Genomic DNA, 115,343 nt, shown 5'->3' with positions numbered 1-115,343 from the left:
GATCCACGTCCAACGTGTGAATTAATTCGTCAGTGGAGTACTTTTCATCCTGAATTTGCGTTCTTGCCACGTAAGTTCAAGATCGCCGTGTCTGCTCTGGAAGAAAAAGACCGTGCCGCAACTGCTTTCCACGATATTGGTGTTTATATCGTTCGCAATGAAGCGGGCGAAATGGGCTATAAAATCATGGTTGGTGGTGGCTTGGGCCGTACCCCAATCATTGGTAGCGTAATCCGTGAGTTCTTACCACGTGAAGACTTGATTGCCTATCTTGAAGCGACCTTGCGTGTCTATAACCTGCATGGCCGTCGAGACAACAAATACAAGGCACGTATTAAGATTCTCGTGAAAGCACTCACACCAGCAGTGTTCGCAGAAAAAGTTGAGGCTGAATTTGAGCACACCCGTGAAGCATTGAAGATTCAGCCTGAGATCTTGGAAAAATTAGATGAAGAATTCACTCCATTTGATTATCAAGATTTAGAAGATCAGGATTTTTCAGCACTGTTTGCTGAACATCCAAAATTTAAGCAATGGTTTAACGTCAACACCAATGCACATAAAGTCAAAGGCTATCGTATCGTCACGATTTCACTAAAACGTGCAGGCGTTGCCCCTGGTGATGTGACTTCTGAAGAAATGAACTTAATCGCAGACTTAGCGGATAAGTACACTTTTGGTGAGTTCCGTACTACACATGAACAAAATATTTCACTCGTGGATGTACCACAAAAAGACCTGTTTGAATTGTGGCAAACGCTTGAACATCACAACATGGCACGCGCGCATATCGGCTTTATTACCGATATTATTTGCTGCCCAGGTGGTGATTTCTGTTCATTGGCCAATGCGAAATCCATTCCAATTTCAGAAGCGATAAGCCGTCGTTTTGAAGATTTAGATACCATTTATAATTTGGGTGAACTTGATCTGAATATCTCAGGCTGTATGAATGCCTGTGGTCATCACCATGTTGGTAACATCGGTATTTTGGGAGTCGATAAGAAAGGTGCTGAGTTCTATCAAATCACTTTAGGTGGTCACGCTGATCACGATGCGTCGTTGGGGGACATTCTGGGGCCATCGTTTGCTGCGGATGCCGTTCCTGATGTGATTGAAGAAATCCTCAATACCTATCTTGACTTGCGTACAGAGGGTGAGCGTTTCATCGACACTTACCGCCGTGTTGGCATCCAGCCATTTAAGGAGCGTGCTTATGCTTAATACATCGCTACAAGTGCTTTCTAAAGATGGCACAATTGCAGACAATAGCTATCAAGTGATTGCTGAAGATGGTCTGATTCCGCAAGGTGATGTAGTGCTGACCACTGCACAACTTGATCAGTTGACACAGGTACAAGGTAAAAAGGCTTTATATATCACGGTCAATGATTCACCTGAAACCCATCAATTTCCATTAAATGAACTAGATGCAATTTTTATCGAGTTTGCTGGTTTTGGTGATGGTCGGGGCTACTCCTTTGCTGCGTTATTACGCCGTCAGGGCTATCAGGGTGAATTACGTGCAGTAGGTGATGTGTTTAAGGATGTTTTAAATTATTTGAAACGTTCTGGCTTTGATACCTTTGTTGTCAAAGAGGGCAAGGACATTCACGAAGCGGCTGCTGGACTTCAGGATTTTACTCACCCTTATCAGGCTTCAACCGCAGTGCCACAGGCCAGTTATCAAACGGGTGCGTAAGTATCCTCAAAGCAAAAGCTGAACTACGGTTCAGCTTTTTTATTATATGCAAATATTGATGCTTAGAACTTCATCAAAAAATTATTTCGATGAAGTCTTTATTCTGTTATTTATATGCTCTCAAGCTGACAATTGACCATCCACTTGACTCCGAACTGATCGGTAAATGCACCGTAGAGTGCACCCCAGAAAGTTTTCTCCAGTTGCATTTCAATATGACCATGTACTGAAAGCTGGTTAAATAAACGTCGTGCTTCCATTTCATCATATTCAAGATTAATCGAAATATAATGGTTATTTCCTGGCGTAAACACACTATTTGCTGCGCAAAACTGATCGTTGACATCCGATCCCATCAGAACCGTAGATTCATTGATCGGTAAGGAAACGTGCAGGATTAAACTTTTATCGACTTCAGACAGGGTGATTCCCTCAGTTGGTGGCATATCTCCATAGCGACTAATCATGGAAAATTCACCGCCAAACACAGACTGGTAAAAAATGAATGCCTGTTCGGCTTGTCCTTGGAAATTGAGATAATGATTGAGTTGCATGGGAAATTCCTTGTTGTTTTTTTATACACAACATAACTTATCGGGATTTTTAGATAAGGTGCATTATTTTTTTGTAATTATGAAAATAAAAAATCCTGCATCAAGCAGGATTTTTTTATAGAAAAGAATGATAGATATTTAGATCAATTCAATCGCAACAGCAGTTGCCTCACCACCGCCGATACACAGGGCTGCAACACCTTTCTTGCCACCCGTACGTTTAAGTGCATGAATCAGGGTCAAAATGATACGCGAACCAGTAGAACCAACTGGGTGTCCAAGAGCACAGGCACCACCATTGATATTGACTTTTTCTGCATCTAATTTGAAGTCATCAATTGGACACATGGTCACCATGGCAAATGCTTCGTTGATTTCCCAAAGGTCAACGTCTTGCGCATCCCAGCCCGCCTTGTTCAACACTTTCTGAATTGCACCTACAGGCGCAATGGTAAATTCAGATGGATGCTGGGAATTTGATGCGGTTGCAACGATTTTTGCCAAAGGTTGTAAGCCACGTTGAGCAGCCACATCACTGTTGGTAAGTACAAGTGCAGACGCGCCGTCAGAAATTGAGCTGGCATTCGCCGCAGTAATGGTACCGTCTTTGGCAAAAGCTGGTTTTAAGCTTGGGATTTTATCCAGCTTGGCATTTAAAGGTTGCTCATCCTGATCAACAACCACATCACCTTTACGGCTTGAGACGGTTACAGCAACGATTTCATCCTTGAAATAACCTTCAGTAATCGCTTTTTGGGCACGTTGTAAAGAACGAATGGCAAAGTCATCCATTTGCTCACGGGTATAACCACGTGTATTTGCCATGTCCTGGGCAAATGAACCCATTAAGCGACCAGTTTCAGCATCTTCAAGACCATCAAGGAACATATGGTCCTTAATTTCCCCATGACCCATACGGTAGCCTGCACGTGCTTTGGGCAATACATAAGGTGCATTGGTCATGGATTCCATACCGCCTGCAACCACAATTTCAGCACTGCCTGCCTTGATCATGTCAGCTGCCTGCATAACCGCTTTCATGCCAGAGCCACACAGCTTGTTAATTGTCACTGCGCCTGTTGAGTCAGGTAAACCAGCCTTACGCATTGCCTGACGGGCAGGGCCTTGCTTTAAGCCTGCTGGTAACACACAACCCATGATGACTTCTTCTACATCAGTTGGCTGTAGACCAGCACGGGCAATTGCTTCTTTAATTGTGATTGCACCCAGTTCTGGTGCAGTTGCACTCGATAATGCACCTTGGAAGCCGCCCATTGCCGTACGGGCGCCATTGACAATTACGATGTCAGTCATTGTGTGTCTCCAGACTTATAATTTGCAGAGAATGTTCAAAACCTATGCAGTATAGTAAAAAAAAACAGTGAATAAAGTGTTTTATGTCGCCTTGCCTAGACTGAAGAGTTTTTAGCAGGTGGGTGTTTTCTCAAATCGTGGATGCCCCATACGACCAATGACCAGTTTTGAGTGATCATCCAGTGAATTGGAACAATAGATAAAGCTACCATTTGAAGCGAAAGGCAAGCCATTTTCCTGCTGGAAGATAATGTATCGTGGGGAAGAGCCAAAGCCTCTATAGCTTAGTGAACCATATTTATGATTAAGTGTGCTGGCAAATAACAAGGTTTCGTCATTGTCACGTTGTCTATTCTTATTGCTATCTATAAAGCTAATAAAACCCTTGTTCCAGTCATTATGGCAACTCTCTAAATCCTGACTTGGGCAAATGATCACGTTTTTATGGTAAATTTGTGCATCAATCTTTGCTTTTTGTATGTTCATTGTGAGTATTCTAATGGTCTGGTTTGACTCCCAGGAAGCCAGTAAATGATGAAATGCTGGAATTGCGAAAGCGACTATTATGGACAAAATAGTCGTGGTCACCACCATTTCGGTTAAGGTAAAACCTAATGTTGTTTTCATGTGAAACCCAAGTAATTTTTGTTTAAATATATAAATAACAAAGTGTTAAAATGTGTTTTTAAAATTAAATAATACATTAACCCATATTTAGGCCATTATTTAAATAGAAATGCTACATAGCAAATAAATAAAAACTTGCGAACGATAATTGATTATTACTTTACATGGGAATTGAAAATTTACTGAACTACAACGGAAATTGTAAGAAATTTTGTCAATAATTTACTAGGTTAAAGTTATCAAGCACTTGGAAAATTACTCGAGTGTTTGTATGATACAAAGTTAAGTGAATAGCTTAAAAAGAACATTTTAAGTGCTTGATGCTTATGAGTGGTCAAAAATTATAGGCTAAACTTAACAACAAACAAATGTTATCTCTGGAGGATATCCATGAAATTGAGTCGTATTGCAATTGCTATGCTTGTTGCTGCTCCTTTAGCTGCTGCTAACGCGGGCGTAACAATCACTCCATTATTGCTTGGTTACACATTCCAAGACACTAAACACAACAATGGTGATAAGCACTTAACTAACGGTGGCGAACTACAAGACGATTTATTCGTTGGTGCTGCTATTGGTGTTGAATTAACACCTTGGTTAGGTTTCGAAGTTGAATATAACCAAGTTAAAGGTGATGTTGACAGCCTTGCTGCTAACTCTGAATATAAGCAACAACAAATCAACGGTAACTTCTATGTTACTTCTGATTTGATCACTAAAAACTATGACAGCAAAATCAAGCCATATGTATTGTTAGGTGCTGGTCATTACAAATACTCTTTTACTGATGCTAATGAAGCAGAGTTAGGTCGTGTTGGTCGTGGTTTGAAAGAAGAAGGTACTCTAGGTAATGCTGGTATCGGTGCTTTCTGGCGCTTAAACGATGCTTTATCTCTTCGTACTGAAGCTCGTGGTACTTATAATATCGACGAAGACTTCTGGAACTACACAGCACTTGCTGGTTTAAACGTTGTTCTTGGTGGTCACTTGAAGCCAGCTGCACCAGTAGTTGAAGTTGTTCCAGTACCAGTACCAGTACCAGTACCAGTTCAGCCGCAGCCACAAGAGATGACTGAAGACCTTAACATGGAACTTCGTGTATTCTTTGATACCAACAAGTCAGACATCAAGCCGCAGTACAAGTCTGAAATTGCGAAAGTAGCAGAGAAATTAGCTGAGTACCCGAATGCGACTGCTCGCATTGAAGGTCACACAGACAACACGGGTCCACGTAAGTTGAACGAACGTTTATCTTTAGCTCGTGCCAACTCTGTTAAGTCTGCACTTGTGAATGAATACAATGTTAACGCAACTCGCTTGACAACTCAGGGCTTCGCTTGGGATCAACCGATTGCAGACAACAAGACTAAAGAAGGTCGTGCTATGAACCGTCGCGTATTCGCTGCGATCACTGGTAGCCGTACTGTTGTTGTACAACCAGGTCAACAAGCTCAGTAATTGAGTCTTGATGATATGAAAGGGCGGCTCAATTGAGCCGCTTTTTTTATATCTATGTCTCGTCCTAATTAAGGTTGACACTTTCCATTCCTAAAATTGGAGAGTGTTATGACTAGAGTGCTTAGAAGAACACAACGAGATTATAGTCTCGTCTTTAAATTATCAGTTGTTGACCAAGTCGAAAAAGGTGAAATGATTTATAGGCAGGCCCAGGATAAATATGACATACAGGGCTGTTCAACAGTATTAGTTTGGCTTCGCAAGCATGGTAACCTAGACTGGAGTCAGTGAGCACTCTCTTTTCATCCAGGTAAAACCTCCATGCCCAATACACCGCTCACGCTAGAACAAAGAATTAAAGAACTTGAGCACCAACTTGTCAACACTCAACAAAAAGCTGAATTCTTTGAAAGTGTTGTAGATGTACTCGAAAGAGATTATGGAGTCAGCATTATAGAAAAGCCACGAGGCAAGTCATCAGGGAAAAGCAAGAAACGGGGATAAGTATTATGCAATGCTGCCGTTATCTTGGAATGACCCGTCAAGTCTATTACAAGCAATGCAAGTAGGAATCTCTACGCATTAAAAAGGATCAGGCCATTTGCATTAAAATATAAAACGCCCAATGAGGTTTATCAGGCATTTTATAGTTGAAATAAGTGTCAACCTATTTTAGGACGGGACACTGTCTTAATAATTCCCGAATTCTCCTGTTGCACGTTGTTTCGCCCATTCTCTTAAAATAAATTTCTGTAATTTCCCTGTCGATGTTTTCGGAATCTCAGTAATTACCACATCTTTAGGAACTTTAAAGCGCGCCAGCTCCTTTTCGCAATGTGCAATAATCTCTTCTGCGGATGCAGATGCACCCTGTTTTAATTCAATAAAGGCACATGGCACCTCCTGCCAGCGTTGATCTGGTTTTGCCACAACCGCTGCGGTAAGTACGGCTGGATGGCGATAGAGCACATCTTCCACTTCCAGGGAGGAAATGTTCTCACCACCTGAGATAATAATATCCTTGGAGCGGTCAGTAATCTTGGCATAACCGTCAGGATGACAAACCGCCAAATCTCCTGTATGGAACCAGCCACCCTTAAATGCCTCCTCAGTTGCCTGTGGATTTTTGAGATAACCTTTCATCACGATATTGCCACGGAACATAATTTCGCCCATGGTTTGCCCATCATTCGGTACCGGTTGCATTGTTTCAGGATCAAGTACTCGCATACTGTCTTGCAATGGGTATGGTACGCCTTGGCGAGAATGAAGCTGCGCTTGCTCCTGAATAGATAAATCACTCCAGCCAGCCTGTGATGCACATAATGCCGATGGACCATAGGTTTCGGTCAAACCATAAACATGGTTGACGTTGATGCCGATATGACGCATGCCCTCAATAATCGCAACGGGCGGGGCAGCTCCAGCCACCATGACTTCGATGTGATGATCAAATGATGTGCGTTGATCTGTTGGGGCATTGATCAGCATGGACAATACAATCGGCGCACCACAGAAATAATCGACCTTATACTCAGCGATATATTTAAAGATCAATACAGGATCAACCCTGCGTAAACAGATATTGGTGCCACCACTTGCGGCAATTGACCAGGCAAAACACCAGCCATTACAGTGGAACAATGGCAATGTCCATAGATACACCGCACGCGGCTTCATCCCACAGGCCAAAATATTACTTGCCGCATTGAGGTAAGCACCACGATGGTGATAAACCACGCCTTTCGGATTGCCTGTTGTACCAGAGGTATAGTTGAGGCTAATCGCATCCCATTCGTCCTGTGGGAGTAACCATTCAAAATCTGGATTACCCTGTCCCAGCCACGACTCATATTCATACTGGCCAATTGCAACCTGTTCACCCTCAAACGCATGGTCAAAAACATCAATCACAATAATATTTTGAGTGATCAGCTTTAACGCTTCTTCTGCAAGGGTTTTAAATTCAGGGTCGACAAGCAGTACTCTTGATTCCGCATGTGTGAGCATGAAAGCAATAGTTTTTGCATCCAAGCGAGTATTCAGCGTATTGAGTACAGCACCTGCCATTGGTACTGCAAAATGAGCTTCGATCATTGCAGGGACATTTGGTAACAGTACCGAAACGGTATCGTTTTTTTGAATACCTAGATTTCTGAGTTGATGTGCAAACTGGCGACAGCGTTGATAGGTTTGCTGCCATGTAATTTGACGTTCACCATGAATAATGGCTGCCTGATTTGGGTAAATGTAGGCGGCACGCTCCAGGTAACGCAATGGTGATAAGGCAACAAAATTTGCTGGTGTTCGTGGTAACTCATCATATGCACTGACCATGTGTACTGCTCCATTGCTGTTCTTGTCATGTTTATTTATATCCACACCAACATAGTGTTTCGCCCAGTCTAATTCATTTAGGCTTTAGTATAAGACGATTCCTTGATTGTTCCTGTATTTTTCTAATTCAAAGGTTTCATCCGCATCTAAACCTGTGTAAAATCTTGGATACTTTTTTATCCGCCGTTTTTTATCTTTTGAGGATTCCTCCTCAATACATAATCTCGCGGTGATATGCTCCTTCGTATAGGGCATCACTCCTTAAGGATTTTATTATGCCAATCATTACTTTACCAAATGGTGATCAGAAACAGTTTGATCATCCGATTTCCGTGATGGAACTTGCTCAAAGCATTGGTCCAGGTCTTGCAAAAAATACAGTTGCTGGCCGTATCAATGATCGTTTGGTGGATGCTTGTGATTTAATCACAGAAGATGCGACAGTTCAGATTATTACCCCGAAAGATGAAGAAGGTCTAGAGATCATTCGTCACTCATGTGCGCACTTGGTAGGACATGCGGTTAAGCAATTGTTCCCTGAGGCGAAAATGGTTATCGGCCCAGTCATTGAAGAGGGTTTCTATTACGATATCTGGATGCCACGCCCATTTACTTTAGATGATATGGCGGCGATCGAAGAGCGTATGAAAAAGCTCATCGATCAAGACTATGATGTCATCAAAAAAATGACACCACGTGATGAAGTGATTGCAGAATTTACAGCACGCGGTGAAGAATACAAATTACGCTTGATTGCAGACATGCCGAATGAAACACAAATGGGCTTGTACTACCATCAAGATTATTTGGATATGTGCCGTGGTCCGCACGTACCGAACACTAAATTTTTAAAATCATTCAAACTCACTAAAATCTCTGGTGCATACTGGCGTGGTGATGCCAAGAATGAACAGCTTCAACGTATTTATGGTACGGCTTGGGCCGATAAAAAACAGTTAGCAGCTTATATCAAACGTATTGAAGAAGCTGAAAAGCGTGACCATCGTAAAATTGGTAAAGCTTTAGATTTATTCCATATGCAAGAAGAAGCACCAGGTATGGTGTTCTGGCATCCAAATGGTTGGACGATTTACCAAGTGCTTGAACAATACATGCGTAAAGTTCAGCAGGACAATGGCTACCTTGAGATTAAAACACCACAAATCGTAGATTTCACTTTGTGGGAAAAATCAGGCCATGCGGCCAACTATGCGGACAACATGTTTACGACTCATTCAGAGAGTCGTAACTATGCTGTTAAGCCAATGAACTGTCCTTGTCACGTACAAGTGTTTAACCAAGGCTTGAAATCTTATCGTGATTTGCCAATTCGTTTGGCCGAGTTTGGTTCATGTCATCGTAACGAACCATCTGGTTCATTACACGGGATTATGCGTGTTCGTGGCTTTACCCAAGATGATGCACATATTTTCTGTACCAAAGAGCAAATTGGTAAAGAGGTTGCAGACTTTATTAAACTGACTTTAGATGTTTATAAAGACTTCGGCTTTGAAGAAGTGCAAATGAAACTTTCAACACGTCCTGAAAAGCGTGTCGGTGATGATGCACTTTGGGATTTAGCAGAAAAATCTTTAGCAGATGCTTTGGATGATGCTGGCTTGGCTTGGGACTTGCAACCTGGTGAAGGGGCATTCTATGGTCCGAAGATTGAATTTTCATTGAAAGATTGCTTAGGCCGTATCTGGCAGTGCGGTACAATTCAATGTGACTTCAACTTACCAATCCGTTTAGATGCGTCTTATGTCACTGAAGACAATGATCGTGATCAACCAGTCATGCTTCATCGTGCAATTCTTGGTAGTTTTGAGCGTTTTATTGGTATACTAATTGAACACTATGCGGGCTTTATGCCACCTTGGTTAACACCAATTCAAGCGTGTGTTATGAATATTACTGATTCACAAGCAGAAGCGTGTGAAAAAGTGGTTGCAAAACTCAAAGAAAATGGTCTTCGTGCTATTTCTGACTTGAGAAATGAAAAAATCGGATTTAAGATTCGTGAGCGTACCCTAGAGCGTATTCCTTACCTTCTGGTTCTTGGTGATCGAGAAGTTGAAGAAGGTACTGTTAATGTGCGTACTCGCTCAGGAAAAAATTTAGGTACTATGTCAGTAGATGCATTTATTGACCTAGTGAAATCTGCCGTTGCCGAACGCGGCCGGTACATTGTGGAGTAATAAAGATTAAACAGCCTGACCGTAACCAGCAACAAGGTGCTAAAAGTAACCGTCCTGCAATTAATGAAGAGATCCGTGCGAAAGAAGTACGCCTCGTTGCTGCAGATGGAGAACAAAAAGGTGTTGTTTCATTAACTGAAGCATTACGTGCTGCTGAAGAAGCTAATCTTGACCTTGTTGAGATTGTTGCTAATGCAGAACCGCCTGTTTGTAAAATCATGGACTACAACAAGCACTTATTTGACTTAAAGCAAAAGCAAAAAGATGCGAAGAAAAAACAGCATCAAGTGCAAGTGAAAGAAATTAAGTTACGTCCTGCAACGGATGTAGGTGATTACCAAATTAAATTGCGTGCAATTTTACGTTTCCTTGAAGAAGGAAATAAGGTAAAAATCACTTTACGATTCCGTGGTCGTGAGATGGCACATCAACAGCTTGGTTTGGCTCAATTACAAAAAATTGAAGCAGACGTTGCTGACTTTGGCGTAGTTGAACAAGCGCCGAAGATGGAAGGTCGTCAAATGGGCATGTTAATTGGCCCGAAAAAGAAAAAGTAATCATCCAATCATCAAAAAAGCCCTGCTCGAATAGCAGGGCTTTTTTGATTTAAAGCATAATTACTCAGTACTTACAGTTTTTTCTGTAGAATTAGGCTGATCAAGTAAAAGTTTTTTCTTACCAATTGGGATTTCGCGTGGAAGTTTCTCTTCTGGTATGATTCGTTCTAAGTCAATGATCAATAAACCATTCTCATAATCAGCTTGTTGAACTTCAATATGTTCATCTAAGCGTAGAGACAATTTAAAGGCACGACGCGCGATTCCTTTATGCAGATATTCAGTTGTTTCTTTCTGAACAACCTCAGGTTTACCTGAAATGGTAAGAAGCTGATTTTCTAGACTTAGTCCTAATTCCTCTAGGCTAAAACCTGCGGTAGCCACCACAATGCGATAACGGTTTTCACCAGCTTTCTCTATGTTATATGGAGGATAATTGGGTGCATCACTTTGCATGGCGTAGTCAATAAAATCATTTAAACGATCAAATCCAATGCTACGACGAAATAAAGGATGAAGATTTAGATTACTCATGATTAGAACCTCCTGAGGTCAGCAAAGTTTTAAAAATAAGAAGATAAAGCTTAAACCTGCCATGTATAAACATCGACAGAATGTTAAAAATCGTCATTTCTAACACAATAATTAATATGTGTTTGAGTTTAAAAAATTCAAGTTAAAGATCTATTTTTTTAAATAAATTTTATATATATTTGATAATTATAAAAATTATTTTTAATTTACAGAACTTGTTGTTTCTTTTTAAATCTATTAAGGTGTGTAAAGAGCCACCATCTACGCTGTATGGAGAATAATTTTAAAATGATTGATCTTTATTATTGGGGAACACCCAATGGACATAAAATAACCATTGCACTTGAGGAAATGGGCTTGGATTATCAAATTTTTCCAATTAATATTTTGGAAAATGACCAATTTCAACCTGATTTTTTACGTATTTCGCCAAATAATAAAATTCCTGCGATTGTTGATCAAAATGGACCACGAGGTGAACCGATTTCTGTATTTGAATCAGGTGCAATCCTACAATATTTAGGTCGGAAGACTGGATTATTCTATCCTACGGATGAACAAGAGCGAGTTGAAGTAGAGCAATGGTTAATGTGGCAAATGGGTGGATTTGGTCCAATGCTGGGGCAAAATCATCATTTTAATAAATTTGCACCTGAACGTATTCCTTATGCAATTGATCGTTATATCAATGAGACTAAGCGTCTTTACACTGTTTTAAATAAGCAATTGATTGGTCAGAAGTTCGTGGCGGGTGAGTATTCAATTGCGGATATGGCAATCTTGCCTTGGGTATTGCGCCATGAATGGCAAGGGATTCAACTGGAAGATTATCCTTATGTGCAAGACTATATTGAACGTTTAACCGCCCGTCCTGCGATACAGAAAGCATTGTCGATCAAAGTGTAATTTCCTCGAATATCAATATAGTTTAGGCCTCATGAGTTATTGGTTGTTGTTCATATCTGCTTTTGGGGCTGCGACATTATTACCTTTACAGTCGGAAGCCGTATTAATAACCTTATTGATACAAGGGCTTTCCAATCCTCTTTATCTGATCTTGGTTGCAACTATTGGAAATGTCTTGGGTTCATGTGTGAACTGGTGGTTAGGACTGAAAATTGAGCATTTCAAGGATAAAAAATGGTTTCCTGTTTCGGAAAAACGTTTAGGGCAGGCGCAACAGATGTATCATCAATATGGTTTTTATTCTTTATTATTGAGTTGGACCCCCATCATTGGTGATCCCATCACACTCATTGCAGGTTTAATGAAAGAAAATTTTTGGCGATTTTTATTGATTGTCACCATTGCCAAAGGTGGGCGTTATTTAACATTGTATGTGTTATATCTTGGAGTTTTTTGAAAAAAGGGAAAGTTTCACTTTCCCTAAAACACCTTTAATGATCAGTACCTTTAGTAATATCGACTTTAAATAAATCGCTGGTTTTAAACCAGCAATAGGTCACAACCGCAAGCGTCATACAGCCACCAAAAATGGTTGCAGTGATTGTTCCGAGGTATTTGGCTGCCAGACCTGATTCAAAAGCCCCGAGTTCATTACTCGATGAAACGAACATTCCATTTACCGCAGCCACTCGACCGCGCATATTTTCAGGCGGGAAAATTTGTAGCACAGTTTGACGAACAACAACCGAAATACTATCACAGGCACCCGTCATTGCGAGAGCAAACAGGGATAGCCACATATTGTTTGAGAATGCAAATAGGATCGTAAATACACCAAAGCCAGCAACAGCTAGTAGCATGTTACGCCAAGCATGATGCATAGGTGGGAACTTGGTCAGGACAATCATAGTAATCAGTGCGCCGATAGAGGGGGCTGCTCTTAAATAGCCTAAGCCCTCAGGGCCTACTTTTAGAATTTCTTCAGCAAAAATGGGCAACAGAGCAATCACACCACCAAAGAGTACCGATACCAAGTCTAGTGAGATTGCCCATAAAACAATTTTGGTTTTCCAAATAAAGCGAAAACCATCGGTCAGGCTTTGTAAGACATTCTCAGTTTCCATTTTTGGGAATGTTCGTTTCTGTAAGCAATTAATCAAAATAAAGCAAATCGCCAATAATGCTGATACTGCAAAAAGGCTCGTTTCACGTCCCAGAAATGCCAACATAAAGCCACCCAACATTGGCCCGATAATGACACCACTTTGCCAGCCAATCGTGGTCCATGTCGCACCATTGGCATAAAGCTCACGGGGGATCAGGAAAGGTTTTAATGAAGTGGCAGAGGGATTATAGAAACCGCGAATGGTTCCCAGAGCAAAAATGACTGCATAAATGCCCCAAGACAATGTTGTAATGCCAATTTTATCTAAACCATGTAAATGGAAAAGTCCCCAAAGAGCCAAAGGGAGGGGAATCGCAAAGAATAAACACACTTTCATGATGGTCTGTTTATTCAATTTATCAGCGAAATAACCGCCCCATAAAGACAGGGTAATGAATGGGATTGCTTCAGCCAGACCAATAAAACCTAAGGTTAGGGGATCACGAGTGATTTGATAGAGTGAATAAGCAACAATAATTTCCTGAATTAAAATTGCCAGTGTTAAGCAAAATTGATTCAAGGTCACAATAGAGAAATCTCGATACCGTAACGCGGCGAATGCATCATTCTGAATATTCATAAGAATAAAGATTTAATAATTTGATTCTATTATAGGCGCTGATTTTGTGGATTTTTCTCATAATTTGAGAATTAGTTATGGAAAATAACGTTTGGAAAAAATGGATAAGGTATTATCAAAAAATAAGCATTTTGCTTTTGTTTTATGCGTAGATGCTATATGATACTGCACTCCTTACCTGCAGGTCGATTTGCAATAGTGCAAACGAGCCGAACAGGTGCCCAAAAGAGGTTACTATGGCTAAGTTAAAAACTCGCCGTGGTGCAGCTAAACGCTTTAAAGCGACTGCAAACGGTTTCAAGCGCAAACAAGCATTCAAGCGCCACATTTTGACCAAAAAATCTGCTAAGCGTATCCGTCAATTGCGCGGTTGTGTAATGGTTCACGTAAGTGACGTTGCATCAGTTCGTGCTATGTGCCCATACATCTAAGGAGATTATAAATGGCTCGTGTAAAACGTGGTGTACAGGCTCATCGCCGTCACAAAAAAATTCTTGCTCGCGCTAAAGGTTACTATGGTGCTCGTTCACGCGTTTATCGCGTAGCGTTCCAGGCGGTAATCAAAGCTGGCCAATACGCTTACCGTGACCGCCGTCAAAAGAAACGTCAATTCCGTGCTTTATGGATTGCGCGTATCAATGCTGGTGCTCGTCTTAACGGTTTGTCTTACAGCCGTATGATCGATGGTTTGAAAAAAGCTCAAGTGATCATCGACCGTCGCGTATTAGCTGACATCGCTATGCATGATGCGGTTGCATTTGCTGCTTTGGCTGAAAAAGCCAAAGGTGCATTAGCTGCATAAGCTTAGAGATTCAAAGAAGGCCGCTTTTTAGCGGTCTTTTTTATTTTTAGATGATTAAATTTAAAGAATAAACAGAGATTAAATATAAATAGAGCTTACACAACCCTAACACGTTTGATTGGACATTTACCCTTGAATCTTTTTACAGTAAAAGAAAACAGGATAGGGTTAAAGATATGCTAGTGAGTGTAGAGGGATTGCAGCAAGGTGCATTTGAAACAGAACTGACTATTTTGCCGAGAAAGGGTGAAACCATCCGAATTTTTTATGGGCCAGATGCTGAAGTTGAGGGTGAAATTGAAAATGTACATCACATTGTCAATCAGCATGATGGCGGGCATAAGGTGATTATAAAAATTAAACCAACTTTCTGATCAATAAAAGAAAAACCAGATTGCGTGTAGGCAGGTTGTTTTATTGCTTATAGTTACAGCCCAAAATAGTAAGCACAGATACAGATAATCACCGTGAGAATAATCAACTTAATCACACCAGATGTTCCAACCTTATGCTGGTGAGCCTGATTAAAATGCTGTGATGTTTCCATAGTTCTGTCGATGATTTCAGGTTCAGCAGTGATCTGTGCAGTTTGGTAATGGTTAGCTGTTTTGACAATCAGCTTGGCAAATAAGTCATCGGTTTTCTGGGCAAAGTTGCGTAAATTGATCTGCTCCTCAGGGTCAATCAGCTCACCTGAATCATGATAGGGATGGCGTCTTTTTTCTTCCAGATAGTCGGCTAAGGCCTGAGTGCGATGTAATAAACGATGGGCACAATCCGCTGGATAATCTGTTGGAATCAATGCAAGCTGCTGGCTTGAAAGATGGGTGGGATCAACCTTATAGCCATAAAATGGAAAGTCTTGCTGTTCTGGTTCAGGGAAATGCTGGGCATATTTACTGTCAAAAAGCTCATGTTCCAGAAAAACTACGACATCATTCCAGTTTACATTTTGTAAATCAGCATTTATTTTTTTGACAAGTTTGTCATTCAGTTCATAACCCCAAAAGGTTTGCTGTCCCAATGTGATTTTCTGTGAAACAGGCACTTCAAACGCATTGTCACTGTTATACCATTCAGCCAGTTCCTGTCCACAAATCCATGCAGTTTTTTTATTGGCTTGATGGCTAACCATAAAGTGTGCAAAGGGAAGTAGCTCAACATTCGGGTTTGGGTTTTGCTCTTCATTCAATAAAGTGGATAAGTGTAGACTGAGTTTGGTAACGCCCTGTTTTTTCAGTCCCTCCAGCCAAATCTGGAAGTGCTGTGCCAGTAAACGTTGTGATAACAGGTCACGGAAAGTCAGGCACTGGTGATCAAAAATAGGATGTTCGACCCAACGGCTAAAATTGAGATTTCCTGCAAGAAATTCATTGCCATAAGTCACTAGGGTAAGCTGTTGTTTCCAAATTTGATCAAGCGCCATCGTTATTCTTTCTCATTGACGATATTGGTATCTTATACATTTTATTCAATTGTTGAGTAATTTTTCGGAAATTTTAGTTGATCTGCTTAGGTATCTTGTTGTTTTATTTTTGCATCTATATTTTCAAAAGTACGCTGTTTAAACCGCTGTTTATTTTCATCAAACTGGTAAAAAGCTGATAAACTATAGCGTTTTATTATATTTCTATAATTTGTTGCTTTGAGAGTTACTATGTCACTGGAAGCCCTGACCACTGAAGCGCTTGCTGCTATTGCAGCGGCTCAAGACCTTGCTGCACTCGATCAAGTTCGTGTGCAATTTACAGGGAAGAAAAGCCAGCTCGCAGAACAGTCGAAAGCACTTGGAAAAATGGATCCTGAAGAGCGAAAAGTACAAGGTGCTGCGATTCATGCTGTGCGTGAAGCGATCAATGTAGCTTTGACTGAGCGTCAACAGACATTACAACAAGCTGAACTTGCAAAAAAATTAGCAAGTGAAACCATTGATATTACTTTACCGGGCCGCGGGCAGCGCATGGGAAGTATTCATCCTGTTACTCAAGTACAAGAGCGTATTTGCCAGTTCTTTACCAAGGCGGGTTTCCAGATCGCTTATGGTCCTGAAGTTGAAGATGATTATCACAACTTTGAAGCCTTAAATATTCCAGGACATCACCCAGCCCGTGCCATGCACGACACGTTCTACTTTGATGCAACGCATTTACTGCGTACCCATACTTCGGGCGTGCAAATTCGAACTATGGAAACCAGTCAGCCGCCAATTCGTATCGTGTGTCCTGGTCGTGTATATCGTTGTGACTCGGATCAAACCCATTCGCCAATGTTCCATCAGATCGAAGGTCTGTACGTTGCTGAAAATACCAGCTTTGCTGAGTTAAAAGGTTTATTGATTAACCTACTCAATGAGTTCTTTGAAAAAGATTTAAAAGTACGTTTCCGTCCATCTTACTTTCCATTTACAGAGCCAAGTGCAGAAGTGGATATCATGGATGAGCGTGGTCGTTGGTTAGAAGTTTTAGGCTGTGGCATGGTGCATCCAAATGTATTGCGTGCTGCAGGAATTGATCCTGATCAATACAAAGGCTTTGCCTTTGGTCTAGGGGTAGAGCGTTTTGCAATGTTGCGTTATGGCATCAATGATTTGCGTATGTTCTACCAAAATGACGTGCGTTTCTTACGCCAATTTGCCTAAACAGTTTTTCAGGATTAAAGAAGGTTTATACAAATGAAAATTAGTGAAAATTGGTTGCGCAGCTGGGTGAATCCAGCCATTGATAGCAATAGATTGTCTGATCAATTGACCATGTTAGGTTTGGAAGTTGATGAGTTAGTGCCTGTTGCAAAACCGTTTACTGGTGTGGTTGTTGGTGAAGTCCTTACGGTTGAACAACATCCAGATGCAGACCGTTTACGTGTGACAACCGTGAACATTGGTTCAGGTGAACCATTGCAGATTGTCTGTGGTGCGCCAAATGTCCGTGTGGGCATGAAAGCACCTGTTGCAACGATCGGTGCGGTATTACCAGGCGATTTCAAAATTAAAAAAGGCAAGCTGCGTGGTGTTGAATCACAAGGGATGCTCTGTGGTGCTTCTGAAATTGATTTAGAAGACAAAATTGATGGTTTGTTGGAGTTACCTGCTGATGCACCAGTGGGAATCAATATTCGTGAATATTTAAAACTTGATGACAATGTGATTGACATCAGTATCACGCCAAACCGTGGTGACTGCTTTAGTATTCGTGGGATTGCCCGTGAAATCGCAGTCATTAACCAGCTTGAAGTGAATGAGCCGAAGATTCAGGCAATTGCAGCAAATATTTCTGATGAGAAAGTGGTCAACATCAGCACAGAAGGTACGCCACGTTATTTAGGTCGTATCATTAAAAATGTCAATGTTAAGGCGGTTACACCTGATTGGATGGAGCAGGCACTGGCACGTTCAGGCATCCGTACCCATAGTATTTTAGTGGATATTACCAACTATGTATTACTTGAGTTGGGCCAGCCAATGCATGCCTTTGACCTGGCAAAAATCGAGGGTTCAATTCAAGTTCGCCAGGCAGAGCCACAAGAAAAATTAACCTTGTTGAATGATCAAGAAGTTGAATTGCAAGATGACATCATGGTCATTGCAGATGATCAGAAAGCATTGGCAATTGCAGGAATCATGGGTGGTTTGGATTCATCAGTGACCGATGAGACACAAGACATCTTCCTTGAAAGTGCATTCTTTGCGCCTTTAGCCATTGCTGGTCGCGCTCGTCGTTTTGGTTTACATACCGATTCATCGCAACGTTATGAACGCGGTGTTGATTTTGAGTTGCCGATGATCGCCATGCACCGTGCCTCTGAACTGATTCAAGCCTTTGCTGGCGGTGATTTTGGTCCAATTACAGTGGCTGAACAAACGAGCTTATTGCCAAAACGTGAAGCAATTGTATTGAAACAGGCACAGGTTGATCAGTTACTTGGATATCAAGTGGTGGGTGATTTTATTGCCGATGCGTTAGCACGTTTGGGCTGTGTGGTGGAAACTAAAGCCGAAGGTGAGTGGAGCGTAGTTCCACCATCACATCGCTATGATATGGCTATTTATCAGGACCTGATTGAAGAGGTTGCACGTATCCACGGCTATGACAACATTCAGGTCAGCTTGCCAAAAATTGATGTGAAACTAGAGAAATATCAAGACCGTTTTGAAATTGCTCAACTGCGCCAGACCATTGCAACTTTGGGGTATCAAGAGGCGATTAGCTTTAGCTTTGCCGATGCAAAGCTTGAAAAGCAACTGAATCCAAATGTACAGCCATTAATGCTTACCAACCCAATTTCCAGTGATTTGGCGGCAATGCGTAGTACTCTATTATCCAGCTTGATTCCTTGTGTCCAGTACAATCTAAACCGTCAACAGCAGCGTATTCGTTTCTTTGAACTGGGCTTGCGTTTTGATTATCAGGATGCGCAAAGTATTCATGACCTGAAACAGGTTCCGACTCTGGCCGTGATTGCTGTGGGGTCGCGTACACCTGAATCCTGGCATGCAAAGCCACAGGCAATGGATTTCTTCGATTTCAAGGGAGAGGTGGAAGAAATTCTGGCTGCTGGACGTGTAAAGGCGGAGTTTGTCCGTACTGAACGTGCATGGTTACATCCTGGGCAGTCTGCTGAAATTATGGTAAATGGACAGTCGATTGGTTATTTAGGCCGTTTGCACCCCTCACTAGAAAATGAGCTGGATTTAAGCACAACATGGGTGGCAGAACTGGATCAGCAGGCTGTTTTGCAATCTTATGTATCTAATTTTACAGAATTATCACGTTTTCCATCGGTTAGACGTGATATTGCGCTTTTAATCTCTGATAATATTGAGGTTAGAGATATTCAGCGGTTAATTGAGCAAACAGGTGGGGATCTACTCGACTCAACATGGTTGTTCGATGTGTATACGGGGCAAGGGGTTGAACAAGGCAAGCGCTCTTTAGCTTTTGCAGTGTTGTGGCAACATCCAGCACGTACCCTTGAAGATGCTGAAATTAAATCTGGTATGGATAATATTATTCAAGTGTTGGAAGACACTTACCAAGCGACATTGAGGGCCTCATGACAGCATTAACAAAAGCAGAGATGGCGGACCATTTAAGTGAGCTTACGAGTTTAAATCGCCGTGAAGCAAAACAGATGGTTGAGTTATTTTTTGACGAAATCAGCCAGGCATTGATTGCGGGTGAGCAAGTCAAACTTTCAGGTTTCGGTAATTTTGAGTTGCGTGACAAGCGCGAACGTCCTGGACGTAATCCAAAAACAGGTGAGGAAATTCCGATTTCTGCCCGTCGAGTGGTTACGTTTAGGGCGGGCCAGAAATTTAGACAGCGTGTTGGAAATGAGCAGATCGATTGATCTGCTTTTTTATGTTCTTATTTTTAATTTTTGAACTTAATAAAAATGAGGCATAAAAAAAGAGAACCAAACGGTTCTCTTTTTTGAATAATCTAAAAGTAGATTAGTGTGCAGCAGAAGCTTCAGCAGCAGCGTCTACAGCAACTTCAGCAGCGTCAGTAGCAGCAGCAGCAGCGTCAGTAGCAGCAGCAGCAGCAGTGTCAGCAGCATCAGCAGCAGCGTCTACAGCAGCTTCAGCGCCAGAAGCAACTTCTACAGCGTCAGCAGCAGCTTCAGCTTCAGATGCAGCTACAACAGCTTCAGCAGCAGCAGCGTTAGCGTCAGCAGCAGCGTCAGCAGCTTCTTCTTTCTTAGAGCAACCAACGAAAGCTAAAGTAGTGGCAATAGCAGCAGCAACAGCAAATTTCTTGAATAACATGGCATCACTCTCATAAAATTGTGAGATTAAAAAAAACCTGGGTTAGTCTGTATGTGCTTTTATTATTCCTAAACGCTTTAGGTAACAACGCAGGGAGCAGCCTAACTGGTCTGCTGCTATCCTATCAAAGCAAATCATGAATTACTACAGCCCTGTCCAACAAAACGACAAAAAATGACAAAAATTGGCTAATTTTTGATAGAAAATAACTATGAGAAAGTAATTTTAAATCGGATATTTTTTGTTTTAGGTCTTTAAATTTTATTCATTGTTTTAAAAAACAATAAGTTAACTTTTATGTGCGAGTTTTAAATAATGTGTAAATAATATGTAACGGTGTCAACCGAATTAAAAAAGCCACCATAAAAAGTGGCTTTTTTAATGAGGTACCGTGGTTAGTTTGCCGCTTTACGCTTCATCTGGTCAAAGAAATCATCATTGGTCTTGGTTTCTTTCATACGATCCAGTAAGAATTCCATTGCCGCCAGCTCATCCATAGGATGGAGGAGTTTGCGCAGAATCCAGACCTTGCGTAGATTATCTTCATCCATGAGGCGTTCTTCACGGCGAGTGCCTGATTTCTTGATGTTCATGGCAGGGAACACGCGTTTCTCGGCAATACGGCGATCCAGTGTAATTTCCTGGTTGCCTGTACCCTTAAACTCTTCATAGATGACATCATCCATTTTACTGCCTGTTTCAATCAGGGCAGTTGAGATGATGGTCAATGAGCCACCTTCTTCAATATTACGTGCCGCACCAAAGAAACGTTTCGGACGTTCAAGGGCATGGGCATCCACACCACCTGTAAGTACCTTGCCTGATGATGGAATCACGGTGTTGTAGGCACGTGCAAGACGGGTAATGGAGTCAAGCAGAATCACAACATCTTTCTTGTGCTCAACCAGACGTTTGGCTTTCTCAATCACCATTTCAGCAACCTGAACGTGGCGGGCAGGCGCTTCATCAAAGGTTGATGCAACCACTTCACCACGAACAGTACGTTCCATCTCAGTAACTTCTTCAGGACGTTCGTCAATTAAAAGTACAATCAAAAATACTTCAGGGTTGTTGCGTACAATCGACTGGGCGATATTTTGCAACAACATGGTTTTACCCGCTTTCGGTGGTGCCACAATAATTGAACGCTGACCTTTACCAATCGGTGCAACCAGATCAACCACACGTGCGGTTAGGTCTTCAGTTGTGCCATTGCCAAGTTCCATCACCAGCTGTTCTGTTGGGAACAATGGCGTCAGGTTTTCAAATAAAATTTTATTACGTGAGTTTTCAGGCGTGTCATAGTTGATTTGATTCACTTTTAACAGTGCAAAATAACGCTCACCCTCTTTTGGTGGACGAATTGTACCTGTAATGGTGTCACCTGTACGCAGGTTGAAACGGCGAATCTGGGATGGGCTGACATAAATGTCATCTGGTCCTGCCAAATATGAACCAGCAGCCGATCGTAGGAAACCAAAACCATCAGAGAGAATTTCGAGAACACCATCACCAAAGATTTCTTCGCCATTCATGGCATGGCGCTTTAAAATGGCAAAAATAATATCTTGTTTACGGTTACGTGCCATGCCTTCAAGGCCCATAAAATCCGCAATCTTAATGAGTTCGCCAATGGGTTTTTTCTTGAGTTCAGTTAAGTTCATAAGTGGTCAGACAGAATGGAATAAGTGGAGGATAATGTTGGGAAAAGAATAAAAAATCGACCGCATACATAGACGCTGATGTAATTGTAGATACACAACCACGATTCAGTAGCTTAGTTCATTGTTTCAGAGAGAAATGTGAAAACAATTGTTTATTGCCGAGCGGCGATCTTATGTTTTGTGTTTTGTAAGAAGCGTAATGAAGTAGATACCATTCAGGGCTTCTTGATCCAGTAATATAGGAGAAATCAGGGAATTTGTCAATTTTTACGAAGAAATACACTATCTGTAATAGTGTATTTCTTTTAATTGGCAGCTACATCCAGCAATTAGATGTTCTGATCAATAAATGCTGCAAGTTTTGAACGCGGCGCTGCGCCAACCTGTTGTGCCACAACTTCACCATTTTTAAACATCAATAATGCTGGAATATTACGGATGTTGTATTTCACAGCAGTGTCTTCACATGCAGTCACGTCAACCTTAACGATTTTCACCTTGCCTGCATATTCATTTGACAAGTCTTCAAGTACAGGTGCAATGGCTTTACAAGGCGCACACCAGCCAGCCCAGAAGTCAACGAGTACAGGAGTTTCAGCATCTAAAACATCTGCTTGGAAGTTTTCATCAGTTGTATTAACAATAGTCGCAGACATGAGGTTGCTCCAAATTTAAGGAATAAAGTGCGAATTTGATCATCATCACGATGAATATTACATTGCTACTTTACTCAATGTAAGGGTTTGTTCTGATTATTCAAGTTTGAAAATAAAAAGTCTAATGGATGCTCACGATGTTGACCATCGACTTATACAATCATTTACTTGATAAAAGTGAAAATACGCGAATTTTATTGCTGAAAATGACTTTAAAATTATTGGCGTGTGAATTACTCTAATGCCTGAATGGTGTATGGGTTTATATAAATAATGTCTGATTTTCTGATTGATGAAGAATTACTTGCCGCGATTGACATGGGTTCAAATAGTTTCCATTTGGCAATCGCTCGTGTTGATCATGGTGAAGTGAAAAAAGTTGCTTCAATGTCAGAAAAAGTACAATTAGCAGCTGGGCTGGATGAAAATAAAAATTTAACTGAAGCTGCGCAACAGCGTGGACTAGCCTGTTTGGCTCGTTTTGTAGGGCGTTTAAGTTCTGTGCCACCCAACCGTTTAAGAATTGTGGCGACCAATGCGCTGAGACAGGCAAAAAATGGCCATGAGTTTATCCAGAAAGCTGCGGAAATCTTGCCAAAACCCATTGAAATCATTGCAGGCCGTGAAGAGGCCCGCCTGATTTATCTTGGTGTCTCACATACCATGGCCAATGGCGGACGACGTTTGGTGGTCGATATTGGTGGTGGTTCAACCGAATTTATTATTGGTGAGGAGTTCGAGCCACTACACACTGAATCTTTGCAAATGGGCTGTGTGGCTTATAGTAAGGCATATTTCCCTGATGGTGAGATTTCCACCAAGGCCTTTGATAAGGCGGTAGTTGCGGCACGCAAGGAAATGTCTGCGATAGCCAATACCTATAAGACTGAAGGCTGGGATACGGTGGTTGGTTCGAGTGGAACCATCAAGGCATGCCGTCAGATTGCAGTCAATTTGGGGCTGAGTGATGAACAGGAAAACCTAACACATGAAGGACTTTCTAAGCTAAAGGATCGCCTGCTTAAATTTAAGCATGTTTCTGAAATTGATTTTGAAGGACTGCGTGAAGACCGCCGAGCAGTTTTGCCAGCAGGTATGGCAATTTTGTATGCAATTTTTGACGTTTTGAATATTGATAAGTTGGCATATTCCGATGGTGCATTGCGTGAAGGCGTGATGTATGACCTGTTGGGTCGTTTCAAGCATGAAGACATTCGTGACCGCAGTGTACAGGCCTTGATGGGGCGCTATAACGCCGATCCAAAGCAGGCTGAACGTGTGGTGAATACTGCCCAGCAATTGTTTGATGGTGTGGCTGGAGCGTTGCATTTAACCACAGAAGACAGTGACTTACTGCGTCGTGCCGCCTATTTACATGAAATTGGTTTGGCGATTAGCCATGGTGGCTATCATCGTCATGGTGCCTATTTGTTGCAGCATTCAGATATTCCAGGCTTCTCACAGATTGATCAAAACCATCTTTCACATTTGGTTTCGCACCATCGGCGTAAACTGCGTGCCGATGCCAAGAATGATGTGTTAAAGGTGGGCGGCAGTCATTTACTTTATCTTTGCCTGTTGCTTCGCCTCGCAGTTTTGCTGAACCATAGTCGCAGTGATCAGATGCTTCCTGCCATTGAACTGAGTGTGGTAAATGATCAACAATGGCAACTCAGCGTTTCTGGCGATGCTAAACAATGGCCTTTACTGGTTGCAGACCTGCATGATGAGCAGGTGCAATTCAAGCATTGGGACATTGAGTTAAATATTCAGTCAGACAAATTTATTGATTAACCATATTGTTATGGATCATTTTTGATTTATGAAAAATAAAGCGACTCAGTCCAAGGCGTGGGCTACGGTTCAAATTGCACGACATCCTGAGCGTCCGCAATTTCTCGATTATGTCAGTGAAATCTTTACTGAGTTTGATGCACTGCATGGCGACCGTTTATATGGTGACGATGGTGCCATGATTGGTGGCTTGGCACGTTTTGACGGACAGCCTGTCATGGTGGTGGGGCAGCATCGTGGTCGTGGCACCCGTGAAAAGCTACAGCACAACTTTGGGATGTGTAACCCTGAAGGCTATCGTAAGTCACAACGTTTACTGGACATGGCTGAACGTTTTAATCTTCCAGTATTCACTTTTGTTGATACCATGGGTGCCTATCCAGGGGTGGGTGCGGAAGAACGAGGTCAGGCGGAGGCAATTGCCACCAGTCTGGCACAACTTTCCAGCTTGAAAGTACCTGTGATTGCTACTGTGCTTGGTGAAGGCGGTTCTGGTGGTGCGCTGGGTATCGGGGTGGCGGACCGCGTGATTATGCTCTCACACAGTATTTACTCGGTGATCTCACCTGAAGGCTGTGCCTCCATTCTATGGAAAACAGCAGATAAAGCGGCTCAAGCCAGTGAAGCACTCGCATTAACTGCCGACAAGCTGAAAGCTTTAGGTATTGTTGAATATGTCGTGGATGAGGGCGACGGGGCACATTTGCAGCCTGAAAAAGTCATGCATGACTTAAAAGATGTGTTAAAACAAGTTCTGGATGAACTGCAACCGATGGATGCTCAAGCAAGATGCGACGCACGTTATCAACGTTTAATGAAGTTTGGCAGCAGCAATTTAGGCATCGCATCCTAACGCAAGTCCAGTATTTTTCTGAATCCACCCAATTCCTGCTTGGGTGTAGCGGCGGCATGGATTCCATGCTGTTGTTGCATCTGATGTCTGAAATTTTTCCAAGCAGAACCCGTGCAATTTATATTGATCATCAACTACAGCAGATGAGTACGGAATGGGGAACGCTGGTACAAAAACAAGCTGAAGTACTGAAAGTTCCCTGCATCATTCAAAAGGTGAAGGTTGAAGCAGGCAATCTGGAACAGCAAGCGCGGCAGGCGCGTTATCAGGCCTATCAACAGCATTTGCAAAGTCATGAAGTTTTAGTTCTGGCTCATCATCAGCAAGATCAGGCTGAAACTGTGTTATTGCGTTTATTGTCAGGTGCAGGTGTCAATGGTTTGGCAGCGATGCGGCAAATCGATAAACGCAATAATATGACCATCTGGCGACCTTTTCTGGACTTGAGTCGGACGCAAATTGAGCACTGGTCACAGCAACTGGGTTTTGATTATGTGACTGATCCAACCAATCATGATACCCATTATGATCGGGCATGGTGTCGGGAAGTGCTATGGGATGTTATACAAACTCGCTTCCCAAAAATGCAGGCTGCTATAGCGCGCACCAGTTATCTGATGCAGGATACAGCAGAGATATTGGAGAATGTATTACAAAAGGATTGGCAATACTGCGCCACAGATAATGAAATCGACTTACTTGCGCTTTCTCAATTTTCAGCAGCTCGGCAACGTCAATTACTCTCAGCCTGGGTAAAGGGAGATGATCAGTATCGTCCAAGCTACGATATGGTACAGCGCCTACAGCAAGAGGTGATTCTGGCGAAACCTGATGCACAGGCGACTTTACATATCAACCAGCATTATTATGTTCGCTATCAGAAAAAACTATATCGTTTAACACATGATATATTATATGCGGAAAAGCAATCATCCATTGCAAATGTGTCGTCACAGTATTATGAAATAGGTCAATTTATACAGGTTGCAGCGGGAAAATTCAGGATTGAATCGCAGACGATCGGGCTTTCTCCAAAACTGCTGGGTCGAGAGTTGCGCTTAATCAAGCGGCAGGGGGGCGAGAAAATCCATCTTTATGGGCGGGTTGGGCATTGGCCACTGAAAAAAGCCATTCAGGAAGCACAGATTTTGCCTTGGTTACGTCATACAATTCAAATATTAGTCGTGGATAATGTTATGCTTGGGGTTTTTAGCCCAAAAGGTTTTTGGTTGGCGCACTCTGACTATGTAGAGCATGGCGGTTGGCAACCAGTTTTAATTTCTGACTGTGGTGATTTTTCTCAGCAGTCTTTTTCACATGACGAGTAGGATATGGCGACAGCATTGAATCAAAATATTTGTTTTATTGGTGGTGGCAACATGGCGCAAGCCTTGATTGGTGGGCTGCTTTCCCGCGGTTTACCAACAACACGCATTACGGTTTCTGACCCCGTAGAACAGATTCGTCATGTACTGGAAGAAAAAGGCATTCAAACTACAGCAGATAATCTTGAAGCCATTAAAAATGCGGATGTGGTGGTGTTGGCGGTGAAACCGCAGGTATTGGCAACGGTATTGCAGCCATTAAAAGGATTGCTATCAGATAAACTGGTGATCTCGATTATTGCGGGTGCTGAGATTCAAACCATTTCAGACTTGATTGGCGGCAGCCAGCGTATTGTGCGTGTGATGCCAAATACACCTGCGTTGGTGCAGACAGGGGCGCATGGCATTTATGCATCTGAAGCGGTTGGTAAACAGGACCGTGAACTGAGCAGCCAGATTCTTGCAGCGACAGGTCTCACCATCTGGTTGGATAATGAGGCGCAAATTGATGCGGTAACCGCCGTATCTGGTTCTGGTCCTGCGTATTTTTTCTATTTAATGGAAAGCATGATCCGTGCAGGCAAGAATCTCGGTCTGGAGGAGAAAGTGGCGACAGCATTGACGTTGCAAACAGCATTGGGTGCAGCCCAAATGGCAATTACCAGCTCCAACTCACCATCAGAATTGCGTAAAAATGTGACATCTCCAAATGGTACGACTCAAGCTGCATTAGAGGTATTTGACCGTGCGCAGATTTCACAAAATATTCAAGCAGCGCTTGCAGCAGCTCAGAAGCGTAGCCAAGAGCTCGCACAAGAGTTGAGTGACAAGACTAAATCGGTTTAAGTAGGATAAGACAATTATGGGTGCAAGTTCTGCGCTAATTTTTGGTGTTTTGATCAATGTTGCAATTTTATTGGTCTTCTTCCGTTTTTTAATGCAATTGGCGGCAGTCAGTCCATACAATCCTGTAGTGCTTTCAACTGTGAAAGCCACCAAGATTGTGGATGTTTTTAGCCGTATTTTTCCAACGGTGAGCAAGGGTCGTGTCAATCTGGCTGCGGTTGCCTTGCTGGTGGTGCTGTATTTACTGAAAATCTTTGGCCTGATGTATTTGTCTGGACAGATGCCGCATAGTGCCGTGTATCTGGTGATCACGACTTTTGTGACCATGATTCAGGACTTGATCCGTTTCTGCCGCTACCTTATTTTTGCAACCATCATTTTAAGCTGGGTGGTGATGTTTACGCAGACACGTTCACCTTATATTGAAGTGATTCAGGAACTTGCTGAGCCATTGCTTGCACCTTTCCGCCGTTTGTTGCCGAATATGGGGATGATTGACCTGTCGCCAATTTTGGCATTCTTGGCTTTATATATTGCTGAGATCTTAATGAATGAAGCGGCTAAAGTGTTATTAACAGGTCTTTAAGCAAACTGGATTCAATAAAAAATGGGCGAGATGCCCATTTTTTATTTTCTGATGAAACGTTGTCGTATTTTTTGATTCAGTGGATTGGAAAAGTAACGGGCAATGACTGCACCTAGTCCAATCGCAAGTACAAGATAAATCACCAGTAGTACAAGCTTAATATTACCCTGAGTCAATGCGGGCGTATAAAAAAGCTTAAAAAAGCCCAGGATAATCAAGTGGAATAGGTAAATTTCATAGCTATTTTTACCGATATTTTGTAGGAATTTAAAGCGGTCAACCTGAACTTTGGCTTGTTCGTTTGCCACATTTGCCAGAATCACAATTGCAGTAGCCAAAGCAAATAGGCTAATTCCCCAAACACAGCTTTCCTTAATCGGCGCAGAAAAATAGATCAGCAGCATCGTACCGATCGCAGCAAATTTAAGGAACGACCATGTGTTTTGATGGAGTTTAAGCTGTGGTGCAATCAATGCCGCAAGGCAGCCAAAGGCAATTCCATCAAAACTGGAAAAATAGTGATACAGATAGGCACCACTTTCCTCACCATAATGTAAATACCTAAAATAAGGACAAAACAGAATCAGGGCGACACAGGCAATCAAAAAAAGAGATTGTCTTTTGAGGAAGAGGGCGGCTAATGGAAAAAGTAAGTAAAACACTTCTTCAACGGATAACGACCACAACACGCCCAGCACATAGTTGACCCAGCCATTTTCGATAATCAGGATATTCATCCAAAAGGTGAGAGCAGCCAAATTTACTGTTGACTGTGCCACCACGATGCCATTAGGTGCCTGGGTCATAAATGGTTTGAGTTCGAATGCGCCTAAAAGATTAACCAAACAGATCAATAAAATCATAGTGGGCATGATTCGGGCAAATCGTGAGATGTAGAAATCCCGCATATTGATCCGATTTAGGGTACCCCAGCGTTTGATAGTATGTGAAGTAATCAGATAGCCTGAGATGACAAAAAACATCGTTACCCCATAGTTACCATTTCTGGCGAGTAGGGTGGTGATGTCTTCACCAAAAATCTGGAAATTGATCGAGGTGTCAAACAGTTTGTAAGGGATGTTAAAATGATGCAGCAAGACCAGAAAAATTGAAATAAAGCGTAAAGAATCAATGGAATGATAACGGTTAAATTGAACCTGATTAAACGACATATTGCATTCCTTTCTCCTGTTATGGTTAGTTTTTATAATGGATCGTTTATTGTAATCTCCCTTGCAGCATTAAAAGTATGCTTGTCTGCAAGGGAAAATTTATTGAAGAATGATTACATATTAATGGGCAGCATCCCAGTTCAGTCCCTGTCCGACCTCAACCACCAATGGAACTGAAATCTGAACAACGGACTGCATGACATCCGTAATCTGTCTGGATAGCTCCTCAGCAATTGATTCATCTGCTTCAAATACCAGTTCATCGTGTACCTGCAATAAAAGCTTGGCCTGATCTTTTGGCAGGATTTTATCAACCTCAATCATGGCAATCTTAATGATATCGGCCGCGCTTCCCTGTAATGGTGCGTTAATCGCGGCACGTTCAGCCGCCTTGCGTACCATCATGTTTCGTGCATCAATATCTGGTGTATATAAACGGCGCCCCAGTATTGTCTCAACAAAACCCTGTTCCAGTGCAAGCTGACGTGTACGCTGCATATATTCATAAATACCAGGATAGCGGTGGAAATATTGCTTGATATAGTTCTGTGATTCTTCACGGGTAAAGCCCAATTGACGAATCAAGCCAAACTCCGACATGCCATAGAGCAGGCCGAAATTGACGGCCTTGGCCTGGCGGCGCTGGTCATTGGTCACATCTTCAATGGCAATGCTCAGTACTTCAGACGCGGTACGGCGGTGTACATCCTGTCCATGCTGGAACGCATGAACCAGTGCATCATCCTGGGAAAAATGTGCCATCAGGCGCAGTTCAATTTGTGAGTAATCGGCTGCCAGCAACACACGTCCCTCAGGTGCAATAAATGCCTTGCGAATCTGACGTCCAATTTGAGTACGAATTGGAATGTTTTGCAGGTTTGGGTCAGTGGATGACAGGCGGCCTGTCGCGGTCAAGGCCTGATGATAGCTGGTATGCACACGATGTGTCGTATCATGTGACTGTTCAACCAGACGGTCAGTATAGGTGTTTTTAAGCTTTGCCAGTCCACGGTGTTCCAGAATCACTTCGGCTAGCGGATGCTCAATTTTTTCCAGCACACTTTCACTGGTGCTGTATTGTCCAGTTGCTGTTTTCTTGCCGCCTTTGATGCCCAGTTTGTCAAATAACACTTCACCGACTTGTTTAGGTGAGGCGATATTAAATGCCTCACCTGCCAGTTCGGTGGCCTGATTTTCCAGTGTCTGCATGGTTTCAGAAAATTCAACACTGAGCTGGTCAAGGAAAGCATGATCCAGCTTGATTCCATCTTCTTCCATGCCCGTCAATACCCGAGCAACAGGCATCTCAATGTTATGCAGGATATTGACCAGTTCAGGGAAAGGCTGGAGCTTTGCTGACAGCACCTCATACAGCCGATAGGTGACATGCGCATCTTCAGCGGCATAATGTGCCGCAACCTCAAGCTCAATCTGGTTAAAGGTTTTCTGTTTGGCACCCTTACCAGCGATTTGCTCGAAAGTGGTGGTGAGATGGCTGAGATACACCCGTGCCACATCATCCATACCATGACGTGTTGCCGCCGCATTCAGGACATAAGACGCCAGCATAGTATCGAAATACCAGCCCTGAATGATGATGCCGTGATTGGCAAAGATGTGTGCATCGTATTTTAAGTGGTGACCGATTTTCCTGACCTGTTCATTTTCAAGAATCGGTTTGATCTGTGCCAAAACAGCTTCACGATTGAGTTGCTCAGGTGCATTTTCATAGTCATGTGCCAATGGAATGTAATAGGCATCGTTTGCGTCAAAGGCGACAGAAAATCCAACCAGCTCTGCAATACGATAGTCCAGACTGGTGGTTTCTGTATCAATGGCAAAGTGATCGGTCTCCTGCATCCGTTGTAACAGGCTGTCCCAATCTTCCTGTTTCAGTACGGTATGATAGCTGGCTGTGCCAAGCTGGTCATCCTGACTGGAAAGACTGGCATGGTCTTCTGCAATACCATCCTGTGCCGCCGTGGCTTCAGTGTTTTTCGCAGCTTTCACAATGTTCTGTGAAGTCTGTTGATAGGCAGGACTATTTGGATTGTTCGGATGATCTAAAGACTGTAACTGGTTACGAAATTCCAGTTCAGTGTAAAGGTCACGCAGATGGTCCACGTTTGGATTGCAGAGCTTGAGTTCATGCCAGTCCAGATTAAGCTCAAGGTCACAGACAATGCTGGCAAGCTGATGGTCAATCTTGATGTTGTCCAGATTATCCTTGATATTTTGACTGATTTTACCCTTGAGCTGGTCTACATTGGCAATGATATTGTTCAGTGAACCGTATTCATTCAACAGTTTGGCAGCCGTTTTCGCTCCCACGCCTGGAACGCCCATGATGCCATCAGAGGCATCGCCCATAAGGGTGAGATAGTCAATAATCTGGTGCGGGTGCACTCCAAACTTCTCATATACGCCAGCCTCATCCAGCACGCGGTCCTTGAAGCTGTCTTCCAGTTTGACATGCTCATTGACCAGTTGCGCCATATCCTTGTCGCCTGTTGAGATCAGCACATGGTGACCCTCAAGCACTGCGCGTTTTGCCAGCGTTCCAATAATGTCATCCGCTTCTGCACCTGGCAGGCTGTACAATGGAATACCCTGTGCTTTGATTAAGGCATGCAAATACGGAATCTGTTGTGACAGTTCCTCTGGCATGCTTGGACGATCACCTTTGTAAATCGGTGATAATTTATGACGAAATGTTGGCTCTGGCGTGTCAAAGATCACCGCCATATGGGTGGGCTGGGTACGGCGCATCAGCTTCTGGATCGCCGAAATGGCACCACGGATTGCATTGGTATGCAGACCAGTCGATGTTGTGAGTGGAGGTAAGGCGTGAAAAGCACGAAATAGAAAATAAGACCCGTCAACCAGGACAAAAGGTGGCATTGCACAAATCCTTATTATGAACTGGCAGCTATTTTACGTGAAAAAGTGGTGGCTGTCCCTGTTGTCGTGTTGAGCAGAGACGATCTATGTCGTTTTAAAAATTGCAGTATTTTGTATGTAAAAATAGCGGCCTATCCAATGATCAAGTAAGATAGCTTCAATGAAGCTGTGATAATTGATATAAACCCATGTATAAAAAAGATAAACAGGGAATGGTCATTGTTCTGGTTGCCTTGACTATATTGCTCGTCAGTGCAATCGCATTTCAATGGCAGGGGACGATTATTGCCGCCGCAATAGGACTAACCGTTGTTATTGTACACATCCTTTCCGAGATTCATCAGCGTTTGCTTCAGCTTGAGCAGGCGGCACCCAGCTATTTTGCCCAGTCTGCTGGTATTGGAATGCAACGCATCGTGATTTATAGCGCGGCGCTGGTTGCGCTTTTTGCCTATGCAAATACATGGATGTGGCTGGCAGGTGGTGCGTTGCTGGTGCTTATGCTCTGCCTGATTCAAACCATCAGCGCCTTTCAAACACGGTTGCTTCATCTGGAACAATATACAAATGCCGATTCAAAAGCAGAAGCTTTAGGTAATATTCAAAATATTGAGATCGACCACACCACACCAACAACTACACCAAGTTTTGAAGCCCAGCATCCAGCGTGGATGCAGGCCAATGTCGCAGCAACTCCAAATATGGATATTCAGGATTCCATAGCCAACAACAATCCACCCATAGCGAAAGAACAGGCTTGGTGGCAACCTGCATTCGACTGGATGATACATGGTAATCCAATCCTGCGTGTTGCTGTGGCCGTGTTGATGGTGGGTGTAGTGTTGCTACTGCGTTTTGCCAGTGAACATTGGCAATTGAGTCTGGGTGTCAAACTGGGATTTATTGCCAGTGCGGGTGTTATCACCACCATTGCTGGCTATTGGCTGCAAAAGAAAAACCAGTTGTTTGCAGTTGCCTTGCAAGGTGTGGGTTTAGCCGTTGTCTTTTTAACCCTGATTTTCTCACATCATTTTGCTGTCATAGGCAGTTTAACCACAGCCAGTATTCTGTTTGTCATTTTACTGTTGGTGACGGTTTATCTTAGCTTAAAGCAACAAGCCTTGTATTTGGCAATGCTGGCCTTGAGCATGGCCTATCTTGCGCCATTGGTAATTCCACAAAATCATCCTGATGTGATTTTCCTGTTTGCTTATTACTTGTTAATTAATTTAGCTGTTGCAGCGGTTAACTTTATTCAACCCTGGAAAATCCTGCATCAAATCGCTTTTTTTGCCACCATGTTTATTGGTGGGGCAGTGATTGGAATTTATGCCAAGACGCAGCAATTTGCTACACTGGACTGGATTTTATGGTTGCATATCGCGCTGTTTATCTGGCTCAGTGTCCGTTATAGCCAGTTAATGTTGCGGGTTAAAAACCATGACCTAAATTTAAATCAGGACACAGGGCAGAAAACCCAGCGCTTACAACCCATTCTGGATGTGGGGCTGATTTTTAGTGTGCCTGTACTGGGCTTTTCACTGCATGCCTACCTGATGCATAACTCCACCCAGGCCATGACCTTGGGGGCAGTTGCCTTGGCAATTGTCTATATTTCATTAAATCTGTGGATTAAACGGCAGCATCCACAACTTTCCATCTTGGCAAAAAGCTTCTTTATCCTTGCTGTAGTTTTTGTCGCACTGATTTTCCCATTGGCAAAAGGTGCACACTGGATTTCCACAGGCTGGGTGATACAGGGAACCGCATTAATCGTTTGGGGTGTAACCGAGCGCTATCGTTTGAGCCGTTATATTGGTGTGATCTTGGTATTGTTCAGTTCAGTGGCGCTGATTTTTCAGATTTGGTCAAATGATCATTTTCCAATACTCAGTACGGTGATTTATGCTTTAGCACAATTTATTTCAGCATTTTATTTATTGCATTACCAGGAAGTTGAAAAGTATTTTAGCGCACGTATGCTTAGCGGGATTTTCCTTGCGCTTGGCCTGTATGCAGGTGCAGTTGCGGGCGTTGAGTTGATGCAGTGGCAGCAATATGGACTGAGTCCTTATCTTGCGATTGGAACGGTTTTGATGGCTGGTTTTAGCCTTGCTGTTCATTTAAAATCACAATTGCAGTGGGGAAATGTGCAACTGATTTTATTGGGTGGTCTGCTGTTCCTGCTCTATGGGGAAAGTTTTGCTGCAAATGTGTATTCGGTCTGGCATTGGCCGAGTGGTTTAAGCCAGTTCAGCTTTGCCGTAGCTTCGGTTGTATTGGCGATCATGCTGATAACCTTAAAACTCACTTCTTCAAAAGCATATCTGGCGATTTGGTCTACATTGCTTTGGTTGAGTCTGGCAAGTGTTGGTTTAGCTATTTTCCCTATGATGCCAATCCTTGCCCTTGCAATAATCCCTATTATCTACGGTGCTTGGCTGTTTCAAACGAATAGGACACAGTTGCTGCATCAGCTTCCCGTCTGGTGTTTGACCCTGTTGTGGCTAGTGCTGGTTAACCTTGATACCTATTCTGCTGAGCAATACTATTTTTTACCGTTGCTGAACTTCACGGACATTTTATCCTTGCTGATGTTCGTTGGTATGATCTGGATTATTTATCATCATGATTTTACCACCGAGCAGTCTGTCGAGTGGGGCTTTAAAGTCACCACTATTTTAATTGGTTTATTGGTGTTGAGCAGCGTGGTGGTGCGTGCCATGCATCATTATCTGGGTACGCCATTGTGGGGATTGGACATTTGGTCAAATGGTGATGTGCAGCTCAGCCTGACTTTATTATGGGTGATTCTGGCATTTATCCTGATGACTTTTTCCAGTCGCCGTCATATCCGCCAAATCTGGTTTGTGGGTGCTGCGTTGTTGGGCATTGTGGTGGCTAAATTATTACTGCTGGATTTGTCGCAAAGTGGTACGTTGACGCGCGTGATTTCATTTATCGGTTCGGGTGCGGTCATGCTGGTGATTGCCTATCTCGCACCATTGCCGCCTGCCCTTGAGGAAGGCCAGAAAGAGGGCTAATCAACTCTCTTTCTGCTCTTTTTTAAGTTCTTTCTGATGGGCATATTGATCAAGCTCATCATCCTCAAGCGGGATTGGTCGGTCAATCAAGCCCATTTTCGGTACAGGGATTTCAATCTGATTTTCCACAAAGCCATTTCGTACGCGTTCCTGCATCTCATCGCGAACCTTTAGGGCATTTTCCTGACGGCACCAGACGGAAAACAGTAATTCAATCGATGATTCCCGAAATGCAGTCACGGTTACGGTTGCCTTTGGGTCATCCATCACCAAAGGATATTTGGCTGCGACATCCAGCAATACCTGCCTTACCTTAATGATGTCCTCATGGAAATTAATCGCCAACGTGATGGGAATCCGCCGTATGGGATATTTGGACAGGTTCATCACAGGTGTTCGAATCAGTTGCTCATTGGGTAGGCGAATATAGACATTATCTAGTGTGAGCAGTTTCACAGACAGCAGGTCAATTGAAATCACCTGTCCCTCAATGGTCTGCCCACGAATCAGGGTAATCTGAATGGTATCGCCCACCTCAAAAGAACCTTCACCAATCAGGAACAAACCACTGATCAGGTTGGTGGCAGAGGTTTGTGAGGCAAAACCTAAAGCCACCGTTAAAATCCCCGCTGCACCCAGGAAAACGCTGAGTTTAAAACCTGCTTCCCTTAAGCTGGTCATAATAAACAGCAGGAAAATAAAATAAAAAATCCCCCTGCGCCACAATAAACGCTGATGCGCATTTAAACGACTGCCAATGGTGCGGATAAAGGTGTTTGAAACAAGACGTGCGATCAGGAAACCAATAAAGCACAAGATAATGGCAACCAGAATTTCGCTCAGCCGATCAAGATTAATACCTGTGAATATACTTTTCAGGGTGTCGGTCAGGTTATTTGCCAAATCTTTGGGAATGCTGGTTTCTGCCATAAAAACCTCTTAAAAGAATGAATCGAACATATTGAACAAGGTGCTGCCAGGTGCCCGTGGTGGGTGGACATAAATGACCTCGCCTGCCTGAGTTGGTGTTTTGTTTTCAATGCGGATACGTGCTGGATGTTCCGCACCCTCATAATGGACCTTGATTTGTGAGGTCCATAAACGTCCTGTACTTTCGCTATAGAACAGAGGAAGCGCGGGCACGGGCACATTCATACGGTCAAAACGCAGTTGATGCTGGCTGGTGTTATGAAACTCAATCGGGGTGACGGCACGGAATGCACGTGGTTTGAGCAGATTTAAGTCAGTGCGCCCATCCACCGAGGTGGCATAACAAATTTCACCATGCTGGGGGTCTTTTCCAAACCAGGTATCTTTCGGCTGGATGATGGGAATATCAAATAAAGGTTCAGTCAATCCCCCAACCAAGCCTGCAATCCATAAGGGCGTGCTGATATAAAGTGTTCCACGTTGACCTGCTGGGATATAAATTGGGTCTACAGGCTTGATCACCACCGAACGGTCTGCCAAACGTGGCATTAAGTGAAAGGTGCTATTGGTCTTATGAAACATATAGCGTTCAATCTTTGCGGGGTGGGGCATTGCAAACTCAGTATCGCTCAGCATTTTCCATTGTTGTTCATAATCGTGCTGATATTGAGGGCGATGATATTCCAAACGCCATTCCTTAATGCCACGGGTCAGCCGAAATAACAGTGAACCGAATTGCCAGGCCTTGGCCTGCTGAATTTCAAATTGTTGTTCTCCCCACCATTTCAAAATGTTGGCATGGGGCGGCTGATATTGCTGCTTTTGATATGAATTATTTTGAGACAAGATGCAAAATTCCTGTGTGAGTATGCTAAACAGACTTCACGCTGTAACTCGCTTAGAGTACACTCAAGCATCTTTTTTATCATTATTTGTATGATGCAAATACTTAAACAAATACAAATTCCTTATAGTTTTGCCAAAAGACATGGTGTTTTGTTACGTTACGAGGGCGATCAGGCATTTATTGTGCGACGCAAAGACACCGCACGGATTGCCTTGCAGGAAGCGCGTCGAATTTTGGGGAAATCCGCCCACGATCAATTGTGTAGCGATCAGGAATTTCATGCTTTGCTCAGCTCCAGCTATGCGGGTGACACGGGGGAGTCGCAACAGGTTGCGGCGGGTCTGGAAGACCATCCTGATTTACTCAGCCTTGCCGATCAAGTGCCTGAAGCCGAAGACTTAATGGATCAGGAAGATGATGCGCCGATTGTTCGCCTGATTAATGCGTTATTGTCAGAAGCGATTCGTGTCAGTGCATCTGATATTCATATCGAGGCCTTTGAGAAGAAACTTTCAGTACGTTTGAGGGTTGATGGGCAACTACGTGAAATCGTGCAGCCACGCCGTGAACTTGCGCCGTTGTTGGTGTCACGTATTAAAGTCATGGCAAAACTGGATATTGCAGAAAAACGTATTCCTCAGGATGGTCGTATTTCACTGCGTTTGGCGGGCCGTGAGGTCGATGTGCGTGTCTCGACATTACCGTCCTCTCACGGTGAGCGAGTGGTAATGCGTTTACTCGATAAGCAGGCTGGGCGTTTAAACATGACCCACCTGGGCCTAATGCAAAATGACTATGAGCGTCTGACCCAACTGGTACATCGTCCGCATGGAATTATTCTGGTGACAGGCCCGACAGGTTCGGGGAAAACCACCACACTTTATGCGGCATTGTCTGACCTGAATGATAATACCCGCAATATCCTGACGGCCGAAGACCCAATTGAATACCAACTTGAGGGGATTGGACAGACACAGGTTAATACCAAGGTGGATATGACCTTTGCCCGTGCCTTGAAAGCCATGCTGCGTCAAGACCCTGATGTGGTAATGGTGGGGGAGATCCGTGACCTTGAGACCGCTGAGATTGCAGTACAGGCATCACTGACAGGTCACTTAGTACTCTCCACACTACATACCAATACCGCCATTGGTGCAGTGACCCGCTTAAAAGATATGGGTATTGAACCATTCTTGTTGGCGAGCTCCCTGATTGGTGTGATTGCACAGCGTTTAGTTCGAACCCTATGCCCGCATTGCGTAACCTGGCGTAAGGCCGATGATTTTGAACGACAGGTTTTTCAGCATTTAAATGTCGATCAACACATGGAATTGCCAGAACCGCATGGTTGTGAGCAATGCTCTCATGTTGGCTTTAGTGGCCGAACTGCAATTTATGAAATTGTCCCTGTCGATGAACCATTACGCCGTCTGATTCATGGTAATGCTGCTGAATATGAACTGGAAAACCATGCACGCCGTTACGCAGGCTCAATTCGTGATGATGGTCTAAGAAAAGTCTTGGCAGGAAAAACCACACTGGAAGAAGTCTTGAGAGTGACCAATCAAAGTGAAGAGGTTTAGGAATAGGTCGTAGACAGTACTTAAATATGTCAATCAAACACTTAAAAACAGAAATACTTTCCTGTTTGCGAACATTAAAAGGAAGTGGAAAATTCGCCACTATACAACGTCACGATTTCATATTACCTGGTTTACACGTTGAGGGAGTTGGAGAAATTTCATTCCCTCTACATGAAATACACGCGAAAGCATTATTATGCGTTGCAGAACAAGCACCTTTTGGTAAAGGTAGTGAAACGATTGTTGATACACAGGTGAGACGTACACAGCAAATTGATGCAGCACAATTTCAGTTTGCTAATCCACAATGGCAGCGTTTCTTAGATCAGCAACTTGAACAGATAAAAACTGATTTAGGTCTAAAAGATTATACCATTACAGCAAGCCCTTATAAATTGTTGGTTTATCAAACGGGAGATTTCTTTTTATCCCACAAAGACGCTGAAAAAGAAAAAGGCATGTTTGGCTCACTGATTATCAATCTTCCCTCTCATTATACTGGAGGCGAGTTATCCATTCAGTTTGATGGTGAAGAAATCATTGCTGATTTTGCACAGGATGCCGCAAACTATACAATAAACTGTGCTGCATTTTATGCAGATTGTGACCATGAGATCAAACTGCTGACATCAGGCTATCGGATATGTCTGGTCTATAATCTGATACAACAAAAAACAGCCCCTAAAATTGAATTACACTCCATGAGCCAATATGTTGATCATTTGGTTGATATTTTTCAACGTTACCCATCAGATCAACCTTATATCACTTTATTGGGACACCAATATACCCCTGAAAATTTTGCCTATCATGCTTTAAAATTAAATGATCGCTATAAAGCGGATGTTTTACTCAAAGCTGCCAAGAAAATGGGCTATTACGCTAAACTCTGTTTGGTTACTGCCTATCAATCAGGAACGCCTGTTGATGATGGCTATAATTATAGCTATGGGGAAGAGGGTGGTGATGAAAATGCAGAAATAGATGAAATCCATGATGAATCTTTAGATATTGAGAATTGGCTTGATAATGAATATCCTGCTTTAAGCCATATTCACTTTGAAGAAAATGATTTAATCACCTCATTTGCAGTGGATGAGGGTGAACCAATTGTGAAAGAATCTACAGGGTTTATGGGAAATTACGGGCCTGATTTAACACATTGGTATCATCATGCTGCAGTGGTGATTTGGTCTCCTGAACAAAATGTGCAATTACTGGCACAGCAAGATGTTGCAACTCAACTGAGCTGGATGGCATATTTTACTCAAAATCAAACGGCATCCAAGCTGGAAATTGCAGCGATCAATCAACAACTGGATTATGGATTTGGTGATCGTTGCCGTCAACCCGACCATTTCAATGCTGTTGTAGATTGGCTTATTTGGCAAAATCATCAAGCTTTTCTCAATAAGATTGAATATGAATACTTGCAGTTATTATTTAATCGGATTGATGCAGAATATTGGCAAAAGCTTTTGGATTGGTTGCCTCAAAATGAGCATGTGCAATTTTTTGAAAAAATAACCACAGAAATTTATCCTAGCCTTTTAGAAAAACTCTTGGCAGTGTTCTGTGTATTGCTGTCTGATACGAAATATGCTGAATTAATTCAAATACAGATGGACCTGTTGCCAATGTATTGGGCAAAATTACCACGTTCTGGTTCAATACAATTGAGCAGTTCCGCACTTACACATTTATTTGCACTAGATGCTCAATTGTCACCCAATCAGGCTTGGATTGATTGTATCAGTCAGGCAATGATTACGCATCTTGACTGGAAATATATTCATCAGACACTTGTTCCGCAACTACTGAAAAACCAGAGTATAGGCAAAATTCATGCGAAATTAATGGATTACTGTCAGCAATATTTGCAACAACGTGTAGATCAACCACCCCAGCCACCTAAAGATTGGCAACGTGCTTTACCTGATACCCAAAATAATGTACAGGTTTGGCAGATGCTTGCAGACTTTATGCAATCAGCGACAGAAGAAATTTTTGATTATCGGAAAAACCAAGCTGAGCGAACACTGGTTGAAAATGCCATTCGTAATACAACGGTTGATCTTGCGATGGAAACCATACGCAAAGGTTCGCCACATACATTAAGGTTAATGAAAACGCAAGCGAGTTATGAGCGTCTGCTCAGAAATTGGGAACAGGATGTATGGTTGTTGCGTAAGATTAAGTCAAAATCTACGTCATAATGAATCTGGCAAGATTGGTTAGATCGATGATCTAACCAATCTTATGGTTTCTCGTATTATTTTGAGTACTTCAAAATCGCATCTTAAAGATATCGTCAAAATCAATCATTTTTCTGCTGAGTCGGCGGCTCTAACAACGTTGATGGCGGTACGTCCAAAGTTTGAAAAAGTTGATCATTATGGTCAGATATTTACCGTATGCACATATTTTGTCTTAGCTAAGCTTTATGATGTGTTTAGTAATTGATTAATCTGCGATGCTGTATGAGTGGCATGGAATGGCGAATGGCATTCTGTTCATCAAGGTCAAAAGCACTGGTAATTAGTCCATGTCCCTCAGTTCCTATCATCTGTAAAAGCTGCCCACGACTATCCGTAATCCCTGCATGCCCCCAGGTTTGACGCTGTTCCCCATGCCAGCCTTGCTGTGCAGAACCAAGAACAAAACACTGACTATCCACGGCGCGTGCCTGTAGCAGCAGTTGCCAGTGCAGTTTGCCTGTGGTGTAGGTGAATGCGGCAGGAGCGGTCAGGATATTTGCCCCTTTGCTACGCAACATTAACGAGAGTTCTGGAAAACGCAGGTCATAACACACCATCAGTCCGATATTGCCAAAAGGTGTTTTGGCAACTACAACTTCATCACCAGGTTCAAAGAATCTTGATTCCTGATAACCCCCAACAGCGTCACCCACCTGAACATCAAACAAATGGATCTTGTCATAACGTGCTTCTGTACGCTCAGGACTAATGCATAAACTGACGGTACGCACACGACCATCCTGAATGATTAAACCATCAGGACGAAATGGGCAGGGAAGTGTACCCGCAACAATCCAGATCTGGTAGCGGTGGGCAAGCTGTTCCAGTCGTTGCTGAATAGCCTCAAACTGTGCTGCGGTCTCGCGTTGCTTACCTGCGGCAAAACAGACAAAATTTTCAGGGAAGACAATCAGTTCAGCATCTTGGGCCTTACTTTGCTGAATCAATGACTCAATGACAGTGAAATTCGTTTCAATGTCATCTTGAGAATTCATTTGTACAACAGAAAGCAGACTCATATAGGTACCACAATATTAGGAGGCAACGATCAGGCGTTTTGTTTTTGAGTATCCTGGTTTAAACAATCCTGTTCTTTTTGCAACTGCTTGACCAGTGGTTCAAACATATTCTGATTGTTTTCATTCAGGCGCATCAGGGTCTTATGCGCGTCCAGTACTGTATTTAACATTGCACTGTGTGTCACAAGTTCTTCTGTTAGCTCCAGCGTGCACACACTAGGATCGCCGCAGTAATTCAGGATCACAAAAACCTGCCCCAGCCCCATGCTATTCGCCAGGGTGGTAATATCTGGATTGGTTGAAAGCATGACTGCCTGTATGTGATGGACTTGTTTAAGCTTAAGACCGAGTTTTGCAAGTACGCCTAGGACAGTACTATCAATAAATGTGGTCTGGGTTAAATCAACGATTGCACCAACAACATTTTGCTGCTGTTCAATCTTGTTGAGTAGCTTGTCCAAACTTATACAAGATTGGGCACGCACTTCGCCAATAAGCTTGAAAATATGCGTTCCATTTAAGCTTGCATATTCAACATGACCTGTTGACATATAAATGCCATTTTCAGAGAAAGGATATAAAATTATCCCATAGTGATATTCTAGACACAAGTGGTTGGATGCTGTGATCTAATTAAAACATTGATTTTAAAATTAATTCATTCGGCATAAACTCAGAATGGCAATATCATCAGCCACATGGTCGGGAGGCTGGAAAGAGTTGTTTTGAAGGTGGGTGACCAGTTGGTTAAATTGCTCATTTAACCCGCCATCAAAAGGTTCCAGTGCGCCATCGGAACATAAAATAAAGCGGGAATGACGGTTTAGTACACAATGATGCTCTTCCACTTCCAGTTCTTCGGTCAAGCCTAATGGAAAGCTGCTGGTTGTCAGAATCTGGGGAGGCTGATTTGGTTCAAAAATGATTGGGGGAGGATAATGCCCCGCACTTGACCAACGCACTTCGTGGCTAACCAAATTTAGAACCCCTGCCACCATAGTGATATGCTTTTCAATGTTTTCCTGTACCAGCATGGCATTGAGCTTTTGGATGAGCTGGCTTGGTGTCTTTGACCTACCATGAAATGCCGCCATCCATGAGGTCAATAAACTGCTGGTCACCCCATGTCCTGACACATCGGCAAGATAGAATAAAATTTCTTCATTATTCAGACGCCAATAATCATACCAGTCCCCTGAAAGGTAGGCGGAAGGCTGAAAAAAGGATTCAAACTGATAATTAGGCAATTCAATTGGATTGGGTAAAAGGCGCTTCTGTAACTCGGCGGCCGAAGGTAGATCGCGGCTATCCTGGTTACGTTTATATTGGGCATCAATTTTAAATAAGGCATGAACAGGATTTTTAGGTAGACTATCCCAGATCCAGCCTGCTAATGCCCCCATTTCCCATGCTTGTGCCAAAGCCGTTCCTTCATCTGCAAAAGCCAGCACAATGGTAGGTAGTTTCCATTGATACTTTAAAAAGTCCTGAACATCTGCAATTGCAATAATTGTGGGATCATACAAATCTAGATCATCAACATGAATGACTTGTAAACTCGGTAACTCATTCAATGACTGATCTAAACAAGGTATTGAGCGTGTGGGTTGAATGAAATACATAGATGAATAGCCGATCCTTTGTATGATCATTTTTTAATTCATCATAGATGAAAGATGATGAAAAACATAGCATTGCCAACATTTGAAATCTTTGGTAATACTGAAGTCCATAGGGAAAAATCTTGTCTTTTTATTTGTCATCAGCAGATGAGTCATCTGTATCATCTTCATCACTAATAAATGAAATATCAGACGAATCCCCATGCTTTTCAGCAATTTGGAAAGCTTTGCGCTGTAGGTAGAAATCACGAATCATCGCATATTTATCGCCTTTCAGGCTTTCCTCAATATCAAGAATCTGGGAACGGGCATCAACTGCTTGTAACAAATTCGTTGACCAATATATGCCTTTCTGATCATCCAGCAAATATTTTTGAGGACGACCATAACTATCAGCGAGTAAACCAAAACCATCACGGAACGTACTGGGGCCAAAGAAAGGCAGCATGACATAAGGACCTGAGGCAATACCATAATAGCCTAGCGTTACCCCAAAACTCTCTTCTTCTGTTGGCAATCCCAGACGACGTGCAGGGTCAGCAAAACCTAAAGTCGTTAAGGTGTTGATCGTGAAGCGGCCTAGACTTTTGGCGGCACGTGTTGGGCGGCCCTGTATGAACTGGTTAACTGCATTCCACGGTTCACCCAAGTTTTTCCTGAACCGACGATAAGGACTACGAACCTCTTCTGGAACCTTGGCAATATATTGTATGGCTACTGGCTTTAATATATTACGGTCCAGCATGTCATTGAATGCATAAATCTGGCGGTTCAATGGTTGTAAAGGGTCTTTTATCGCATCAGGCTGAGCTGCATTTGCATTTACTTTTAAATCATTCTTGGTGAGATGCTTCAAATCTTTTATTGCTTGAATCGTGGTCGGGTTTTTCTGTTCGGTTGTTGCCTGATTCTCAGTAGTATTGCTCTGGTCTGCCGATTCATTGGGAGTCTCTTGCGCGAATACTGATGAACATGCTCCAGCAGTTAACAACCCAAGCAAGATAAAATTTGAGTAATGCATATAAGTCCTTAATCGCGTTAGAGCGAAATTACAGTCATTAAATGATTGCCTTGATGCAAACATTATATAGAAACGGCATATAGTTTAATTGTTCTTCTGGTATTAAAACAAATTCGGTTGAAAAATATAAGCTGGAAAGTGTTTTTGATTGAAAATTGTTCACTTGGATATATTAATTTAAAAAAGCACTTGCAAGGTATTTAGAATGATCTATAATGCGACTCCATCGGCGGTGAAGCAGATAAAAACTTGTTGATAAACAAACGTTTGATTAAGAATAGTCTAGGTTGTTGGCTGGATTGGTCAGGTTTGTTTAGGTTAAGATGAGTTTTAAAAAATATCGAAATTGCCTGTTGACTTTAAAGAGATTTAGGGTAACATAGCCGACCTAGCTTGATGATGACGAATCATCGAGAAGATCATTAAGAGAATAGAAGAACAACTTGTGTGGATTTTTACTGGTTGATCAATCGAAAATATTTCATTGATTGAATGGTAGAAATTACTCGAAGTTTATTTGAGCGAATTTTTAGTCAGAAAATTGATGAGCCAAGATTTGGTGCTTAGAATAAAGCACAAATGATATTAAACTGAAGAGTTTGATCATGGCTCAGATTGAACGCTGGCGGCAGGCTTAACACATGCAAGTCGAGCGGGTATGGGGTGTTTGCACACTGAGCTAGCGGCGGACGGGTGAGTAATGCTTAGGAATCTGCCATTTAGTGGGGGACAACATTCCGAAAGGGATGCTAATACCGCATACGCCCTACGGGGGAAAGCAGGGGATCTTCGGACCTTGCGCTAAATGATGAGCCTAAGTCGGATTAGCTAGTTGGTGGGGTAAAGGCCTACCAAGGCGACGATCTGTAGCGGGTCTGAGAGGATGATCCGCCACACTGGGACTGAGACACGGCCCAGACTCCTACGGGAGGCAGCAGTGGGGAATATTGGACAATGGGCGGAAGCCTGATCCAGCCATGCCGCGTGTGTGAAGAAGGCCTTTTGGTTGTAAAGCACTTTAAGCGAGGAGGAGGCTACCTGGATTAATACTCTAGGATAGTGGACGTTACTCGCAGAATAAGCACCGGCTAACTCTGTGCCAGCAGCCGCGGTAATACAGAGGGTGCGAGCGTTAATCGGATTTACTGGGCGTAAAGCGTGCGTAGGCGGCTGATTAAGTCGGATGTGAAATCCCTGAGCTTAACTTAGGAATTGCATTCGATACTGGTCAGCTAGAGTATGGGAGAGGATGGTAGAATTCCAGGTGTAGCGGTGAAATGCGTAGAGATCTGGAGGAATACCGATGGCGAAGGCAGCCATCTGGCCTAATACTGACGCTGAGGTACGAAAGCATGGGGAGCAAACAGGATTAGATACCCTGGTAGTCCATGCCGTAAACGATGTCTACTAGCCGTTGGGGCCTTTGAGGCTTTAGTGGCGCAGCTAACGCGATAAGTAGACCGCCTGGGGAGTACGGTCGCAAGACTAAAACTCAAATGAATTGACGGGGGCCCGCACAAGCGGTGGAGCATGTGGTTTAATTCGATGCAACGCGAAGAACCTTACCTGGCCTTGACATAGTAGAAACTTTCCAGAGATGGATTGGTGCCTTCGGGAATCTACATACAGGTGCTGCATGGCTGTCGTCAGCTCGTGTCGTGAGATGTTGGGTTAAGTCCCGCAACGAGCGCAACCCTTTTCCTTACTTGCCAGCATTTCGGATGGGAACTTTAAGGATACTGCCAGTGACAAACTGGAGGAAGGCGGGGACGACGTCAAGTCATCATGGCCCTTACGGCCAGGGCTACACACGTGCTACAATGGTCGGTACAAAGGGTTGCTACCTAGCGATAGGATGCTAATCTCAAAAAGCCGATCGTAGTCCGGATTGGAGTCTGCAACTCGACTCCATGAAGTCGGAATCGCTAGTAATCGCGGATCAGAATGCCGCGGTGAATACGTTCCCGGGCCTTGTACACACCGCCCGTCACACCATGGGAGTTTGTTGCACCAGAAGTAGGTAGTCTAACCTTAGGGAGGACGCTTACCACGGTGTGGCCGATGACTGGGGTGAAGTCGTAACAAGGTAGCCGTAGGGGAACCTGCGGCTGGATCACCTCCTTAACGAAAGATTGACGATCGGTAAGAATCCACAACAAGTTGTTCTTCGAGATATGTCTTTGAAGATTTAGAGTCAAGCTTTTAAAAAAGAGCGAGAGTCAAACACTACGCACAGCGAAGCTGTTTGTCTTGCGAAACTTTTAAAGCGAAGCTTTAAAACTTTCTCAGGGTCTGTAGCTCAGTTGGTTAGAGCACACGCTTGATAAGCGTGGGGTCACAAGTTCAAGTCTTGTCAGACCCACCACTACTGACGAAGTGATGAATAATCACAAGCTACTAGATGAGAAGATATATCGTTCATTATGATTGTAAGCTGGGGACTTAGCTTAGTTGGTAGAGCGCCTGCTTTGCACGCAGGAGGTCAGGAGTTCGACTCTCCTAGTCTCCACCAGAGCTTCGATCAGCAAAGCAACGCTTTGCCGAAGCGCAAGACAAGCAGCTATGCTGCGCGTAGTATCTGATCTAATATGGTAGTGAAAGATATTTTTAAATTATAGAACTTAATAAATAAGGTGAATCAAGAGATTGATTTAGATTTATTAACTTCTGTGATTTATCACAGTTTACTGCAAGCTGACGAGGCTGTAGTTAATCATTAACAGATTAGAAAATTGAGTCTGAAATAAATTGTTCACTCATTCAATAACAAAGCAAGAAGAATTAATTCTTTAAGCTGAGTTGTTAGAAATGAGAACTAGCAAAAACACTGAATCAAGCGTTTTGGTATATGAATTTAGATTGAAGCTGTATGGTGATTAAATTCACAGACAACAAACCAGTAGCAATTAAGTTTGCAACGATAACACTCACTTGTATGTGTTAACGACTGTTTGGGGTTGTATAGTCAAGTAATTAAGTGCATGTGGTGGATGCCTTGGCAGTCAGAGGCGAAGAAAGACGTGATAGCCTGCGAAAAGCTCCGGGGAGGCGGCAAATATCCTGTGATCCGGAGATATCTGAATGGGGGAACCCACTTACCATAAGGTAGGTATTGCAACATGAATACATAGTGTTGCAAGGCGAACGAGGGGAAGTGAAACATCTCAGTACCCTTAGGAAAAGAAATCAATTGAGATTCCCTTAGTAGCGGCGAGCGAACGGGGATCAGCCCATTAAGTTATGTGTGTTTTAGTGGAACGCTCTGGGAAGTGCGAACGTAGAGGGTGATATTCCCGTACACGAAAGGGCACACACAATGATGACGAGTAGGGCGAGGCACGTGAAACCTTGTCTGAATATGGGGGGACCATCCTCCAAGGCTAAATACTCCTGACTGACCGATAGTGAACCAGTACCGTGAGGGAAAGGCGAAAAGAACCCCTGTGAGGGGAGTGAAATAGATCCTGAAACCGCATGCATACAAGCAGTGGGAGCCGACATGTTCGGTGACTGCGTACCTTTTGTATAATGGGTCAGCGACTTATATTCAGTAGCGAGGTTAACCGAATAGGGGAGCCGTAGAGAAATCGAGTCTTAATAGGGCGTTTAGTTGCTGGGTATAGACCCGAAACCAGGCGATCTATCCATGAGCAGGTTGAAGGTTGGGTAACACTAACTGGAGGACCGAACCCACTGTCGTTGAAAAGCCAGGGGATGACTTGTGGATAGGGGTGAAAGGCTAATCAAACTCGGTGATAGCTGGTTCTCCCCGAAAGCTATTTAGGTAGCGCCTCGGACGAATACCATTGGGGGTAGAGCACTGTTTCGGCTAGGGGGTCATCCCGACTTACCAAACCGATGCAAACTCCGAATACCAATGAGTACTATCCGGGAGACAGACTGCGGGTGCTAACGTCCGTAGTCAAGAGGAAAACAATCCAGACCGCCAGCTAAGGCCCCAAAATTATAGTTAAGTGGGAAACGATGTGGGAAGGCATAGACAGCTAGGAGGTTGGCTTAGAAGCAGCCACCCTTTAAAGAAAGCGTAATAGCTCACTAGTCGAGTCGGCCTGCGCGGAAGATGTAACGGGGCTAAAACTATATGCCGAAGCTGCGGATGCATAATTTATTATGCGTGGTAGGGGAGCGTTCTGTAAGCCGATGAAGGTGGATTGAGAAGTCTGCTGGAGGTATCAGAAGTGCGAATGCTGACGTGAGTAACGACAATGCGAGTGAAAAACTCGCACGCTGAAAGACCAAGGGTTCCAGTCCAACGTTAATCGGGGCTGGGTGAGTCGACCCCTAAGGCGAGGCCGAGAGGCGTAGTCGATGGGAAATTGGTTAATATTCCAATACTTCTGTGTAATGCGATGAGAGGACGGAGAAGGTTAAGTCAGCCTGGCGTTGGTTGTCCAGGTGGAAGACAGTAGGCATGTATCTTAGGCAAATCCGGGGTACTCTATGCTGAGAGTCGATAGCAAGCTGTACTTGTACAGTGAAGTGGCTGATACCATGCTTCCAGGAAAAGTCTCTAAGCTTCAGTTACACAGGAATCGTACCCGAAACCGACACAGGTGGTCAGGTCGAGTAGACCAAAGCGCTTGAGAGAACTCTGCTGAAGGAACTAGGCAAAATGGTACCGTAACTTCGGGAGAAGGTACGCTGCTGACGGTGATGGGACTTGCTCCCTGAGCGGTTGGCAGCCGCAGAAACCAGGCCGCTGCAACTGTTTATTAAAAACATAGCACTCTGCAAACACGAAAGTGGACGTATAGGGTGTGATGCCTGCCCGGTGCTGGAAGGTTAATTGATGGGGTTAGCGTAAGCGAAGCTCTTGATCGAAGCCCCAGTAAACGGCGGCCGTAACTATAACGGTCCTAAGGTAGCGAAATTCCTTGTCGGGTAAGTTCCGACCTGCACGAATGGCATAATGATGGGGGCGCTGTCTCCAGCAGAGACTCAGTGAAATCGAATTCGCCGTGAAGATGCGGTGTACCCGCGGCTAGACGGAAAGACCCCGTGAACCTTTACTGCAGCTTGACATTGAACTTTGACCTTACTTGTGTAGGATAGGTGGGAGGCTTTGAAGTTGGAACGCTAGTTCCAATGGAGCCGTCCTTGAAATACCACCCTGGTAATGTTGAGGTTCTAACTCTGCCCCGTAATCCGGGGCGAGGACCATGTCTGGTGGGTAGTTTGACTGGGGCGGTCTCCTCCTAAAGAGTAACGGAGGAGTACGAAGGTGCGCTCAGCGTGGTCGGAAATCACGCGTAGAGTATAAAGGCAAAAGCGCGCTTAACTGCGAGACCCACAAGTCGAGCAGGTACGAAAGTAGGTCTTAGTGATCCGGTGGTTCTGTATGGAAGGGCCATCGCTCAACGGATAAAAGGTACTCTGGGGATAACAGGCTGATACCGCCCAAGAGTTCATATCGACGGCGGTGTTTGGCACCTCGATGTCGGCTCATCTCATCCTGGGGCTGAAGCAGGTCCCAAGGGTATGGCTGTTCGCCATTTAAAGAGGTACGCGAGCTGGGTTTAGAACGTCGTGAGACAGTTCGGTCCCTATCTACCGTGGGCGCTGGAAATTTGAGAGGATCTGCTCCTAGTACGAGAGGACCAGAGTGGACGAACCTCTGGTGTACCGGTTGTCACGCCAGTGGCATCGCCGGGTAGCTATGTTCGGAAGGGATAACCGCTGAAAGCATCTAAGCGGGAAGCCTACCTCAAGATAAGATTTCCCCGAGGCTTTATGCCTCCTAAAGAGCCGTTCGAGACCAGGACGTTGATAGGTTGGGTGTGGAAGCACGGTGACGTGTGAAGCTGACCAATACTAATTGCTCGTGAGGCTTGACTATACAACACCCAAACAGTTGGATGTGTATCAAGCATCAATCGATTCAAACCAAACAATCGACAACAACACGTTGATTGAACTTGATTTAGTAAAAAAACTAGTTAAAATGCTGAACACAAAGTTAGACTCAATATCTAATCCGTTAATAACTCTTTGGTTCGTAAGTAAGGCAGACATGAAGTGAAAACACAACATGATCAATAAGACCCCAAAACACCACAACAGTTTGCTGGCGACAATAGCAAGAGTGAACCACCTGATCCCTTCCCGAACTCAGAAGTGAAACCTCTTCGCGCTGATGGTAGTGTGGCGTTTGCCATGTGAGAGTAAGTCATCGCCAGCTTTTAAATACTAAACCTCCCAACCAACGTTGGGAGGTTTTTTATTGCTGAAGAAATATATGCTAGAAAAATAGTGATTGCCTCAATATTTGTCTACATTTAACAACAAGAGAAATATTTCAACAATATGTTTCATTGGCTTTTCTTTTTATAAATAAATATTTAAAGATTATGTGCTTCCTTATAGGCGTAAACATTGCTTTATGTTATAAATATATGAATAGGCATGTTTTTTGCTTATTCATAAAAGGAGCGTGTTATGAAATTATCTGTTGGGTTGAAAGTTGCGAATAGCTTGTCGTTAACTCCTCAATTACAGCAGGCAATTCGTTTATTACAACTTTCAAGTTTGGAGCTGGAACAGGAAATACAAATTCAACTTGATAGTAATCCTTTATTAGAGAAAATTGAAGAAATTAATACGACAGAAAGTTTAACTACGCTTGAAACTTCTGAAACAGGTGACTTAACCACTGAGCTGAATGCTGATCATCTACCGAATGACTTACCTGTTGATACAGAATGGGATGATATTTACACCCATCAATCTACTGCCTTGGCTTCTCCTGAATATGAAGAGAGAGAAGATAACCGTCAGATTCAGTTGAGCTTAAAGGAACATATTTTAGAGCAGGTGAATCTGCTGAATTTTTCTTTAGTGGATAAGTTAATTGCGTATTGCATTGTTGATTCTTTGGATGACAAGGGATTTTTGGATGCAGAGTTGGATGATATTTTGTTGGCCACTACTCGATTGTTGCGGGAAGTGGAGAATGATGAAGAGATTGAGCAAGATGAGATTATTGTTGTTTTAAAGTATATTCAACGTTTAGACCCAATTGGTGTTGGTTCTCGTAATTTAGCGGAATGCTTAAAAATTCAGTTAGAGACATTCCATGAAAAAGTACCTTATCTGACTGAAGCAAAAAAATTATTACTGTGCTATGAGCTTTTAATTGCAAATGATTTAAATAAGTTGTTAAAGCAGACTGGCCTAACCAAAGAACAACTAAAGAGCGCTATTGATCTATTAAAAACCTTAAAACCTTATCCTGGGCTGGAATTTAATCAACAAGAATCAGAATATCAGGTGCCTGATGTGGTGGTTTCGAAGAAAGACCAGCATTGGCAGGTTCAGTTGAATCCTGATGTCATGCCAAAATTACGCATTAATTCCTTTTACTCAAACATGATTCGTCGTGCTGATCAAAGTGATGACAATGTTTATTTGCGTAATCAAATGCTAGAGGCCAAGAGCTTTATCAAGAGTATTGATGAGCGCCATAAGACCTTATTGAAAGTTGCCACCTGTATTGTTGAGCATCAACGAGCTTTTCTTGAGCAGGGCCCTGAAGCAATGAAACCTTTGGTATTGCGGGATGTGGCGGAGGAAGTGGAATTACATGAGTCTACTGTTTCACGTGTCACAACCAATAAATATATGCTGACTCCACGTGGTTTGTTTGAACTGAAATATTTCTTCTCTAGCCATGTGGGAACAACAACAGGTGGTGAGGCTTCTTCCACCGCAATCCGTGCCATGATCAAAAAGTTGGTTTCAAACGAGAATCCACGTAAACCTTTGTCAGATAATGCAATTGCTGAAATGCTGAAACAAGAGGGGATTGAAGTGGCGCGGCGTACAGTTGCAAAATATCGCGAATCGTTACATATTCCTTCATCTTCTGAAAGAAAAGTCTTGATCTAAATTTCAAGGTGTGACTATTCTAGGGATTCATTATTACGGAATAATGAATCTTTTTAATAGTCACAAAAGGAATCGCTAAAATGATTTAATGAATGTTGAATCTTAATATGCATTAAATTTGCTTGGGCGATTCTTTGTATCCTTAGAAAAAGGTGAGGGATAGAATTATGCAAATAACGATTCGTGGACACCATTTAACCATTACGCCTGCTATTGAAGAAAATATAAAAATGAAATTTAGTCAAATGACTAAGCATCTAGATCAAGTGAATAGTATGCAAATTAAATTGGCTAAAGATCATCAAATAGACAAACGGTCTCATAAAGGCAGTGCAAACCATATTGCGGAAGCGATTATACGTTTGCCAGGGGTTGAGCTGTTTGCTCAGGCGACAGCTGATGATATGTATACTTCGATTAAAAAGTTGACAGAAAAATTAAAACGACAGCTTGCCAAACATAGAAAGATGCAGTGTTCGTATCAGCATGAACTTGCGCTACTATCCTGATTTTGGTGTTCTAATAGAAGAGGCTTTTTAGAAAGCCTCTTTTTTTATAGATAAAAATGAAACCTTACTGAATTATGTGAAAAAGTTATAGTAAAATATATCATTTTACAGCAATGCTTGTATAAGAGGTCTTGGTAATGAATAGTGAGCAGCTCACGCAAATTTTAAAAGAAGCTTTCCCTGAAGCAGATGTGGCAGTGAGTGGACAAGCTGGGAAATTTGACCTTCGCATTGTTGACGATCAATTTGATGGCAAGCGGACTGTGACTCGTCAACAGGCTGTTTATGCACCCCTGAATTCCTATATTGCGAGTGGTGCAGTTCACGCTGTTACGATTCGTGCAATGACAAAAGACGAATGGCGCAAAGCAAGCCTTTTCGGAGCCTAAATATTAATGGATAAATTTTTGATTACGGGTGGTGTTAAGCTCGAGGGTGAAGTGCGCATTTCTGGTGCTAAAAATGCCGTATTACCATTATTGGCAGCCACGATTTTAACTGATGATCCAGTCACGATTCATAATGTTCCCAATTTAAAAGATGTACACACCATCAGCAAAATTATTGCAGGCCTTGGCGTAACCATCAGTTATGAAGGTGATACTGTTTATGCTGATGCCAGTACTTTAAGTAATCAATTTGCCCCTTATGATTTAGTAAAAACCATGCGTGCCTCGATTTTGGTGCTGGGTCCATTACTGGCACGTTATGGCAATGCAAAAGTTTCATTGCCAGGTGGGTGTGCCATAGGTTCGCGTCCAGTGGATTTGCATTTAAAGGCGATGGAAGCGCTGGGTGCCAAGATCGAAGTGGAAAATGGTTATGTGCATGCTTCGATTGATGGCCGTTTAAAAGGCGGTGAAGTCGTTTTTGATATGGTCACTGTCGGCGGTACAGAAAACATACTGATGGCGGCGGTTTTAGCGGAAGGTGTGACAACAATCCGTAATGCTGCGTGCGAGCCTGAAATTACCGATTTAGCCAATATGCTCAATAAAATGGGCGCACAAATTGAAGGACTGGACACCAATACACTGATCGTGACAGGTGTTGAACGTTTACATGGTTGCGAACATAGTGTTGTTCCTGACCGTATTGAAACAGGTTCATATCTGGCTGCTGCTGCGATTACGGGCGGGAAAATCAAAACCACACACACTAACCCTTATATTATGGAAAGCGTGTTGGACAAGTTTGAGGAAATGGGCGCAGAAGTCACACGTGGTGAAGACTGGATTGAACTGGATATGCAAGGCAAGCGTCCTAAGGCAGTGAGTTTTAGAACATTGCCTCATCCTGAGTTTCCAACGGATATGCAGGCGCAGATCATGGCAGTCAATGCAATTGGTCGTGGTTTTGCAACAATTTCAGAAACGATTTTCGAAAATCGTTTTATGCATGTACCTGAGCTTTCACGTATGGGTGCCAACATTCAGGTCGATGGGCATGATGCGGTGGTCACAGGTGTGGAAAAACTGCAAGCTGCGCCTGTCATGGCAACGGATTTACGTGCCTCGTTTTCACTTGTTCTTGCTGCGCTGGTTGCTGAGGGTGAAACACTGGTTGATCGTATATACCATATTGATCGTGGCTACGAACGTGTGGAAGAAAAATTGCAAAGTTTAGGTGCGCAGATTAAGCGGGTAAAAGCATGAATGACTTAAGAAACGATGATCCGAATTTTGATGTGATGGGTAATTTTGATCATGGTTTAACTTTAGCACTCAGTAAAGGTCGTATTTTAAAGGAAACCTTGCCACTGCTGGAAAATGCAGGCATCAATTTACTTGAAGACCCAGATAAATCACGTAAGTTAATTTTTCCAACCACACATAAAAAAGTACGCATCCTGATTTTGCGAGCTTCTGATGTGCCAACCTATGTAGAGAATGGTGCGGCAGATTTTGGTGTGGCAGGTAAAGATGTGCTGATGGAGCATGGTGCCCAGCATGTTTACGAACTGCTTGACCTGAAAATTGCCAATTGTAAGCTAATGACTGCGGGTAAAGTTGGCATGGAGCGTCCCAAAGGGCGTTTAAAGATTGCTACCAAATATGTCAATTTAACCCGACAATATTATGCAAGCCTGGGTGAGCAGGTTGATGTGATTAAGCTGTATGGTTCAATGGAGCTTGCACCTTTGGTTGGTTTGGGTGACTACATTGTTGATGTGGTGGATACAGGCAATACCTTGCGTGCCAATGGTCTGGAACCTTTGGAAGAAATTTGTAAAGTGTCTTCACGTTTAATTGTCAATAAAGCCAGCTTTAAACGTAAACAGGCTTTGTTAAATCCAATCCTGACCCAGCTTGAACAGGCGATTAATAATCGTTAGTTGATAAATAGCTTAAATTTTGGAGGTCAACTAAGGTTGGCCTTTTTACATTATTTTAAGAATAAGCAGGAACTGAGTGTCGATCGAAGAACTCTTTCTTTGTGATTGATTTTTTAGGCTGATATTGCATCCACAAGGACGATGAAAAAGGGTAAACTTAGCGTTCTCTTTTTTATCTTGTGGGTAAATTGATGCGACGTTTATCGACTCAGGATCAGAATTTTAAACAGGCATTTGCTGAGCTTTTAGCATTTGAAACTGTCAATGATCCTCAACTCGTACAGACTGTAGACCAGATCATTGCTGATGTCCGCCAGCATGGTGATGAGCATGTACTTAAACTCACCCAACAGTTCGATCGACATCCAGCGCATCAATTCTCCGATTTAGAACTTAGCCAGCAACAGCTTAAAACCGCATTTGAGGGCTTAAGTGCTGAAATTCGTGAAGCTCTAGAACTTGCGGCACAGCGTATTCGTTCATTTCACCAAGCCCAAAAACAGGAAGGCTGGACCTATGTGGATGAGCTAGGGAATACACTGGGGCAGAAAGTTACGCCTCTTGATCGGGTTGGGATTTATGTACCAGGTGGTTTGGCATCTTATCCATCTTCTGTGTTGATGAATGCGCTACCTGCCCATGTGGCGGGCGTGCCTGAAATTATTATGGTGGTGCCTGCACCGAATGGTGAGCTCAACCCATTGGTCTTGGCTGCGGCATATCTAGCTGGCGTTAGCCGAGTATTTACTATTGGTGGTGCACAGGCAGTTGCTGCATTGGCCTACGGAACCCAAACCGTTCCAGCCGTGGATAAAATTACGGGACCAGGGAACCGCTTTGTTGCTGCGGCAAAACGGGCCGTGTTTGGTCAGGTGGGCATTGATATGATTGCTGGACCTTCAGAAATTCTGGTCTATGCCGAAGGCAAAAATAATGCAGAATGGCTGGCGATGGATGTACTGTCTCAGGCAGAACATGACACGGTTGCTCAAGCCATTTTCATTACACCCGATGAGGCACTTTTAAATGCCGTGGATGCAGCCATTGAAAAGCATCTTGCTGAATTACCAAAAGCCGAAATTGCCCGTACTTCAATTCAAAACCGTGGTGCACTGGTTCTGGTTAAAGACCGTGCAGAAGCGATAGAGCTGATCAATCAGGTTGCGCCTGAGCATTTGGAACTTTGTCTGGATGACGCTGAATTGATGAGCCAAGAGATTCGTCATGCAGGTGCAATCTTTATGGGACGTTATACCCCAGAAGCGATTGGCGATTATTGTGCAGGGCCAAACCACGTCTTGCCAACCTCAGGTACAGCACGTTTTTCATCGCCACTGGGTGTTTATGATTTTCAGAAACGTTCAAGCCTGATTATGTGCTCACAGGATGGTGTTAAAACGCTGGCCAAAACAGCCGATATACTTGCGGTACAAGAAAACCTTGATGCCCATGCACGTTCAGCACGTTATCGTTATATTGATTAAACTTATGATGTAGGGGCGTATTGTATGCGTCCATTGAGATAAAAAATGACGTTTACAACACAACAAATGCGTTTTTGGAGTCCAGAAGTTCGCGAGTTAGAGCCTTATGTTCCTGGGGAACAGCCTAAAATTCAGAACTTACTCAAACTTAATACCAATGAAAACCCATATCCACCTTCACCCAAAGTAGTGGAAGCAGTGCAGGCGGTTTTAGCAAATCAGGCTGATGCCTTGCGTTTATACCCCGACCCTGATGCCACAGCCTTAAAGCAAGCAATTGCCAATCAGCAAAAAGTTGAACTTGATCAGGTTTTTGTGGGTAATGGCTCGGATGAAGTTCTAGCCCATATTTTCAAGGCATTCTTTATCCAGAAACAACCTGTACTCTATCCTGACATTACCTATAGCTTTTATCCAGTTTATAGTCAGTTCTTTGCAATTCAGACCAAGCAGATACCTTTGAATGAAAATTTTGAAATTGATGTTTCGGATTATCAGCAGGAAAATGGCGGCATTATTATCACCAATCCGAATGCGCCAACCAGTATTGCATTGGGTTTGCAACAAATCGAACAAATTTTGCAGGCTAATCCAGATCGTGTGATTGTGATTGATGAAGCCTATGTAGATTTTGGAGCAGAATCAGCAGTTCAGCTTGTGAATCAATATGAGAATCTGGTGGTTTGTCAAACAACCTCCAAGTCACGTTCCCTTGCGGGTTTGCGTGTAGGTTTTGCAATTGCACAAAGCCATTTAATTGCAGCACTGGAAGCAGTCAAAAATAGTTTTAACTCCTACCCAATGGACCGATTTGCGATTGTAGCGGCAGTAGCTTCATTTGAAGATCAAGTTTATTTTGAAGCACAATGTGCAAAAGTGATACAAAGCCGTGAAAAACTGGTGCGTGATTTGACTGCTTTAGGTTTTAAGGTGTTGCCATCAAAAGCCAATTTTATTTTTGCCACACATCCGCAACATCAAGCTGCTCAACTTGCCCAGCAACTCCGTGAGCAAGGCATTATCGTCCGTTATTTCAATAAACCAAGAATTGATCAATTCTTGCGAATTACGCTTGGCACAGATGAACAAAATCAGCGTTTAGTTGATACACTTAAAATGCAAATTTTGTAATAACCATATTGGTTTAATCATCAGATTTCTGCCATGTGTTGAGCAAATCGAGCATGGCAGAAATCTTATCAAAACATTCCTGATATTCTGCTTCAGCATCAGAAGCGATGGTAATGCCACCACCTGCCCAGACCGATAATTGATCCTGATACTTTTGAATACTACGAATCAGGATATTCCAGCGTCCCGTACCATCAAAATTGAAATAACCCAAACTGCCACAATACGCACCTCTTGATGCACCCTCTAGTTCCTCAATAATCTGCATGGCACGAATTTTGGGTGCCCCTGTAATTGAACCACCAGGTAGGGCAGACAATAGCATCTGTATTGGGTTGATATCTTGCTTTAAAGTTGCCGTGATTTCACTGACCATGTGATGCACTTGATTGAAACTTTCAATTTCAAAAAGTTTTGTGGTCTTTACTGAACCCGTTTCAGCATAAACACTGAGGTCATTACGCAACAGGTCCACAATCATGACATTTTCAGCCTGATCTTTTTCAGAGTTGCTGAGCTTGGCTTTGGACGCTTGATCCCGCGTTTCATCATTAAAGCGTGGCATGGTTCCCTTAATTGGTCGGGTCTTGATTTTTCTCTCATGCTGAAATTCGATAAATAATTCAGGTGAACAACTGAGTAGCTCAAAATCATCAAGCTTTAAATAACCTGCATACGGTGCATGGGTCAATTGCCATAATTCTTCAGCTTTACTTAATAGTGTACCTTGAGCAGTGGTTTTAAATTCTTGTGTTAAGTTGATTTGATAACAATCACCTGCCTTGATGTACTCCTGAACCTGATTGAATGCGTCAAAATATTGTTCTTTTGACCAACGGGAAGCACACTTTTTTAAGAGTTGAAGTGTGGTTAATTCATTTTCTTGGGCTTGGTTTAGCAGTCTGGAAATGCTTTTATAAATATTTTGCGCTTGTTCCTCATCACTATAAAAATACCATGCGCCATCCTGAAACTTTAAAAAAGTAGAATATTCACCTAGAAAAAAGCTGGGTTGTGGATGACTAAAAACATCAATAAATTGATCAGCACTATAGTCATAGCTAAAGAAGCCAATATAACCACCATTAAAAGAAATATCGTGCTCTGGGGATTCTAGTGAATGATTAAAATTTGAAAATTCAATCACTGATGTTGCATCTTGATTTATTTGATATTGATTAAATTCAATTTGATGAAACTGTGTCAGCGTTGACTGTTGAAATTTTAAAAAAGCTTTGGGCAGGAATGCAATAATGGGAAAATTTTGATCATGGAGATACACTAAACCAGTTAAATCCTGAAGCTGGAGCAAAAGTGCAGATACGGCATTATTTTGTATGTTTAACTTTTGCAAAAACTGGGACATAAAAAGAAATACATTGGCATACACAAGGATATGCTAGTGTACTACACTCTAAAATAGAATAAACATTTTGGGTATTAGGGCAGCAAAATGGCAGTCATTCAACAACAACCATATATCAGTGAACAGGAATACCTTGAGGGCGAATTATTGACTGATATCAAACATGAATATATCGATGGCGAAGTTTACGCAATGGCGGGCGCACATCGGAACCATGTTCGTTTAGCAGATAATATGTTGGGGTTATTATTGGGTCACCTCAAAGGTAAACCATGCCAACCTTTTGGTTCAGATATGAAACTCAAAGTCGGAAAAAACTACTTTTATCCTGATGCAATCATTGATTGCAGTGAAGATGAACAGGATTATTATACCGAAAACCCAACCCTCATTGTTGAGGTGCTCTCAAAATCCACCCGCCAAAAAGACAAGACACTGAAACGTGATCTTTACCTTACTATTCCGACTTTACAGGAATATGTGTTGATCGAACAGGATTTTGTCGATGTGGAAATCCAGCGTCGTTCTAATGGCTGGCAGTCTCAACATTTTTATTTAGATGAAGATGTCCATTTTCAGTCGATTGATTTAACGGTTAAAGTCTCAGAAATCTATGATCGGGTAAAAAATGAAGATATGCAGCAATGGCTGGCGAAGCAAGCAGAAATTGCACAAGCTGAACAGGGCATAGCGCAATAAAATTAAGCTTATGGTCACTTGTAGAGAAAGTATGGCTTAGAAAGTGAATACTGAAAAACTTGATTTTGACAATTGTTATCAATTTTAAGTTAAAAAGAGATTTTGTTTACATTCTGAAAACGAAAATTCTGCCGATTCACAGACAGAAGTTCAAAATATTCAGGTTGATTTAAAAAGATTTTGTATAAAAATGATATTTATCTTTATGTTAAGAAATAAAAAGTCTATTGATTGCTATTAATCAGATCATGCCGTTTATCGGGTTATGAACAAAAAATGCTTAACAGGAGTTGAACATAAAATAACAAACAGATAATTTAGTACTTGCTAAGCGAACTACTCAAGGATTGGAAGTTCAAGTTGTCATTAAGAAAAAACGACCGTGAACAGTTTAGAGTAGTGAAAGTCAAAAAATAAATGCTCTTGGGAGAGTGCTCAATGAAAATGTTTACTAAACTAGCTTTAGTTTCTTCAATGGCGATTAGCGCAAATGCAATGGCTATGCAGTCAATGGATGATGCTGCACTAAGCGCTGCAACAGGTCAAGATGGGATTAATATCGGTATTGCTTTAGATTCTACTGGTATTTCTATCGATAAATTATACCTTCATGATAATGATGGTTTACAAACATCAACAAATATCACTGGTGCAACTGGCGTAGCGGGTGCAATTGCAATTGATGGTATTACGATCACTCAAACTGGTACAGGTAATTTACTTGATTTAGTGATTGATACTGATGCGGGTACATCTGGTGAAGCATTCCTTAACATCGCTGCAAGTGTTGGTGCAGTAGATATTAGTATTGGTTCAATTGGTGTTGCGCCATCAAACGGTGCTAGTTTGACTGATACTACAACGGCTGTTCGTGGTGTTACAGGAACACCAACTGAAATTCTAACAGGATTAGACCTATCTTTAGGTGCGATCACTGCAAATGTTCAATTGGGTGCTACGCCACAAGGTGCAATGATCAAGTTAGATTCTACTCTAGAAGGTGGTTTGACGATTTCTAACCTTGGTATTAATGATGCTGCTGGTGGTGGTCAAATCTACCTAAATAATATTTATGTTCGTGGTGACAATGCTACAGGTGATCTTGATATTGATACAGATATTTCTGTAACGAATGCGGGTCTTCGTATACAAAATAATAGTAATCAAGGTATGAATGTTTACTTAGAAGGTGTACGTTTAGGTAGCAGTACTGCAGCATCTATTGGTGATGTGGAAATCCAAGGTTTAAATGTTGGTCAGTCAACAATCACGATTTCTGGTCACTAATCAGTTTCCAAGCGAAAAAAGCGCATTTTGCGCTTTTTTTGTTTATTGTAAGAATCAAAATAGATATAGCTATATTGTATTTAAATAATGTTTTAGATACATAAAGGTCTCTTAATTAAAAAAAATATACATTTCGTCAAAAAAAATAAAAAAAAGCTGTATTTTTTCATAAAAAAAGGTATCTTCAACACACAAGGATGGGGTGTTTGCGGACACTAAAAATAATATGAATAAGGCAAGTGTTGCCAGGGTAAAAAAAGAGACTTATGTTAGAGATCGCTTTAGGCTCAGCATTGATGTATTACTTTTCAACGCAAGCCTTCGAAATAGAAAAAAAACCAGAGGGAACTGTGTATTACACAGAAACCCTAGACTCTCGTAACCCTTCATTCACCCGTAATCACCGTGAGGCAGTCACAATAAAACCCGCTGTGGAAGACCAGTTTCGGGGGATTGTGCGTCAAGCCTATGACTACAGTTGTGGTTCTGCTGCCTTGACGACTTTATTAAATGGTTATGGCGGACTTCGCTTGACTGAACAGCAAACCATGAGTGGTCTTTTACAGTACGGTGAATATCAGCGAATTATTGAGCGCCGTAGTTTTTCATTACTGGACATGAAACGTTTTGTCTCTGCATTGGGGATGAATAGTGGCGGTTATCGTGGAGAGTTCTCAGACCTTATCTCATTAAAACAACCTGCTATTATTCCAATTACTTATGCTGGTTTTAAACATTTCGTTGTATACAAGGCGTATAAAGACGGACGTGTATATATTGCAGATCCATCACTAGGTAATATCAGTTTTGATGAGATCCGTTTTAAAGAAATTTGGGATAACAATACATTATTCATTGTCGACATTCCTGAGCAATATCGAAAGAATCTGCTTGCTTTGCAGGATTCAGATATGCGTCATGTGGAAGATGCAACTGTAAACCGCTATGCACTTGCGGAAATCCAGTTTCCGACTCAAAAGTTTGAGCGTATGGCAGATAAAGCTTCAACTATGCGCCGTGTCCTTGATAATGACCCAAATTCATCAACCTATAATCAGCCGATTAACACTTTTATGCGCTTATATTACAAGCGGAAATAGTTTTAAGAATCAGCAAAAATTAATGTATTAATGGGATGTAAAGTAAAATGAAGAATACATGGATGAATATGAGTGTGTTGGCACTAAGTTTAAGTGCAATCACAACAACGCTTTATGCTGAAGAGCAGGCCTCAGCAGAAGCTGCTGTTGAAGAGCAAGCTCAGGTCGATGCTGCTGCCACATCGGAAACTGCTACAGTCAGTTCAACTCCTGGTGCTGCTGCCACATCGGAAACTGCTACAGTCAGTTCAACTCCTGGTGCGGCTGATACAGGGGCAAATCAGGCAGCCACTGCATTACAGAAAAAAGAGAGCGATGCAACTCAGGAGACCAACCTACAGGAAGTATTCACTTCAAATGAACGTCAATACTCATTAATCAAGAAAGGAATTTTTTCTTCTTATTACGATGTAGACTATACTTACTATCGCGATAGTCGTCTTGATTTGGCACTAAGTGACAGTAGTAGTGCATTGCAACGTTTGCGCGTAGAGGAAGATGCTAACCATACATTAACCAATACGTTTACAGTTCAATATGGTGTTCTGGATAATGTAACCTTATCTGCATCTTTACCATTCGTAGCCAAAACAGCTTTACTGCAAGATAAGACTGCCACAGGCTTGGGGGATGTCAATTTTGGTGCTCGCTGGGAGCCTTTTTCTTTAAAACAAGGTCGTCTGCCACTGATTCTATTTGGTAGTTTGTCAACAAAAACAGGCGATAGCCCTTACGATATTGGTATAGATGAATTATCTACTGGTAAAGGTTATTACTCGGTTGGTGCGGGTGCAAGTACACGTAAATATATTGATCCTGTTGTGTTGTTTACTTCAGTATCCGCAAGTTATGGTTTAAAGGAATCGGGGCTGAATCAGTTGCGTGGTAGCCGTATTTTGGAAAGCTTTGATCCAGGTTTGAGTGGCGGTTTTTCTTTTGGTTTTGCCTATTCGTTTAACTATGATGTGTCGCTCACCATGTCATATCAACAGAGTTTTAATACAGGCGCAAAATTCTATTTTAAAAATGATGAAAGTTATCAGTCTGCCGACCAAAGTAGTTCTATGCTGTCTTTTGCACTTGGGGTAAGGGTTTCACCTGAAACAATTGTAAATGGTACGGTTGGTATAGGATTAACTGAAGATGCACCAGATGTATCTTTGGGATTATCTTTCCCACTTGACATTATAGGCTTTGGCAAAAAAGTTCGTTAAGGAGATGTAATGGTGAAATACCTTAAATTATGTCCCTTAACCATCGCAGTTTTTCTTGCAGGTTTATCTAATCTTGCAAATGCACAATTGGGACAAGACTTATCAGTTGACATGCGTTCACTGTCACTAGGAAATGCTGTTACAGCGGATCCTCCAGGGATTAGTGCAGTTCACTTTAACCCAGCAGCACTTGCCAAGCTGGATGGCTTGCAAACCGATGTACAGGGCATTCTGGCAAACTTTGACATTAAACGGGATTATTCTGCACCAGCTCGCTATAATATTTTTGGTTATTCGGATGACCCAATTGTCTGTAATGATGGACCTGAGGTTGATGTAGGAATTTGTACCGATTTTAAAGGTACAGTCAGTGGGGATGTAGAATATGCCAGCCTTTATGTTCCAATTTTAAAGAAAATTGTGGATTTGGGGCCAGGTTTTCCAGTTGCCGCGCCAACAGCAGGGATTTCTTATAAGCCGCCAGGTTCAAAAGTGACCTATGCAACAGCGATCTATGCACCATTGGTTGCTGGGTTTGGTGCCGAGGATGGTAACCCGAGTAATTACATGGGGCAACAGGTTGCTCTGGAACGTATTACCTATTTGTCACCATCTTTAGGTTATCAGGTTAATGATAACCTATATCTTGGTGCTACATTTGCAATGTCGTACCAAGCCATTGCCATGAAAACAGATTTGCGTTTTCCCAATGAAATGATTGGTGTGCTACGCATGGTGGATGAAGTGGTGTGTGGACCATTTAAAGAAAATGGCGAAATTATTACAAACCTGCTGTTTTTTGGTATGTGTAATGCAAAAGAGGGCATGAACCCTTTTAGCAAGGTCGGGTCGATGGATGTGGCTCTGGAACAGTCATTAAGTCCAAGTTATAATCTGGGTTTGCTTTGGGAACCAACTGATGATTTTAGCTTTGGGATGGTGTACCAGAGTGAAGCCAAAATGCGTCTGCGTGGCAAATACCTGATTAATGTTGCTGAAGCACCGCAACAGTTGATTGCAGGTTTAAACTCATCAGCAACAGGGCAGATTCTTGCAGCAATTCTTGGTTTTCCAAGCTATGCGCCAGCAGTAGAATCAGGTTTATTGGCAATGGATTTTAAATATCCTCAGCATTTTAAAGCAGGGATAAAGTACAAAATATTTCCAGATTTACAGATGAATTTTGATCTAGGCTGGACTGACTTCTCAGCATGGGATAAGTTCAAGTTTGAGTTTGATCGCCAGATTTCATTGCTAAAAGTTGCGAAACTGCTAACGAATGATGTAACTGACCGTTCATTATCGTTACCATTAAAGTTCCAGTCGACATGGCGTTGGGGGATTGGTTTTGAATATTCAGCAACCGACCGTTTAAAGCTTCGTATCGGTTATGAACCGCGTACCAGCTCCATTCCTGATGATAAGCGTAATACCATGGTACCTATTAATAACGCACAGTTATTTGGTTTAGGTGTAGGTTATCGTTTTGATCAGGATACCGATTTAGACTTGACAGTGGGTTTTTTACGCAGTCGGGATGATATTCCAGCGGGTACCAGTAGCCTTTCAAATAGAAAAGGGGTAGATAATCTATTATTAAACCCTTATGCAGGCTTGGATGTTAAAACCAATACCAAAGTGACGCTGCTTGGTATTAACTATAGAACTAAATGGTAATGCAAAAAAAATGGATTCAACAACCGAGATTCATTATCTCACTACTTGGTTTGATACTAACGGGTAGTACGGTTGCATATGCAGAGGGTTTTTATACGATCATTGGCCCAGATGGTCGCCCAATGATTGTGCCGAAGAAAGTGGATACCCAGAAAAATGAACCCACATCACATGATCGTGCTGTAGGTGGCAATGCATTAAAACAGGCCAGTACTGAACGAGTTGAAAAACAGATAGCAGTTCCATCTATCGTACAGAAAAATCCTGTTATGGCCGCCAACCCACCCCAGGAAATGGTCAAACAAGCTGTTGAGAGCTCTAAAAACATTCAACAACCATCTCTTCAGTTGCAAAAAATTGAGGATGTGAAAAAGCTGGATGAAAGGGCAATACAACAAGCGCAATCAACCATAAAGCAGGCTTCATCGGAGCTACAATCCTCCACTGACTCTATTGCGAAAACCCCGATAAATGCTTTTAATCAGGTTGATGGAGTTGAATACGTTAATAGTGAATATCTGGAAGATCAGGAATTTAATCTGGATGGAAAAAAACGTTTTTATACCATGCCTGATGGTACAGGACGTTTGGAAACTATTGAACGTAAAAAGGGTGTGAGTCGTTCCGTTCTGGATAAATTTATGAACCGTTCACAGCAACTAAATACACCAATTGTTTTGGCAGCAAGTTATGTTCGGTTATCTGCCCAGGATTTATCATCCGCATTTGAAAATGATCGTTGTTTTTTGCAAGGCTATACCAAGTCAATTAAAACTTTAACCCCACAAAAAGAAGTTGGACTTTGGCCTCGTAAACCATTAAAAGAAAAGTTTGAATATGAGTTGGTAAAGCTAGATTCTGCTATTCAATATATACAAGTTGACTCTTATGCTTCTAGTAATGAGAAGCCTGTTTATTATTGGCCTTTAGTTGTTTTTTTAGATGAGAAAGGCTGTATTCAAGAGGGAGTCAGTGGCTTTAAAAACAATTCAGTATCAGCAACATTATTGCAACATGCTGCAATTCAGGGTGTGATAAAAGTACCAGCCCAAGCACATTATATAATGATGACTCCTCTTGCTTCTGCTGTGGATGTTGCTGAACAGAAACTATCAAATCAAGGACAGATTAAAATTTTTGCATTACAGTAATGCATGAACAGGATGATTGAAGTATGAATAAGAAAATTTTATTGCCTTTTGCATTTTCTACGCTTGCAGTTTTGATGCATGGTTGTGGAGGTGAAAGTGCAAAAATTAATGAGGATCCTACAAAAGGGGTTACTGTTACAAAAAATGCTAGCTGTGATGTAACAGCAGATGACTGTTTGCAATTTGCGCTGGATTATCCTGTTGCTGGCCTAAATTTTGATTGTAGTAGTGATAAAATTAATCATTTCGCAACTAAACTAGATAGTAATATTGTAACGGGCGCCTGTAAACTAGGAGATGAGGTTAGTTTCTATATTCAAGGTGAGTCGAGTACTCGAAAAATTAGCTTGGGAACTGTTAAGCTGGATAATATTTCTAAATTAAAACTAGCAACACCACCGCGTATTCGTCTCGTTGATATGGCAACTGCTTTAACAAATAAATCAGCAGCTTCATTAAATCAAAATGATGAAACGGTGCGTACAACAATGGCTTTGGTTAAAATTTTACAAAGCATTGGCCTGGAACGTACAGATAATGTAATTGGTGATATACAGCCAACTGAACTTACAATAGAGAAAAAAGATAAATTAGCTGGGATCAGTAAAGATATAGGCGCATCAGAAATTATGAGTGGTGAGTATGTTGAGGTTTTAAAGCCTTGGATTGATGTCACTCAGATTTCCAATGATCAGGCTTTTTCAATGGTGACACAGCTATTGCATTTAACCAATACAGGAGTATGGCAATCTGATTTGCCTATCTTTAAGGCGGGAAGTACAACAGGTAGCTCAGCAACTACAGATGCAGTTCGCCCTGATGGTTTCTTTGGCTGTAATAAAACTGACTGTATTAAGTCAGATAGCAGCTTACTCCATTCCATGGGGAGATTTTTCTTGCTATCGGATCGTCAGGGATACACTTTAGGATATGGACAACAATGGCGAGGTAAACCACTTATAGAAAATGAACTAGTTGCCCCTCCAGTAGTTCTAATAAGTAAGGTTAAACCATTTAGAATACAGGTCAATGCGCAAAATACCTGGCTTAATCCTATCAGTCGGGAAGTTGAGGGTAACAGACCTCTACGTTTAAGTTTAAATGTAAATAGCGCAGAAGATTTATTAATAAAACAGGGTAAACTGCTTAATGGTTCTGTTATGGTTGGTACAGAAGCATTATATAAGCAAACACTTAAGTTAAAAGAAAATGAAGTTGTAGATAAAAAATATTTGGGATTATGGGAGCAAAATATTGATGGAACAGCTTATAATGGAACAATTGACATTATAAAAGCAAATCCATCGAGCTACTTGGCTAAGGATATTTTTAGAACGGAAGCGAATGTTAAATCAGGACAAAACTATATTTTCCCATTATATGCGACATTAACTTTTAAATTCTCTGATGCGACAGTTACGCCAAAAGAAGTCGATATTGGAATTATGATTGATGAATATGGAGATATTCGTACAGATATCAAGAAAGATGCAACAGCAACAGATATGTCAGGAAACTGTGGAAAGACACAAAATATTAATGATAATGGTACAATAACTGATGAATATGGTGAAATCCAATATCGCATTGGAACAACAGGGGCCACATTATTTTCGACCAATGATAAATCTATTACAGTGCGTATGATTTTATCAAATCCTAAATTTGCAATGGTAGATGGTGCGATGTTTGGCCTCAATATTGGTGCAGATTATTCTGGTGCAAAAATTAATATTCACAATTTGTTGGCTGGGCAAACAACAGGAATTAATCTAACAGATTTTTCTAATAATACAGTGGGTTGGTCTAATGACTATGCTTCTTATCAGTTGGTATATAATACTACATATGATAAATTAGAAGATAAGAGCGGTTATGTTGAACCAACTGCGGAAGAACGTGAACTCGCAAAACGTTATTCAGGTACAGTAAGTATTAAAATTGCAGATCAAAATATTCCTGCATGTAAGGCTATTAGAACCAAATCTTGATTGAATAGTGAAAAGACCGCAAAAGCGGTCTTTTTTTATCCATTGGAGCGTAAAACCTCGGGGTTTAGCCCGAGGATATAAGCGACTGGCGTAAGCCATACGACATGAAATGTCGTTTTAAATACTTTTGCTATAATCACTATTAAGAAAAATACGGTTAAAATAATTGTATGAAGACACTCAAATTACGCATAAAAGACAAACATTGCAAGGTGCTAAATCAGATGGCATCTGAGGTGAATTTTGTCTGGAATTACGTGAATGATTTGTGTTTTAAACATCTACAACGAAAACAACAATTCTTTTCAGCATACGATATTGCTAAATACACGAAAGGCACATCGAAAGAATGCAATTTGCATAGTCAAACCATTCAAGCCATAACAGAAGAACTCATTACACGCAGAAAGCAATTCAAAAAAGCAAAATTAAAATGGCGTGTCAGCAACAAGAAATCTGCTAGACGTTCACTAGGTTGGATACCATTCAAAAAAGTTGCAATCAAATATGCTAATGGCTATGTTCAATATGGCAAACATCAATTCAAACTATGGGATAGTTACGGACTATCAAAATACAACGTCAAAACAGGCTCATTTGTAGAAGATAGTCGTGGGCGTTGGTATGTCTGTTTAGTGGTTGATCATGCAAAACCAGTTAAATCGAAAGGTCAAACCTCAATTGGTATAGATTTGGGATTAAAAGATTTAGCTACTTGTTCAGATGGTATAAAGCTCAAAGCTCCTAAAATCTATCGACAATACGAACAAAAACTTGGCATAGCTCAACGTGCAAAAAATAAGAAACGCGTCAAAGCGATTCACGCCAAGATTAAAAATATACGTCAAAACATGCTGCATCAATTCAGCCATAAACTGGTGAATGAACATGCAGCAATCTTCGTTGGCAATGTGAATGCCAAGGCATTAGCACAAACTAAATTAGCTAAATCAGTGCTAGATGCAAGTTGGACAACACTAAGAACCATGCTCAAGTATAAATGCGAGAACGCAGGGGTATGGTATGAAGAAGTCAATGAAGCGTATACCACCCAAACTTGCTCGTGCTGTGGCTCACGCTCCAGTAGTCCGAAAGGTAGAGCAGGCTTAGGAATAAGAGAATGGCAGTGTATGGAGTGCGGTACGCTCCATGATCGGGATGTAAATTCCGCACTGAATATTCTTGCGCTCGGACATGAGCGTCTAGCAGTAGGAATCCCCGTCCTTTAGGTCGGGGAGGATGTCAATTTAACCTGTATGATCTAAACGCGTTCCCAGTGTTTCTAAATGAGATGGAAATAGCCCATTTTTACGATCTGCAAAATAATGTTTTAATGTTTGTTCTACGCTCGGAAAGGCAAGTTCCGTCCATGGAATTTCATGTTCTTCAAATAAGCGACATTCAAGGCTTTCTTCACCAGCACCAAATAATCCCTGTTTTAATTGTGCCTTAAACAAGACATAGATTTGCCCAATACGGGGGATATTGTACATACAGTAAAGCTGTTCAATTTCAACCTCTGCCTCGGCCTCTTCACGGGTTTCACGCGCTGCGCCCTGTTCCATGGTTTCAAACAGCTCCATATAACCAGCGGGTAAGGTCCACAATCCATAGCGGGGTTCAATTGCCCGACGGCAAAGTAATACCTTGTTGTCCCAAAGCGCTAAAGCACCACAGATTACTTTGGGATTTTCATAATGAATATTGCCGCAATTTGTGCAAACCAAACGTAATTTATGATCACCCAGTGGAATTTTTGCCTCAGTTTGATGTCCGCATGCAACACAAAAGCTCATAATTATCATCAGCCGTAGAGATAGCTCAGCATAACTGAATTTTTATCTGTTCGCATCATCATCTATACTGACAACTCAAATTTCAGCTATGATGATTTATCAGGAAAGTAAAAAGAAGAGATGAGTGATATGGAACAGCCGTCGTTAATACAGCTTTTACAACAACGGTTGCGTTTTTCCAAACGAATCCAGCAGGCAGATGCCGCAGTCTTGATTGCAATAACTCAGGAAGTCCAACCGAAAGTCTTGCTGACCCGCCGTTCCATGCAGTTGTCACAACATGCGGGAGAGGTTTCATTTCCAGGTGGCAAGCGTGATCCAAGTGATACCAGCAATATTGTGGTGGCCTTGCGTGAGGCACATGAGGAGACCGCGCTCAATCCATTTGATGTCAAGCTTTTGGGTGACTTACCGATTCAGCGTGCGCGAAGTGGGTTATCGGTTAAGCCAATCGTTGGCTTGATTCCTGCCCAAGTGGAACTGATTGCCCAGCCCACAGAAATAGACCGTATTTTTTTTGTGCCATTACAACAGTTAATAGAAGCGCCGCCTTTACCCTATGAGGTTCGTCTGGCACGTCAATCCATTTATTTTCCAAGTATGCAGGTGGAAAGTGAAATCGTGTGGGGTTTAACGGCGCGTATGCTGGTGTCTTTGTTTCAGTATGGTCTGGGTTATCAAAAAAATTGGCCGTTTCTGGTTAATCCACCGCATTTTGGATTATCCAAGTTTTAAATCGTATTTAATCAAGTCGAGTATTCATCATGATGTATCGCTATCAGGGATTAAGTCCAAAAGCATTGTATGAGCCTTGGGATGGCTGGGTTGCACCAACTGCAACGGTGATTGGTCAGGTTGAGCTGGGCCGTCAGGTCAGCATCTGGTTTGGTGCTGTGGTGCGTGCCGATAATTGTGTGATTCGGATTGGTAATTTTTCCAATATTCAGGAAAATGCGGTGTTGCATACCGATGCAGGCATTGAAATGGACATTGGCGAATATGTAACAGTTGGACATAAGGTGATGTTACATGGCTGTCGCATTGGTGATAATTCATTGATTGGCATGAATGCGGTGATTTTAAATCATGCCGTGATTGGCAAAAATTGTATTATTGGAGCTAATGCCCTTATACCAGAGGGCAAGGTGATTCCAGACAATTCTGTGGTGATGGGTTCGCCTGGCAAAGTGGTGAAAACTCTGGATGAACAGGGAGCTGCCCGTTTACGTTTAAGCGCTTTGCATTATGCAGAACATTATAAGAATTTCCTGAATCTGGAAGAGTTTCATTTTTAATTTTTGATCTAAACTTAACGCTATAAATGCCAGGCAAATGCTTGGCTTTTTTGTATTAAAAAGGAGAACAACTCGCCTAGTCGGTTAGAGTGGAGTATGATACTCGACGTTTTTTCTCTTTCTGGCACTCAGGGTTTTTGCATGAAATTGCTTGCACTGGAAACTGCAAATGAGCAGTGTTCTGTTTCATTGGTGGATGATACCCAAGAACTGTTTTTCCAACTGGATGAACAAACCAAGGCACAAACGCAAACCATTTTGCCCTTAACTGAACAGGCCTTGTTGCAAACTCAAACCCAACTTGCTGATTTAACTACCATTGCCTTTAGTCGCGGCCCAGGTTCGTTTAGTGGGGTACGTATTAATGCCGCAGTTGCACAGGCTTTGGCCTGGTCGCATAACTTGCCTGTGATTCCTGTATCCAGTTTGCAGGCCTTGGCACAGGCAGCCTACCGTTTAATGGGCTTGCAACAGGTTACTGCTGTGCTGGATGCACGTATGCAGGAAGTCTATATTGCTAGCTTTAGTCTGGATCAACATGGCATCATGCAGGCCATAGATGAAGAAAGATTATTAAATTATCAACAGGCAGCTGAATATTGTCAGTTTACCGCGATTGGTTCGGGTTCAGGCTTGATTAAGCCAGAGCAAATAGACTCATCTGAGGCTTGCACGTTGAAGATCATGGCGACTGCACAGGATATTGCAACAATTGCCCGTGTATATGCGAAACAACAACAATGGGTTGATGCTGAACATGCGCTGCCTGTGTATTTGCGTGATGATGCGTGGAAGAAAATTCCAGAACAAGGCAAAGCAAATTAATACGAATTAAGGTTGAGTATGGATCTTTTATTGCTATTGAAAGCGGCGATTATGGGCTTGGTAGAGGGGATTACTGAATTTCTACCCATCTCAAGTACAGGGCATTTAATCTTAGCAGGCCAACTGCTGGATTTCTGGACAGTTGAAAAGCGCGATATGTTCGCGGTTGCTGTGCAGATTGGTGCGATTGCCGCTGTGATCTATGAATATTGGGGCAAGTTGTGGGGGGCTTTGATTGGTGCGTTCACAGGGCAGGAACAGGGCCGCCGTTTAAGCCTTAACCTGATTATTGCTTCAATTCCAATTGTGATCATTGGGTTGAGCTTTGGTGATGTGGTAAAAGCCTATTTATTTAATGCAATTACCGTTGCAATCGCATTGATTGTGGGTGGTTTTATTATTTTATGGGCGGAACGCCGCCCGCATCAAATTGTCACTCAGGAAGTGGATGATCTAAGCTTTAAGCAGGCAACCTTAATTGGTTTGATTCAGTGTCTTGCCTTGATTCCAGGCACTTCCCGTTCTGGTTCAACCATTATTGGTTCATTGTTCCTCGGCGTTTCACGTAAGGCTGCGGCTGAATTTTCATTCTTCCTGGGCATTCCTGTACTGATGGGCGCAGGTCTGCTAGATATGTACAAGATGCGTCATGAGTTGCATAGCAATGATATGGCAGTCTTGGCTGTTGGAATTGTAGTTGCCTTTATTTCAGCGTTGATTGTGATCCGTGCCCTGATTCGTTATGTCTCCAAGCATGATTTTACCGCATTTGCCTACTACCGCATTGTATTTGGACTGTTCATCCTGGCAACTTGGTGGACAGGTTGGGTGCATTGGTAATGCAGATGATCTGTTGGTATCAAGCTGAATATCAACACCAATTTCAGCAACTGCAAACACGTTTGGCTGAATTGCATGTTCAGCTTGATGGGCAAGTGGTTGAGAAAATTAATGCACGTTTTTTACGCCTGAATCCAGACATGGCACTGGTGCTGGATGAGGATGGTTTAAGTCTTGCCGCCAACGGCATGAAAATGCAGCCTGACTGGTGTGCCGAGATTCCGCGATTAAAAAGAGCCAGTTTAAAATCTGAGATGATTGCCAGAGCATGCCAGCTTGGAGAGAAGCCAACACTGGTTGATGCGACCGCAGGTCTGGGACATGACAGTTTGCTGATGGCCTATCTAGGGGCGGATGTCTGTCTGGTTGAACGGCATCCGATCCTGTTTGTGTTGTTGGAATATGCCAAGGCACAGGCTGAACAGGATGCATTTTTACAGACTTTTGTGTCACGGATTCAGTTGGTTTTTGCAGACTCCAATGTATATTTACAGCAATTGGCCCAGCAGAATCAGCAGGTGGATGTGGTGTATCTGGACCCGATGTTTCCACAGCGTGACCAGAACCAGCAGGCGGTAAAAAAGCAGGCGCAGGTTAAGAAACAAATGCAGTTATTGCACCTGTTGTTGCCTGAAGATGGCGAGATGGATTTGGGTGATCAATTACTCGATTTTGCAAGGAAAATTGCCAAACGTGTGGTGGTCAAGCGTCCACGTCATGCCATTTATCTGGCAGATCAAACTCCTGATCATCAATGGCTGGGAGATGCCTGCCGTTTTGATGCATATTTTGCCAAAGTTTAAGTTCAAATCCTCATCGGATTCAGTTGATTGTTTGGCTTGCGTCAATGCACAGTAAAGATTTGTGATATAGTGCAAAAGCATGATTGCTAAAAAATTCTTGTCAAGCTTACACTAGAGCTGAGCATCTCAATTTTTAGAAAAGTGATGCTTGTTTTGAAGAAGTGGATTTTCAGTTTAGTCTTGAAAAGAGAAATACCTAAAGAATTTTATGATAGACCTCAAGCCCTCCATTAATATCTGGCACGATTTTAAAAGTAACCAAATTGCTGGAATGTGGTTGTTTCTGGGGTCACGCCGTTCCCTACAGGTGGTACATCCTTCAATAACCCAACTGATTCTGTGGGGAATTCTGGGTGGATGTACCAACTCGCTTTATGGCTGGCTGGTTGCTGGGCAAATGGGGGACTTTAATCCCCAGGGGTTGATTGGATATGCACTGTGGCCATTTATTGCCTTAATTGTCGGTATTTTCCTTTCCCAGCGCATGAACCAGCCTCGCCTGATGCTGGTGCCTGCATTGCTGTGGTTGGTGCTTGATACCAATATCCTGTTGTTACAATGCTTGATTCAGTATCTTGGATCAAACGGTTACCTGAACTTTATCCCTGACAGTATTTATAATGGTTTTTTACCCCCATTTTTTGTTGGCTTGTTTGTCTGGCAGAGTCTTGCAGTCATCTGGGTTTTTTCCCGTGCATTAAAATGGCCGTGGTGGGAGCGTGTACTGGTGATTGTGGCAACTATTGCCACAATGGTGGTATGGCAATTATCTGTTAAGGACCAGCCAGTCTGGAAAGTGGAGCAAACACCGCCAAGTTTCAGTGAAGAGGCATTTTATGCGCAGGGCCATCTGCTTGAGACGGCACTGGATCAAATACAATATGGCGATATCGCCCAAAGCCACTGGTATTTTATGGGAGTGGCGGGAGATAGTTATGCTGATGTGTTCAAGTCGGAAATTGAACGGATAAAAGAGCAGTTTGATACCCGTTTTGGAACCTTTGGCCGTTCGCTGATGTTGATCAATAACCCTGCCACACGTCTGGAGGTGCCAATTGCCTCTAAAACCAGTATGGAACTGGCTTTGCGCCGTATTGGCCAGCAAATGAACCGTGATAGTGATGTGCTATTCCTGTATATGACTTCACACGGCGAGCGGAATCATTTTGAAATTGAAAATGCGCCGCTAGAGCTTGGGCAGGTTGACCCGAAATGGCTGCGTGAAACACTGGATAAGTCTGGAATTCGCTGGCGTGTGATCGTGATTTCGGCCTGTTATTCGGGCAGCTTTATTCCTGCCTTGCAGTCACCTGAAACATTGATCATTACCGCATCAGCAGCAGATAAAACCTCATTTGGCTGTAATAGTGAGGCCGACTATACCTATTTCGGTCGGGCATTTTTTGATCTGGCAATGCGTGAGCAGTCTTCAATCAAGCAGGCATTTGAGCAGGCCAGACAAACAGTGACCAAATGGGAAACTGCGCAGGGCTTTGAACCATCAGAACCGCAATGGTCAATTGGGCGTAATATGGAATTAATGCTGCCACAACTGGAGCCTTATTTGTTCCCTACACAAAATATGACAACAACAGATACTACAAAAACACAGGATAATAAACATGCAACTACTGCAAAAAAATCTTTGTTTTGAGGGTGAGCAACGGATTTACCAGATTGATTCCCAGCATCTCAAAGGGCTGAGCAAGGTTGGGGTTTATTTGCCACCAGCCGCTTTAGAGGGTAAGCCATGTTCAGCATTATTCTATCTTGCTGGCTTGACCTGTACTGAAGAGACCTTTGCAATCAAGGCACATGCACAACGTATGGCTGCACGTTTAAGCCTGATTTTAATTACACCAGATACCTCACCGCGTGGAGAGGATGTGGCGCAAGGAGATCATTGGGACATTGGGCAGGGTGCAGGTTTCTACATGAATGCGATACAGCAACCGTGGGCTGAACATTATCAAATGGAATCCTATATTGTTGATGAGTTGTATGCGCACATATTGCAGGAGTTTCCAGTGATTGAAAATCAAGTTGGAATCTTTGGTCATTCAATGGGTGGGCATGGTGCATTGACGCTGGCATTTAAATATCCTGAGCAATTTAAGTCGGTTTCAGCCTTTGCGCCCATTTGTGCACCAAGTCTCTGCCCTTGGGGAGAAAAGGCATTTAGCCAATATTTAGGTACTGATCAACAACAGTGGTTAGCACACGATGCGACTGCTTTGGTCCAGCAAAAGGGTGGAGTTTTTGAGGAAATCCTGATTGATCAGGGACTGGATGACCAGTTCTATGCGCAGTTGAATCCTGAGAAATTTAAGCAGGCCTGTCTCGATGCTGGTCAGCCTCTCACCCTACGCCTGCACAAAGGTTATGATCATGGCTATTACTTTATTCAAAGTTTTATTGATGACCACCTACAGTTTCATGCCATTCAGTTAGAAAAGGCATTAAGCTAAATACTGGAAGTTCATATGAGCTTCTTTAAATGATGTTGCCATTCAACTAAAAATTCTTGTTGAGCCATACGGTTTAAATGAGCAAGTACCACCTGCTCCAAATGGGCAACATCTTCCTGCTGGTTTTTAATTGTAAATGAAAATAGTTCTCATGAAACGGGCTGTTGCAAGTTTGCAATGCCAGCAGGCTAACTACAGACGGAAGTGTTATGAATTTGCTATAATTTACCCATCATTTTCTCAGTATTCGTCAGGTTATCCATGTCCAAGCCCTATTTAATTGCACCGTCAATTTTATCTGCTGATTTTGCACGTTTGGGTGAAGAGGTGGAAAAAGTGTTGGCGGCAGGCGCAGATGTTGTGCATTTTGATGTGATGGATAACCACTATGTACCGAACCTGACCTTTGGTGCGGGTATATGCAAGGCACTGAAAAACTATGGTATCAAGGCACCGATTGACGTGCATTTGATGGTTTCGCCTGTGGACCGTATGATTGGCGATTTTCTGGAGGCAGGTGCCGACATTATTACCTTTCACCCAGAAGCATCAGACCATATTGATCGCTCCCTACAATTGATCAAATCGGGTGGAGCAAAAGCTGGCTTGGTATTTAACCCAGCCACGCCGTTACACTATCTGGATTATGTGCTTGATAAAGTCGATCAAATCCTGTTGATGAGTGTAAACCCTGGCTTTGGTGGACAGAAATTCATTCCAATGACTTTGGAAAAATTACGTCAGGCACGTCAGATTATTGATGCCAGTGGTCGTGATATCCGTCTGGAAGTGGATGGTGGTGTTGGCCCTGCCAATATCGGTGAAATTGCAGCAGCGGGTGCGGATATGTTTGTGGCTGGCTCAGCGATTTTTGGTCAACCCGATTATAAAACGGTGATTGATCAGATGCGTGCGGAGTTGGCAAAAGTGAATCAGGTAGAGATTTAAGGTGTGGATAACTTTGTTTATAACTGGGTGGATAACCGTGTTGATAAGCAAGTGGATAAACTGTTGTTAAAATAAACAAAGTGATTTCAGTTGTTTATATTCACAGCAAAATAATGGAAAAAGGACAAATATCTGTCCTTTTTTATGCGCCAACTTATTTATTTTGCTTTATTTTTATCCATTTTTTATTTGTTTGGAAATTAAATGATAAATCAGCAGGTTTCTTTAAACTGAGTCTAAATGATCAGAATTGAAACATGAAGCTGATTGTGTATAAGTATGAAAGAAATTATGCTAAGTACATTGACTTAGTTTGATCATTGAAACAGGGAATCTAACGTGCAACTGCGCCAAAAATACAAACATCTGTGGTTTGTATTCCTGATGATATTCTTCATCGGGGGGAGTGGTGTGGCTGTTGCAGCAGTTCAGGCAATTCAATCTCCTCAAAAATCTTATGCAACCGCTCAAACAATGCCTTGCCATGAGCAACCTATGCTGGATCAACCTCATCATATGTCTGGGTCGCATGTTGATACGACCAGTTTGACAAAATGTCATGATGGAAAAAATGCATAGTGATCAGCATTGTCAGGACTGCAATAGTCCCTCACATTGTCAGGCAGTCAATCTTGCACTTGATCAGCAGGCACCCAGTTTATCCTCCTCACCTTTTTTAGAGCCTGATTCCTATCAACATACCGATTATCAGGCTCGACATCTTGCTGGCTATTGGCAGGAAATTTTACGCCCTCCTAGAACCTGATCTATTAAATTCCGTTGAAATTCCTCTCTTTTAAAGAGGGGCTAGCCGATATTTAACAGATTGGGATTATTTTATGTCTTCAAAATTATATGCTGGCGTTGTTGCCAGTTTGAGCCTATTGCTTGCGCCCAATAGTTGGGCTGCAATTAAGGAATATCACCTGAATATCAATCAGGGCATGGTCAACTTAACAGGGAAACCTGTTAAACGAATGACAGTTAATGGCAAGTTTATTGCTCCGCTTCTGGAGTTTGAAGAGGGTGACGAGGCGGTCATCCATGTGCATAACCAACTCAAGGATCAGGACACCTCCCTGCATTGGCATGGGCTGTTGTTACCTGGATTGATGGATGGTGTACCTGGTTTTAATGGCTTTCAGGGTATTCAGCCAAAGGGTGATTTTACCTATCGTTTCAAGGTGCGCCAAAACGGAACTTACTGGTATCACGCCCATAGTAAAGGGCAGGAACAGGACGGTTTATATGGTCCGCTGGTGATTTATCCAAAAGGAAAACAGCCTGTTGCCACACATGAAAAAGCTGAACGTGATTATGTGGTGATGCTGTCGGATTTTCATGAATCCGATAGTGCCCAGATCATGGCAAACCTGAAAAAGTCCGCCGAGTATTATCAGAATCAGCGTGAAACAGTAGGCGATGTCTGGAAACAGGTCAAACAGCAAGGTTTAAAGGCAAGCTGGCAAGACCGTGCAATGTGGAACCAGATGCAGATGCTTAAAACCGATTTGTCTGATGTTACGGGTTATACATTTTTAGTCAATGGTCAGACACCAGAGCAGAACTGGACAGGTACATTTAAAACGGGTGAGAAAGTCCGCCTGCGTTTTATCAATGCTTCAGCCATGTCCTTTTTTGATGTACGTATTCCAGATTTAAAAATGACGGTGCTGAGTGCTGATGGTCAGCCTGTGCAGCCTGTACCAGTGGATGAATTTCGGATTGGTGCGGCAGAAACCTATGATGTGATAGTGGAGCCAATGCAGGCATATTATCAAGTTCAGGCAGAGTCCATAGACCGTGCTGGTTTTGCGATTGCATCACTGCAAAACGAAATGTTTCCAAAACAGCAAAAGCTTGAAATACCGAAAGCCCGTCCGCGTGCACTATTGACCATGGATGATATGGGACATGGGCAAATGGATATGGGCAAAATGGATCATGGCTCGCATCAGCAAATGAACATGGAACATCATTCACATGACCAGATGCAGATGTCAGCATCAGCAATGTCTGAGCATAGCCAGCATCAAACGATGGCATCTTCTGAAAAAGATCAGCCTGATACCGTACAGGGTTGGGCCAATGCCTCCACACCAGCAGGGCATAAGGCGTTGCAGTATGCTGACCTAAAATCATTAACGCCCCAACTTGATACCCGTGCTGCTGAAAGAGAGTTGGTGATCCGTTTAGGGGGCACCATGGAGCGCTATATCTGGACGATTGATGGCAAGAAGTTCAGTGACAAGGACTTTGAACCCTTAAAGGTGCGCTTTGGTGAACGTATCCGCCTGAAATTTATCAATGACAGCATGATGGCGCACCCGATGCATCTGCATGGCATGTTTATGCAACTGGAAAATGGCCAGTCTGCACATGACATGCCCAACAAGCACACGGTGATTGTACCACCAGGCAAAACAGTGACTGCGATGCTGACTGCAGATGAGGTGGGTGAATGGGCAATTCATTGCCACCTGCTATACCACATGAGTGCAGGCATGATGAGCAAGCTGATCGTGGCAAATGTTGATGACACAAAAACGCCGATGCAAACGCCTGTTCAGTCTTCTCAAGGAGAAAGCCATGTACATCATTAAGCCAACTCCTGAAATGAAACGCCATGTACCCTTATTGCTGATGGGTGGAATGATGTGCTGCCTGAGTGCCGTGACTTATGCAGATGAAGAACATAATCACATGACAGATGAACAACCCGTTATGCAAATGGATGCATCATCAGCGATGCAGCATCAGCAACATCAAAGTGTTCCTGTAAGGGCAGAGCTTGACCATACACCGCATAATCATCACCGTGAACATGGTGGGCAGATGTATCAGGCCACCAGTCTGGAGAATGCGTGGACAGTGGATGATCATGGTCAGGGCAGTGCCAGCAGTAAACTGAAAACTTGGATAGGCACAGATGAAAACAAGATTTTCATCAAGGCGCATGTGGAAAAGGCAGAATCCCAGCAGACAAAAACCGATGCAATGGCTTTATATAGCCGTAGTATTGCTGACTTTTGGGATGTACAGGTGGGTGCTCGCCATCAATATCAACCTGAACAGCAACAGGATAAAAGCCAGTGGAGCGCCGTAGTCGGCGTACATGGTTTGGCCCCCTATTTCTTTGAAACCGAAGCCTATCTCTATGCAGGACACGATCAACGCTGGCAGTTCAGTCTGGAAACCAGCCGTGATGTGCTGTTTACCCAGAAATGGATTGCACAGCCTTATTTCAATGCGGATCTGGTTTTAAATGATCAATCAAAATATGCACAAAAATCAGGTGTGTCCAAACTGCAAACAGGCGCGCAGATTCGCTATGAAATCAATAAAAAAGTCATGCCATTTGTTGACCTTGCCTATGCCTATCATAAAGGTAAAAAGCAAACTCCATGGCAAATGGCTTCAGGGCATGAGCAAGGCATGCTATATGCTGTGGGGCTTACTTTAAAGTTCTGATACTCTGTCTAAAATTTCACTTCGCTGAGATACTGTTGGTTTATACTGGCAGTATCTTTTTTGAGTCATTCATGGTGCATAAATGGCTTTAGAACAACAAAAGCAGCAAATAGCACAACATGCAAATCAAGGGACGCATTCAGGCGAAAAGTCTCAGGCTTCTTTCCAGTCTCAAGCAGGATTTATTACAGCAAATGGCAGCATGAATGTCAGTTTTTACTATATTCCCCATATGAGCAGTGTTGTGGAAGCAACACGTGTACGCAAGGCATTAGTTCCATTTGTGGATTTATTGGTTGAGCATAGTATTGACCTGGATGCACGTCATTTAACCCTCTACCATCATCTACCGATTGATGAGGTTACTGCCGCCTTGCAACGTCTGAGTCTGGGGGCTGAACTACAACAAACCATGTCACATTATGAGCCTGTGGAAATCAGTACATTTAATAAGCAGGAAAAGACAGATTCATCTAGTCAGAACAAGACCTTTACAGAAAACCAGCTCAATCCTATTCAGCAATTTTTGTATGCCGCTTTAGAAAAACTTAGGCAATGGATCAAGGTATTACAAGGTAAAAAGGATCAATAATATGCCAAGATGGATGTATGGCTTGCTGGGACTGGCTTTGGCATGGCTGGTCTGGACCAATCTGCTTAAACCCGCTCCAAATGTGAGTCAAATTACGACCCAGCAAGGTGTACAGGTGATGGCACTGGAAAACTATGAGGGTTCATTTCGTGTATTGGGACGGGAAGACTACAATCTAGGCCGTGAAGCAGAATTTTCCCCTATGGACATTGCTGTAGGTTGGGGGAAAATGGCAAATCCACAGGTGTATAAGCAAATTGACATTTCCCAGAGTAACCGTTGGTATCACTGGCGTATTGATCATGAACCACCGATTTCGTTTAGGGAAATTGAAACACACAGTGCCAACATGCATTTGGTTCCAGCAGATGCCTATGTCGCATCGCAAATGAAGAAAATTAAAAAGGATGATCTGGTCTACCTCAAGGGTGCATTAATCGAAATTCAGGCACCCGATGGATGGCGCTGGAAAAGTTCCTTGTCCCGTGAGGATACAGGTAATGGTGCCTGTGAATTGATGCGTGTGGACAGCATCATTTGGCAATAGAATATATAGAATAACAGTCTATGCTTTTCAAAAGCTTAGGTAATATAGATATATAAAAATTCACATAACTGCCCATTTTAAAGTAAACTCCTGAAGCTGGGAGGACGACCTCTCCGTAAAGGAATCACGTTGGGACGACCCAACCATTAAACAAGATGAATGTAAAAATGGCATGGGCAATTTTAATTCTGGCAGGCATTTTTGAAATCATTTGGGCATACTCAATGAAAATGTCTGAGGGCTTCACCCGTCTCACCCCAAGTGTGGTCACGATTGTTTTTATGATTTTAAGTGTGGTTTTGCTCTCCATATCAATGCGTACACTTCCTTTGGGAACAGCCTATACCGTATGGACAGGCATTGGCGCGATGGGTTCCTTTATTTTGGGCATTATGGTGCTGAATGAACCCATGACCGCAATGCGTATGATCGCAGCCGTCTTGATTGTGTCGGGTTTGGTGTTGATGAAGCTTTCATCGAATTAGGAAAAATTCCCCCTCTTTATCAAAGAGGGGGCTACGATTGAAGTAGCGTAAAGGAGATTTTTGATGCAACTGGTTTATATGTATATGGAATCTCCTGTAGGCGCATTAAAACTGGTTGCTCATGATCAGGCTTTGGTTGCCGTGATGTGGGACAATGAAGACCATAAACGGGTACGCTTGGCGGAACTGATTGAGAATATCCAGCATCCGATGCTGCTAAAAGTGAAACAACAACTAGAACAATACTTTGCAGGACAACGCCAGCAGTTTAATCTGCCACTGGATTTTCAGGGCACGGATTTTCAGCAACAGGTATGGCGAGCTTTATTGACCATTCCTTACGGAGAAACACGCAGTTATAAAGATATTGCGCTCCAGATTGGCAATGAAAAGGCAGTGCGTGCCGTCGGTGCTGCCAATGGTAGAAATCCAATTTCAATTATTGCACCATGCCATCGCGTGATTGGTTCTGGTGGGGCTTTGGTGGGTTTTGCAGGTGGTCTGGATAAGAAGCAGATTTTATTGAGTTTGGAACAGGGTCAAATTCAATAATCTATATGGCTAACACTCGATTTTAATGGCCTTTTGGAATAAGCTTAAGCCTTTCATAACAAGTTGAATGGAAGTTTAAAATGGCTGTTGGTGACGTAACGATGCCACTCATGCATGTGGTGCAGGGTGTGAAAATTGGCTCAACTGAGGCGTATATACGTTATCCAAACCGACGCGATCTGGTCATTTTTGAATTTGCTGAGGGTTCAAATGTTGCGGGTGTGTTCACCCAAAGCGCATTTGCCGCTGCACCTGTTCTACTCAGTAAAAAACATCTGGCTGAAAGTACTTCACAACAGCAGCCACGCTATCTGATTATTAATACAGGCAATGCCAATGCCGCCACAGGTAAAATCGGTTATAAAAATGCGGAGGCAACCTGTGCCCAACTGGCTGAACTGACAGGTGTGCAAAACAGTCAAATCCTGCCATTTTCAACAGGTGTAATTGGTGAGCAACTTCCAATCGAACGTTTGCTGCAAGGCATTCAGCCTGCATTGAATGACTTAAATGCGGATCGTTGGGCTGATGCTGCATCAGGTATTATGACCACAGACACTACACCAAAAGGTGCATCTGAACAGTTTGAGCTGGATGGTGTGACCTATACCATGACAGGGATTAGTAAAGGTGCAGGCATGATTCGCCCGAACATGGCGACCATGTTGAGTTTTGTGGCAACGGATGCGCCGATTAGCCGTGAATTGGTGCAAAGCCTACTTCAAACCACAGTTGAACATTCATTTAACCGCATTACCATTGATGGTGATACCTCCACCAATGACTCCTGTATTTTTGTCGCCACAGGTCTGGCAGGCGGCGCAGAAATTACCTCTCAGGATGATCCACGTTACCAACAGGTGCTGGATGTGCTTGCCCGTATTATGAATCGTCTGGCGCAGTTGATTGTGCGTGATGGTGAGGGTGCGACCAAGTTCATTACCGTTCAGGTTGAAGGTGGGGCAAATACTCAGGAATGTTGTGATGTTGCCTATAGTGTGGCTGAGTCACCATTGATCAAAACCGCATTATTTGCCTCCGATCCAAACTGGGGCCGTATTGTGATGGCGATTGGCAAGGCAGGTGTACCGAATCTGGACAGCAGCAAGGTACAGGTCTGGCTGGGTGATGTACAAATCTGCTTAGATGGTGGTGCCAACCCTGACTATACTGAAGAGGCGGGTGCAGCGGTAATGGCTGAGAAAGAAATTACCATCCGTATAGACCTTGGTCGTGGTACAGCCAAAGACACCGTGTATACCTGTGATTTTTCTTACGACTATGTAAAAATTAATGCCGATTATCGCTCGTAAATATGCGGTATAATAAAGCTCCACAGTGGGGCTTTTTTTATATCATCCATTTGTGGACAATATGCTTGATCCTGAAAGATCAGCATAGACCCACGTTATAAGTTTGCAGTAATGCAGGCGCGCAGGATAGAGAAGACGTTTTATGAATGATACGAATTTAATTGCGAACGAAGCCAAAAATATTGTGCAGGCGCATTTAGATCGTTTGGGTGAACCAAAAGACAACAGTCTTAGCCCAGAAGTGAAACAACAGAAGTTTGCCCAGATTGCAGCGGAACTGAAAAAACGCAATGCTGTGCTGGTGGCGCACTATTACTGTGATCCTGATGTGCAGGAGCTTGCGGAACTGACGGGTGGCTGTGTTTCCGACTCACTGGAAATGGCACGTTTTGGCCGTGACCATCCTGCAACGACACTGGTGGTGGCGGGCGTAAAGTTTATGGGCGAAACCTCTAAAATTTTATCACCAGAAAAAACAGTGTTGATGCCAACTTTAGAAGCAACTTGTTCACTTGATTTGGGTTGTCCTGTAGATGAGTTTTCAGCGTTCTGTGATCAGCATCCTGACCATACCGTGGTGGTGTATGCCAATACCTCGGCGGCTGTAAAAGCACGTGCCGATTGGGTGGTGACTTCAAGCTGCGCGGTTGAGATCATTGAGCATTTAGATAGCTTGGGCGAAAAAATTATTTGGGCACCTGATCAACATTTAGGTCGCTATATTCAAAAGAAAACAGGCGCTGAAATGTTGTTGTGGGATGGTGCATGTATCGTGCATGAAGAATTCCGTGCCCGTGGTATTGCGCAAATGAAAGCGCTCTATCCAGATGCAGCGGTATTGGTTCATCCTGAATCACCTGAATCGGTGGTGGAAATTGCCGATGCTGTTGGGAGTACCTCGCAATTGATCAAGGCTGCGCAGACACTTCCACATAAACAAATGATCGTGGCAACTGACCGTGGCATTTTCTATAAAATGCAGCAGGCCGCACCTGATAAGGAATTATTTGAAGCACCGACCGCAGGCGAGGGTGCAACCTGCCGTTCATGTGCACATTGTCCGTGGATGGCAATGAACGAACTGGATGGGATTTTGCATGTGTTACAGCATGGTGATCAGGAAATACACGTTGATCCAGCCCTGGCTGAACGTGCCAAATTACCTTTAGATCGAATGTTGAACTTTAGCGCTTCGCTAAAGCGTTAAAATGCTTGTTAAATATACATTTGATAAGGAAAAATCATTTTTTTTTAAAACTAGGTGTTGACGTGATGCAACGTCAAGCCTAGAATGCACACCGTACCGCACGATGTGCGATACAATAAAAGCTGAGAAATCGGAGCATAGCACAGCCTGGTAGTGCACCTGGTTTGGGACCAGGGGGTCGTAGGTTCGAATCCTACTGCTCCGACCATTTAAAAGATGTTGAAAAACATTATTTTAATATCGGCGAAGTATCGCTTGATAATATTATCATCGTTATGCGCCTGTAGCTCAGTTGGATAGAGCATCCGCCTTCTAAGCGGATGGTCACAGGTTCGAATCCTGTCAGGCGCGCCATTTGGCAGCTTGGTATATAGAATCAAAAATATGTTATGGTGGATGTAGCTCAGTTGGTAGAGCCCTGGATTGTGATTCCAGTTGTCGCGGGTTCGAATCCCGTCATTCACCCCACATTCGGAGCATAGCACAGCCTGGTAGTGCACCTGGTTTGGGACCAGGGGGTCGTAGGTTCGAATCCTACTGCTCCGACCATCATCCTAGAGATGAGATAAAATACCGCTAATAAAGCGGTTTTTTTACGTCTGAATTTTATTATAGCTGAATACGTAATTTATCATTACACCTAAAACCATAGGAAATCAGGTTTTACAGATGTTTCCATGTACTAATATTTTTAGAATTTAGCTATACATCGCAGAGCATGACAAGTTTGGTGTAATGGAAAGTTTGGGAGAGGTGTCGTGAAGTTTGAGTTTATGAGCTATTCGGTAATTGCCATGAGGCTTCAAGCAAATTAAGAAAAATGGCAGAAAACTCAATAGGAATTGATGGTGATATTTTGCTTGAATCCGACCAAAATTAAAAAATAGGCATGGGGTTCAGTGGACGCTTACAATGCACTTGTGTTTATTAAACAAGAAAACCGCCACTAATGGCGGTTTTCTTATCAATGACAATTTATGTGGTGTTCAACACACTACGTCACGCGACACATATGCTGTCATTTTCCATTCCAGAAATTCAAAAACTTAGCGATTCTTGCGACGCATAATGACAATTTCAGCGACACAACTATTGTCATTTTCAGAGTTTTACGACACATAAGCTGTCATTTTATAAAAAGCTGTTTTTTCATAAGTAACTTAGGAAGCGTTTCAGTTTAATGCTAAAAGATGATCGCTATATATCGTTAGTATATGTTCGTAAACAGGATGGATACTATAGTAGGGAGATAACACCCTGATTAACCATCAATTAACACGACGTGCTATGTCGCGTTAATTGATGGTTAATAGTCATATATCTAATTATTTCTGATAATGTTTAGAATGACGATAACTTAGCTAAACGGATATTTGTATGCAGAGCAATATCAATAATTATGGCTTAAAAAACATTGTGTTGCATAACTCTTACATCAGAAATAAGCGTTCATTGGTTAAGTGTGATGGTCACACAAACATTACCGGTGCTAATGGTGCTGGTAAAACCTCACTGCTGCACCTAATTCCAATCTTTAACGGAGCAAAACCAAATCAAATGGTCAGCAGGAGTGCTGGCAAAAGTAATTTTTTGGATTATTACTTACCTAATTATCAAAGCATGATTGTGTTTGAGTATTTGCGTAAATCAGGTCTGTGTTGTGTTGTTATGTATAGACATAGTAGTGAGAAGCATTGTTATCGCATTGTGCAGGGAGGATTAGACGAAACTTTATTTTCCGAAAAATATAATGTTTTGTTTACTGCGGGTGCTGATGCATCAACAATTTTGAATACGATTAGAGCTGATGGAATTAAAGTCAGTAATCAATTCGATAATAGTTTGGATTACGCTGCAATCTTGCATAATGATAAAGAGCGTCTGCGAAGGGACCGAAGCTTACGAGTCGCTGCTGCTGACTTTTCGATTTGTGATACGAAACATGAGTTAAAGTTTCTTGGCGAGTTTTCTCGTGTTCCAGTTAATAAGGGGCAGTTGATCTCCAGTTTTAAGAATATGCTTGTCGAATCCTTTTTAAGTGATGATGTTTCAATAACGAAAAAACCAGAACATGAAAAAAATATAACAATTATTCGTGATATTAGGAGTTTAAATGCATTCAACAAAGAAAAAGTAAAGCTAGAAGATGGCATAAAACAGCAGCATGTTATTAGAACAACTTTAAGTGATTTGGCCACGGCTCGAGCTCAATCACAACAAATGCAAGTTCAATTCGCTGAAGAATGTTCTGATAAAGAACAACAAATCACAGTCATCAAGCAGAGGGCAGATGAAGAATCTCAACAATTGTTGCAGGAGAAAAATAGGATTAGTTCAATGACCGCCGATTTAAGTGGTAAGTTAACTAGTTGCTCGAGAAATTTAATTTTACTTGAAGAACAACAACATGAATATCAACGGATCAATATTCTCCAAAAAATAACCGAATATGACTCACTGCAAGTATACGAACAAGAGTTGAGAGAGGCCAAAACACATTTACAGCACTTGCAGGAGTCGCATCAACAAATTATCAATAACTTTGAAAGTAACAAAAGTACAGTGCTTCAGAATAGCATCACTTCGATAAAAGCTATTCGTCTTAAAGTTGATGATTTGAAGGACAAAAAGGAGGAGGTAATTCGTCAACGCGATGCTGCACTTGATGAGCGCCGCGACTTAAATGCTGGAGAGTTAAAGAAGTTAGAAAATGTGCAAGAATTGGCACTGGAAACAGTTTTAGAACGAAAAAATAAACTCTTCGATGAGATTGAGTCTAATCAGAAGTCAACTGATGAAGAAGCCCAGCAAATTACCAATTCTCAAATGTTAGCGCAGCAACGTTCAATTGAATATTTGGAACAACAATCCAAACATCAGAAATTAACTGAGCAAGTTGAAGCAATAGGAAGAGCTGTGACTTCGACACATAAGGACTTTGAAATTGCTGAACGGGTTTATAAACAACATGAAACTAAAGTAGAGGAATTACGTAAAGAAATTAATTCTGAGAACACTTTAATTAGCTTCCTACGAGACAGTGGAGATCAGAACTGGAAACATACTATTGCAAAGGTTATTTCGCCTGAATTATTGGCGCGTAAAGATCTAAAACCCGAGTGGGTGATAAATGGTTTAAATGATTCTTTTTATGGTCTAAATCTGGATACTAGCTTACTTCCTATTCCTCAACAGGCTGAGTCAATTGATGAGTTGAAGATACGTTTAAATCGTCAGATCGAAATCACCCAAATTGCTAAGAAAACTAGAGATGATAGTGAAGCTACTGCTAAAGCCAGATATAAGGAAAAGACTGCTCTAGATACAGCGTTGACAGAGGCTAGTACTGAATTACAACGTAGGAAAAGTCGTGTTGATGAGGCTGAACAAGCAGTTAAAAATTTACAGGAATCTATATTCAGTCAATGCACATTAAGAAGTAGTGAATCGCGCAAAGCACTAAAACAAGAAAATGAAAATGAAAAGCTGATGCGTAACGACCATAAAAATGCAAAAGTAGAACTAGAGTTGAGCCATAAGAAACAATTGGAGCATTTAAAAGTATCTTTTGACAATCTGAATATGGCCAATGACAATAATCTAGCTATCCTCCAAACTCAAATCATCAGTATAGAGATGAATAAAGAACAACAAATTAAAGAATTGGAACAAGCTAAAAAACGTGCATTGAAAACTGAATCAGCAGATACAGATGCTATTCAGAATGCCGAAAATAGGCAAATTGCTGCGCATAAAAAAGTCGATTTAGTAATGTCATATGCCGCTAAAATTACTGAATATAAAAAGTGGTTGGAAACTGAGTTTTCTCAAAAAAATGACCTAGAAGCTAATAAATTTGAATTTGAAACTGAATTAAAGCGTCTGGTTATTCGGGTGGGTGCAATTGAACAGAAACTTAAGGACATAGAAGAAAAGGCTGGCTTAGAAATTACCACAATCAATAATAAGCTTGTTCAAATAGATACTAACCAGAAAAAACTGTCGAATTTGGTTAAATTAATCTCCGAGAAACTGGATGATTTTCCAGAATTTAAAGCGATACATGACAACCTACCTTTAGATTTTGAATGGTTTATTGATAACACTCATGAAAAGTTGGATGGTTTTAAGCTGCAATTGAAAGCGCTCAAAGATGCTTATTATGCTGTATTGAAAGCATTAAAAGCGGCCACAGGTAGTGAACTTGAACAACAGTGGCTAAATCGAATGTCGAAATATGCTTTTAGAGTAGACAGTGCTCCGTATTATCTGAGTGCAATGAGTGAAGTTGAGGAAATGTACCATTATGATATTCCTCAGAAAGTAGAAGTAGTCATCCATGTATTTGAAGTGATCTCAAATTCCTTTGTCAGTTATTATCAGTCTTTACGCCAGTTTAAAAATAAGGTGGAAACAGTATCGCATGAGCTAAGCAATCAAATTAACGGTACTAACCCATTTACTTTTTTGGACGAAATTAACATTAAACTGGAACCAAAGATTGATAGATGTGGTTTTAACAGCGATTTAAAACAATTTGTGATGGAGTGGGAACCGTTAGCAGATAACTTTAATGCTCTGCCAGATGACTCACTGCTTGATTCGTTTGATAGGGCGTTACGTGTGTTAGATAGTTCCAAGTCCATAACGAATGATATTGGCTCTTTGGTTGAGTTAAATATTAACTTCACTGAAAATGATCGATATGTTGAGGTAAGAAATGATAATGACTTTGAAAACTCTAGTAGTACGGGCATCTCACGTTTAGCTATTTTGGTGATTTTTACTGCCTTAGCAAGAAAGTTATGTCCTGATCCAGATGTTATTATTCATTTACCAATCGATGAGTTGGGTCAGATTGACACGGTAAATTGCAGTAAATTGCTAGATTTCATGCGTGAGCGAAACATTAATTTGGTTTGCGCTCAACCCCAAATGGGCGATATTTTAGGGAAATATTTCACTTGTAAGAATGACATAGATAAAAAAATGGGTGTCCGACACTACATTGCTAGGTCAATTGTTCAAGATAATCCATTATTAAATCTGCATCAATCTAGCAATAAAATTAATACTCAAATCATGGAGGTCGCTGATGAATAACGAAGCTTTTTCCGAGATTGTTCACCTACTCATTAGTGGTGAAGTTATAGATAACCTTTGCTTTACGCTACATTATCAACGGCTGCTGGATAATGTCTTTTTTGATGAGATGAATGATTTTCTGCACAGGATTGACCGTAAATGCGTAAAAACTCATGATGGATATGGGTTTTATGCAGTATATCTGAATGTCCAACAGCGTAAGGTTCAAGATAGCATTGAGTCACATTTTAATGCTTTTGTCAGCAAAATTGAACCACTTGTAGAATGGGTACGCTTATGCCGCTCTCTGCACTCAGAAAGTAAACCTCTTGCTTATAACGATATTATAACTAAAGGCCATTTACTCTCAGCGATTGAGCAATCAGAGTATCTGCAAAGTCGTTTGAAAGAAATTATTAAAAAACTAGGACGTTCCAATACCGCTAGTTCATCTCAAGAGCACTTGGAGAGCGTGCTGAAATATCTTACCGCTGAAAATTATTTATTCAATACTGGTAGTGACACTGGTTCAGTTTATGTCGCTACGGCTAAATGGTCTTTGTTCTATGAACAGTTAGAGTATATTGCTGCATGTGAACAAATTAAGTCAGACTCAGATAGTCAACTAAAGCAAGATGCTCTTTTGTAATACAGGATTGAATTATGTCTGATCAAAATCATCCAGCGTTAGTACCATGTCGTTTATTAACAAATAATATTGATTTAATAGGACATGCCATTAAACACCAACATGGCATCATTGACTGTACTTATGATATTGAAAATAAAATTGAGTCGTTAGCTAAAGCTGGATTAGGCTATCGTGATCTTGATGGTTTTATCATTCAAAGTAACGTATTACGGTTTGTATCTCATTTTGATCGCAGAGGACGTATTAAGAATAGTCCTGGTCAGATTGCATCGCTCATAATCCGAATAGAGGAATGCGCACACTCGTATGCTTTTTCTAAACAGAGAAACTATGAAGATGCAAAATATGACCAAGGAGAATTAATCGATGCGCTCCTAGAGCTGTCTAATGTACTTGTTGAAGACTATATTCATTTTTCCAGCCAAGTTCATGAAAAATTATTGATTATTAGTGATTTGGAAGTCCGCATCAGAGCTAATGAAAAAGCAATTCAGGATTTAAAGCCATTAAGCGATATCATGATTCAACTGTCACCAGACAAACTGGCCCAACTTGGTGTTGGAGACAAAGAGATTGAACGTCTGATTACCAAAAGGTTAACACCGATCGTTTTTAAGTGTCATAAAGAACTGATTAATGCAGGGCATGTGTTGAATGAATATCTACTCCGATGGAAGAAAGATTTAGAAATTCAGAAACGTAATTCCATGATTGATGCTGTACATAGTTTTTTGGCTAGTAAACAGCTAAGTTCTATATTAGATCAAAGCACTGCACCTAGCCCTTTTTTTCGAGTTTATAAACCACAATTCACTGCCTATGCTGATTTAGGTTTATACAGAGCACAGGAAACATTGGAGCTAATCGCACGAAAAGCGAGTGAAAACAGAGAGAAGATAACAAAAGAAGCTGAAAAAGAAATTGTTGAGGTGGAAATACAGATAGATGCAGAAGTTCTGGTAGAACCCTCAGCGCTAGAGGTAGCATCAAACCATTTCTTTGAGGCGTTGATGCATCCTCAAGGGCCAGTTGAGCTCACTGCTGTACAATGTTATCAAGACTTAAAGCCAGAAGTTGAAATCAATTCTTGGATATTGCATCTTGTCAGTTCGTATCGTGATAATTATGAATATTATGCTGGGGTATTAGACATGCATTTTATCGAAAATATCATTCCTAATTATAACGGCAACCGGTTAGTTCATGATGTCGTAATTAAACGTATTTAACAGGTTATCATGATTACTGGTACTCAATTAAATGTTATTCAACAGGCATTACTCAAGAGAACGAAAAAAGTATCGTTGAATAATACGTGGCGAATGTTACATGACTCTGAGGCAATTGGCAGGGTTAGAGGTCGTGATTTGCATCTAGATGATTTAGACTTTGTGAGATTAGATCAGATTTATAAGCAATATAGGAAAGTTGAAGCTGATATTGAAATTCCAAAGGGATTATCTCGATTTGAACATGTTAAATACAGCATTAATGAAAAGGACACTAATAAATCTGTTTTTTCAGATTATCTAGTCTTTGCATCTGTCAAAGCGGCATTACCTCTGAAAAGTGGTATGTTAGATATATCACATCCGAAGTTTCTAGCCACAATAGATATTAACGAAGTAGATACTAGTGCTATTAAACAATTGGTCATTGTAGAAAATGGCGACATGATGGTCCACTTATATAAATGGCACCAGTATTTGCCAGAGCAATGGCAGGTTAGCCTCTTTCTATACCGCGGACAAGGAAAGAATATTAAGTTGGTTAATGAGCTGTTAGAAAGATTAGCTGATACAGCTAAAATTGCAGTCTACTCTGATTTCGATCCTAGTGGGCTTTTGATAGTTTTAAATTACATCTCAAGTCGTGATTTATACATCGTCGTGCCAAAAGATTGGCAGAACTTAGATGAGGAACATTCATCAAATCGATTGCAAATTTATCTTAAACAGATTTCACAATCTATAAATTTTGATGAAGCTTTTGCTAAGCACACTCTTTTGAATGATATTTTTCAGCATATGAAACACAAGAAATTGGCGATCATGCAGGAGAATGTCCACCTAATGAATGGCTTGGAAGTCATAAGGGTAATTTAGATTTGGAGTTTCTTAAAAAATGAGTAGGGTGATTTTTAAGTTTTGGATAGGTAGTTTTTTTGCGCTTGGTGAAAAGTCACTAAGATCCTAAACACATGGCAGCTTCATTTCATAAATATCTCAGAGTCCTTTTTATAGGATGAGTTTTAGATCATAAATGACGCTATGCTATGGTTGAATTGAGAGGGGATGCTTTGTCCCCTCAAATCTTTATTATTGAATACTTTGCTTACGCCAATTATCAACGGCAGTTGATAGGCGCTTTTCCTTGACTTGCGTCTGCCATTCATCCCAGAAATTGACAGTACCACTATTTGATTTATTTTGAGGTTCATCGATCCTAATTCGACTTGGTAGTAAGCTGGCATCACCAACGACTAATGCTTCTCCAGTGTCGAGAGTCGGAAGAATATCACTAAAACCACCGAGGCTATCAGGAAGAAGGCGTTTAATAACTCCTTGATCTTCAGCATTAGTCAGTCGCATGGAAACGAAGTTGCTACATTGGCTTAACAGTGTTTTATTTACTTCAGATGGGCGTTGGCTGATTACAACTAAGCTGACACCATATTTGCGTCCTTCTTTGGCGATGCGTTCGAAGATATCCAATGAAATATCATCAGCAGAATCTGCCATATTGCGCTGTGGCATATATAGATGGGCTTCATCACAGAGAAGAGCAATAGGGTGACGAAGTTCAGAAGGGGTCCACTGTTGTACGGAAAATGTGACTCGTGCAACAAGGGAAACGATCAGGGGAAGAACATCCGAGGGAACTTCAGAGAAGTTGATGATCTTGATGCCTGCCTTACCATTTTCATCTCTGCTGCCGAGTACAGCACTAGCAAATTTCTCAAGCCAAGCAAAATCAAGAATATCCTCACCACCATTAAACATGAAGCCGAGACGTCTATCAGAGATTTTGTTTTCAAGTCTAGAAATCATGCGCGCGAGCTTTCCAAAGAAATCGCCCTGTTTTTCAGTTCCAGCTTTAGCACCAGGAACCATTTCGACGTTAATAGAATTCAGTTGCTCCAAAAGGAAATACAGATCAAATGGAACGGGGCTATCAACAGTAAAATGCTTTAGTAAATCATGTTGCCCATTGTCTTCTAGGTATTTTCTTTTTGCTTGGTTAATCTCACGAGCCATGATCATGGCTTGATTGGGTGCATTTTGATCGCTACGATCAACAAACATGGAAACCAGCGCCTCATAAGAAAGAAGCCAATAAGGAAGATAAAGTACATCATCAGAAATGGTACTTTTAGCTTCCACATCTGCTGGTCCTGCAACCTTAAAGTGCTGAATGCCTGCCCCTGTTAATGGAGCGTATTCACCGTGAAGATCAAATACAATAGCATTCGCAGTAGCAAGCCCTGACATCTGTTCAATAATTTTGGCAGTTGTCCACGACTTTCCAGAACCTGTACTTCCTCCGATAAAAGCATGGCGTTGGAAAAATTTATTGCCATTGAGATAGGCTACTGCGTTCTCATCCAGTGTGTACTTACCTAGCGTCAAGGCATTTCCATCTGCTGAAACACTAGAGAGCGTACGCATAAATCTGGTTAGGTTATCACCTTCAAGCGAAAAGCAGTTGGCATCAATTTCTGGAACACTTTCCAGTGTTCGACGGAAGACGTTCTCCTTGGAGCCATCACGATCCAGCATGGTTCCAATTAAAGCAATGCGGCATAGATTCAATTCTGAGTTTTGTTCTACTATTCCATCATCGGAAATATTCTCGATACCACGCTTTCTAGTCACTTGTGTAATAAGCCCAATGAGGTGCTGTCCAGGTCTGCTGCTTTGGAGCACAGCAAGGTGATTAACCTGTAGTCGTTTTAGATGAGCAATATTCTCTACATCTACAATAACATTGGTCGTATCAACGGAGGCAACCTTCCCGAGGGTCTCTTCATCCTTAAAGTTAAATATAGCCATATGTTCTCTCTACATGATGAGTGATAAGTAGCCCTCAAGGCTCCAAATGTTTTTATCAACTGTGAACGAAGAGTGGCTTAGTGAAGAGTAAACAACTGACTTGTCATCTGTCGCCCCACGCTCTATCGCTAAGTAATTTTTTGCTTTGCCATCAATAATAAGTTTTTTGGCCGAATCGGAAAGCGCGTATGTGATGATAGTGACTGGTGCTTCCTGTCGCTGACATTTAGCCATAAGTTTTGGTTGAATATGTTCATCATTGAATCCATATCCAATACACAAGTATGATCCTGCTTCATTGATAGCTTTATCGGCGTTATTAATGATAGAGCGGAATGGCTCAAGATGTGTCTTTTGGTACTTTTGAGTACCTGGTGTCACAATTTGTGGGCTATAGTTCTCAGGAATCTCTTGTGTGCCTGAAATTGCAACGGTATCTTCTAATGGAGATTGAAACCAGTCGAGAGATCCATGTACTTTCCATATATTCACTCTGCGTGAGCAGGTTAATTCATCGGGAGTGGTTAGTTGGCGGAAAAAGCCATGTGTAAAACCAGTATAGTGATGGATTTTGCTTTGCTCGCATGCGTACTCTGCCAGACGATCATAATTTGTCGTGACAACATTTACTTTTTTTAGAGTTGTTTTGAACATATGGTTAAGTAGGCGACTGAGCGGAAACATTGAAATATTTTGCAAGCCATTTTTAAAAATATTGCAATCTTCAGAGTTTATGAGTGACCACGTGGAATTTATGATCCTGCAAGTTAATTCTTTAGATACATCTATTTGATGGAGTGCTGTTTCAAGATCTATGCCATTTGTCAGTGTCTGGCAGAAAATACCCCAAGATTTCATGTCTGCATCACATAAGTCTGAAACATTGGTTTCTTTAATCAAATGCTGTGCTAGTGCCCCCATACCAGACATTCCATGTGCAGCTGATGCTCCGCTGCCTAGAATTATGATAGGAGCCTTCCCATAATAGTCCTGAGCTTGTTTTTCATAATTCACATTCGACAAGATGTTATCCTTTATTTATATTTCAATTATAAAAAATTAACTTTTTGTAACGTACCAAAAATAATAAGTGAAATATGCATTTATGTCAGTAATAAATTTAATTGAATGAAAAAAATAGTGATTTAATTAGAGGATATTTATATAGTCTTGGAGAGTCGTAACAATATAAAATTTGAAAAAAGTTTTTATTATATGGGGGTATTCAATTATTTATTTTATCCATAAAAAAAGGTACTCAAAAGAGCACCATTTTTACTTAAACAAATAGCTGAAGTAATTTTTCAATCCGCGATTAAGTTGACAAAAACAACTAAACATGCGAAAAGACATTTTTGGTTAAACGATGTTTGCACATGCCACGGATTGTTACCGTCCCACTCAGCTTAGAACAGCGTGCACAACTAATTCTCCTGACCAAGCATGCAGCACATTGGCGTGAAAGACAACGTGCCCAAACCATTCTCTGGCTTTCCGAAGGTAAAACTGTTGCCGAAGTTGCTGCGTTACAAGAGCGTATCCCAGAAACCATAAGGCTACAACGCCGACATTGGGAGCTACATCAGTTTGAATCGATTCAAGAAGGTCATCGCTCAGGCCGTCCCAATACACTGACATCAAACTATCAGGCTCAAATCTTAGAGTGGGTCAACACAAGCCCACTCAATGCAGAACAAATCCGATTCAAACTGCATGAAAAACACGGTGTGTCCGTGTCTGTTGAAACTATTCGCAAGTTTTTGCGAGATTCAGGCATGGTCTTCAAACGCACCCGCCACAGCTTGAAAAAAAAGAGACCCGACCGCATTTGGACAAGCGCAACAGCAGATTGAAGCATTACGTGAGCAAGCGGCACGTGGTGAAATTGTATTGGGCTATGTGGACGAAACAGGATTTTCGGCTACGCCAGATAACCGTTATGCATGGACAAAGATAGGCGATGTTCATGCGGTTGATGCTGTAAGACTAAAGCGAGTTAATGTGATGGGTTGTCTGCTGTCAACAGGTCATCTGATCACCAGTTGCCTACAGGAGTCCGTTAACAGTCGCTGGTTTTATGCCTATTTGATGGGTGTAGCAGCACAGGTGAAACGCAGCTATCAAGTTCCTTTGGTGTTGATTGTTGACAATGCCTCGATTCATCGCAGCAAACAGATGGTAGATTGGCGCAAGCTTCTTGTACAAGAGTATTCAACGACTTTGTATTTTCTACCTGCGTATAGTCCTGAGCTGAATAGAATTGAGATGGTTTGGAAGCAGATGAAGTATAACTGGCGGGATTTTAAGGTGATGAAGGCAGATCAAATAGAGCGTTGGGTTGGGCAGATTTCAAAGGGTTTTGGTAATGAATACATGTTTACTTTTTAGTTGATACTTAAGCCAATTAGCAATCAAATACGAATAAAAAATCCGATTTCTAAAAATCGGATTTTTTATTAATGACAACTTATGTGTCGTTCAATGACATTTTATGTGTCGCAAATGACAACTTATGTGTCACGTGACGTAGATTAAACTTACCAGCTTAACGCACCACCAGTCTGATAATCCGTTACCCGCGTTTCAAAGAAGTTCTTCTCTTTACGCAAGTCCATCATCTCAGACATCCACGCAAATGGATTGGTCACGCCAGCAAACTGCTCTGGTAAACCGAGTTGCGATAAACGACGGTTACAGATGAACTTCAAATATTCTTCCATCATGCTTGCATTCATGCCCAATACACCGCGTGGCATAGTGTCACGTGCATATTCGATCTCAAGCATCGTACCTTCAAGAATCATTTGAATCACTTCTTGTTGGAATTCAGCAGTCCAAAGGTGAGGGTTCTCAATCTTGATTTGGTTGATCATATCGATACCAAAGTTCAAGTGCATTGATTCATCACGTAGGATGTATTGGAATTGCTCAGCAACACCATTCATCTTGTTGCGACGACCCATACTCAAGATTTGAGTAAAACCACAGTAGAAGAAAATACCTTCTAATACACAGTAGAATGCAATCAAGTTACGAAGTAAACGTTGATCGTTTTCAGGCGTACCTGTGTGGAATGTAGGATCACTTAAAGATTGAGTATATTTCAAGCCCCATGATGCTTTACGTGCAACACTTGGAATCTCACGGTACATGTTGAAGACTTCGCCTTCGTCCATACCTAAAGATTCGATACAGTATTGGTAAGCATGCGTGTGAATCGCTTCTTCAAATGCTTGACGCAAGATGTATTGGCGGCATTCAGGGTTTGTAATATGACGATAAATCGCCAAAACTAAGTTGTTCGCAACCAATGAGTCTGCTGTTGAGAAGAAACCTAAAGAACGCATAACGATAGTACGCTCATCTTCGGTTAAGCCATTTTCAGACTTCCAAAGTGCGATATCGTGGTTCATGTTAACTTCTTGTGGCATCCAGTGGTTTGCACACCCATCCAAGTATTTTTGCCAAGCCCACTCATATTTGAATGGAACAAGTTGGTTTAAATCCGCACGACAGTTGATCATGGCTTTGTCGTCAACTTGTACACGCTGAGCACCCATTTCAAGCTCTTCTAAGCCCGGTGCAACATCCAAATGATCTAGGGCTGCAGATGCTCTAGCCAACGAATCGGTTGGATTTGTTGCTCGGTTGGCACTGGCTCCAACGGGTTGTGCAGCTGCCATGCTCGGCGATGATTGCTCTGCATTAGATACCACCTGCGTATTAACCGTTTTTTGCGAGTCGAGGGACGCAGACTTGTGTTCAGGTGCAGTCGGTTTTTGCGTATCATCTTCAAAATCGTCCCAGCTAAGGATAGACATATTTAATCTCACTATAATCTTAATTTATTTACATTGCAGTTTTAAAAAATGAAAATGGCGCATAAGAAACACAGCAAAACAAAAAGGGTAATAATCAATCCCATCATCGCTAAACGTTTGAGATTGATAGTTGCGGGAAGTGAGTTTGGCGTTAATAATTTGCCTGTTTCATCATAAATGGCAATCGCTCTTGCCCCGCTACTTAGCCCTAGCTCTTGTAATGCTCGTATTTCTACTTGTGTTAAACCAAATTCCATTCGCTCCATTGCTTGAATAAACATATAAGGAGCTAAATACTTAAAACCGCCACCACCACGTTTGAGTAACTGCGTTAATGTAGTTTCAGCGATACTAAAATCACCTAATAACGAACGTGGATGTGAAAACTGTGCACATTCAGTTAGATATTCTGTAGAAGATGGATAATGAAGTACTATCCGATCGACATAAATCTGTACTAAAACAGCAGGAGCATTAGCATATCGTTCTAAATCAGTTTGAAGCATAGTTCTACTTCCCAATAAAGCACTTTATTGATCTTGCTTACGCTGTTGTTTCCGAATGGCTAAAAATGCATAAACCATCGGTACATAAAAGAAAATAAAGGCAAAGATCAGAACAGCTAATCCCAACATATAGTTATGAGTCATAGTCATCATACTCTTTGCCTTAATCTTTAGAACCCTTCTTGCTATAAAGAAGGGTGCTTTATTGGATTAAATTACTGACAAGCTTCACAGTCTGGATTGTCAATTGAACATGCCATTGGAACTGGAGCTGCTGTAGTGAAACCATCTTCTTCAACTTGAGCTTCTGGTTTCTTATCTTCAACCGCTTGAGCTGCAACGACAGGAGCCTCAACTGATGCTGGTTTAACTGCGTTCAATGCACCCGTATTGATTGTTGATTTCTCAGCAGAAGTTGCACCCAAAGCACGGAGGTAATAAGTCGTTTTAAGACCACGTAACCATGCCATCTTATAGGTAATGTCAAGTTTCTTACCGTTCGCACCAGCGATGTAAAGGTTAAGCGACTGTGCTTGATCAATCCATTTTTGACGACGTGATGCAGCATCAACGATCCAACGAGTTTCCACTTCAAAAGCTGTCGCGAAGATTGCTTTCAATTCTTCAGGAATACGTGCAATCTTTTGTACTGAACCTTCAAAGTGTTTCAGATCATTTACCATCACGGTATCCCATAGACCACGTTCTTTTAATGCACGAACAAGGTAAGGGTTGATCACTGTGAATTCACCTGAAAGGTTAGATTTCACATACAAGTTTTGGAATGTTGGCTCAATCGACTGAGACACACCACAAATGTTTGAAATCGTTGCAGTCGGTGCAATCGCCATTACATTTGAGTTACGCATACCATCTTTTTGAACTTTGGCACGTAAGCTATCCCAATCCAAACGTTGAGTACGATCAACTTCGAACATACGTTCAGGACGTGATTTAGCAACTAACTCTAAAGAGTCGATTGGTAGAATGCCTTGATCCCACAATGAACCTTTAAATGTTGAGTAAGCACCACGCTCTAGCGCAAGATCGCTTGATGTTTGAATCGCGTAGTAACTGATCACTTCCATAGATTCATCAGCAAAATCAACTGCTGCATCTGAACCGTAAGCAATGCCCATTTCATATAGTGCATCTTGGAAGCCCATGATACCCATACCGACAGGGCGGTGCTTTAAGTTCGAGTTTTTCGCTTGTGGTACAGCGTAGTAGTTAATGTCGATTACGTTGTCGAGCATACGTACCGCAGTTTTAATCGTGCGAGCTAATTTCTCACGATCTAACACACCACCTTGAACGTGTTGTACAAGGTTAATCGAACCCAAGTTACAAACTGCGATTTCATCTTGGCTTGTGTTCAATGTAATTTCAGTACACAAGTTTGATGAGTGCACTACACCAACGTGTTGTTGTGGTGAACGTAAGTTACATACGTCTTTGAATGTGATCCACGGATGACCTGTTTCAAATAACATCGAAAGCATTTTGCGCCACAAGTCTTTGGCACGTACTTTCTTGTGTAGCATGTTTTGTTCTTTTGCTACTGCTTCGTAATGTGTATAACGTTCAGCAAACTCAGCACCTGTTAGATCGTGTAGATCAGGCGTTTCTGAAGGTGTAAATAATGTCCATTCAGCATCTTCAAATACACGTTGCATGAATAAATCAGGAACCCAGTTCGCTGTATTCATGTCGTGAGTACGACGACGATCATCACCTGTGTTTTTACGTAACTCTAGGAATTCTTCAACATCTAAGTGCCAAGTTTCTAAGTACGCACAAACTGCACCTTTACGCTTACCACCTTGGTTAACAGCAACTGCGGTATCATTCGCTACTTTAAGGAATGGAACAACACCTTGAGACTTACCATTTGTACCTTTGATATATGAGTTCAAAGCACGTACAGGTGTCCAGTCATTACCTAAACCACCAGCCCATTTAGAAAGCATTGCGTTGTCACGCATCGCACCATAAATGTCATATAGGTCATCACCAATTGTTGTTAAATAACAGCTTGATAGTTGTGGGCGTAATGTACCTGAGTTAAATAGCGTTGGCGTAGATGCCATGTAATCGAAGCTAGATAATAAGTTATAGAACTCGATTGCACGCTCTTCTTTATTTTCTTCATTGAGTGCGAGACCCATTGAAACACGCATAAAGAATAATTGTGGTAATTCAAAACGTACACCATTTGAATGAATGAAGTAACGATCGAATAAAGTTTGTAGACCTAGATAGGTAAATTGATTTGAGCGTTCAGGTTGAATCGCTGCTGATAATTTAGCAAGGTCAAAATTAAGAAGATCAGGAGATAAAAGATCAAGCTCGATCCCTTTCTTCAAGAAAGGTTCTAAAGCATCATTCTCAGATGTATCCGTTGATAAACCTAAGAATTCTAATCCAGTGCCGACAAGCTCATTACATAACAAACGTGCAGTCACATAAGTATAGTTTGGCTCTTGTTCGATACGCGTACGAGTCGCCATCATCATCGTTGTTGCGATGTCACTTTCTTTTACGCCGTTATAAAGGTTTTTAACGGTTTCATCGACAATCGCTTGAACGTCAATTCCTTCCAAGCCTTCGCTTGCAGTTTCAATCGTTGCTGTAAGCGCATCTAAATCCAACGGTTGGAGCTGACCGTTGTGATCGGTGATTTGCAATGTTGGATGGTGATTTGCACCTGTTTGCTGACGAGCAGTTGCACGTTGTTCACGATAAATCACATAAGCACGAGCAACTTTTTGCTCGCCTGTACGCATGAGTGCCAATTCAACTTGATCTTGAATTTCTTCGATGTGAATCGTACCGCCAGATGGTAAACGACGTTTAAACGTGTTCATTACCATTTCAGTAAGTTGAGAAATACGGTCATGGATGCGACTTGAGTCTGCTCCTTGTTGACCTTCAACAGCTAAAAATGCTTTCCCAATCGCAACAGAGATTTTCTCAGCATTAAAAGTCGCAATTTCGCCAGTGCGCTTAATAACCTGAAGTTGGCCAGGAGTAGAAGTGATGATGCTCATGTCAGCATAGCTCCATTATCATCTATTTTTATGTTCATGGACCGTTTGAATCGAGCAAAAAGTATGCCACGATGTTTGAGGGATAAACACAATACTTAGTGGTTAAAGTTTATTTTCAACACAAGATACGGGATTTTTAACAGCAGATCAATCCTTGACATTTTAGTAAATTTTTTTTCATGTCTTAACTGCTGAATTCACAGGCACATAGCATAACAAAGCCGCCTAAAAAGGCTTATAGATAACTCTGTGGATAACTCAAAAAACAAACACTTAAATCAGTATCGATCAGTTAAGAAACAAATTGTTTAACACTGGTACAAAATCTATACTCAAAATTCATTCTGCTCTTAAACTGAGCTTGAAATTTAAAAACCTATTAAAATTCATAATTTTAATAAAAATATAACAAAACTATATTGCCGTGTATCAGTTTGGTGAACGACTACTTGTTTACAATGTAAACGTGTGTATATTGCAAAACATAAACCAATGTATCTGTCAGATTTTTAAAGATAGATTCTCTCTGATTGTAGGGGCAAATATATGAGCCAAGAAGAAAAGTTACCGAAGATTTTGATTGTTGAAGATGACGAACGATTAGCGCGTTTAACACAAGAGTATTTAATCCGTAATGGGTTAGAAGTTGGTGTTGAAACAGATGGTAACCGTGCCATTCGTCGTATTATTAGCGAACAACCAGATTTAGTTGTACTTGATGTGATGTTACCAGGCGCAGATGGCTTAACAGTTTGTCGTGAAGTGCGTCCACACTATCATCAACCGATCCTGATGCTGACCGCACGTACTGAAGATATGGATCAGGTTCTGGGCCTGGAAATGGGTGCAGATGACTATGTTGCAAAACCTGTGCAGCCGCGCGTGTTGTTGGCGCGTATTCGTGCGTTATTACGCCGTACCGACAAAGTGACTGAAGATGAAGTCGCACAGCGCATTGAATTTGATGGTCTGGTGATTGATAATGGTGGCCGTTCTGTGACTTTAAATGGTGAGTTGGTTGATTTCACTAGCGCGGAATATGACCTGTTGTGGCTGCTGGCTTCAAACGCGGGCCGTATCCTTTCCCGTGAAGATATCTTTGAGCGTTTGCGTGGCATTGAATACGATGGTCAGGACCGTTCAATTGACGTGCGTATCTCCCGTATCCGTCCAAAAATTGGTGATGATCCAGAAAATCCAAAGCGTATCAAGACCGTTCGTAGCAAGGGTTATTTGTTCGTCAAGGAAACCCATGGTATGTAATTCCATTCATCATTGAAACCTGGGTAGGGGCGAACTGTGTTCGCCTAATATTCATTTTGATATTGAGTCAGCGCATTAATTCACTCGGGCTATTTTCTTTATGGTGAGTCGAGTACTGAAAAACAGCATATTCTTGCGTATTTATGCTGGACTGGTGGTTTTGGTCGTTGTTGTGGCGGTATTCTGTTATTTGCTGGTGCAGATCATCAACTACCAACGGGCGCAGGAATATCGTGAATCCCTGACAGATGGTATTTCCTATGTCATCAGTGAGGGCGTGGCTCGCCAACCAGAAAAACAGCAAAAGCTGGACTGGATTTCAGATGCTTCGGATTTGCTGGAGCTTCCGATCTACTATGTTGATGCGGCGCGGGTGGAACTTTCCCGTACCGAGCGAAAGCGGATTGCCGAACAAAAGTCTGTGGTTCGTTACGATGCCAATAATGGTATTGGTTATGTGATTATTGGGCTGAAAGACGATCCCAAACATTTTCTCTACATTAAGGTGGATAAAATAGGTGAACGGCAGATGAAAGCGCTGCCGATTTTTGTGCTGGACTACCTGATCTTTTATCCAGGTCAAGAGCGCGAATATCTGGAAAAAATTAAAAAGCACTTCTATTATCCCATTGAAATTGCCGATATCCGAGACATTAACCTCGACTCTGAACAGATTGGCCGTTTGCGTCAGGACCAGAGCGTGCTGCTTTATAAAGACAGCGCCAGTATACGTGGCACCACCATCTCGATTGTGTCTCCCATGCCCAACCATCCTGCGCAGGTATTGGTTCTAGGCCCAGTGCCCATGTTCAACTGGATGCCTTTCCAGCTTGCGGCTGGTATCACCCTGTTCAGCCTGTTTTTATTGAGCTTGGGTGTTTATGGTTTGATTCTACCGCTTGAACGTAAAATCCGTCAGGTTCGTCATGCCCTGAATAAAATGAAGTCAGGCGACCTGTCATTGCGTGTCCCGATAGAGGGGACCGATGAAATGGCAAATCTGGCATCAAGTTATAACAATATGTCAGACCATATCCAGCGCCTGATTGAGGCACAGCGGGAATTGATGCGCGCGGTTTCGCATGAGCTGAGAACGCCTGTGGCCCGTATCCGCTTTGGTATGGAGATGCTGGCAGAAGAGGATGACTATAGTTACCGTATTCAGCAGGTGGAAATGATTGACAAGGATATTGAGGCGCTCAATACCCTGATTGATGAGATCATGACCTATGCCAAACTGGAGCAGGGCACACCATCGCTTGATTTTGAAGACCTTGTGTTGGTCGAGGTGCTGGATCAGGTGGTAATGGAGACTGAGGCACTCAAAACCCAGAAAGAAATTGAACTGATTGCGCCGCCTTTGACATTGCGTGTTGATGCCGAGCGCCGTTACCTGCACCGTGTGGTACAGAACCTTGTGGGCAATGCTGTGCGCTACTGTGACAACAAGGTGCGTATCAGTGGTGGTGTGCGTGCTGATGGCAAGGCTTATGTGTGTGTGGAGGATGATGGTCCAGGGATTCCAGAGCAGGAGCGCTCTCGCATTTTTGAGGCGTTTGCGCGTCTGGACGATAGCCGTACCCGTGCATCGGGTGGCTATGGTTTAGGCCTTTCGATCGTGAGCCGTATCGCCTACTGGTTTGGTGGTGAGATTCAGGTTGACCAAAGCCCAAACTTGGGTGGGGCGCGTTTTGTCATGACCTGGCCAGCCAAACGTTATAAACAAAGCGGTAAAAATAAAATCTAGATTTCGGGCATTAGGATTTTATAAGAAACCAAAGCCATTATGGCTTTGGTAAAGTGAATGGCTTAAAACTTGGATAGATTGACTTACTCTTTATTCATGCACAGATGGATCAGGTTCAATCAATGGCTGTCCTGAGCGCAAACCATTGAGCGCATCCGTATTAAAGTCAATCAAAAGTGAATTGTTCTTAACATCAATTTTATAGCTTTTGATGAGTGCCTGATCTCCATTGAGGGTTTCTACCTTGTAACTATCGGCAATATTGAGAATACTTTCTAGATTGGTTGTGGTCGCCGCAAAATCCTCTCTAAATACTTCGTATATGTCTCTTAAATCAAAAATCGCGTTGTCAGCATCTGGATGTTTTCGAACATAACTTTCTATATGGCGCATCAGTAGTTGTGAAAAAAAGAAATAATCCGAGTCGTGGGTGTATTCTAGATGCATATTTTTCTCCTTGTTTGCTTCTTTTAGAATACCCATCTATTGCGTCGGCTGTGTATAAAGATAATTAAAGTATTTTGCTGAATTGCAACATATTATGTCGAAATGACCACCCAATTTCGGCCCTGTCTTTTTGCCTGATAAAGTGCATCATCCGCTTGATTGAATAAATGCTTCATCGCTTGATGGTTCTTAGGCATGCAAATACACAGGCCAATGCTGAGCTGGATGAAAAATGCCGTTGTTGATCAATTGAAATAGCGGTTTGGCTCTTGTGTTGGCGAATCTGTTCAGCACAGGCGTAGGCAGCCTTAAGGCTGGTGTCTGCCATAAAAATGGTGAGCTCCTCGCCACCCAAACGTCCGAGCAGGTTATTCGGTCTAAGCTGTACCTGAATGGTTTGGGGTTTAAACGCTTTAAGTCGTTGCCTGAACGCTGCAAAGGCGGGTACGCTTAGCCAACAATCGCACCGATAAAGCTGGTGGGGCGTCATGTTTGTGGAGGACGCTTCAGTAACTCTAGCAAAACCGAGTTGGCAGGTTTAAATGAAGCCAGAAAAGTTAAGTGTGGTGTGGCACTATTATATAAAATTTGTTTAAATTTTCACCATAAATTTGTATCAATGCAATGATTTAGTTCATGCTGCCATGTTTTTGGGCATAGGGAATGGAATTCGAATGTTTTTAGAGTACAGATAAAGAAAAAAATGATTGATATGTAATACTTGATTTGATAATTCGATTTTTAAGGGTGAATTAGCAGTGATCTGGTAGAGAAGTGTAAATTTATGGACAAAATCATCCGAAAGACTAAAGCGCATCAACTAGCATGCGAAATTAGAAATCAGGTACAATTGGCGGGATTAATTTTGTGTTTGGTGTATTTGAAGGCCAATACATACATTCTTTGTTAAAAATAGGCCTGCCAGGAGTTATCCCCGCATGAGTGCCATTACTCCATACGATTGGGCGATTATCGCTTTCGTGATCGGCGTTACATTTCTTTGCGTTTTTATGCTTACAGTTCCCTTACTCCTCGGGGGTAAAGCATGGGGGCGTGCGAAGCAAGAGCAGTTTGAATCAGGTGTAGTTGGTGCGGGCGGTGCTCGTATCCGCTTGTCAGCCAAATTCTATTTAGTTGCAATTTTCTTCGTTGTCTTTGACTTGGAAGCTCTTTACCTCTACGCATGGTCGACATCAGTTCGTGAGGTAGGTTGGTTTGGATTTACCACGGTCGTTATTTTTGTTGTGGATCTTTTGATCGCTTTGGTTTATGCAATTTCTGTAGGCGCGCTGAATTGGGCACCTGTAGATCGTCGTAAATCTGCTGGTGTGACAACAAAAATTGGTTCACCGAATATGAATATTGCTGACATTACTCGATTCAATAATATTGAAGAGCTTGTTGTCGATCCTACTGGTCATATTCCAGCACAGTCTTCTGGTCGTGTTAAATCTAAAACACCGACTACATCATTACTTAAACAGGAGTAAGTCGGGATGAAATATACTTTAACCCGTGCGAATCCAGATGCCGATCAGTATCCATTACACGATCGTCAAATCGTAACTGATCCTCTTGAGGAAGAAGTGAATAAAAGTGTGATGATGACACGTCTTGAAGATGTGTTGCATACCGCAGTGAACTGGGGGCGTAAAAACTCGTTGTGGCCTTTTAACTTCGGTACTTCATGCTGCTACGTTGAATATGCGACGACTTTAACTGGTGTACATGACTTGTCTCGTTTTGGTGCTGAGGTTATTCGTGCTTCACCACGTCAAGCAGATTTAATGATTGTTGCAGGAACCTGTTTTGTCAAAATGGCACCTGTAATTCAACGTTTGTATGAACAAATGCTTGAGCCTAAGTGGGTCATCTCTATGGGGGCCTGTGCGAACTCTGGTGGTATGTACGACATCTATTCTGTAGTACAAGGTGTCGATAAAATTATTCCTGTTGATGTGTACATCCCAGGTTGCCCACCTCGTCCAGAAGCATTGATCCAAGCATTGATGTTGCTTCAGGACCAAATTCAACTAGAGCGCCGTCCACTTTCAGCGGTGATTGGTGATGATCTTCAGCCTGTGTATAAGCCAAAGATGATGCCAGAACGCGATCGTAAAAATGCGGAACGTATTGCGGTGAAAAACTTACGCTCTATGGATGAAATTAAATAATTTGAACGATGAATTGTGATATGTCTGATATAGATGTGATCATCGGGAAAATTGCCAGAATTTGTATTAAATAGGAAGCCAAGCCAATGGCTGAAACTGACATTGCTATGCCAGAGTCAACGCAAGTTGATTCACGCCCAGCATTTGCAATCGTAGAAGACCTCAAAACCAAATTTGGTGAGAACTTCTATGTGCAGGCGACTTTTGAAGAGTTTCCAACAGTCTGGGTTGAGCGCGCACGCGTGCAAGAAGTCCTTATGTTCCTCCGTAAAGTGGAACGTCCTTATGTGATGTTGTTTGACTTATCTGCAGTTGATGAGCGTTTACGTGTTCATCGTGATGGTTTACCAGCCTCAGACTTTACTGTGTTTTATCACTTGTTATCGCTTGAGCGTAATAGTGATATTCGTATTAAAGTTGCATTAAATGAAAGTGATTTAAGCATCCCAACCGCAACCAATATTTGGCCAAATGCCAACTGGTACGAGCGTGAAGCTTACGATATGTTTGGTATCGATTTCGCAGGGCATCCGATGCTCCGTCGTATCTTGTTACCAACTTATTGGGAAGGTCATCCATTACGTAAAGAATATTCTGCGCGTGCGACAGAATATACGCCGTATATGCAGAATCAAGCGAAACAGGATTTTGAACAAGAACACCTACGCTTTGTGCCTGAAGACTGGGGTCTAAAACGCGGCAATGCTGATGAAGACTTCATGTTCTTGAACTTAGGTCCTAACCATCCATCTGCACACGGTGCGTTCCGTGTGGTATTGCAGTTGGACGGTGAAGAAGTGAAAGACTGTGTACCTGATATTGGTTATCACCACCGTGGTGTGGAAAAGATGGCTGAACGTCAGACATGGCATTCATTTATTCCTTATACCGATCGTGTTGACTACTTAGGTGGTTGTGCGCAAAACATGCCTTATGTGATGGCGGTTGAGCAGCTTGCTGGTATTAAAGTACCTGAGCGTGCGCAAGTGATTCGTGTGATGTTAAACGAATTATTCCGTATCAATAACCACTTGTTATTTTGTGGTACAGCGATTCAGGATGCGGGTGGTATGACCCCTGTATTCTATATGTTCGCAGACCGTCAAAAAGTCTATGACATCGTTGAAGCGATCACGGGTTACCGTATGCATCCAGCATGGTTCCGTATTGGTGGTACGGCACATGACCTTCCAAACAACTGGCAAAAACTTGTTAAAGAATTGCTGGAGTGGATGCCAAAACGTTTGAACGAGTACTACACTGCCGCACTTAAAAACTCAGTATTTATTGGTCGTACCCGCAATGTTGCGCAATACGATGCTAAATCCGCGTTGGCGTGGGGTGTGACGGGTACGGGTTTACGTGCGACGGGTATTGATTTTGACGTTCGTAAATATCGTCCATACAGTGGTTATGAAAACTTCGACTTTGATATTCCTGTGGAATATGAAGGCGATGCATATGCACGTGTCCTGGTTCACTTCCGTGAAATTACTGAGTCGTTGAAAATTATTCAACAGTGCTTGGACAACATGCCATCTGGTCCTTATAAAGCGGATCATCCACTGGCTGTTCCACCACCGAAAGATAAGACATTACAAGATATTGAAACCTTGATTACGCACTTCTTGAGCGTGTCTTGGGGTCCTGTCATGCCTGCAGGTGAGTCATCATTTATGACTGAAGTGGTGAAAGGTGCGAGTACTTATTACTTGACTTCAGATAAGTCAACCATGAGTTACCGTACTCGTATTCGTACGCCGACCTTCACGCATTTGCAGCAAATGCCTTCTGTGATTAATGGCAGTTTGGTTTCTGACTTGATCATTTATTTGGCGACCATTGACGTGGTTATGGCTGACGTGGATCGCTAGGGGTAAACGATTATGATGATTTTGACTGATAAAAAACCTCGTGTGAATGTTGAAGGGATTTTGACCGCTGAAGAAATCCATGACATTGAACATCATATTGATCACTATCCATATCCACGTGCGGCATCATTGGATGCATTAAAATGCGTACAACGTCGTAATGGTTGGGTAGATGACGCTCAAATGAATGCGATTGCACAATTGTTGACAATCAGTGTGGCGGATTTAGAGGGTGTAGCAACGTTCTATAACCGTATTTATCGCCAACCTGTAGGTCGTCATGTGATTTTGTTATGTGACTCAATTGCATGTTTCTTGATGGGTGCAGAAACTTTAGCAGAAGCATTTCAGCGAGAGTTAGGCATCCAGTATGGACAAACCACAGCAGATGGTCGTTTCACCTTGCTCCCAATTTGCTGTTTAGGCAACTGTGATAAAGGTCCAACGTTAATGATTGATGAAGATACTCACGGTTTAGTGGATGTGTCATCAGTTAAACAGTTATTGGAGAAGTATGTATGAATACTGAACCAAAACCAATTTATGGCGACGGTAATCCAGAAACTCATCCACTCACTTGGCGTTTAAGCAAGCAACAACATGTGCGTAGTGCAGATGACTACGAAGCGCTTGAGGGTTATGCGGGCTTTAAAAAAGCACTGAGTATGAAGCCTGCCGAAGTGTTGGAAGTAGTGAAAGCTGCAACGGTTAAAGGTCGTGGTGGTGCAGGTTTCCCAGCTGGAATTAAATGGTCGTTGATGGCGCCAAATGATGGTGGTCCACGCTATTTAATTTGTAATGCTGATGAAATGGAACCAGGTACCTTTAAAGACCGTTTGTTGATGGAAAAACTTCCACATCAATTAATCGAAGGTATGTTGATCGCAGGTTATACCCTTGAAGCAACGCATGGTTATATCTTCATTCGTGGTGAATACATCGAAGCAGCTCAATACTTAAATGAAGCATTAGAGCAAGTTCGTGCCAAAGGTTACTTGGGTGAAAACATCCTCGGTACTGGTTGGAACTTTGAGATGTATGTTCACACGGGTGCAGGGCGTTATATTTGTGGTGAAGAAACTGCATTGATTAACTCGCTTGAAGGTCGTCGTGCCAATCCTCGTACTAAGCCGCCATTCCCGCAAGTGGCAGGGGCTTGGGGTCGTCCAACGATTGTCAACAACGTCGAAACCTACAATAACTTGCCAGCAATCATGTTGCGTGGGCCAGAGTGGTACATCAACCTGTCAGCGCATAAATCTAAAGATCCAGGTACTAAGATTTATGGTGCATCAGGTAAGGTGAAATTCCCGGGACTTTGGGAACTTCCTTTTGGTACAACTGCGCGCGAAGTGATTGAAGATCATGCGGGTGGTATGCGTGACGGTCTAACACTGAAAGCATGGTTACCGGGTGGCGCATCAACAGATTTCTTGGCGGCTGAACATATTGACTTGCCAATGGACGCTGAAAGCATCATGAAAGCAGGTTCACGTTTAGGAACATGTTTGTTGATGGTGGTGGATGAAACCCAATGTATGGTCTCTGCAACGCGTAACTTAGAAGAGTTCTTTGCACGTGAATCATGTGGTTTCTGTACACCGTGCCGTGATGGTTTACCTTGGGCAGTCAAAGCGCTGAAAGCACTCGAAACAGGTACAGGTAAGAAAGAAGATATCGATCATTTACAAGAACTGACGCGTAAATTATGGATCGGTAAAACTTTCTGTGCTCACGCACCGGGTGCGATGGAGCCGCTTATGGGCGCATTAAAATATTTCCGCCATGAGTTTGAAGCAAAGGTTAAAACCCATGCTGCTGCTCTTGACGTAGAACAAGCTTAAGGAATTCGACTATGGCTACAATTCATGTCGATGGAAAATCGTATGAAGTCAATGGCTCTGAAAACTTGCTGCAAGCATGTCTCAGCCTTGGTATCGACATCCCGTATTTTTGTTGGCACCCATCCTTAGGTTCTGTTGGTTCTTGTCGTCAATGTGCTGTTACGCAATATAATAATGCGGAAGATACACGTGGGCGCTTAGTCATGTCTTGTATGACACCAGCTGCTGACAATACCTTTATTTCCATTGAAGACAAAGAAGCAACGGATTTTCGTGCATCAATCGTTGAATTCTTGATGACCAACCACCCACATGACTGTCCAGTCTGTGAAGAAGGTGGTCACTGTCATTTACAAGATATGACGGTGATGACACAACACGATCGTCGTCGCTATCGCTTCACGAAGCGTACCCATCATAATCAAGAGTTGGGTTCGTTTATTGCACACGAAATGAACCGCTGTATCGCGTGCTATCGTTGTGTGCGTTACTACAAAGATTATGCGGGTGGTACCGACTTTGGTGTTTATGCGAATGCATCACGTGTTTATTTCGGTCGTCCAGAATCAGGAACTTTAGAGTCTGAATTTTCTGGTAATTTGACTGAAGTCTGTCCGACTGGTGTATTTACTGATAAGACTCATTCAGCACGTTATAACCGTAAGTGGGACATGCAATATGCACCAAGCGTATGCCAAGGCTGTTCTTCAGGCTGTAACATCTCACCAGGTGAGCGTTATGGCGAAATCCGTCGTGTTGAAAACCGTTTCAATGGTTCAGTCAATCAATACTTCTTGTGTGATAAAGGTCGTTTCGGTACAGGTTATGTGAATCGTGCAGATCGTCCACGTCAACCACAGTTCCGTAATGGTGACACTGTTACAACCGTGAGTGTGGATCAAGCACTTGATCAAGTCATTGCTCAACTAAAAGGCAAAAAAGTATTAGGTATTGGTTCACCACGCGCAAGCTTGGAATCAAACTATGTGCTACGTCAATTGGTTGGACAAGACAACTATTCAACTGGATTGTCTCAAAAAGAGCAAAATCTGGTTGAATTGGCTGCTTCAATCATGCAAACACAGGGTATTTACAACCCGAATATGCGTGAAATTGAAAGTTACGATGCGGTGTTGATCTTGGGTGAAGACTTAACTCAAACTGCGCCACGTATGGCTTTATCGGTTCGCCAAGCAGCGAAAAATAAAGCCAAAGAAATGGCTGCTGCTACGCGTACACCAGACTGGTTAGCTGAACCTGTACAACGTATTGGTCAAGAAGCAAAATCTCCAATCTATATTCTTGCTGCAACGCAAACACGTTTAGCGGATGTAGCGACGGGTGAAGTAGTTGCATCGCCAAATGACATTGCTCGTTTAGGTTTCGCGATTGCTGCTGCGCTTAAAGGTGAAGCGCTGACTGGTTTGGCTGATGATGCAAAAGCGTTTGCACAAACCATTGCAGATACCTTGAAAGCAGCGAAAAAGCCTTTGATTATTTCTGGTACGAGTTTACAAGATCCTGCGATCATCGAAGCTGCGGCTCAAGTCGCTTTAAATCTAGGCGAAAATGCAGGTTTATCATTGACTGTTCCTGAAGTGAACTCAATGGGCTTAGCATTATTCGGTGGCTTAAGTTTAGAGCAAGCTTTTGCCCAGGATTATGATGCCGTAGTTGTGGTTGAAAATGATCTAACTCGTCGTTTGCCAGTCGCTCAAGTAAAAGCTGCGCTTGATAAAGCTCAAACTGTGATCGTATTAGATCACAGCGAAACTGAGACTGTGAAGCTTGCAGATATCGTTCTTTCAGCAGCAAGCTTTGCTGAGGGTGATGGCACTGTCGTGAGTCAAGAAGGTCGTGCGCAACGTTTCTATCAAGTGTATGACCCAAGCTACTACAAGCCTGAATATGCGATCAAGGAATCATGGCGTTGGTTACATGCTGTTGAGACAGGTCTTAAAGGTAAAGCAGTCGATTGGACATTGCTTGATGATGTAATTGATGACATCGTGAAGAATGTACCAGTACTTGAAGCGATTCAAGATGTTGCACCAGATGCAGGCTACCGTGTACATGGTTTGAAAATTGCACGTGAGCCACGTCGTTACTCAGGTCGTACCGCAATGCGTGCGGGAATCTCTGTACACGAACCGAAGCAACCTGTTGATTTAGACTCAGCATTAACATTCTCTATGGAAGGTTATGTGGGTAATCAGACAGCATCGTCTTTAGTACCTTTCGCATGGGCTGCGGGTTGGAACTCGCCACAAGCGTGGAATAAGTACCAAGATGAAGTCGGTGGTCACTTAAAAGGTGGTGATTCGGGTGTGCGTTTATTCGATCGCTTAGCAAAACGTCCTGCACGTAGCTATGTTGCACCGACTGCCGTGGTTGTGAATCCTGAAAGCTTCCGTCTTGTGCCAATGCACCATATCTTTGGTTCTGGTGAATTCACCATTAAAACACCAGCAATGGAATCACGTATTCCTGAAGCGATGTTTGCCGTGGGTGAACATGATGCGACGCGCTTAAATGTTCAAAATGGTCAACGTATTACCGTGAAAGCAGGTGAAACGAGCATCAGCTTACCTGTACAAGTCATCGAATATTTACCAACAGGTTATATTGGTTATCCAATTGGTCTAGCGCCAACCGTTTCATTGGCAGAGCCTGTGTCTGTGGCAGTAGGAGTGTAATTCATGAATCAAGAAATTATACGTCAAACGCCACTTTGGGCTGAGAACTGGCCAATCGCTTATTCAGTGATTCAAGCAGTTGTGATCCTGTTGGTGGTGGTTTTGGTTGCTGCGTTAATGTCATTTATTGAGCGTCGTCTCTTGGCATTATGGCAAGACCGTTATGGTCCAAACCGTGTTGGTCCGGGTGGTATGTTCCAGATCGTTGCCGACATGCTCAAGATCATGTTCAAAGAAGACTGGACACCAAAGTTTGCCGACAAGCTGACTTTTCGTTTAGCACCAGCAGTTGCCATGGCAACTGCGGTACTTTCGTTTATGGTCATCCCAGTAAGTCCTACACTGGGCGTTGCGGATATGAGTATCGGTCTATTGTTTTTTATGGCAATGGCAGGTATCGCAGTTTATGCCGTGTTATTTGGTGGTTGGGCGTCTAACAACAAATACTCATTACTCGGTGGTCTTCGTTCTGCTGCTCAAACTATTTCTTATGAAGTGTTCTTGGGCATCTCATTGATGGGT

Annotated in this window: 95 protein-coding genes, 6 tRNA genes, 3 rRNA genes and 4 pseudogenes (2 of these 108 only partly in view); 79 read left to right on the top strand and 29 right to left on the bottom strand. The window is 42.3% G+C overall.

Going from position 1 to position 115,343, the window contains the following annotated elements:
- Both F967_RS11235 and F967_RS11230 read left to right on the top strand, forming a co-directional pair.
- Nucleotides 1–1,224 carry the 3' portion of a nitrite/sulfite reductase gene (locus tag F967_RS11235; RefSeq protein ID WP_004799945.1) on the top strand. It extends 420 nt beyond the left edge of the window, so the window shows 1,224 of its 1,644 coding nt (coding positions 421–1,644); the start codon falls outside the window, past its left edge; it ends in the stop codon at nt 1,222–1,224.
- Nucleotides 1,217–1,702, top strand: a complete 486-nt coding sequence (locus tag F967_RS11230; RefSeq protein ID WP_004675657.1) for a DUF934 domain-containing protein — start codon at nt 1,217–1,219, stop codon at nt 1,700–1,702. The genes F967_RS11235 and F967_RS11230 overlap by 8 nt, the downstream gene beginning before the upstream one ends.
- Before the next feature lie 110 nt (nt 1,703–1,812).
- Here the strand turns inward: F967_RS11230 and F967_RS11225 are convergent, their stop codons facing one another.
- The 3 genes from F967_RS11225 to F967_RS11215 all read right to left on the bottom strand — a co-directional run bounded on the left by F967_RS11225 (nt 1,813) and on the right by F967_RS11215 (nt 4,197).
- Entirely contained in the window at nt 1,813–2,256 is a 444-nt protein-coding gene (locus tag F967_RS11225; protein ID WP_004799944.1) for a VOC family protein, read from the bottom strand.
- 138 nt (nt 2,257–2,394) lie between these two features.
- A complete protein-coding gene (locus F967_RS11220) occupies nt 2,395–3,570 on the bottom strand; it encodes a thiolase family protein (protein ID WP_004683057.1) in 1,176 nt (391 codons plus the stop codon).
- Nucleotides 3,571–3,681: 111 nt separating this feature from the next.
- The gene (locus tag F967_RS11215) at nt 3,682–4,197 is read right to left on the bottom strand and encodes a GspH/FimT family pseudopilin (protein WP_004799943.1); all 516 of its coding nucleotides are present in this window, start codon (nt 4,195–4,197) and stop codon (nt 3,682–3,684) included.
- Between the two features lie 390 nt (nt 4,198–4,587).
- Between F967_RS11215 and omp38 the strand changes: the two genes are divergently transcribed.
- From omp38 to F967_RS14765, 3 genes and pseudogenes are all read left to right on the top strand, one after another.
- Complete coding sequence (gene omp38 / locus F967_RS11210; RefSeq protein WP_004799942.1) at nt 4,588–5,655, top strand: outer membrane protein Omp38; 1,068 nt, start codon at nt 4,588–4,590, stop codon at nt 5,653–5,655.
- A gap of 108 nt (nt 5,656–5,763) precedes the next feature.
- A pseudogene (locus tag F967_RS14770) lies at nt 5,764–5,943 on the top strand (IS3 family transposase); the annotation flags it as partial.
- A gap of 33 nt (nt 5,944–5,976) precedes the next feature.
- A complete protein-coding gene (locus tag F967_RS14765) occupies nt 5,977–6,159 on the top strand; it encodes a hypothetical protein (RefSeq protein ID WP_004799940.1) in 183 nt (60 codons plus the stop codon).
- Nucleotides 6,160–6,345: 186 nt separating this feature from the next.
- On the opposite strand, the gene F967_RS11195 is transcribed toward F967_RS14765, so the two are convergent.
- A complete protein-coding gene (locus tag F967_RS11195) occupies nt 6,346–7,992 on the bottom strand; it encodes an acyl-CoA synthetase (RefSeq protein ID WP_004799939.1) in 1,647 nt (548 codons plus the stop codon).
- A gap of 275 nt (nt 7,993–8,267) precedes the next feature.
- On the opposite strand from F967_RS11195, the gene thrS reads away from it, so the two are divergent.
- Nucleotides 8,268–10,190 (top strand): threonine--tRNA ligase, encoded by a 1,923-nt coding sequence (gene thrS, locus F967_RS11190; RefSeq protein WP_004799936.1) that lies wholly within the window; start codon nt 8,268–8,270, stop codon nt 10,188–10,190.
- A 5-nt stretch (nt 10,191–10,195) separates the two neighbouring features.
- Nucleotides 10,196–10,747 (top strand): translation initiation factor IF-3, encoded by a 552-nt coding sequence (infC, locus tag F967_RS13950; RefSeq protein WP_081398901.1) that lies wholly within the window; start codon nt 10,196–10,198, stop codon nt 10,745–10,747.
- Nucleotides 10,748–10,807: 60 nt separating this feature from the next.
- On the opposite strand, the gene F967_RS11180 is transcribed toward infC, so the two are convergent.
- Nucleotides 10,808–11,281 (bottom strand): Hsp20 family protein, encoded by a 474-nt coding sequence (locus F967_RS11180; protein WP_004683043.1) that lies wholly within the window; start codon nt 11,279–11,281, stop codon nt 10,808–10,810.
- Nucleotides 11,282–11,569: 288 nt separating this feature from the next.
- Here F967_RS11180 and F967_RS11175 point away from each other — a divergent pair, with 288 nt between their 5' ends.
- Nucleotides 11,570–12,187, top strand: a complete 618-nt coding sequence (locus F967_RS11175; protein ID WP_004799935.1) for a glutathione S-transferase N-terminal domain-containing protein — start codon at nt 11,570–11,572, stop codon at nt 12,185–12,187.
- 31 nt (nt 12,188–12,218) lie between these two features.
- Nucleotides 12,219–12,644 (top strand): YqaA family protein, encoded by a 426-nt coding sequence (locus F967_RS11170; RefSeq protein ID WP_004799933.1) that lies wholly within the window; start codon nt 12,219–12,221, stop codon nt 12,642–12,644.
- 34 nt (nt 12,645–12,678) lie between these two features.
- On the opposite strand, the gene F967_RS11165 is transcribed toward F967_RS11170, so the two are convergent.
- Complete coding sequence (locus tag F967_RS11165; RefSeq protein ID WP_004799931.1) at nt 12,679–13,932, bottom strand: MFS transporter; 1,254 nt, start codon at nt 13,930–13,932, stop codon at nt 12,679–12,681.
- A 236-nt stretch (nt 13,933–14,168) separates the two neighbouring features.
- Here F967_RS11165 and rpmI point away from each other — a divergent pair, with 236 nt between their 5' ends.
- From rpmI to F967_RS11150, 3 genes are all read left to right on the top strand, one after another.
- Entirely contained in the window at nt 14,169–14,363 is a 195-nt protein-coding gene (gene rpmI, locus F967_RS11160; RefSeq protein WP_004637967.1) for a 50S ribosomal protein L35, read from the top strand.
- 11 nt (nt 14,364–14,374) lie between these two features.
- Nucleotides 14,375–14,734, top strand: coding sequence for a 50S ribosomal protein L20 (gene rplT, locus F967_RS11155; protein WP_004675688.1), 360 nt, complete (start codon nt 14,375–14,377; stop codon nt 14,732–14,734).
- A 176-nt stretch (nt 14,735–14,910) separates the two neighbouring features.
- The gene (locus F967_RS11150) at nt 14,911–15,108 is read left to right on the top strand and encodes a hypothetical protein (protein ID WP_004761977.1); all 198 of its coding nucleotides are present in this window, start codon (nt 14,911–14,913) and stop codon (nt 15,106–15,108) included.
- Between the two features lie 53 nt (nt 15,109–15,161).
- Here F967_RS11150 and F967_RS11145 read toward each other — a convergent pair whose 3' ends face one another.
- Nucleotides 15,162–16,160 carry a hypothetical protein gene (locus F967_RS11145; protein WP_004799928.1) on the bottom strand — a complete coding sequence of 333 codons (999 nt, stop codon included), beginning with the start codon at nt 16,158–16,160 and terminating at the stop codon, nt 15,162–15,164.
- A 231-nt stretch (nt 16,161–16,391) separates the two neighbouring features.
- Between F967_RS11145 and pheS the strand changes: the two genes are divergently transcribed.
- The 3 genes from pheS to F967_RS11130 are packed head-to-tail and all read left to right on the top strand — an operon-like array spanning nt 16,392 to nt 20,080.
- Nucleotides 16,392–17,372, top strand: coding sequence for a phenylalanine--tRNA ligase subunit alpha (pheS, locus tag F967_RS11140; RefSeq protein ID WP_004675691.1), 981 nt, complete (start codon nt 16,392–16,394; stop codon nt 17,370–17,372).
- A 33-nt stretch (nt 17,373–17,405) separates the two neighbouring features.
- On the top strand, nt 17,406–19,787 hold the full coding sequence (gene pheT, locus F967_RS11135) for a phenylalanine--tRNA ligase subunit beta (RefSeq protein ID WP_004799926.1): 2,382 nt from the start codon (nt 17,406–17,408) through the stop codon (nt 19,785–19,787).
- Complete coding sequence (locus F967_RS11130; RefSeq protein ID WP_004664224.1) at nt 19,784–20,080, top strand: integration host factor subunit alpha; 297 nt, start codon at nt 19,784–19,786, stop codon at nt 20,078–20,080. Before pheT ends, F967_RS11130 begins: the two co-directional genes overlap by 4 nt.
- 103 nt (nt 20,081–20,183) lie before the next feature.
- On the opposite strand, the gene F967_RS11125 is transcribed toward F967_RS11130, so the two are convergent.
- The 3 genes from F967_RS11125 to trxA all read right to left on the bottom strand — a co-directional run bounded on the left by F967_RS11125 (nt 20,184) and on the right by trxA (nt 22,818).
- The gene (locus F967_RS11125) at nt 20,184–20,498 is read right to left on the bottom strand and encodes a hypothetical protein (protein ID WP_004799924.1); all 315 of its coding nucleotides are present in this window, start codon (nt 20,496–20,498) and stop codon (nt 20,184–20,186) included.
- Between the two features lie 395 nt (nt 20,499–20,893).
- Nucleotides 20,894–22,162, bottom strand: coding sequence for a transcription termination factor Rho (gene rho, locus F967_RS11120; RefSeq protein ID WP_004675700.1), 1,269 nt, complete (start codon nt 22,160–22,162; stop codon nt 20,894–20,896).
- Between the two features lie 329 nt (nt 22,163–22,491).
- Complete coding sequence (gene trxA, locus F967_RS11115; RefSeq protein ID WP_004675702.1) at nt 22,492–22,818, bottom strand: thioredoxin; 327 nt, start codon at nt 22,816–22,818, stop codon at nt 22,492–22,494.
- Between the two features lie 273 nt (nt 22,819–23,091).
- Between trxA and ppx the strand changes: the two genes are divergently transcribed.
- From ppx to F967_RS11090, 5 genes are read left to right on the top strand one after another with little or no spacing between them, the layout of a single operon-like run.
- On the top strand, nt 23,092–24,612 hold the full coding sequence (gene ppx / locus F967_RS11110) for an exopolyphosphatase (protein WP_004683034.1): 1,521 nt from the start codon (nt 23,092–23,094) through the stop codon (nt 24,610–24,612).
- A gap of 28 nt (nt 24,613–24,640) precedes the next feature.
- Nucleotides 24,641–25,465 (top strand): acetyl-CoA carboxylase carboxyltransferase subunit alpha, encoded by an 825-nt coding sequence (locus F967_RS11105; RefSeq protein ID WP_004683033.1) that lies wholly within the window; start codon nt 24,641–24,643, stop codon nt 25,463–25,465.
- Nucleotides 25,402–26,793, top strand: a complete 1,392-nt coding sequence (tilS, locus tag F967_RS11100) for a tRNA lysidine(34) synthetase TilS (protein WP_081399081.1) — start codon at nt 25,402–25,404, stop codon at nt 26,791–26,793. The genes F967_RS11105 and tilS overlap by 64 nt, the downstream gene beginning before the upstream one ends.
- Before the next feature lie 3 nt (nt 26,794–26,796).
- On the top strand, nt 26,797–27,636 hold the full coding sequence (gene proC / locus F967_RS11095) for a pyrroline-5-carboxylate reductase (RefSeq protein ID WP_004799919.1): 840 nt from the start codon (nt 26,797–26,799) through the stop codon (nt 27,634–27,636).
- Nucleotides 27,637–27,652: 16 nt separating this feature from the next.
- Nucleotides 27,653–28,222 (top strand): YggT family protein, encoded by a 570-nt coding sequence (locus tag F967_RS11090; protein WP_004683029.1) that lies wholly within the window; start codon nt 27,653–27,655, stop codon nt 28,220–28,222.
- Between the two features lie 41 nt (nt 28,223–28,263).
- Here F967_RS11090 and F967_RS11085 read toward each other — a convergent pair whose 3' ends face one another.
- Together F967_RS11085 and polA are read right to left on the bottom strand one after the other, a co-directional pair.
- Nucleotides 28,264–29,394, bottom strand: a complete 1,131-nt coding sequence (locus tag F967_RS11085; protein ID WP_004799917.1) for an acyltransferase family protein — start codon at nt 29,392–29,394, stop codon at nt 28,264–28,266.
- Between the two features lie 120 nt (nt 29,395–29,514).
- The gene (gene polA, locus F967_RS11080) at nt 29,515–32,295 is read right to left on the bottom strand and encodes a DNA polymerase I (RefSeq protein WP_004799915.1); all 2,781 of its coding nucleotides are present in this window, start codon (nt 32,293–32,295) and stop codon (nt 29,515–29,517) included.
- Nucleotides 32,296–32,483: 188 nt separating this feature from the next.
- Here polA and F967_RS11075 point away from each other — a divergent pair, with 188 nt between their 5' ends.
- Nucleotides 32,484–35,339, top strand: coding sequence for a DUF2339 domain-containing protein (locus F967_RS11075; RefSeq protein WP_004799913.1), 2,856 nt, complete (start codon nt 32,484–32,486; stop codon nt 35,337–35,339).
- On the opposite strand, the gene F967_RS11070 is transcribed toward F967_RS11075, so the two are convergent.
- Both F967_RS11070 and F967_RS11065 read right to left on the bottom strand, forming a co-directional pair.
- Nucleotides 35,340–36,269 (bottom strand): mechanosensitive ion channel family protein, encoded by a 930-nt coding sequence (locus tag F967_RS11070; RefSeq protein WP_004799912.1) that lies wholly within the window; start codon nt 36,267–36,269, stop codon nt 35,340–35,342. It lies immediately after the preceding gene.
- Nucleotides 36,270–36,278: 9 nt separating this feature from the next.
- Complete coding sequence (locus tag F967_RS11065; protein ID WP_004799910.1) at nt 36,279–37,115, bottom strand: hypothetical protein; 837 nt, start codon at nt 37,113–37,115, stop codon at nt 36,279–36,281.
- A 93-nt stretch (nt 37,116–37,208) separates the two neighbouring features.
- On the opposite strand from F967_RS11065, the gene gspE reads away from it, so the two are divergent.
- On the top strand, nt 37,209–38,699 hold the full coding sequence (gspE, locus tag F967_RS11060; protein WP_004799908.1) for a type II secretion system ATPase GspE: 1,491 nt from the start codon (nt 37,209–37,211) through the stop codon (nt 38,697–38,699).
- A 26-nt stretch (nt 38,700–38,725) separates the two neighbouring features.
- A complete protein-coding gene (locus tag F967_RS11055) occupies nt 38,726–40,915 on the top strand; it encodes a 2OG-Fe(II) oxygenase (protein ID WP_004799905.1) in 2,190 nt (729 codons plus the stop codon).
- Between the two features lie 236 nt (nt 40,916–41,151).
- Here F967_RS11055 and F967_RS11045 read toward each other — a convergent pair whose 3' ends face one another.
- The 4 genes from F967_RS11045 to F967_RS11030 form a co-directional block, all read right to left on the bottom strand.
- A complete protein-coding gene (locus tag F967_RS11045) occupies nt 41,152–41,976 on the bottom strand; it encodes a carbon-nitrogen hydrolase family protein (protein WP_004799903.1) in 825 nt (274 codons plus the stop codon).
- Nucleotides 41,977–42,005: 29 nt separating this feature from the next.
- Nucleotides 42,006–42,527 carry an anti-anti-sigma factor GigB gene (gene gigB, locus F967_RS11040; RefSeq protein ID WP_004799901.1) on the bottom strand — a complete coding sequence of 174 codons (522 nt, stop codon included), beginning with the start codon at nt 42,525–42,527 and terminating at the stop codon, nt 42,006–42,008.
- Between the two features lie 102 nt (nt 42,528–42,629).
- Nucleotides 42,630–43,598: an RsbU family protein phosphatase GigA gene (gigA, locus tag F967_RS11035; protein ID WP_004799899.1), complete on the bottom strand. Its 969-nt coding sequence runs from the start codon at nt 43,596–43,598 to the stop codon at nt 42,630–42,632.
- A gap of 130 nt (nt 43,599–43,728) precedes the next feature.
- Entirely contained in the window at nt 43,729–44,619 is an 891-nt protein-coding gene (locus F967_RS11030; RefSeq protein ID WP_004799898.1) for an MlaA family lipoprotein, read from the bottom strand.
- Between the two features lie 587 nt (nt 44,620–45,206).
- Between F967_RS11030 and F967_RS11025 the strand changes: the two genes are divergently transcribed.
- The 12 genes from F967_RS11025 to hisC all read left to right on the top strand — a co-directional run bounded on the left by F967_RS11025 (nt 45,207) and on the right by hisC (nt 57,983).
- Nucleotides 45,207–46,743 (top strand): 16S ribosomal RNA (locus F967_RS11025).
- Between the two features lie 164 nt (nt 46,744–46,907).
- A tRNA-Ile gene (locus F967_RS11020) sits at nt 46,908–46,984 on the top strand.
- A gap of 71 nt (nt 46,985–47,055) precedes the next feature.
- Nucleotides 47,056–47,131 (top strand) — tRNA-Ala (locus tag F967_RS11015).
- A 451-nt stretch (nt 47,132–47,582) separates the two neighbouring features.
- Nucleotides 47,583–50,476 (top strand): 23S ribosomal RNA (locus F967_RS11010).
- Nucleotides 50,477–50,703: 227 nt separating this feature from the next.
- Nucleotides 50,704–50,818, top strand: a 5S ribosomal RNA gene (gene rrf, locus F967_RS11005).
- The 16S, 23S and 5S rRNA genes sit together here with 2 tRNA genes alongside, the layout of an rRNA operon.
- 257 nt (nt 50,819–51,075) lie before the next feature.
- A complete protein-coding gene (locus F967_RS11000; protein WP_004799896.1) occupies nt 51,076–52,524 on the top strand; it encodes an RNA polymerase factor sigma-54 in 1,449 nt (482 codons plus the stop codon).
- A 167-nt stretch (nt 52,525–52,691) separates the two neighbouring features.
- On the top strand, nt 52,692–53,033 hold the full coding sequence (gene hpf / locus F967_RS10995; protein ID WP_004799894.1) for a ribosome hibernation-promoting factor, HPF/YfiA family: 342 nt from the start codon (nt 52,692–52,694) through the stop codon (nt 53,031–53,033).
- Between the two features lie 137 nt (nt 53,034–53,170).
- Nucleotides 53,171–53,422 (top strand): BolA family iron metabolism protein IbaG, encoded by a 252-nt coding sequence (gene ibaG / locus F967_RS10990; protein ID WP_004799892.1) that lies wholly within the window; start codon nt 53,171–53,173, stop codon nt 53,420–53,422.
- Between the two features lie 6 nt (nt 53,423–53,428).
- Complete coding sequence (murA, locus tag F967_RS10985) at nt 53,429–54,688, top strand: UDP-N-acetylglucosamine 1-carboxyvinyltransferase (RefSeq protein WP_004799891.1); 1,260 nt, start codon at nt 53,429–53,431, stop codon at nt 54,686–54,688.
- On the top strand, nt 54,685–55,368 hold the full coding sequence (gene hisG, locus F967_RS10980) for an ATP phosphoribosyltransferase (protein WP_004799890.1): 684 nt from the start codon (nt 54,685–54,687) through the stop codon (nt 55,366–55,368). The genes murA and hisG overlap by 4 nt, the downstream gene beginning before the upstream one ends.
- Nucleotides 55,369–55,559: 191 nt before the next feature.
- Entirely contained in the window at nt 55,560–56,852 is a 1,293-nt protein-coding gene (hisD, locus tag F967_RS10975) for a histidinol dehydrogenase (RefSeq protein WP_004799888.1), read from the top strand.
- Between the two features lie 45 nt (nt 56,853–56,897).
- Nucleotides 56,898–57,983 (top strand): histidinol-phosphate transaminase, encoded by a 1,086-nt coding sequence (hisC, locus tag F967_RS10970; protein ID WP_004799887.1) that lies wholly within the window; start codon nt 56,898–56,900, stop codon nt 57,981–57,983.
- Between the two features lie 13 nt (nt 57,984–57,996).
- Here the strand turns inward: hisC and pabB are convergent, their stop codons facing one another.
- On the bottom strand, nt 57,997–59,349 hold the full coding sequence (gene pabB / locus F967_RS10965) for an aminodeoxychorismate synthase component I (RefSeq protein ID WP_004799886.1): 1,353 nt from the start codon (nt 59,347–59,349) through the stop codon (nt 57,997–57,999).
- A gap of 87 nt (nt 59,350–59,436) precedes the next feature.
- On the opposite strand from pabB, the gene F967_RS10960 reads away from it, so the two are divergent.
- From F967_RS10960 to F967_RS10925, 8 genes are all read left to right on the top strand, one after another.
- Nucleotides 59,437–60,048 carry a Uma2 family endonuclease gene (locus F967_RS10960; RefSeq protein ID WP_004761948.1) on the top strand — a complete coding sequence of 204 codons (612 nt, stop codon included), beginning with the start codon at nt 59,437–59,439 and terminating at the stop codon, nt 60,046–60,048.
- Nucleotides 60,049–60,486: 438 nt separating this feature from the next.
- A complete protein-coding gene (locus F967_RS10955; RefSeq protein WP_004761947.1) occupies nt 60,487–61,335 on the top strand; it encodes a putative pilus system protein FilA in 849 nt (282 codons plus the stop codon).
- A gap of 266 nt (nt 61,336–61,601) precedes the next feature.
- Entirely contained in the window at nt 61,602–62,435 is an 834-nt protein-coding gene (locus F967_RS10950; RefSeq protein WP_034431141.1) for a putative pilus system C39 family peptidase FilB, read from the top strand.
- Between the two features lie 47 nt (nt 62,436–62,482).
- Entirely contained in the window at nt 62,483–63,649 is a 1,167-nt protein-coding gene (locus F967_RS10945) for a putative pilus system protein FilC (protein WP_004799883.1), read from the top strand.
- Between the two features lie 12 nt (nt 63,650–63,661).
- A complete protein-coding gene (locus F967_RS10940; protein WP_171063110.1) occupies nt 63,662–65,326 on the top strand; it encodes a putative pilus system OmpP1/FadL family transporter FilD in 1,665 nt (554 codons plus the stop codon).
- Nucleotides 65,326–66,477 carry a putative pilus assembly protein FilE gene (gene filE, locus F967_RS10935; protein ID WP_004761940.1) on the top strand — a complete coding sequence of 384 codons (1,152 nt, stop codon included), beginning with the start codon at nt 65,326–65,328 and terminating at the stop codon, nt 66,475–66,477. The genes F967_RS10940 and filE overlap by 1 nt, the downstream gene beginning before the upstream one ends.
- A 23-nt stretch (nt 66,478–66,500) precedes the next feature.
- Nucleotides 66,501–68,468: a putative pilus system protein FilF gene (locus F967_RS10930; protein ID WP_004799880.1), complete on the top strand. Its 1,968-nt coding sequence runs from the start codon at nt 66,501–66,503 to the stop codon at nt 68,466–68,468.
- Between the two features lie 170 nt (nt 68,469–68,638).
- Nucleotides 68,639–69,697, top strand: a complete 1,059-nt coding sequence (locus F967_RS10925) for an RNA-guided endonuclease InsQ/TnpB family protein (RefSeq protein WP_034431139.1) — start codon at nt 68,639–68,641, stop codon at nt 69,695–69,697.
- A gap of 18 nt (nt 69,698–69,715) precedes the next feature.
- Here F967_RS10925 and F967_RS10920 read toward each other — a convergent pair whose 3' ends face one another.
- The gene (locus tag F967_RS10920; protein ID WP_004799872.1) at nt 69,716–70,264 is read right to left on the bottom strand and encodes an NUDIX hydrolase; all 549 of its coding nucleotides are present in this window, start codon (nt 70,262–70,264) and stop codon (nt 69,716–69,718) included.
- Nucleotides 70,265–70,393: 129 nt separating this feature from the next.
- Between F967_RS10920 and F967_RS10915 the strand changes: the two genes are divergently transcribed.
- The 7 genes from F967_RS10915 to fghA all read left to right on the top strand — a co-directional run bounded on the left by F967_RS10915 (nt 70,394) and on the right by fghA (nt 76,495).
- Nucleotides 70,394–70,999, top strand: coding sequence for a CoA pyrophosphatase (locus F967_RS10915; RefSeq protein WP_004675141.1), 606 nt, complete (start codon nt 70,394–70,396; stop codon nt 70,997–70,999).
- A 32-nt stretch (nt 71,000–71,031) separates the two neighbouring features.
- Nucleotides 71,032–71,559 carry a gamma carbonic anhydrase family protein gene (locus F967_RS10910; RefSeq protein ID WP_171062065.1) on the top strand — a complete coding sequence of 176 codons (528 nt, stop codon included), beginning with the start codon at nt 71,032–71,034 and terminating at the stop codon, nt 71,557–71,559.
- A gap of 141 nt (nt 71,560–71,700) precedes the next feature.
- Entirely contained in the window at nt 71,701–72,384 is a 684-nt protein-coding gene (tsaB, locus tag F967_RS10905) for a tRNA (adenosine(37)-N6)-threonylcarbamoyltransferase complex dimerization subunit type 1 TsaB (protein WP_004799869.1), read from the top strand.
- An 18-nt stretch (nt 72,385–72,402) separates the two neighbouring features.
- The gene (locus F967_RS10900) at nt 72,403–73,224 is read left to right on the top strand and encodes an undecaprenyl-diphosphate phosphatase (protein ID WP_004799867.1); all 822 of its coding nucleotides are present in this window, start codon (nt 72,403–72,405) and stop codon (nt 73,222–73,224) included.
- Nucleotides 73,224–74,027 (top strand): class I SAM-dependent methyltransferase, encoded by an 804-nt coding sequence (locus F967_RS10895; RefSeq protein WP_004799865.1) that lies wholly within the window; start codon nt 73,224–73,226, stop codon nt 74,025–74,027. The genes F967_RS10900 and F967_RS10895 overlap by 1 nt, the downstream gene beginning before the upstream one ends.
- A 208-nt stretch (nt 74,028–74,235) precedes the next feature.
- Nucleotides 74,236–75,681 carry a C13 family peptidase gene (locus F967_RS10890; RefSeq protein ID WP_004769791.1) on the top strand — a complete coding sequence of 482 codons (1,446 nt, stop codon included), beginning with the start codon at nt 74,236–74,238 and terminating at the stop codon, nt 75,679–75,681.
- On the top strand, nt 75,650–76,495 hold the full coding sequence (gene fghA / locus F967_RS10885) for an S-formylglutathione hydrolase (RefSeq protein WP_004799863.1): 846 nt from the start codon (nt 75,650–75,652) through the stop codon (nt 76,493–76,495). The genes F967_RS10890 and fghA overlap by 32 nt, the downstream gene beginning before the upstream one ends.
- 11 nt (nt 76,496–76,506) lie before the next feature.
- Here the strand turns inward: fghA and F967_RS14760 are convergent.
- Nucleotides 76,507–76,608, bottom strand: a pseudogene (locus F967_RS14760) (hypothetical protein); the annotation flags it as partial.
- Nucleotides 76,609–76,756: 148 nt separating this feature from the next.
- Here F967_RS14760 and rpe point away from each other — a divergent pair.
- The 18 genes and pseudogenes from rpe (at nt 76,757) to F967_RS10795 (ending at nt 93,452) form a co-directional block, all read left to right on the top strand.
- Nucleotides 76,757–77,443: a ribulose-phosphate 3-epimerase gene (gene rpe, locus F967_RS10880; RefSeq protein WP_004799862.1), complete on the top strand. Its 687-nt coding sequence runs from the start codon at nt 76,757–76,759 to the stop codon at nt 77,441–77,443.
- A 339-nt stretch (nt 77,444–77,782) separates the two neighbouring features.
- Nucleotides 77,783–78,209: pseudogene (locus F967_RS10875) on the top strand (hypothetical protein).
- Between the two features lie 73 nt (nt 78,210–78,282).
- Entirely contained in the window at nt 78,283–80,046 is a 1,764-nt protein-coding gene (locus tag F967_RS10870; RefSeq protein ID WP_004799860.1) for a copper resistance system multicopper oxidase, read from the top strand.
- A complete protein-coding gene (locus tag F967_RS10865; RefSeq protein WP_004799859.1) occupies nt 80,033–80,914 on the top strand; it encodes a copper resistance protein B in 882 nt (293 codons plus the stop codon). Before F967_RS10870 ends, F967_RS10865 begins: the two co-directional genes overlap by 14 nt.
- An 82-nt stretch (nt 80,915–80,996) precedes the next feature.
- Nucleotides 80,997–81,506: a hypothetical protein gene (locus F967_RS10860; protein ID WP_004799858.1), complete on the top strand. Its 510-nt coding sequence runs from the start codon at nt 80,997–80,999 to the stop codon at nt 81,504–81,506.
- Between the two features lies 1 nt (nt 81,507).
- Nucleotides 81,508–82,053: a hypothetical protein gene (locus F967_RS10855; protein WP_004799848.1), complete on the top strand. Its 546-nt coding sequence runs from the start codon at nt 81,508–81,510 to the stop codon at nt 82,051–82,053.
- A gap of 167 nt (nt 82,054–82,220) precedes the next feature.
- On the top strand, nt 82,221–82,538 hold the full coding sequence (locus F967_RS10850) for a DMT family transporter (protein ID WP_004761921.1): 318 nt from the start codon (nt 82,221–82,223) through the stop codon (nt 82,536–82,538).
- A gap of 63 nt (nt 82,539–82,601) precedes the next feature.
- Nucleotides 82,602–83,090: a methylated-DNA--[protein]-cysteine S-methyltransferase gene (locus F967_RS10845; RefSeq protein WP_004761920.1), complete on the top strand. Its 489-nt coding sequence runs from the start codon at nt 82,602–82,604 to the stop codon at nt 83,088–83,090.
- 80 nt (nt 83,091–83,170) lie between these two features.
- Nucleotides 83,171–84,403: a bifunctional glutamate N-acetyltransferase/amino-acid acetyltransferase ArgJ gene (gene argJ / locus F967_RS10840; RefSeq protein ID WP_004799844.1), complete on the top strand. Its 1,233-nt coding sequence runs from the start codon at nt 83,171–83,173 to the stop codon at nt 84,401–84,403.
- A 142-nt stretch (nt 84,404–84,545) separates the two neighbouring features.
- Nucleotides 84,546–85,610 (top strand): quinolinate synthase NadA, encoded by a 1,065-nt coding sequence (nadA, locus tag F967_RS10835; RefSeq protein WP_004799842.1) that lies wholly within the window; start codon nt 84,546–84,548, stop codon nt 85,608–85,610.
- A 131-nt stretch (nt 85,611–85,741) separates the two neighbouring features.
- A tRNA-Pro gene (locus F967_RS10830) sits at nt 85,742–85,818 on the top strand.
- Nucleotides 85,819–85,887: 69 nt separating this feature from the next.
- Nucleotides 85,888–85,964: transfer RNA gene (locus tag F967_RS10825), tRNA-Arg, on the top strand.
- A gap of 38 nt (nt 85,965–86,002) precedes the next feature.
- Nucleotides 86,003–86,078, top strand: a tRNA-His gene (locus F967_RS10820).
- A 4-nt stretch (nt 86,079–86,082) separates the two neighbouring features.
- Nucleotides 86,083–86,159 (top strand) — tRNA-Pro (locus tag F967_RS10815).
- Nucleotides 86,160–86,987: 828 nt separating this feature from the next.
- Nucleotides 86,988–90,713 (top strand): ATP-binding protein, encoded by a 3,726-nt coding sequence (locus F967_RS10810; protein ID WP_004799841.1) that lies wholly within the window; start codon nt 86,988–86,990, stop codon nt 90,711–90,713.
- On the top strand, nt 90,706–91,344 hold the full coding sequence (locus F967_RS10805; protein WP_004799840.1) for a condensin complex protein MksE: 639 nt from the start codon (nt 90,706–90,708) through the stop codon (nt 91,342–91,344). The genes F967_RS10810 and F967_RS10805 overlap by 8 nt, the downstream gene beginning before the upstream one ends.
- 14 nt (nt 91,345–91,358) lie before the next feature.
- Complete coding sequence (locus F967_RS10800) at nt 91,359–92,576, top strand: hypothetical protein (RefSeq protein ID WP_004799839.1); 1,218 nt, start codon at nt 91,359–91,361, stop codon at nt 92,574–92,576.
- Nucleotides 92,577–92,585: 9 nt separating this feature from the next.
- On the top strand, nt 92,586–93,452 hold the full coding sequence (locus F967_RS10795; protein WP_004799838.1) for a DUF7281 domain-containing protein: 867 nt from the start codon (nt 92,586–92,588) through the stop codon (nt 93,450–93,452).
- Nucleotides 93,453–93,665: 213 nt separating this feature from the next.
- Here F967_RS10795 and F967_RS10790 read toward each other — a convergent pair whose 3' ends face one another.
- Both F967_RS10790 and F967_RS10785 read right to left on the bottom strand, forming a co-directional pair.
- Nucleotides 93,666–95,399, bottom strand: coding sequence for an ATP-binding protein (locus tag F967_RS10790; RefSeq protein WP_004799836.1), 1,734 nt, complete (start codon nt 95,397–95,399; stop codon nt 93,666–93,668).
- 9 nt (nt 95,400–95,408) lie between these two features.
- The gene (locus tag F967_RS10785; protein WP_228127282.1) at nt 95,409–96,413 is read right to left on the bottom strand and encodes an SIR2 family protein; all 1,005 of its coding nucleotides are present in this window, start codon (nt 96,411–96,413) and stop codon (nt 95,409–95,411) included.
- Between the two features lie 362 nt (nt 96,414–96,775).
- On the opposite strand from F967_RS10785, the gene F967_RS10780 reads away from it, so the two are divergent.
- Nucleotides 96,776–97,252, top strand: a complete 477-nt coding sequence (locus tag F967_RS10780) for a helix-turn-helix domain-containing protein (RefSeq protein WP_004760987.1) — start codon at nt 96,776–96,778, stop codon at nt 97,250–97,252.
- Complete coding sequence (locus F967_RS10775; protein ID WP_126038012.1) at nt 97,248–97,787, top strand: IS630 family transposase; 540 nt, start codon at nt 97,248–97,250, stop codon at nt 97,785–97,787. The genes F967_RS10780 and F967_RS10775 overlap by 5 nt, the downstream gene beginning before the upstream one ends.
- A 149-nt stretch (nt 97,788–97,936) precedes the next feature.
- On the opposite strand, the gene F967_RS10770 is transcribed toward F967_RS10775, so the two are convergent.
- The 4 genes from F967_RS10770 to F967_RS10760 form a co-directional block, all read right to left on the bottom strand.
- Nucleotides 97,937–99,220, bottom strand: a complete 1,284-nt coding sequence (locus tag F967_RS10770; RefSeq protein WP_004799832.1) for a ribonucleotide-diphosphate reductase subunit beta — start codon at nt 99,218–99,220, stop codon at nt 97,937–97,939.
- A gap of 41 nt (nt 99,221–99,261) precedes the next feature.
- Entirely contained in the window at nt 99,262–99,726 is a 465-nt protein-coding gene (locus F967_RS10765) for a hypothetical protein (protein WP_004682967.1), read from the bottom strand.
- Nucleotides 99,727–99,750: 24 nt separating this feature from the next.
- Nucleotides 99,751–99,879 (bottom strand): hypothetical protein, encoded by a 129-nt coding sequence (locus F967_RS13945; RefSeq protein WP_004799830.1) that lies wholly within the window; start codon nt 99,877–99,879, stop codon nt 99,751–99,753.
- 62 nt (nt 99,880–99,941) lie between these two features.
- Entirely contained in the window at nt 99,942–102,776 is a 2,835-nt protein-coding gene (locus F967_RS10760) for a ribonucleoside-diphosphate reductase subunit alpha (protein WP_004799827.1), read from the bottom strand.
- Nucleotides 102,777–103,322: 546 nt separating this feature from the next.
- On the opposite strand from F967_RS10760, the gene bfmR reads away from it, so the two are divergent.
- Together bfmR and bfmS are read left to right on the top strand one after the other, a co-directional pair.
- Entirely contained in the window at nt 103,323–104,039 is a 717-nt protein-coding gene (gene bfmR, locus F967_RS10755) for a response regulator transcription factor BfmR (protein WP_004799826.1), read from the top strand.
- Between the two features lie 100 nt (nt 104,040–104,139).
- Complete coding sequence (bfmS, locus tag F967_RS10750; protein WP_004682960.1) at nt 104,140–105,786, top strand: sensor histidine kinase BfmS; 1,647 nt, start codon at nt 104,140–104,142, stop codon at nt 105,784–105,786.
- Nucleotides 105,787–105,876: 90 nt separating this feature from the next.
- Here bfmS and F967_RS10745 read toward each other — a convergent pair whose 3' ends face one another.
- Both F967_RS10745 and F967_RS14555 read right to left on the bottom strand, forming a co-directional pair.
- Nucleotides 105,877–106,233 (bottom strand): hypothetical protein, encoded by a 357-nt coding sequence (locus F967_RS10745; protein ID WP_004799824.1) that lies wholly within the window; start codon nt 106,231–106,233, stop codon nt 105,877–105,879.
- A gap of 92 nt (nt 106,234–106,325) precedes the next feature.
- Nucleotides 106,326–106,633 (bottom strand): annotated as a pseudogene (locus F967_RS14555) (GGDEF domain-containing protein); the annotation flags it as partial.
- A 538-nt stretch (nt 106,634–107,171) separates the two neighbouring features.
- Between F967_RS14555 and ndhC the strand changes: the two are divergent.
- From ndhC to nuoH, 7 genes are all read left to right on the top strand, one after another.
- Nucleotides 107,172–107,723 carry an NADH-quinone oxidoreductase subunit A gene (gene ndhC / locus F967_RS10735; protein ID WP_004675096.1) on the top strand — a complete coding sequence of 184 codons (552 nt, stop codon included), beginning with the start codon at nt 107,172–107,174 and terminating at the stop codon, nt 107,721–107,723.
- Between the two features lie 6 nt (nt 107,724–107,729).
- Nucleotides 107,730–108,407 (top strand): NuoB/complex I 20 kDa subunit family protein, encoded by a 678-nt coding sequence (locus F967_RS10730; protein WP_004675095.1) that lies wholly within the window; start codon nt 107,730–107,732, stop codon nt 108,405–108,407.
- Nucleotides 108,408–108,493: 86 nt separating this feature from the next.
- The gene (gene nuoC / locus F967_RS10725) at nt 108,494–110,281 is read left to right on the top strand and encodes an NADH-quinone oxidoreductase subunit C/D (protein WP_004761911.1); all 1,788 of its coding nucleotides are present in this window, start codon (nt 108,494–108,496) and stop codon (nt 110,279–110,281) included.
- 12 nt (nt 110,282–110,293) lie between these two features.
- On the top strand, nt 110,294–110,803 hold the full coding sequence (nuoE, locus tag F967_RS10720) for an NADH-quinone oxidoreductase subunit NuoE (protein WP_004675093.1): 510 nt from the start codon (nt 110,294–110,296) through the stop codon (nt 110,801–110,803).
- Entirely contained in the window at nt 110,800–112,125 is a 1,326-nt protein-coding gene (gene nuoF / locus F967_RS10715; protein ID WP_004799822.1) for an NADH-quinone oxidoreductase subunit NuoF, read from the top strand. Before nuoE ends, nuoF begins: the two co-directional genes overlap by 4 nt.
- Nucleotides 112,126–112,136: 11 nt before the next feature.
- The gene (gene nuoG, locus F967_RS10710) at nt 112,137–114,821 is read left to right on the top strand and encodes an NADH-quinone oxidoreductase subunit NuoG (protein WP_004799818.1); all 2,685 of its coding nucleotides are present in this window, start codon (nt 112,137–112,139) and stop codon (nt 114,819–114,821) included.
- Nucleotides 114,822–114,824: 3 nt separating this feature from the next.
- On the top strand, nt 114,825–115,343 hold the 5' portion of the coding sequence (gene nuoH / locus F967_RS10705; protein WP_004761907.1) for an NADH-quinone oxidoreductase subunit NuoH. Its footprint extends 498 nt past the window's final position; 519 of the gene's 1,017 nt are visible here — the first part of the coding sequence; its start codon is at nt 114,825–114,827; the stop codon falls past the right edge of the window.

The sequence above is a fragment of the Acinetobacter sp. CIP 102637 genome (assembly GCF_000368425.1).
GTDB lineage: Bacteria > Pseudomonadota > Gammaproteobacteria > Pseudomonadales > Moraxellaceae > Acinetobacter > Acinetobacter parvus.
Note: the sequence above shows the minus strand (reverse complement) of the source record. Positions and strands in the feature narration are given on the sequence as shown.

Bases quoted from the DNA above. Each gene is read 5' to 3' on its own strand.
- F967_RS11230 (WP_004675657.1), top strand. From the start codon at position 1,217: ATGCTTAATACATCGCTACAAGTGCTTTCTAAAGATGGCACAATTGCA.
- F967_RS11225 (WP_004799944.1), bottom strand. From the start codon at position 2,256: ATGCAACTCAATCATTATCTCAATTTCCAAGGACAAGCCGAACAGGCA.
- F967_RS11220 (WP_004683057.1), bottom strand. From the start codon at position 3,570: ATGACTGACATCGTAATTGTCAATGGCGCCCGTACGGCAATGGGCGGC.
- F967_RS11215 (WP_004799943.1), bottom strand. From the start codon at position 4,197: ATGAAAACAACATTAGGTTTTACCTTAACCGAAATGGTGGTGACCACG.
- omp38 (WP_004799942.1), top strand. From the start codon at position 4,588: ATGAAATTGAGTCGTATTGCAATTGCTATGCTTGTTGCTGCTCCTTTA.
- F967_RS14765 (WP_004799940.1), top strand. From the start codon at position 5,977: ATGCCCAATACACCGCTCACGCTAGAACAAAGAATTAAAGAACTTGAG.
- F967_RS11195 (WP_004799939.1), bottom strand. From the start codon at position 7,992: ATGGTCAGTGCATATGATGAGTTACCACGAACACCAGCAAATTTTGTT.
- thrS (WP_004799936.1), top strand. From the start codon at position 8,268: ATGCCAATCATTACTTTACCAAATGGTGATCAGAAACAGTTTGATCAT.
- F967_RS11180 (WP_004683043.1), bottom strand. From the start codon at position 11,281: ATGAGTAATCTAAATCTTCATCCTTTATTTCGTCGTAGCATTGGATTT.
- F967_RS11175 (WP_004799935.1), top strand. From the start codon at position 11,570: ATGATTGATCTTTATTATTGGGGAACACCCAATGGACATAAAATAACC.
- F967_RS11170 (WP_004799933.1), top strand. From the start codon at position 12,219: ATGAGTTATTGGTTGTTGTTCATATCTGCTTTTGGGGCTGCGACATTA.
- F967_RS11165 (WP_004799931.1), bottom strand. From the start codon at position 13,932: ATGAATATTCAGAATGATGCATTCGCCGCGTTACGGTATCGAGATTTC.
- rpmI (WP_004637967.1), top strand. From the start codon at position 14,169: ATGGCTAAGTTAAAAACTCGCCGTGGTGCAGCTAAACGCTTTAAAGCG.
- rplT (WP_004675688.1), top strand. From the start codon at position 14,375: ATGGCTCGTGTAAAACGTGGTGTACAGGCTCATCGCCGTCACAAAAAA.
- F967_RS11150 (WP_004761977.1), top strand. From the start codon at position 14,911: ATGCTAGTGAGTGTAGAGGGATTGCAGCAAGGTGCATTTGAAACAGAA.
- F967_RS11145 (WP_004799928.1), bottom strand. From the start codon at position 16,160: ATGGCGCTTGATCAAATTTGGAAACAACAGCTTACCCTAGTGACTTAT.
- pheS (WP_004675691.1), top strand. From the start codon at position 16,392: ATGTCACTGGAAGCCCTGACCACTGAAGCGCTTGCTGCTATTGCAGCG.
- pheT (WP_004799926.1), top strand. From the start codon at position 17,406: ATGAAAATTAGTGAAAATTGGTTGCGCAGCTGGGTGAATCCAGCCATT.
- F967_RS11130 (WP_004664224.1), top strand. From the start codon at position 19,784: ATGACAGCATTAACAAAAGCAGAGATGGCGGACCATTTAAGTGAGCTT.
- F967_RS11125 (WP_004799924.1), bottom strand. From the start codon at position 20,498: ATGTTATTCAAGAAATTTGCTGTTGCTGCTGCTATTGCCACTACTTTA.
- rho (WP_004675700.1), bottom strand. From the start codon at position 22,162: ATGAACTTAACTGAACTCAAGAAAAAACCCATTGGCGAACTCATTAAG.
- trxA (WP_004675702.1), bottom strand. From the start codon at position 22,818: ATGTCTGCGACTATTGTTAATACAACTGATGAAAACTTCCAAGCAGAT.
- ppx (WP_004683034.1), top strand. From the start codon at position 23,092: ATGTCTGATTTTCTGATTGATGAAGAATTACTTGCCGCGATTGACATG.
- F967_RS11105 (WP_004683033.1), top strand. From the start codon at position 24,641: ATGAAAAATAAAGCGACTCAGTCCAAGGCGTGGGCTACGGTTCAAATT.
- tilS (WP_081399081.1), top strand. From the start codon at position 25,402: ATGCGACGCACGTTATCAACGTTTAATGAAGTTTGGCAGCAGCAATTT.
- proC (WP_004799919.1), top strand. From the start codon at position 26,797: ATGGCGACAGCATTGAATCAAAATATTTGTTTTATTGGTGGTGGCAAC.
- F967_RS11090 (WP_004683029.1), top strand. From the start codon at position 27,653: ATGGGTGCAAGTTCTGCGCTAATTTTTGGTGTTTTGATCAATGTTGCA.
- F967_RS11085 (WP_004799917.1), bottom strand. From the start codon at position 29,394: ATGTCGTTTAATCAGGTTCAATTTAACCGTTATCATTCCATTGATTCT.
- polA (WP_004799915.1), bottom strand. From the start codon at position 32,295: ATGCCACCTTTTGTCCTGGTTGACGGGTCTTATTTTCTATTTCGTGCT.
- F967_RS11075 (WP_004799913.1), top strand. From the start codon at position 32,484: ATGTATAAAAAAGATAAACAGGGAATGGTCATTGTTCTGGTTGCCTTG.
- F967_RS11070 (WP_004799912.1), bottom strand. From the start codon at position 36,269: ATGGCAGAAACCAGCATTCCCAAAGATTTGGCAAATAACCTGACCGAC.
- gspE (WP_004799908.1), top strand. From the start codon at position 37,209: ATGCAAATACTTAAACAAATACAAATTCCTTATAGTTTTGCCAAAAGA.
- F967_RS11055 (WP_004799905.1), top strand. From the start codon at position 38,726: ATGTCAATCAAACACTTAAAAACAGAAATACTTTCCTGTTTGCGAACA.
- F967_RS11045 (WP_004799903.1), bottom strand. From the start codon at position 41,976: ATGAGTCTGCTTTCTGTTGTACAAATGAATTCTCAAGATGACATTGAA.
- gigB (WP_004799901.1), bottom strand. From the start codon at position 42,527: ATGTCAACAGGTCATGTTGAATATGCAAGCTTAAATGGAACGCATATT.
- gigA (WP_004799899.1), bottom strand. From the start codon at position 43,598: ATGTATTTCATTCAACCCACACGCTCAATACCTTGTTTAGATCAGTCA.
- F967_RS11030 (WP_004799898.1), bottom strand. From the start codon at position 44,619: ATGCATTACTCAAATTTTATCTTGCTTGGGTTGTTAACTGCTGGAGCA.
- F967_RS11000 (WP_004799896.1), top strand. From the start codon at position 51,076: ATGAAATTATCTGTTGGGTTGAAAGTTGCGAATAGCTTGTCGTTAACT.
- hpf (WP_004799894.1), top strand. From the start codon at position 52,692: ATGCAAATAACGATTCGTGGACACCATTTAACCATTACGCCTGCTATT.
- ibaG (WP_004799892.1), top strand. From the start codon at position 53,171: ATGAATAGTGAGCAGCTCACGCAAATTTTAAAAGAAGCTTTCCCTGAA.
- murA (WP_004799891.1), top strand. From the start codon at position 53,429: ATGGATAAATTTTTGATTACGGGTGGTGTTAAGCTCGAGGGTGAAGTG.
- hisG (WP_004799890.1), top strand. From the start codon at position 54,685: ATGAATGACTTAAGAAACGATGATCCGAATTTTGATGTGATGGGTAAT.
- hisD (WP_004799888.1), top strand. From the start codon at position 55,560: ATGCGACGTTTATCGACTCAGGATCAGAATTTTAAACAGGCATTTGCT.
- hisC (WP_004799887.1), top strand. From the start codon at position 56,898: ATGACGTTTACAACACAACAAATGCGTTTTTGGAGTCCAGAAGTTCGC.
- pabB (WP_004799886.1), bottom strand. From the start codon at position 59,349: ATGTCCCAGTTTTTGCAAAAGTTAAACATACAAAATAATGCCGTATCT.
- F967_RS10960 (WP_004761948.1), top strand. From the start codon at position 59,437: ATGGCAGTCATTCAACAACAACCATATATCAGTGAACAGGAATACCTT.
- F967_RS10955 (WP_004761947.1), top strand. From the start codon at position 60,487: ATGAAAATGTTTACTAAACTAGCTTTAGTTTCTTCAATGGCGATTAGC.
- F967_RS10950 (WP_034431141.1), top strand. From the start codon at position 61,602: ATGTTAGAGATCGCTTTAGGCTCAGCATTGATGTATTACTTTTCAACG.
- F967_RS10945 (WP_004799883.1), top strand. From the start codon at position 62,483: ATGAAGAATACATGGATGAATATGAGTGTGTTGGCACTAAGTTTAAGT.
- filE (WP_004761940.1), top strand. From the start codon at position 65,326: ATGCAAAAAAAATGGATTCAACAACCGAGATTCATTATCTCACTACTT.
- F967_RS10930 (WP_004799880.1), top strand. From the start codon at position 66,501: ATGAATAAGAAAATTTTATTGCCTTTTGCATTTTCTACGCTTGCAGTT.
- F967_RS10925 (WP_034431139.1), top strand. From the start codon at position 68,639: ATGAAGACACTCAAATTACGCATAAAAGACAAACATTGCAAGGTGCTA.
- F967_RS10920 (WP_004799872.1), bottom strand. From the start codon at position 70,264: ATGAGCTTTTGTGTTGCATGCGGACATCAAACTGAGGCAAAAATTCCA.
- F967_RS10915 (WP_004675141.1), top strand. From the start codon at position 70,394: ATGGAACAGCCGTCGTTAATACAGCTTTTACAACAACGGTTGCGTTTT.
- F967_RS10910 (WP_171062065.1), top strand. From the start codon at position 71,032: ATGTATCGCTATCAGGGATTAAGTCCAAAAGCATTGTATGAGCCTTGG.
- tsaB (WP_004799869.1), top strand. From the start codon at position 71,701: ATGAAATTGCTTGCACTGGAAACTGCAAATGAGCAGTGTTCTGTTTCA.
- F967_RS10900 (WP_004799867.1), top strand. From the start codon at position 72,403: ATGGATCTTTTATTGCTATTGAAAGCGGCGATTATGGGCTTGGTAGAG.
- F967_RS10895 (WP_004799865.1), top strand. From the start codon at position 73,224: ATGCAGATGATCTGTTGGTATCAAGCTGAATATCAACACCAATTTCAG.
- F967_RS10890 (WP_004769791.1), top strand. From the start codon at position 74,236: ATGATAGACCTCAAGCCCTCCATTAATATCTGGCACGATTTTAAAAGT.
- fghA (WP_004799863.1), top strand. From the start codon at position 75,650: ATGCAACTACTGCAAAAAAATCTTTGTTTTGAGGGTGAGCAACGGATT.
- rpe (WP_004799862.1), top strand. From the start codon at position 76,757: ATGTCCAAGCCCTATTTAATTGCACCGTCAATTTTATCTGCTGATTTT.
- F967_RS10870 (WP_004799860.1), top strand. From the start codon at position 78,283: ATGTCTTCAAAATTATATGCTGGCGTTGTTGCCAGTTTGAGCCTATTG.
- F967_RS10865 (WP_004799859.1), top strand. From the start codon at position 80,033: ATGTACATCATTAAGCCAACTCCTGAAATGAAACGCCATGTACCCTTA.
- F967_RS10860 (WP_004799858.1), top strand. From the start codon at position 80,997: ATGGCTTTAGAACAACAAAAGCAGCAAATAGCACAACATGCAAATCAA.
- F967_RS10855 (WP_004799848.1), top strand. From the start codon at position 81,508: ATGCCAAGATGGATGTATGGCTTGCTGGGACTGGCTTTGGCATGGCTG.
- F967_RS10850 (WP_004761921.1), top strand. From the start codon at position 82,221: ATGGCATGGGCAATTTTAATTCTGGCAGGCATTTTTGAAATCATTTGG.
- F967_RS10845 (WP_004761920.1), top strand. From the start codon at position 82,602: ATGCAACTGGTTTATATGTATATGGAATCTCCTGTAGGCGCATTAAAA.
- argJ (WP_004799844.1), top strand. From the start codon at position 83,171: ATGGCTGTTGGTGACGTAACGATGCCACTCATGCATGTGGTGCAGGGT.
- nadA (WP_004799842.1), top strand. From the start codon at position 84,546: ATGAATGATACGAATTTAATTGCGAACGAAGCCAAAAATATTGTGCAG.
- F967_RS10810 (WP_004799841.1), top strand. From the start codon at position 86,988: ATGCAGAGCAATATCAATAATTATGGCTTAAAAAACATTGTGTTGCAT.
- F967_RS10805 (WP_004799840.1), top strand. From the start codon at position 90,706: ATGAATAACGAAGCTTTTTCCGAGATTGTTCACCTACTCATTAGTGGT.
- F967_RS10800 (WP_004799839.1), top strand. From the start codon at position 91,359: ATGTCTGATCAAAATCATCCAGCGTTAGTACCATGTCGTTTATTAACA.
- F967_RS10795 (WP_004799838.1), top strand. From the start codon at position 92,586: ATGATTACTGGTACTCAATTAAATGTTATTCAACAGGCATTACTCAAG.
- F967_RS10790 (WP_004799836.1), bottom strand. From the start codon at position 95,399: ATGGCTATATTTAACTTTAAGGATGAAGAGACCCTCGGGAAGGTTGCC.
- F967_RS10780 (WP_004760987.1), top strand. From the start codon at position 96,776: ATGCCACGGATTGTTACCGTCCCACTCAGCTTAGAACAGCGTGCACAA.
- F967_RS10770 (WP_004799832.1), bottom strand. From the start codon at position 99,220: ATGTCTATCCTTAGCTGGGACGATTTTGAAGATGATACGCAAAAACCG.
- F967_RS10765 (WP_004682967.1), bottom strand. From the start codon at position 99,726: ATGCTTCAAACTGATTTAGAACGATATGCTAATGCTCCTGCTGTTTTA.
- F967_RS13945 (WP_004799830.1), bottom strand. From the start codon at position 99,879: ATGATGACTATGACTCATAACTATATGTTGGGATTAGCTGTTCTGATC.
- F967_RS10760 (WP_004799827.1), bottom strand. From the start codon at position 102,776: ATGAGCATCATCACTTCTACTCCTGGCCAACTTCAGGTTATTAAGCGC.
- bfmR (WP_004799826.1), top strand. From the start codon at position 103,323: ATGAGCCAAGAAGAAAAGTTACCGAAGATTTTGATTGTTGAAGATGAC.
- bfmS (WP_004682960.1), top strand. From the start codon at position 104,140: ATGGTGAGTCGAGTACTGAAAAACAGCATATTCTTGCGTATTTATGCT.
- F967_RS10745 (WP_004799824.1), bottom strand. From the start codon at position 106,233: ATGCATCTAGAATACACCCACGACTCGGATTATTTCTTTTTTTCACAA.
- ndhC (WP_004675096.1), top strand. From the start codon at position 107,172: ATGAGTGCCATTACTCCATACGATTGGGCGATTATCGCTTTCGTGATC.
- F967_RS10730 (WP_004675095.1), top strand. From the start codon at position 107,730: ATGAAATATACTTTAACCCGTGCGAATCCAGATGCCGATCAGTATCCA.
- nuoC (WP_004761911.1), top strand. From the start codon at position 108,494: ATGGCTGAAACTGACATTGCTATGCCAGAGTCAACGCAAGTTGATTCA.
- nuoE (WP_004675093.1), top strand. From the start codon at position 110,294: ATGATGATTTTGACTGATAAAAAACCTCGTGTGAATGTTGAAGGGATT.
- nuoF (WP_004799822.1), top strand. From the start codon at position 110,800: ATGAATACTGAACCAAAACCAATTTATGGCGACGGTAATCCAGAAACT.
- nuoG (WP_004799818.1), top strand. From the start codon at position 112,137: ATGGCTACAATTCATGTCGATGGAAAATCGTATGAAGTCAATGGCTCT.